Annotated in this window: 105 protein-coding genes and 1 tRNA gene (1 of these 106 only partly in view); 40 read left to right on the top strand and 66 right to left on the bottom strand. The window is 57.5% G+C overall.

The window, feature by feature from the left end; genetic code table 11:
* Positions 1-99: 99 nt before the first annotated feature.
* From hemH to thiS, 5 genes are all read right to left on the bottom strand, one after another.
* On the bottom strand, positions 100-1,161 hold the full coding sequence (hemH, locus tag YBN1229_RS10495; protein ID WP_046480264.1) for a ferrochelatase: 1,062 nt from the start codon (positions 1,159-1,161) through the stop codon (positions 100-102).
* 104 nt (positions 1,162-1,265) lie between these two features.
* The gene (locus YBN1229_RS10490; protein ID WP_052743855.1) at positions 1,266-2,258 is read right to left on the bottom strand and encodes a CHAD domain-containing protein; all 993 of its coding nucleotides are present in this window, start codon (positions 2,256-2,258) and stop codon (positions 1,266-1,268) included.
* 79 nt (positions 2,259-2,337) lie between these two features.
* Positions 2,338-2,979 carry a thiamine phosphate synthase gene (locus YBN1229_RS10485; RefSeq protein ID WP_046478272.1) on the bottom strand — a complete coding sequence of 214 codons (642 nt, stop codon included), beginning with the start codon at positions 2,977-2,979 and terminating at the stop codon, positions 2,338-2,340.
* Complete coding sequence (locus tag YBN1229_RS10480; RefSeq protein ID WP_046480262.1) at positions 2,979-3,824, bottom strand: thiazole synthase; 846 nt, start codon at positions 3,822-3,824, stop codon at positions 2,979-2,981. The genes YBN1229_RS10485 and YBN1229_RS10480 overlap by 1 nt, the downstream gene beginning before the upstream one ends.
* Positions 3,825-3,848: 24 nt before the next feature.
* Complete coding sequence (gene thiS, locus YBN1229_RS10475) at positions 3,849-4,070, bottom strand: sulfur carrier protein ThiS (protein WP_244466767.1); 222 nt, start codon at positions 4,068-4,070, stop codon at positions 3,849-3,851.
* Positions 4,071-4,379: 309 nt separating this feature from the next.
* Here thiS and YBN1229_RS10470 point away from each other — a divergent pair, with 309 nt between their 5' ends.
* Positions 4,380-7,829, top strand: a complete 3,450-nt coding sequence (locus YBN1229_RS10470; RefSeq protein ID WP_046478271.1) for an acyl-[ACP]--phospholipid O-acyltransferase — start codon at positions 4,380-4,382, stop codon at positions 7,827-7,829.
* Between the two features lie 63 nt (positions 7,830-7,892).
* On the opposite strand, the gene YBN1229_RS10465 is transcribed toward YBN1229_RS10470, so the two are convergent.
* Both YBN1229_RS10465 and YBN1229_RS10460 read right to left on the bottom strand, forming a co-directional pair.
* Positions 7,893-8,435, bottom strand: coding sequence for an arsenate reductase ArsC (locus YBN1229_RS10465; protein WP_172655238.1), 543 nt, complete (start codon positions 8,433-8,435; stop codon positions 7,893-7,895).
* The gene (locus YBN1229_RS10460) at positions 8,428-8,790 is read right to left on the bottom strand and encodes an ArsR/SmtB family transcription factor (RefSeq protein ID WP_046478270.1); all 363 of its coding nucleotides are present in this window, start codon (positions 8,788-8,790) and stop codon (positions 8,428-8,430) included. The genes YBN1229_RS10465 and YBN1229_RS10460 overlap by 8 nt, the downstream gene beginning before the upstream one ends.
* 384 nt (positions 8,791-9,174) lie before the next feature.
* Here YBN1229_RS10460 and YBN1229_RS10450 point away from each other — a divergent pair, with 384 nt between their 5' ends.
* From YBN1229_RS10450 to YBN1229_RS10435, 4 genes are all read left to right on the top strand, one after another.
* Positions 9,175-9,453 (top strand): YrhK family protein, encoded by a 279-nt coding sequence (locus tag YBN1229_RS10450; protein WP_076605313.1) that lies wholly within the window; start codon positions 9,175-9,177, stop codon positions 9,451-9,453.
* 152 nt (positions 9,454-9,605) lie between these two features.
* The gene (locus YBN1229_RS10445) at positions 9,606-10,082 is read left to right on the top strand and encodes a YtoQ family protein (protein WP_046478268.1); all 477 of its coding nucleotides are present in this window, start codon (positions 9,606-9,608) and stop codon (positions 10,080-10,082) included.
* 255 nt (positions 10,083-10,337) lie between these two features.
* Positions 10,338-10,607 (top strand): hypothetical protein, encoded by a 270-nt coding sequence (locus tag YBN1229_RS10440; RefSeq protein WP_046478267.1) that lies wholly within the window; start codon positions 10,338-10,340, stop codon positions 10,605-10,607.
* On the top strand, positions 10,604-11,797 hold the full coding sequence (locus YBN1229_RS10435; protein WP_244464898.1) for an NAD(P)/FAD-dependent oxidoreductase: 1,194 nt from the start codon (positions 10,604-10,606) through the stop codon (positions 11,795-11,797). The genes YBN1229_RS10440 and YBN1229_RS10435 overlap by 4 nt, the downstream gene beginning before the upstream one ends.
* A 49-nt stretch (positions 11,798-11,846) precedes the next feature.
* On the opposite strand, the gene YBN1229_RS10430 is transcribed toward YBN1229_RS10435, so the two are convergent.
* Both YBN1229_RS10430 and YBN1229_RS19145 read right to left on the bottom strand, forming a co-directional pair.
* Entirely contained in the window at positions 11,847-12,041 is a 195-nt protein-coding gene (locus YBN1229_RS10430; RefSeq protein WP_046478266.1) for a hypothetical protein, read from the bottom strand.
* A 177-nt stretch (positions 12,042-12,218) separates the two neighbouring features.
* Positions 12,219-12,725: a hypothetical protein gene (locus tag YBN1229_RS19145; protein WP_244464897.1), complete on the bottom strand. Its 507-nt coding sequence runs from the start codon at positions 12,723-12,725 to the stop codon at positions 12,219-12,221.
* Between the two features lie 758 nt (positions 12,726-13,483).
* Between YBN1229_RS19145 and YBN1229_RS10420 the strand changes: the two genes are divergently transcribed.
* Both YBN1229_RS10420 and YBN1229_RS10415 read left to right on the top strand, forming a co-directional pair.
* Complete coding sequence (locus YBN1229_RS10420; protein WP_046478265.1) at positions 13,484-14,128, top strand: L,D-transpeptidase; 645 nt, start codon at positions 13,484-13,486, stop codon at positions 14,126-14,128.
* 405 nt (positions 14,129-14,533) lie between these two features.
* On the top strand, positions 14,534-15,310 hold the full coding sequence (locus YBN1229_RS10415) for a ferredoxin--NADP reductase (RefSeq protein ID WP_046480257.1): 777 nt from the start codon (positions 14,534-14,536) through the stop codon (positions 15,308-15,310).
* 106 nt (positions 15,311-15,416) lie between these two features.
* On the opposite strand, the gene YBN1229_RS10410 is transcribed toward YBN1229_RS10415, so the two are convergent.
* Positions 15,417-15,851, bottom strand: a complete 435-nt coding sequence (locus tag YBN1229_RS10410; RefSeq protein ID WP_046478264.1) for a DUF3775 domain-containing protein — start codon at positions 15,849-15,851, stop codon at positions 15,417-15,419.
* A gap of 285 nt (positions 15,852-16,136) precedes the next feature.
* On the opposite strand from YBN1229_RS10410, the gene YBN1229_RS10405 reads away from it, so the two are divergent.
* Positions 16,137-17,708 (top strand): AAA family ATPase, encoded by a 1,572-nt coding sequence (locus tag YBN1229_RS10405; protein ID WP_046478263.1) that lies wholly within the window; start codon positions 16,137-16,139, stop codon positions 17,706-17,708.
* Positions 17,709-17,714: 6 nt separating this feature from the next.
* On the opposite strand, the gene YBN1229_RS10400 is transcribed toward YBN1229_RS10405, so the two are convergent.
* Positions 17,715-18,548 carry a GntR family transcriptional regulator gene (locus YBN1229_RS10400; RefSeq protein WP_046478262.1) on the bottom strand — a complete coding sequence of 278 codons (834 nt, stop codon included), beginning with the start codon at positions 18,546-18,548 and terminating at the stop codon, positions 17,715-17,717.
* Between the two features lie 391 nt (positions 18,549-18,939).
* Here YBN1229_RS10400 and YBN1229_RS10395 point away from each other — a divergent pair, with 391 nt between their 5' ends.
* The 3 genes from YBN1229_RS10395 (at position 18,940) to YBN1229_RS10385 (ending at position 22,841) form a co-directional block, all read left to right on the top strand.
* The gene (locus YBN1229_RS10395) at positions 18,940-20,319 is read left to right on the top strand and encodes an L-serine ammonia-lyase (RefSeq protein WP_046478261.1); all 1,380 of its coding nucleotides are present in this window, start codon (positions 18,940-18,942) and stop codon (positions 20,317-20,319) included.
* Between the two features lie 64 nt (positions 20,320-20,383).
* A complete protein-coding gene (locus YBN1229_RS10390) occupies positions 20,384-21,313 on the top strand; it encodes an AEC family transporter (RefSeq protein ID WP_046478260.1) in 930 nt (309 codons plus the stop codon).
* A 154-nt stretch (positions 21,314-21,467) separates the two neighbouring features.
* Entirely contained in the window at positions 21,468-22,841 is a 1,374-nt protein-coding gene (locus tag YBN1229_RS10385; protein WP_046480256.1) for a cation-efflux pump, read from the top strand.
* A gap of 38 nt (positions 22,842-22,879) precedes the next feature.
* On the opposite strand, the gene YBN1229_RS10380 is transcribed toward YBN1229_RS10385, so the two are convergent.
* The 5 genes from YBN1229_RS10380 to YBN1229_RS10360 form a co-directional block, all read right to left on the bottom strand.
* Entirely contained in the window at positions 22,880-23,632 is a 753-nt protein-coding gene (locus YBN1229_RS10380) for an enoyl-CoA hydratase/isomerase family protein (protein ID WP_052743854.1), read from the bottom strand.
* A gap of 44 nt (positions 23,633-23,676) precedes the next feature.
* Positions 23,677-24,891 (bottom strand): CaiB/BaiF CoA transferase family protein, encoded by a 1,215-nt coding sequence (locus YBN1229_RS10375; protein WP_046478259.1) that lies wholly within the window; start codon positions 24,889-24,891, stop codon positions 23,677-23,679.
* A 28-nt stretch (positions 24,892-24,919) separates the two neighbouring features.
* Positions 24,920-26,044, bottom strand: a complete 1,125-nt coding sequence (locus tag YBN1229_RS10370; protein ID WP_046478258.1) for a Rieske 2Fe-2S domain-containing protein — start codon at positions 26,042-26,044, stop codon at positions 24,920-24,922.
* A 61-nt stretch (positions 26,045-26,105) separates the two neighbouring features.
* Positions 26,106-27,134, bottom strand: coding sequence for a PDR/VanB family oxidoreductase (locus YBN1229_RS10365; protein WP_052743853.1), 1,029 nt, complete (start codon positions 27,132-27,134; stop codon positions 26,106-26,108).
* A gap of 189 nt (positions 27,135-27,323) precedes the next feature.
* Positions 27,324-28,424 carry a TRAP transporter substrate-binding protein gene (locus YBN1229_RS10360; protein ID WP_046478257.1) on the bottom strand — a complete coding sequence of 367 codons (1,101 nt, stop codon included), beginning with the start codon at positions 28,422-28,424 and terminating at the stop codon, positions 27,324-27,326.
* Between the two features lie 277 nt (positions 28,425-28,701).
* Between YBN1229_RS10360 and YBN1229_RS10355 the strand changes: the two genes are divergently transcribed.
* Positions 28,702-29,328 carry a carboxymuconolactone decarboxylase family protein gene (locus YBN1229_RS10355; RefSeq protein WP_052743852.1) on the top strand — a complete coding sequence of 209 codons (627 nt, stop codon included), beginning with the start codon at positions 28,702-28,704 and terminating at the stop codon, positions 29,326-29,328.
* A complete protein-coding gene (locus YBN1229_RS10350; protein ID WP_046478256.1) occupies positions 29,325-30,263 on the top strand; it encodes a LysR family transcriptional regulator in 939 nt (312 codons plus the stop codon). Before YBN1229_RS10355 ends, YBN1229_RS10350 begins: the two co-directional genes overlap by 4 nt.
* Here the strand turns inward: YBN1229_RS10350 and YBN1229_RS10345 are convergent.
* The 3 genes from YBN1229_RS10345 to YBN1229_RS10335 all read right to left on the bottom strand — a co-directional run bounded on the left by YBN1229_RS10345 (position 30,260) and on the right by YBN1229_RS10335 (position 33,909).
* Positions 30,260-31,642, bottom strand: coding sequence for a TRAP transporter large permease (locus tag YBN1229_RS10345; protein ID WP_046478255.1), 1,383 nt, complete (start codon positions 31,640-31,642; stop codon positions 30,260-30,262). The genes YBN1229_RS10350 and YBN1229_RS10345 overlap by 4 nt on opposite strands.
* Position 31,643: 1 nt before the next feature.
* On the bottom strand, positions 31,644-32,213 hold the full coding sequence (locus tag YBN1229_RS10340) for a TRAP transporter small permease subunit (protein WP_046478254.1): 570 nt from the start codon (positions 32,211-32,213) through the stop codon (positions 31,644-31,646).
* Positions 32,214-32,475: 262 nt separating this feature from the next.
* Positions 32,476-33,909, bottom strand: coding sequence for a multicopper oxidase family protein (locus tag YBN1229_RS10335; RefSeq protein ID WP_052743851.1), 1,434 nt, complete (start codon positions 33,907-33,909; stop codon positions 32,476-32,478).
* A 189-nt stretch (positions 33,910-34,098) separates the two neighbouring features.
* On the opposite strand from YBN1229_RS10335, the gene YBN1229_RS10330 reads away from it, so the two are divergent.
* On the top strand, positions 34,099-34,677 hold the full coding sequence (locus YBN1229_RS10330) for a glutathione S-transferase (RefSeq protein ID WP_046478253.1): 579 nt from the start codon (positions 34,099-34,101) through the stop codon (positions 34,675-34,677).
* 4 nt (positions 34,678-34,681) lie between these two features.
* On the opposite strand, the gene YBN1229_RS10325 is transcribed toward YBN1229_RS10330, so the two are convergent.
* A complete protein-coding gene (locus tag YBN1229_RS10325; RefSeq protein ID WP_046478252.1) occupies positions 34,682-36,622 on the bottom strand; it encodes a sigma 54-interacting transcriptional regulator in 1,941 nt (646 codons plus the stop codon).
* A 241-nt stretch (positions 36,623-36,863) separates the two neighbouring features.
* Between YBN1229_RS10325 and YBN1229_RS10320 the strand changes: the two genes are divergently transcribed.
* The 5 genes from YBN1229_RS10320 to YBN1229_RS10300 all read left to right on the top strand — a co-directional run bounded on the left by YBN1229_RS10320 (position 36,864) and on the right by YBN1229_RS10300 (position 41,085).
* Positions 36,864-38,258, top strand: coding sequence for a CmpA/NrtA family ABC transporter substrate-binding protein (locus YBN1229_RS10320; protein ID WP_046478251.1), 1,395 nt, complete (start codon positions 36,864-36,866; stop codon positions 38,256-38,258).
* A 4-nt stretch (positions 38,259-38,262) separates the two neighbouring features.
* Complete coding sequence (gene ntrB, locus YBN1229_RS10315) at positions 38,263-39,093, top strand: nitrate ABC transporter permease (protein WP_046480251.1); 831 nt, start codon at positions 38,263-38,265, stop codon at positions 39,091-39,093.
* 31 nt (positions 39,094-39,124) lie between these two features.
* Positions 39,125-40,036 (top strand): ABC transporter ATP-binding protein, encoded by a 912-nt coding sequence (locus YBN1229_RS10310; RefSeq protein WP_046478250.1) that lies wholly within the window; start codon positions 39,125-39,127, stop codon positions 40,034-40,036.
* 38 nt (positions 40,037-40,074) lie between these two features.
* Positions 40,075-40,515 (top strand): cyanase, encoded by a 441-nt coding sequence (gene cynS / locus YBN1229_RS10305; RefSeq protein ID WP_046478249.1) that lies wholly within the window; start codon positions 40,075-40,077, stop codon positions 40,513-40,515.
* A gap of 99 nt (positions 40,516-40,614) precedes the next feature.
* On the top strand, positions 40,615-41,085 hold the full coding sequence (locus YBN1229_RS10300) for a DUF1348 family protein (protein ID WP_046478248.1): 471 nt from the start codon (positions 40,615-40,617) through the stop codon (positions 41,083-41,085).
* Positions 41,086-41,144: 59 nt separating this feature from the next.
* On the opposite strand, the gene YBN1229_RS10295 is transcribed toward YBN1229_RS10300, so the two are convergent.
* The 4 genes from YBN1229_RS10295 to YBN1229_RS10280 form a co-directional block, all read right to left on the bottom strand.
* Entirely contained in the window at positions 41,145-42,020 is an 876-nt protein-coding gene (locus YBN1229_RS10295; protein ID WP_152024984.1) for a hypothetical protein, read from the bottom strand.
* 274 nt (positions 42,021-42,294) lie between these two features.
* Positions 42,295-42,368: transfer RNA gene (locus YBN1229_RS10290), tRNA-Gln, on the bottom strand.
* Between the two features lie 100 nt (positions 42,369-42,468).
* On the bottom strand, positions 42,469-43,266 hold the full coding sequence (locus YBN1229_RS10285) for a M15 family metallopeptidase (protein WP_052743848.1): 798 nt from the start codon (positions 43,264-43,266) through the stop codon (positions 42,469-42,471).
* A gap of 66 nt (positions 43,267-43,332) precedes the next feature.
* The gene (locus tag YBN1229_RS10280; protein WP_152024983.1) at positions 43,333-43,938 is read right to left on the bottom strand and encodes a hypothetical protein; all 606 of its coding nucleotides are present in this window, start codon (positions 43,936-43,938) and stop codon (positions 43,333-43,335) included.
* Here YBN1229_RS10280 and YBN1229_RS18690 point away from each other — a divergent pair.
* Positions 43,937-44,128 carry a hypothetical protein gene (locus tag YBN1229_RS18690; protein WP_152024982.1) on the top strand — a complete coding sequence of 64 codons (192 nt, stop codon included), beginning with the start codon at positions 43,937-43,939 and terminating at the stop codon, positions 44,126-44,128. The two genes, YBN1229_RS10280 and YBN1229_RS18690, sit on opposite strands and share 2 nt — an antisense overlap.
* A gap of 35 nt (positions 44,129-44,163) precedes the next feature.
* On the opposite strand, the gene YBN1229_RS18685 is transcribed toward YBN1229_RS18690, so the two are convergent.
* On the bottom strand, positions 44,164-44,415 hold the full coding sequence (locus YBN1229_RS18685; protein ID WP_152024981.1) for a hypothetical protein: 252 nt from the start codon (positions 44,413-44,415) through the stop codon (positions 44,164-44,166).
* A 242-nt stretch (positions 44,416-44,657) separates the two neighbouring features.
* Positions 44,658-45,593: an IS1595 family transposase gene (locus YBN1229_RS10270; protein ID WP_046478245.1), complete on the bottom strand. Its 936-nt coding sequence runs from the start codon at positions 45,591-45,593 to the stop codon at positions 44,658-44,660.
* Between the two features lie 280 nt (positions 45,594-45,873).
* Here YBN1229_RS10270 and YBN1229_RS10265 point away from each other — a divergent pair, with 280 nt between their 5' ends.
* Together YBN1229_RS10265 and YBN1229_RS10260 are read left to right on the top strand one after the other, a co-directional pair.
* On the top strand, positions 45,874-47,175 hold the full coding sequence (locus tag YBN1229_RS10265; RefSeq protein WP_052743847.1) for a Ppx/GppA phosphatase family protein: 1,302 nt from the start codon (positions 45,874-45,876) through the stop codon (positions 47,173-47,175).
* Positions 47,176-47,221: 46 nt separating this feature from the next.
* A complete protein-coding gene (locus tag YBN1229_RS10260) occupies positions 47,222-47,968 on the top strand; it encodes an RlmE family RNA methyltransferase (RefSeq protein WP_076605312.1) in 747 nt (248 codons plus the stop codon).
* Between the two features lie 131 nt (positions 47,969-48,099).
* On the opposite strand, the gene YBN1229_RS10255 is transcribed toward YBN1229_RS10260, so the two are convergent.
* Positions 48,100-48,930 (bottom strand): hypothetical protein, encoded by an 831-nt coding sequence (locus YBN1229_RS10255; protein WP_152024980.1) that lies wholly within the window; start codon positions 48,928-48,930, stop codon positions 48,100-48,102.
* A gap of 303 nt (positions 48,931-49,233) precedes the next feature.
* On the opposite strand from YBN1229_RS10255, the gene YBN1229_RS10250 reads away from it, so the two are divergent.
* Both YBN1229_RS10250 and YBN1229_RS10245 read left to right on the top strand, forming a co-directional pair.
* Positions 49,234-50,241 carry an NAD-dependent epimerase gene (locus tag YBN1229_RS10250; RefSeq protein ID WP_046478243.1) on the top strand — a complete coding sequence of 336 codons (1,008 nt, stop codon included), beginning with the start codon at positions 49,234-49,236 and terminating at the stop codon, positions 50,239-50,241.
* Between the two features lie 136 nt (positions 50,242-50,377).
* Entirely contained in the window at positions 50,378-51,214 is an 837-nt protein-coding gene (locus tag YBN1229_RS10245; RefSeq protein WP_046478242.1) for a HesA/MoeB/ThiF family protein, read from the top strand.
* A 30-nt stretch (positions 51,215-51,244) separates the two neighbouring features.
* On the opposite strand, the gene YBN1229_RS10240 is transcribed toward YBN1229_RS10245, so the two are convergent.
* Positions 51,245-52,243, bottom strand: coding sequence for a 2-hydroxyacid dehydrogenase (locus tag YBN1229_RS10240; RefSeq protein ID WP_046478241.1), 999 nt, complete (start codon positions 52,241-52,243; stop codon positions 51,245-51,247).
* Between the two features lie 218 nt (positions 52,244-52,461).
* Here YBN1229_RS10240 and YBN1229_RS10235 point away from each other — a divergent pair, with 218 nt between their 5' ends.
* Positions 52,462-53,055: an SH3 domain-containing protein gene (locus YBN1229_RS10235; protein ID WP_090225847.1), complete on the top strand. Its 594-nt coding sequence runs from the start codon at positions 52,462-52,464 to the stop codon at positions 53,053-53,055.
* A gap of 37 nt (positions 53,056-53,092) precedes the next feature.
* On the opposite strand, the gene irrA is transcribed toward YBN1229_RS10235, so the two are convergent.
* Positions 53,093-53,506 (bottom strand): iron response transcriptional regulator IrrA, encoded by a 414-nt coding sequence (gene irrA / locus YBN1229_RS10230; RefSeq protein ID WP_046478240.1) that lies wholly within the window; start codon positions 53,504-53,506, stop codon positions 53,093-53,095.
* Between the two features lie 354 nt (positions 53,507-53,860).
* Between irrA and fabA the strand changes: the two genes are divergently transcribed.
* From fabA to YBN1229_RS10205, 5 genes are all read left to right on the top strand, one after another.
* Positions 53,861-54,397, top strand: a complete 537-nt coding sequence (fabA, locus tag YBN1229_RS10225; RefSeq protein ID WP_046478239.1) for a 3-hydroxyacyl-[acyl-carrier-protein] dehydratase FabA — start codon at positions 53,861-53,863, stop codon at positions 54,395-54,397.
* A gap of 93 nt (positions 54,398-54,490) precedes the next feature.
* A complete protein-coding gene (gene fabB / locus YBN1229_RS10220; RefSeq protein ID WP_046478238.1) occupies positions 54,491-55,723 on the top strand; it encodes a beta-ketoacyl-ACP synthase I in 1,233 nt (410 codons plus the stop codon).
* Between the two features lie 134 nt (positions 55,724-55,857).
* Positions 55,858-56,727: an enoyl-ACP reductase FabI gene (gene fabI / locus YBN1229_RS10215; RefSeq protein WP_046480243.1), complete on the top strand. Its 870-nt coding sequence runs from the start codon at positions 55,858-55,860 to the stop codon at positions 56,725-56,727.
* 54 nt (positions 56,728-56,781) lie between these two features.
* Positions 56,782-57,654: a glutamate racemase gene (locus YBN1229_RS10210; protein ID WP_046478237.1), complete on the top strand. Its 873-nt coding sequence runs from the start codon at positions 56,782-56,784 to the stop codon at positions 57,652-57,654.
* 135 nt (positions 57,655-57,789) lie between these two features.
* The gene (locus tag YBN1229_RS10205; RefSeq protein WP_139165270.1) at positions 57,790-58,398 is read left to right on the top strand and encodes a hypothetical protein; all 609 of its coding nucleotides are present in this window, start codon (positions 57,790-57,792) and stop codon (positions 58,396-58,398) included.
* A gap of 109 nt (positions 58,399-58,507) precedes the next feature.
* On the opposite strand, the gene pnp is transcribed toward YBN1229_RS10205, so the two are convergent.
* From pnp to mutS, 27 genes are all read right to left on the bottom strand, one after another.
* Entirely contained in the window at positions 58,508-60,697 is a 2,190-nt protein-coding gene (gene pnp, locus YBN1229_RS10200; protein ID WP_046478235.1) for a polyribonucleotide nucleotidyltransferase, read from the bottom strand.
* 303 nt (positions 60,698-61,000) lie between these two features.
* Complete coding sequence (rpsO, locus tag YBN1229_RS10195; protein ID WP_046478234.1) at positions 61,001-61,270, bottom strand: 30S ribosomal protein S15; 270 nt, start codon at positions 61,268-61,270, stop codon at positions 61,001-61,003.
* Between the two features lie 235 nt (positions 61,271-61,505).
* Entirely contained in the window at positions 61,506-62,429 is a 924-nt protein-coding gene (gene truB / locus YBN1229_RS10190; RefSeq protein WP_046478233.1) for a tRNA pseudouridine(55) synthase TruB, read from the bottom strand.
* Positions 62,430-62,488: 59 nt separating this feature from the next.
* Entirely contained in the window at positions 62,489-62,896 is a 408-nt protein-coding gene (rbfA, locus tag YBN1229_RS10185) for a 30S ribosome-binding factor RbfA (RefSeq protein WP_046480242.1), read from the bottom strand.
* A 149-nt stretch (positions 62,897-63,045) separates the two neighbouring features.
* A complete protein-coding gene (gene infB / locus YBN1229_RS10180; RefSeq protein ID WP_046478232.1) occupies positions 63,046-65,874 on the bottom strand; it encodes a translation initiation factor IF-2 in 2,829 nt (942 codons plus the stop codon).
* Positions 65,875-65,933: 59 nt separating this feature from the next.
* On the bottom strand, positions 65,934-66,137 hold the full coding sequence (locus YBN1229_RS10175; RefSeq protein ID WP_046478231.1) for a hypothetical protein: 204 nt from the start codon (positions 66,135-66,137) through the stop codon (positions 65,934-65,936).
* Entirely contained in the window at positions 66,134-66,829 is a 696-nt protein-coding gene (locus YBN1229_RS10170) for an RNA-binding protein (protein WP_244464895.1), read from the bottom strand. The genes YBN1229_RS10175 and YBN1229_RS10170 overlap by 4 nt, the downstream gene beginning before the upstream one ends.
* Positions 66,830-66,865: 36 nt before the next feature.
* Complete coding sequence (nusA, locus tag YBN1229_RS10165) at positions 66,866-68,587, bottom strand: transcription termination factor NusA (protein ID WP_076605311.1); 1,722 nt, start codon at positions 68,585-68,587, stop codon at positions 66,866-66,868.
* Positions 68,588-68,592: 5 nt separating this feature from the next.
* Entirely contained in the window at positions 68,593-69,219 is a 627-nt protein-coding gene (gene rimP / locus YBN1229_RS10160) for a ribosome maturation factor RimP (protein WP_046478229.1), read from the bottom strand.
* A 186-nt stretch (positions 69,220-69,405) separates the two neighbouring features.
* The gene (gene trmB / locus YBN1229_RS10155; protein WP_046478228.1) at positions 69,406-70,116 is read right to left on the bottom strand and encodes a tRNA (guanosine(46)-N7)-methyltransferase TrmB; all 711 of its coding nucleotides are present in this window, start codon (positions 70,114-70,116) and stop codon (positions 69,406-69,408) included.
* Between the two features lie 156 nt (positions 70,117-70,272).
* On the bottom strand, positions 70,273-71,484 hold the full coding sequence (metK, locus tag YBN1229_RS10150) for a methionine adenosyltransferase (RefSeq protein WP_046478227.1): 1,212 nt from the start codon (positions 71,482-71,484) through the stop codon (positions 70,273-70,275).
* A gap of 98 nt (positions 71,485-71,582) precedes the next feature.
* Positions 71,583-72,035 carry a helix-turn-helix domain-containing protein gene (locus YBN1229_RS10145; protein ID WP_046478226.1) on the bottom strand — a complete coding sequence of 151 codons (453 nt, stop codon included), beginning with the start codon at positions 72,033-72,035 and terminating at the stop codon, positions 71,583-71,585.
* A 233-nt stretch (positions 72,036-72,268) separates the two neighbouring features.
* Positions 72,269-73,930: an apolipoprotein N-acyltransferase gene (gene lnt, locus YBN1229_RS10140; RefSeq protein WP_244464893.1), complete on the bottom strand. Its 1,662-nt coding sequence runs from the start codon at positions 73,928-73,930 to the stop codon at positions 72,269-72,271.
* Positions 73,931-74,014: 84 nt separating this feature from the next.
* Positions 74,015-75,085, bottom strand: a complete 1,071-nt coding sequence (locus tag YBN1229_RS10135) for a hemolysin family protein (RefSeq protein WP_046478225.1) — start codon at positions 75,083-75,085, stop codon at positions 74,015-74,017.
* 80 nt (positions 75,086-75,165) lie between these two features.
* On the bottom strand, positions 75,166-75,741 hold the full coding sequence (gene ybeY, locus YBN1229_RS10130; protein ID WP_052743846.1) for an rRNA maturation RNase YbeY: 576 nt from the start codon (positions 75,739-75,741) through the stop codon (positions 75,166-75,168).
* Positions 75,738-76,751 (bottom strand): PhoH family protein, encoded by a 1,014-nt coding sequence (locus YBN1229_RS10125; RefSeq protein ID WP_170832379.1) that lies wholly within the window; start codon positions 76,749-76,751, stop codon positions 75,738-75,740. The genes ybeY and YBN1229_RS10125 overlap by 4 nt, the downstream gene beginning before the upstream one ends.
* A 120-nt stretch (positions 76,752-76,871) precedes the next feature.
* Positions 76,872-78,233, bottom strand: a complete 1,362-nt coding sequence (gene miaB, locus YBN1229_RS10120) for a tRNA (N6-isopentenyl adenosine(37)-C2)-methylthiotransferase MiaB (protein ID WP_046478224.1) — start codon at positions 78,231-78,233, stop codon at positions 76,872-76,874.
* Between the two features lie 268 nt (positions 78,234-78,501).
* Positions 78,502-79,434 carry a lysophospholipid acyltransferase family protein gene (locus YBN1229_RS10115; protein ID WP_046478223.1) on the bottom strand — a complete coding sequence of 311 codons (933 nt, stop codon included), beginning with the start codon at positions 79,432-79,434 and terminating at the stop codon, positions 78,502-78,504.
* A gap of 149 nt (positions 79,435-79,583) precedes the next feature.
* The gene (locus YBN1229_RS10110; protein WP_046478222.1) at positions 79,584-80,084 is read right to left on the bottom strand and encodes a GNAT family N-acetyltransferase; all 501 of its coding nucleotides are present in this window, start codon (positions 80,082-80,084) and stop codon (positions 79,584-79,586) included.
* Positions 80,081-80,776, bottom strand: a complete 696-nt coding sequence (gene tsaB, locus YBN1229_RS10105) for a tRNA (adenosine(37)-N6)-threonylcarbamoyltransferase complex dimerization subunit type 1 TsaB (protein WP_046478221.1) — start codon at positions 80,774-80,776, stop codon at positions 80,081-80,083. Before tsaB ends, YBN1229_RS10110 begins: the two co-directional genes overlap by 4 nt.
* Positions 80,777-80,870: 94 nt before the next feature.
* Positions 80,871-81,467, bottom strand: a complete 597-nt coding sequence (locus YBN1229_RS10100; RefSeq protein ID WP_046478220.1) for a malonic semialdehyde reductase — start codon at positions 81,465-81,467, stop codon at positions 80,871-80,873.
* 114 nt (positions 81,468-81,581) lie between these two features.
* Positions 81,582-82,136, bottom strand: a complete 555-nt coding sequence (locus tag YBN1229_RS10095; protein WP_046478219.1) for a NifU family protein — start codon at positions 82,134-82,136, stop codon at positions 81,582-81,584.
* Between the two features lie 181 nt (positions 82,137-82,317).
* Entirely contained in the window at positions 82,318-82,821 is a 504-nt protein-coding gene (locus YBN1229_RS10090) for a universal stress protein (RefSeq protein WP_046478218.1), read from the bottom strand.
* Positions 82,822-82,907: 86 nt separating this feature from the next.
* Positions 82,908-83,945, bottom strand: a complete 1,038-nt coding sequence (gene trpS / locus YBN1229_RS10085; protein ID WP_046478217.1) for a tryptophan--tRNA ligase — start codon at positions 83,943-83,945, stop codon at positions 82,908-82,910.
* A gap of 103 nt (positions 83,946-84,048) precedes the next feature.
* Positions 84,049-85,626 (bottom strand): murein biosynthesis integral membrane protein MurJ, encoded by a 1,578-nt coding sequence (gene murJ / locus YBN1229_RS10080; RefSeq protein ID WP_046478216.1) that lies wholly within the window; start codon positions 85,624-85,626, stop codon positions 84,049-84,051.
* 135 nt (positions 85,627-85,761) lie between these two features.
* Positions 85,762-88,539, bottom strand: coding sequence for a [protein-PII] uridylyltransferase (locus YBN1229_RS10075; protein WP_046478215.1), 2,778 nt, complete (start codon positions 88,537-88,539; stop codon positions 85,762-85,764).
* Between the two features lie 81 nt (positions 88,540-88,620).
* Positions 88,621-91,437, bottom strand: a complete 2,817-nt coding sequence (gene mutS / locus YBN1229_RS10070; protein ID WP_046478214.1) for a DNA mismatch repair protein MutS — start codon at positions 91,435-91,437, stop codon at positions 88,621-88,623.
* A 535-nt stretch (positions 91,438-91,972) separates the two neighbouring features.
* Here mutS and YBN1229_RS10065 point away from each other — a divergent pair.
* Entirely contained in the window at positions 91,973-93,190 is a 1,218-nt protein-coding gene (locus YBN1229_RS10065) for an OpgC family protein (RefSeq protein ID WP_076605310.1), read from the top strand.
* A gap of 278 nt (positions 93,191-93,468) precedes the next feature.
* A complete protein-coding gene (locus tag YBN1229_RS10060; RefSeq protein ID WP_046478213.1) occupies positions 93,469-94,044 on the top strand; it encodes a L,D-transpeptidase in 576 nt (191 codons plus the stop codon).
* Positions 94,045-94,289: 245 nt separating this feature from the next.
* Here YBN1229_RS10060 and YBN1229_RS10055 read toward each other — a convergent pair whose 3' ends face one another.
* From YBN1229_RS10055 to gloB, 3 genes are all read right to left on the bottom strand, one after another.
* Entirely contained in the window at positions 94,290-96,317 is a 2,028-nt protein-coding gene (locus tag YBN1229_RS10055) for an NYN domain-containing protein (protein ID WP_046478212.1), read from the bottom strand.
* A gap of 330 nt (positions 96,318-96,647) precedes the next feature.
* Positions 96,648-97,115 carry a cupin domain-containing protein gene (locus YBN1229_RS10050; RefSeq protein ID WP_046478211.1) on the bottom strand — a complete coding sequence of 156 codons (468 nt, stop codon included), beginning with the start codon at positions 97,113-97,115 and terminating at the stop codon, positions 96,648-96,650.
* A gap of 43 nt (positions 97,116-97,158) precedes the next feature.
* A complete protein-coding gene (gene gloB / locus YBN1229_RS10045) occupies positions 97,159-97,929 on the bottom strand; it encodes a hydroxyacylglutathione hydrolase (protein WP_046478210.1) in 771 nt (256 codons plus the stop codon).
* A 251-nt stretch (positions 97,930-98,180) separates the two neighbouring features.
* On the opposite strand from gloB, the gene YBN1229_RS10035 reads away from it, so the two are divergent.
* Positions 98,181-98,939, top strand: a complete 759-nt coding sequence (locus tag YBN1229_RS10035; protein WP_046480236.1) for a class I SAM-dependent methyltransferase — start codon at positions 98,181-98,183, stop codon at positions 98,937-98,939.
* 11 nt (positions 98,940-98,950) lie between these two features.
* Here YBN1229_RS10035 and metW read toward each other — a convergent pair whose 3' ends face one another.
* Positions 98,951-99,595 carry a methionine biosynthesis protein MetW gene (metW, locus tag YBN1229_RS10030; protein ID WP_046478208.1) on the bottom strand — a complete coding sequence of 215 codons (645 nt, stop codon included), beginning with the start codon at positions 99,593-99,595 and terminating at the stop codon, positions 98,951-98,953.
* 31 nt (positions 99,596-99,626) lie between these two features.
* Entirely contained in the window at positions 99,627-100,820 is a 1,194-nt protein-coding gene (gene metX, locus YBN1229_RS10025; protein ID WP_046478207.1) for a homoserine O-acetyltransferase MetX, read from the bottom strand.
* A 263-nt stretch (positions 100,821-101,083) separates the two neighbouring features.
* Between metX and hisC the strand changes: the two genes are divergently transcribed.
* The 3 genes from hisC to YBN1229_RS10010 all read left to right on the top strand — a co-directional run bounded on the left by hisC (position 101,084) and on the right by YBN1229_RS10010 (position 103,895).
* Positions 101,084-102,217, top strand: coding sequence for a histidinol-phosphate transaminase (gene hisC / locus YBN1229_RS10020; protein WP_046478206.1), 1,134 nt, complete (start codon positions 101,084-101,086; stop codon positions 102,215-102,217).
* Complete coding sequence (locus tag YBN1229_RS10015) at positions 102,214-103,158, top strand: prephenate/arogenate dehydrogenase family protein (RefSeq protein ID WP_046478205.1); 945 nt, start codon at positions 102,214-102,216, stop codon at positions 103,156-103,158. The genes hisC and YBN1229_RS10015 overlap by 4 nt, the downstream gene beginning before the upstream one ends.
* Before the next feature lie 65 nt (positions 103,159-103,223).
* Positions 103,224-103,895 carry a gamma-glutamylcyclotransferase gene (locus YBN1229_RS10010; protein WP_348270687.1) on the top strand — a complete coding sequence of 224 codons (672 nt, stop codon included), beginning with the start codon at positions 103,224-103,226 and terminating at the stop codon, positions 103,893-103,895.
* A 20-nt stretch (positions 103,896-103,915) separates the two neighbouring features.
* On the opposite strand, the gene YBN1229_RS10005 is transcribed toward YBN1229_RS10010, so the two are convergent.
* Entirely contained in the window at positions 103,916-104,488 is a 573-nt protein-coding gene (locus YBN1229_RS10005; RefSeq protein WP_046478204.1) for a hypothetical protein, read from the bottom strand.
* Positions 104,489-104,984: 496 nt separating this feature from the next.
* On the opposite strand from YBN1229_RS10005, the gene YBN1229_RS18970 reads away from it, so the two are divergent.
* The 4 genes from YBN1229_RS18970 (at position 104,985) to infA (ending at position 107,143) form a co-directional block, all read left to right on the top strand.
* Positions 104,985-105,539 carry a BA14K family protein gene (locus tag YBN1229_RS18970; RefSeq protein ID WP_046500775.1) on the top strand — a complete coding sequence of 185 codons (555 nt, stop codon included), beginning with the start codon at positions 104,985-104,987 and terminating at the stop codon, positions 105,537-105,539.
* Positions 105,540-105,818: 279 nt separating this feature from the next.
* On the top strand, positions 105,819-106,232 hold the full coding sequence (locus tag YBN1229_RS09995) for a BA14K family protein (RefSeq protein ID WP_160298699.1): 414 nt from the start codon (positions 105,819-105,821) through the stop codon (positions 106,230-106,232).
* 319 nt (positions 106,233-106,551) lie between these two features.
* Positions 106,552-106,758, top strand: a complete 207-nt coding sequence (locus tag YBN1229_RS09990) for a cold-shock protein (protein ID WP_046478201.1) — start codon at positions 106,552-106,554, stop codon at positions 106,756-106,758.
* A gap of 100 nt (positions 106,759-106,858) precedes the next feature.
* Positions 106,859-107,143, top strand: coding sequence for a translation initiation factor IF-1 (gene infA / locus YBN1229_RS09985; protein WP_046478200.1), 285 nt, complete (start codon positions 106,859-106,861; stop codon positions 107,141-107,143).
* Positions 107,144-107,162: 19 nt separating this feature from the next.
* Here the strand turns inward: infA and YBN1229_RS09980 are convergent, their stop codons facing one another.
* The 4 genes in view from YBN1229_RS09980 to aceE are tightly spaced (at most 57 nt apart) and all read right to left on the bottom strand, a layout consistent with a single transcriptional unit that may run on beyond the window.
* Entirely contained in the window at positions 107,163-109,454 is a 2,292-nt protein-coding gene (locus tag YBN1229_RS09980; RefSeq protein ID WP_046478199.1) for an NADP-dependent malic enzyme, read from the bottom strand.
* Positions 109,455-109,499: 45 nt separating this feature from the next.
* Positions 109,500-111,287, bottom strand: a complete 1,788-nt coding sequence (gene lpdA / locus YBN1229_RS09975) for a dihydrolipoyl dehydrogenase (RefSeq protein ID WP_046478198.1) — start codon at positions 111,285-111,287, stop codon at positions 109,500-109,502.
* Between the two features lie 20 nt (positions 111,288-111,307).
* Positions 111,308-112,618, bottom strand: coding sequence for a dihydrolipoyllysine-residue acetyltransferase (gene aceF / locus YBN1229_RS09970; protein ID WP_046478197.1), 1,311 nt, complete (start codon positions 112,616-112,618; stop codon positions 111,308-111,310).
* Between the two features lie 57 nt (positions 112,619-112,675).
* On the bottom strand, positions 112,676-115,343 hold the 3' portion of the coding sequence (gene aceE, locus YBN1229_RS09965; RefSeq protein ID WP_046478196.1) for a pyruvate dehydrogenase (acetyl-transferring), homodimeric type. It continues 2 nt past the right edge of the window; only the last 2,668 of its 2,670 coding nucleotides appear in the window; only part of the start codon is in view: it crosses the right edge, with 1 base visible at position 115,343; its stop codon occupies positions 112,676-112,678.

The raw sequence follows: 115,343 nt of genomic DNA, 5'->3' as shown, positions 1-115,343 counted from the left end.
AAGCGTCTATAAGCTATTAAATTCCTGATAAAAATTCCCTCTCTCTGGGGGGTAGCCCCCCGGTCCCAGCGGCCGGCTCATGAATTAAGGCGCTTTTGTTTAGATCCAGCCCATCAATTCACGACGCACGACCGCTTCGATGACCTTCAGGCCTTCTTCCCTGTCGTTGAGCGCAGGAACGTAAGAGAAGCGTCGCCCACCATTCTCGCGGAAGATGTCACGATTTTCGACTTCGAGTTCTTCCAGGGTTTCGAGGCAATCAGCAGAAAATCCGGGGGCGATGAGCAGAATGTTTTTCACGCCTTCCTTTGCCAACGCCTCAACCGTTTTGTCCGTATAGGGCTGCAGCCAGGGATCGTTTCCGAAACGGGATTGAAATGTGGTCAGCCAAGTCTCGGCGGGCCAATTCATCTTCTCGCGCAACAGCCGCGATGTTTTCTGGCATTGGCAGTGATAGGGATCACCCTTCTCCAGATATTCCTGCGGCATACCATGGAATGTCGCGATGATCCTTTCGGGCTTGAAATCGAGGCCGTCGAGATGGCGCTGCATGCTGGTGGCGAGCGCCTCGATATATACAGGGTCGTCGTGATAACTGGGCGCAACCCGCACAAACGGCTGCCATCGCATTTTCATCAAGGCGCGAAAAGCTTGATCGCATGCCGTCGCGGTGGTTGCCGCCGCATACTGCGGGTATAGAGGAACAAGCAGAATGCGCTCGCAACCTTGCTCCTGCAGCCACTTTAGGCGGCTTTCGGTCGACGGGTTTGCATAGCGCATCGCCCAATCGACAATAATTCTGGGATCTCCGGACAGACGCTCGGCCAGGACAGTTGCCTGATTTCGAGTGATCGTCTTAAGCGGACCTTCGTCGCGTTCTTTGTTCCAAATAGTCTCGTAGTCTTTGCCCTTGGTGGAGGGCCGGCGCGTCAAAATAATTAGATTAAGAATTGGCCACCATTTCCAGCGTGGCACTTCGATAACGCGTGGGTCGGATAGGAATTCATGCAGATAACGGCGCATCGACCAATAGTCGGTGCCGTCTGGCGTTCCGAGATTGAGAAGCAAAACACCAATGCGACCGCAGTTTGTCTTGGGGTGACCGGCCGGCCACGTGGCGCGGTTAGGCTTCGGCGCAACGGCCTTGGTCATCTCGTTCATCAACGTACCCATTTCTCAATCAAAACAGCATTGCGGAAACGAGCTGCGTGCCCGGATCAGGCTTAGGCCTCCTATAATGAAGCCTTTGGCTCGCAAAAGCAGGACTATGATACGACTAAGCGCTTCGCCAGCGTACGGTTTGACGTTGAACTCGCGTTCTGGTCGCTTGGGGCGGCCGCCTCGCCAGTTTCTTGCTCAACTTGCGCTCGTCGGGCAGAAATTGCCCGGTAGCGCTGCACCCGTTCCGCCAACTCTTTCGCACCATCCGCGAAAAGGAGTTCACCCTTCGCGAAGGCCTTCGCACGCAATTCCTGCTGGCGAGCGCTAGCTAGCGCCGAGATCAATTCAACTCGACGCGCACCGATAGCATTTCCTTCACCCTTCTCAACAAAGGCGATCAGGACGGCAAGGTCATGATCCAGTCCCAGCAAATCTGAGAGCTCCTTGGCCAAATTCGCGCGTACGGTTAAGTAGGCCGGCCACGCTTCCGAGAGCAGAAGAGCGTGCCGCCAGTGAGCCTGAACGGTCTTTCTCCAGTCGTGCATCGCGTCATCGTTGGGCCGCTCCTTAGCGGCCGCCAGTGCGCGCTGGCCCGACTTGTAACTGCGCTTCAAACCGACCGGAAGCGGGTCCTTAATCCGGAACTGGACGCTCTTGCCCTTTAGGTCTTTCTTCGCCTCATCCAGCGCGGCGATGGCTGTGGCAACTGACTGATCCGCTACCGTGTCTGTGCCGTCCTCCATGTCTTTGGAGAGCACTTCGGCCAAAGCTTGAAGCGCCTTTTGATGTTGGACATCAGAATCTCCCGCAAGGCTCGCCACAGTTTCGCGCATAACCTGCCGATCGCGCGAAGCCGACAGCATGCGGCCGATATCGCGGAAGCGGGCGTTTTCCCGACGATATCGCTCGTCGCTCAGCGCCGGGCGCACAAGCCGAAGAAGGGCTCGCACGCGTTTCAGGCATTTGCGCGCCTCATGGACGGCAACGCCGTGATCCTGACCTTCAGCGAGTTCTCGACGGGCGCGGCTAATCTGGCTTATGGCGAGACGCCGGAAACCTGCCGCGGCGCTTTCTTTCGTCCGGAAGCAAAATGCCATTTCTGCTCTAAATCAACGTTTGCCAAGTTATAGATATGCCTGCGTTTTCGCAGGTGCATCGCAAAAAGTAATATCGCTATTAATTGGATGAAAGTACAGATCCCAGCCGCTGTGACCAGCTCAGCCATTCTCGGACACGGTCTTCCGGATCCGGATGTGTGATGAAATCGGTAATGACTGCAATACTGTCGGCGCCCTGCTTATGCGCGAGTGTCGCGCGCTCCGGCGTCAAACCACCAATGGCGACGAGTGCAACATCACCGATACGGTTGCGCCATTCCGTGATGCGATCCAATCCCTGCGGAGCCCATTTCATCACTTTGAGCTTGGTTTCGTATATCGGCCCCAGCGCCACATAATCCGGCTCTATACGCAATGCCGTTTCCAATTCGGAATGATCGTGTGTCGAAATTCCAATTCGGAGGCCGGCGGCACGAATGGAAGCGATATCCGCGACCGCCAAGTCTTCCTGACCTAGGTGAACATAATCGGCGCCCAACGCGATCGCGTCCGCCCAGTAGTCGTTGACAATCAGCTGGCACGCGTATTGGCGGGTGATTTCGATGCTCTCTGCAATCTGCCGCTTTACTTCATCGGGCGCAGTATCCTTGAGACGGAGCTGAATTGTGCGCACCCCTAGAGGTACCAGCCTGCGCAGCCAATGAACATCAGGTGCGATCGGATAGAAGGCATCCAGCCCTGCAGCGGATTCACGCGTCATCAGTTGTTACCAGCTCCGCGCGGCAAGGAACCGGAAGGCTCCAGATCAAAAAAAGCTGTTCCTGCGACGGGCGTTGAGGGGGCGGCCATGTCGCGCATCTCCATCAGCCCGGCCTCGTAAGCTTCCCGACCACATTCTATGGCACGGGCGAAGGCGCGCGCCATGCGTACCGGATCGATAGCCTTGGCGACGGCGGTATTCAGAAGGACGGCGTCGAACCCCATCTCCATGGCCTGAGCGGCATGAGATGGAGCCCCAATTCCGGCATCCACGACCAGCGGAATATCCGGGAAATAATTGCGCATAGTTCTCAAGGCGTACGGATTGGCCAGCCCTCGGCCAGTACCAATCGGGGCACCCCATGGCATCAGAACGCGGCAGCCAGAAGCGACTAGGCGATCGGCTGCGCCTAAATCTTCCGTGGTGTAGGGGAAGACTTTGAAGCCTTCGGCATTGAGGGTGGTTGCCGCTTCCACGAGTCCGAAGAGGTCCGGCTGCAACGTGTCATCGTTGGCGATGACCTCGAGCTTGATCCAATCTGTGCCAAAGAGCTCGCGCGCCATCATCGCCGTGGTCACGGCGTCTTTCGCTGTGCGACACCCAGCCGTGTTCGGGAGTACGTGAACACCCAGACGCTTAATAAGCTCCAAGAACCTTTCGCCCATGCGGCCACGTGCGGCCTCTCGGCGCAAAGAAACGGTGACGATACCGCACGCTGATGCTTCGACGGCATCAGCCATGACTTGGGGTGAGGGATAGAGCGCAGTGCCGAGCAGCATGCGCGAAGCAACCGGCTCGTCGTAAAACGTCAAGCCGGTGAGCGCCCTGTGGGTCGTCGTATTCATAACGGTCATCTGCGAGCCTTGTCCTCAACCACCCTGGCGAGCGGACAGAATTTCTATGCGGTCCCCTGGGGTCAGTCGGACTGAGCTGCGTGCCTCGCGCCGCACAAACTCACCATTCACCGCCGTAGCGACGCGTTCATCGACAAAATCAAGCTCCACAATCAAGGCCGCCAAATCAGCGGCGCCGGTTTCTACGTCGGAGCCGTTAACCGACACGTGGATGCCGGGGGTAGTGATTGCAAGCAACGTCGTCTCCTCTTGGTCGTGCTTCACGACTAGAATATTGCTCTTGTTGCGGGTCTTTGAAGGGTGGATGCACCTTGGCATACCACCGCGCGCAGGCCAAATCTGCGGTAAATTTTCTACCGAAGCAAATCTTGCGCTGGCGGGACATGAACCCGGGCTGCTATTGCGGTCAAGACGGAAGACAGTAGGGGGTCGGGGCGGTGCCCATTCGGAGCCGTCCTTTCAACATGTTCGAGCGCAAAGCTGTCTTCAGCATCCGCCTCTCTTGGTGCATTGCAGCCGCGTTCGTTGCCTGACAGGACACTAAAAATGTTTAGCGACCTCATGACTTCCCGCCGTTTCGCACCCTTGTTCTGGTGCCAGTTCCTGTCGGCGCTGAATGACAATTTCATCAAGAACGCACTGGTGATCCTGGTGCTTTTCAAGATCGGCGCGGATTCCGGGGCTTCGCTCGTGACGTTGGCCGGTGCCGTGCTGGTGGTGCCATTCTTCTTCCTCTCCGCTTTAGGCGGGGAGCTCGCCGATAAGTATGACAAGGCCAAAGTGGCGGTCGCCATCAAGCTCGCCGAATTCCCGATCGCCGTCCTGGCCGCCGTTGGCTTTGTGATGAGCGGCAGCACTGATCCGGATATTGCCCGCTGGTCGATACCGGTATTGTTCTCCGCGCTTTTCCTGTTTGGGAGCATGGCGGCGCTTTTCGGACCGATTAAATACGGCATTCTACCCGACCATCTGCAGATCAAGGAGTTGCCGGCGGCCAACGCCTTGGTGGAAGGTGCCACGTTCCTTGCCATCCTCGGCGGCACCATTGCCGGCGGCTATGCGATGACCAGCGAAGCAGGACAGGCTGTTGTTCCAGAGTGGGTGGTCGCCCTTCTGATCGTCTCGTTCGCGTTGTGCGGATGGTTGACGGCCAAATGGATCAAACCAACGGGCGGGCAGCACGATCTGCGGATTACGCCCAACCCGCTCTCATCGACTTTCCGGCTTCTATGGGAATTGCACGCGGAACGGCGCCTATGGATCGGCGGCCTGATCACGTCGTGGTTTTGGACGGCCGGGATTGTTGCATTGTCCTTGCTCCCCACCCTCGTAAAAGATGTCGTCAACGGCACCGAACATGTCGTCACCCTCGGCCTTATTGTCTTCGTCGTCGGCATCGCGATCGGCTCGTTTTTGGCAGCCCGGGCGAGCCACATGCGCCCCAATCTCGCGTTGGTGCCGATTGGCGCTCTTCTCATGGGCCTGTTCTCTCTCGATATCGCGTGGGTTGCTTCGGCGATGACACCGGCGCCTGTGCCGCTTTCGCCCAGCGACCTGCTCAAGACGTTTTCCGGCGTGCGCTTGATGTTCGATCTGGCCGCATTGGCCGCGGCCGGCGGGTTGTTCATCGTACCTGCGTTCGCGGCCGTTCAAGCGTGGGCGAAGCCCGATCACAGGGCGCGCGTCGTGGCTGCCGTCAACATTCTCAATGCGGCTTTCATGTCCTTGGCCACGCTCGCCGTGTTTGCCGCTCAAGTCTATGGTGCAACGGTCGCGATGCTGTTTGCGATTGTCGGCATCGCAGGTCTCATCGTGACGGTAGGGGTTCTGCGTGCATGGGGGCGTGAGGGTGTTCGAGACGTCGCGCGCTTCATTTTCAAAAGCCTGCTGGGCCTCGAAGTAACAGGGCTCGAAAATTTGCCACCTGATGGCGAGCGAGTCATTATCGCGCCCAATCATGTCTCCTTCCTCGACGCGCCGATCCTCTATTCCATTCTACCGGGACATGCCGGCTATGCCATCGATACACAGATGGCGCAGACGTGGTGGATCAGACCATTTCTCACGCTCGCCAAAACCTGGTCCATCGATCCGACACGACCGCTTGGTGCGCGTAGCCTGATTTCCCATGTCAAAGATGGAGAGACGCTCGTGATCTTTCCGGAGGGCCGCTTAACGGTCACCGGTGGTCTGATGAAGGTCTACGACGGCACAGCCATGATTGCGGACAAGAGCGATGCGGTCGTGGTGCCGGTACGTATAGACGGCCCCGAGCGCTCTCCATTCGGCTATATGAACCGCATGCAGACGAAGAAGGTGTGGTTGCCGAAGACACGCGTCTCGATCCTGCCTCCCGTCAAACTGGACGTACCGGAGGACCTCAGAGGGCGCGCGCGACGCCAATCGGCGGGGGCACGGCTCCAGGACATTATGGTCGAGGCCGCCGTCGCGACTGCGTCAACGGAGCAGACGCTGTTCCAAGCTCTGGCGGAAGCCCGGAGAACTCGCGACACGGGCCGCGCTGCGATCGAAGATCCGCTCGGTACGAAATTATCCTACGCCAAGCTCATCACGTCAGCGCAAGTGCTCGGTGCCAAGCTGAAACCGCTGGCTGGCATCGGCGAAAGCGTCGGTGTGCTGCTGCCGAATTCCGCTGGCGTCGCCGTGACCTTCTTTGCCCTACAGACGATAGGTCGCGTGCCGGCGATGCTCAATTTCACCGCCGGCAGCAGCAATCTGATCTCTGCCTGCAAAGCCGCTAAGATCAAAGTCATTCTCACGTCGCGTGCGTTTATCGAAAAGGCACGCCTTGGTGACGTGGTTGCTTCGCTATCGGAGCATACTCGTATCATCTATCTGGAAGATGTTCGCGCGAGCATCTCTGCGGGCGATAAACTTCGCGGCGTGATGGCGGGGTCGTCTCCGCAGGTGAAACGCAAGCCTGACTCCCCCGCCGTTATTCTGTTTACGTCGGGCAGCGAAGGCGCTCCCAAAGGGGTCGTGCTGTCTCACCGAAATATGCTGGCCAACGCGATGCAATCGCTCACGCGCGTGGCGGTGAACGGTCAGGATCGCGTGTTCAACGTGCTGCCCGTCTTCCACTCGTTCGGCCTTACGGCGGGGCTCGTGATGCCGCTCGTGGCAGGCGTGCCGGTGTTCCTCTATCCGACGCCACTGCACTACCGCATCGTGCCGGAACTCGTTTATCAGACCAACGCGACGATCCTGTTCGGCACCGACACCTTCCTCAACGGCTACGCGCGTACGGCGCATCCTTATGATTTCGCGCGCGTGCGTCTCGTGCTCGCTGGCGCAGAGCCGATCAAAGATCGCACACGCTCGCTCTACATGGACAAGTTCGGCGTTCGCATTCTGGAAGGCTATGGCGTTACCGAGACGGCACCTGTGCTGGCTATCAACACACCCCTTGCCAACAAGGCGGGAACCGTCGGCCGGCTTTCACCTCTGATGGAGGCGCGGCTGGAACCGGTGCCCGGAATCGAAGAAGGTGGGCGGCTATTCGTTCGCGGTCCCAACGTCATGCTCGGCTATCTGCACGCGAGTAATCCCGGCGTTCTCGAACCGCCGGAGAATGGCTGGCACGACACAGGCGACATCGTCACCATTGACGAGAACGGGTTCATCACCATTCGCGGCCGCGCCAAGCGCTTTGCCAAAATCGGTGGGGAAATGGTGTCCCTTGCAGCCGTCGAGGCGCTTGCAACGGAGCTATGGCCCAGCGCCACGTCGGTGGTGGTCGCGCTTCCCGATCAACGCAAAGGCGAACGGCTTATTCTGATGACGAACGAAGCCAAGGCCACACGCGCTGAATTCCTGGCGCACGCTCGCGCCTCCGGGGCCAACGAGCTCTCGGTCCCTGCAGAAGTGTTAGTCGTTTCAGCGGTTCCGCTTCTTGGCAGCGGCAAACCCGACTATCCGGCAGCGCTGGTGCTTGCGAAGGAGCGGCTCGGTCTGGCTGATATTAACGCGGCCTGAGGGTGAACAACTCTCAAGCGTTGTAATGTCAGATGCACTTGAGGCTGCGCTCTTTGCGCCGCCTCATCGGCCGTCGCTCTCTGCAAAGCCTGCAATATTCCTTCGGCGGACATCCTCTGAGAGTTCAGACACCTTCCGCCGCATACTTTTGTTGTCGAGGTCCTGCTTGGCGAGCTGGGTGAAGTTAGAAATATGATGATGGAGCAAGCTATAGGTGTTGGCGAACGCAGCCAGCTTATTTCCATCACTGCCTTCCGTGCGCGAGGGATCCGGCATACCCCAATGTTCCGTTATAGGATTGCCCGGCCAGACGGGGCATGTTTCAGCGGCGGCCTCGTCGCAAAGCGTAAAGACAAAATCAAACTCCGGGGCGCCCGGTTCTGTAAACTCATCCCAAGATTTAGAGCGTAGCCCGTCCGTCTTGAGACCGTAATTTTTGAGAATCTTGATGGCAAAGGGATTGATCTGGCCTGCCGGGGCGCTTCCTGCGCTGTAGGCGTTAAATGCACCCTGACCGAGCGAGTTCATCAAACACTCACCGATAACAGAGCGTGCTGAATTGTGCGTGCACAAGAAGAGCACGTTGTAGGGCCTCTCATCAATCATGACGCTCTTCTCCTTCACAAACGCATTCTAAATTTCGATCGGGTTGCCAGCCTTCGCCGCATAGTTCCGGGTGTCCGCCACAGCAGTCCTCTGTGAGATACGTCAGCAGGGCACGTACCCCTTCGACCTGAACCGCGTAGCGGATGTAACGCCCATCGCGCCAGGAGCGCAGCAAGCCCGCGCGGTCGAGTTCCTTTAAGTGAAATGACATTGCCGTCGGACCGACCCCGATGGCCTTGGCGATGTCGCCAGCTGCCATCCCTGACGGACCGCGCGCCACCAGCAGGCGGAACAGCGTGAGTCGGCTTTCATGAGCCAGAGCTGACAGCGCTCGTACTACGTCCTGTGTCTCCATAATTTCATTGTTACAATAATCCTTGAATTGTTCAATTGTTATTTTGAGAGACCTGGGACGTTCAGCAGTTCGGGAGGCTGGAGAGCGTTCGAGGACGTCTGGTCAGCGATGGCGTTCGCGATGGTTATTGCGAACGCCTAGGCTGCCGCGCTGAAGGCCGCGCACTCTGGCTCGATCGCGTTTGCTGAGCATGCGACACTGCGTTGACACGCTTCCGGACACCGTGTCTGCGATTGCAATTGTGCGCGACCAGAATTTCAGGTGTTCAAACGATTTTACGCACGGATTTGAAATCGCGGGGCCAAGGGACGCGCTCGCCATCACGATATTCGCTCGTTTCGCGTGCTCCACCTTGGGCACAGCACAATTCAGAGGGACCCACCGATGCACCTTTTCAATCCCGAGAACCGCACCCGGTCTGCCGAGCATATCCGCATCTACATTCTCTTCGAGATCTGGTACACGTTCGTCGATTTTACGGCTGCGCTTTGCTTCCTCATCGGGAGCGTTCTTTTCTTTTGGGACAGCACCATGTTTGTAGGAACGTGGTTGTTTGTTGTGGGTTCTGCCTTCTTTGCTTTGAAGCCAACGCTGCGATTGCTGCGCGAGTTGAAATATCTGAGCATGGGGGAGATCCCTCCAGCTCCCGAAAGCATCCCCTGACGCTTTACACTCACGCTCAGGTTTGACCGACACACAGCTGCCTTTGATCTCGCGGCGATATCGGGCCATAAGCTTCGCAACGCACATGCCCGCCCCAATCCTGCCAACCGGCGGCGCGTGCCCTGCAGAACAGACAGCGGAGGTAAGTAACGATGGATCACTGGACCATCTATCTTTCGGGCGAAATCCACACCGACTGGCGCGCGCAGATCGAGTCCCAGGCGCTTGCTGCCGGTTTGCCAGTTTCGTTCACGGCACCGGTTACAAACCACGAATATTCCGACGATTGCGGCGTCGCCATCCTTGGATCAGAACCGAACAAGTTCTGGCACGATCACAAAGGTGCGCAGATGAACGCAATTCGCACGCGTACGCTTATTGAGAACGCCGACCTCGTGATTGTGCGCTTCGGCGACAAGTACAAGCAGTGGAATGCGGCCTTTGATGCCGGCTATGCCAGCGCGCTCGGAACGCCGATGATCATCATGCACGAGCCGGAAAATGCGCATGCGTTGAAAGAGGTCGACGCGGCGGCTTTGGCAGTTGCACGGACTGTCGATGAGATCGTTGCCATCTTGCGGTACGTCATCGCCGGCGAACTGAAGCTCACGAAGGCCGCCGCAGAGTAAGGCGTGGCGAAAGAGACCGGCGTGCGCGTTTCTCAATTGCGAGCCGCGCACGCAGGTCAAGTCTGCTGCTGCAGAAGGGGCGAGAAGCCCCTTCCGATGAGCAACGAAAATGGCTCGACGACCTAGCGTTCCGCGAACGCCTTTTCGATTACCTACTCACCCGGCTCTCCGCTCGACGCTTCAAAATAATGATCCTGCTCATCGGTTCCTTATCTGCGATCATGCGCGCGTTCCGTCGGCTTACCGGGTGACGTGATGCTCGGGAGTTTCTCCGCCATCTTGGCGTTGAGGACATCTTTCAGCCGGACGTCATTCAACAGATTGTTATGGGAAAGTTTTCCTGACGACGGCGCACGTATTCTGCGAGCGGCGGGGGATCCAACCACAGCCGAGATGTTTGACCGCATTACAAACAAGGCTATTAGGGTTGGCGTCTTCGTTTCCCTCACCTTCCTCATAGATGGCGAAATGTACTTCGGCCAAGACCGGCTTGATTTCGTCGCTGAGCGCCTAGGAGTTTCATGATGAGCTTGCCGATTGTCATCGTCGGCGCAGGTCAAGCTGCGGCCCGCGCCATCGAAACATTGCATGGCCTCTCATGCGGGCGGCGCATCGTGCTTGTCGGTTCTGAACCCCACCTACCCTATCAACGTCCACCGCTCTCCAAAAAATTTCTGACGGGGGACGCAACCGAGGAGCAGCTTTGGCTCCAAGGGGAAGCATTCCTTGAAAAGGCGGACGTGGACTTCCGGCGCGGTGAAACGGCGCTCGAGCTCGACGTTACGGCGCGGAATGTGACGTTGTCCGGTGGCGAGACACTTGCATATCATCAGCTCCTCATCGCCACAGGGTCGCAGCCACGGCGGCTCAACCTCGCTGGCGAAGAGCTTGCGGGCGTGCACACCCTCTATTCGATTGCGGATGTGCAACGCCTTGGCGCCGGCCTCGAGGACGCGCAGCGTGTCGTCATTATCGGCGGAGGGTATATTGGCCTCGAAGTCGCCGCGTCACTGATCAAGCTCGGCAAGGATGTCACCGTGCTCGAACAGCAGGACCGCCTCCTGTCGCGTGTCGTCAGCCCAGTGCTATCTGATTTCTTCAAACAGCTACACGAAGGGCATGGTGTTACGCTACGGTTTAATGCCCGCGCGCAACGTATCGAGGGCGACACGGACGCCACGGGCGTGATGCTGGATGATGGCAGTGTAATCAGCGCCGACCTCGTTCTCGTCGCGGCTGGCGCGGTGGCCAATGATCAGATTGCGCGCGAGGCCGGACTTGCCTGTGACAATGGAATCTTTGTCGACGAGGCCTGCCGCGTTGCGCCGCATGTTTTTGCCGCTGGCGACTGCGCGCGCTTCCCGTCCCGGCGCTACGGCCGCCACTTGAGACTTGAAAGTGTGCAGAATGCCAACGATCAGGCACGTGCGGCAGCAACGGCCATGTGCGGAGACGAGGTCAGGTATGATCCGGTTCCGTGGTTCTGGTCCGATCAGTACGACGTGAAGCTACAGATTGCTGGCCTTTCAGATGGTCACGACCGGGTTTCAGTTGAAGGCGATCCGAAGGCGAACTCCTTTGCGGTATCCTATTGGCGCGGTCCGCAGCTTCTCGCCGTTGACGCGATCAACACGCCGCGCGCCTTCATGCAGGCCCGCCGAACCTTGCAACAGCCCCCGTCTCAATCAACGCCTTCGATGGCGGCCTCCGGTTAAACGGTCTGTCGGGGCTCAAGCACGCTCTCATTTGAAAACCTAACGCGGCTCATCTGCTGACGCGCGTGGCCGGGACAAACGTCAGGGATGTCGAGTGCTCCGGCTTTAACCGCGCCAGAGCTTTTGCTTCCCATCCCTCCATGGACCGCACGAACCCCATATAGGCCTCCGGACCAAGGTCGATATCGGTCGCGAGCCGGTGAAGACGGCCCGCCATCCGGGCCTCATAGATTAGCTGCGCCATGCCGCGCCCCTAGCTTTCCTTGCATGAGAACGCATTATGGGCGGCCGAATGATCCGTAGCCAGATCTATTTTGGCGCAGGCTAAGCAAGAACATGGACGAGAAAGGGGCCGCCCTACGAGAACGGCCCTGCTGGTAATCTGGAAGCGTCTCGGCTCTGGACGCTTCGCCGTAACGCGTCAGATCCGGAAGACCGCGCCCGAAACGGAGCGGGCACGCTCGCGGACCTTTCCGCCATCGTTGCCGGACTTCACGATCCACTTACCATTCGCGGCACGACCCGTAATGATTCCGACGTGGTGACGCCACACGACGACTGCTCCGACTTGCGGCGACGTCGGACGGCCATACTTGCGCCAGTTCCAAGCAACGTTGAATTCAGGGCCGCCACCCAACTGTGTGCGCATCCACCAGCCGCACCACCTCGACGGACGTGGGCCTACGCCACGGCTCGCCATCGGTGCGGCACTGACCTTGGTCGTAGAATATGTCCGCGCTTTTTTCTGAGGTTTGGAATTTACATTGCCGAAGTTTGCACCCAGCGAACTCCGACCAGAAGATCTCGCGTAAGATGGGCCATCGACTTTATCGAACATGCCCCCCGTAGACATTTGCGCAGAAGCCGGACCAATACCGGCGCCTACTAGAAGTCCCGCTACCGCGGCAAAGATCTTCATGTTCATCATTACGCTCCTACTACCTGTTGTTTTTTTTCGGGAGCGCACCGGCACCAACATTGAGGCGAAAAAGTGAGGGTACGTCGTGAGCGCGTCAAAACGCCTCGCCGTAGAGTAAATGTAGAGCCCTGACCGTCTGTGACCTGGAAAATCAATAATTTGTCCCGTTTCATGGGACCGATGCAGCGTCGGGTTGTAGGTAAACGTGCTTCATAACACTGATTTGAAGATAACTTCATTCGACGCGGGCACGTATTCGGGCGATTCTGAGTCAGATTCGAAGTGCCGCAGGGCGGGGGCATGCATCAGATGCGGCTCGGAAATACCGAGACTACTTGGTCGCGACTTGGGTTGCAGACGGGACTAGCGCTCGTACTGCTGCTGAGCTGTGTCACCTTGATCCTAGCTCAGACGCCAGCATCATACGCTTCGGACACCACAACCTATAATTGCCATTCACGCACGCTCGAATTGCGTAGTGGCAATACGGAGCATGGCTCAGTCTGTTGTCGTCGTTTGGGGTTGTGCCCATCACATACATTCTCGGGACTGAACACCGGCTCCCCGCTCAGCATTCCTGCGCCCCGCAACGATCAAGCTTGGAATTTTCTGGTTGGCGCACCGCTGCGCGGGCTCACCTTGGCACCAGAGCCTCCCCCTCCGAGACGCCACGTCTAGCTCACTCTATCGCCCAATCTGATTTTCAACTTGGCGGGTCACCACGCCCGCGAGAGGGGATTTGTGCCCTTCGCTCGGAGGTCTTTCACATGTTGTATCATCCTGAGCGTATTAGCGTGCCGCTCATCACACCCGCTTTCCGTTCCCGTATCAGTCGTCGGATGGTGTGCTCAGCCGCGGCTCTCGCAGCTCTAACGTCATCGTTCCTTGCACCTCAGGTTCACGCGCAAGGTTTTTTCGATAGCATGGCTCAGTCGCGGATCAGCAAACAGACTGTCCGGCTAAATACGGAGTACCCGGCAGGCACAATCATTGTCAGCTTTGGTGATCGTCGGCTTTACCGGATTGAGGAAGGGGGGCAGGCAACCTCATACCCAATTACCGCCCCTGCCAAATACGCGAATTGGGAGGGAACGCTTCCCGTCACCATGAAGCGGGTCAACCCATCGTGGCGGCCAACGCCGTCCATGATCCGCAAGAATCCGAAACTACCGAGTTACGTGCCAGGTGGTCATCCGCAGAACCCGTTGGGCGTTCGTGCCCTTTATCTTGGCGACACGCTCTATCGCATTCACGGCACGGACGCTCCGTGGACAATTGGGGAAGCCGTCTCTGCGGGTTGTATCCGAATGTATAATGAGGACGTTAAGGACCTCTACAGCCGAACAAAAATCGGCGCAAAAGTCATCGTGACGCGAAAAAAATTCCAACCTGAGCGCGTTGCGGCACGGTGACACGCAAAATTTTTTCTTGTTGGCGGATCGGGAATACCGTCCCTGATCCGCCGAACTTGACGATCTGCGTATTGTCCCGCGACGGCAAAGCATGAAATTCGTTTTTACGATTCAATCTATTCGCGCTGAAATTGCGTCGATTGAGCGCCTCGAGGGGCCCGTTGACTGTTCTGTTAAAGGGGCGCACATGATGCTTATTCAAAAACGGCCACGGTGGCGGCGGCTCGAAACACGCTAACTGATTTTGCGTATTGAGAGCTTCTGCCATCCAGAGAAACACTGGAAACAGGGCCAGCCTTCGCGTCAAAGAGGGCGCCTTTCCAATACCTACGCAATTCTTTAGGGGATCTGGTCGATAACCGTTCTGGTCCCTTGAACACCAGACCTGTGATCGGAGATGCGATCGTGAGCGCTTTTTACGAAGAAACCGTTCTGTCGGTCCGCCACTGGACTGACACGCTGTTCAGCTTCACCACGACACGTAGTCCCTCGTTCCGCTTCGAGAACGGACAGTTCACGATGATGGGACTTGAGACAGAAGGTGGTCGGCCGTTGATGCGCGCATATTCGCTCGTCAGCCCAAACTACGAAGAGACCCTGGAATTCTTTTCGATCAAAGTTCCTGACGGGCCGTTGACTTCGCGCCTTCAACACATCCGCGAAGGCGACCGCATTCTGGTGTCGAAAAAGCCCGTTGGCACACTTATTATCGATAACCTTAAACCAGGGCGAAATCTGTTCTTGTTCAGCACGGGAACCGGACTTGCTCCATTCATGAGCATCATCCGTGATCCTGCGACGTATGAACGTTTCGAGAAGGTTGTTCTCGTGCATGGCTGCCGGCAGGTGGCCGAGCTAGCTTACAGCGAACGGATCGGCAGAGAACTTCCCGAGGACGAGTTCATCGGCGAACTCGTGCAGGGGCAGCTTATCTATTATCCTACGGTGACCCGCGAGCCCTTCGAAAATCGTGGCCGGATCACCGATCTTGTGACCAGCGGAAAGCTGTTCTCAGATCTCACGTTGCCACCGATTGACCCCGAACTTGATCGCGCCATGTTGTGCGGCAGCCCCGAGATGCTTCGGGAAATGACGCAAATTCTGGAAGATATGTCCCTCACCGAGGGGAACAGCGGAACGCCCGGCGAATATGTGATCGAAAAGGCGTTCGTCGAAAAGTGACGATCGAACAAACGCGCACCTGAGAGCCGCATATCATAGGCTTGTCGAAGCGGTTTCGCCCGGAGCGGAACCGCTTTTTTACTGAAGCGCTATTGGCGGGCGCACCTCAGATGACTTCACCTCTGGTGAGCTCATCCTCGGCATCATCAATCGAAAATCCGAGGTTTTCGAACCCATTGGTGAGGTAGTCCGCGAGCAGAGGAAGCCCCAGCAGATAATCCGCCGTCGGGTTCGTACGCTCTTCGCGTGCAGTCCTTAGCGCCTCGCCAAATTCTTCCGGTTCAAACGTCCCGCGCCCGACCCATGCTATGGCAACGAGCTCGGCTTGCTCATCATCGTTCAGTTCGGCGATGAAGGTCGCAAGTTCGGTGCGCACCGGATCATTCGCGAGGTTTTCCAGTATTGCATCGCTGACGTCATTTTCGTCGCTCGCATCCGGAGCGTTCCAGGAATCAACTTTTGCGTCGAACTCGCGGGCCTTGATAATGACATAAGCGACTTTTTCGGGTGTGATATTGAGATCCACCTGATTGCTGTCCATGTGTCGTCTCCTAACGCAGCAATGCGAGAGCTTTCTACGCTCTGCCTCAAGAAGCGGCTGCGGGCTTTGATCGACCTCAAAGCGCTACCCGCCTCCCAAACCTCAATGAGGCGAACTCAGCCAAACAACGCACCACGACGTAATTGGTTGAGTTTCATCTTGTCTGGTGGTTTCACATCTCTGTTTGGAACGTCTGTCACGCTTGACCGTTAACGCGGATTTGCAACAGTGGACCGCAAGATTGCGGACCGACATCGAGCGTTGTCACTGGAGGGTAGCTCAAGAATGGCTTCAACGGTCCCGGAAGCGAATGGCGCCCAAGCGGACGTAATCACGTTTCTAGAAAACCCGGCGAACTATGCGCCTGCGCCGGAAGGCGTCGACCGCATCGATACACATGGGGCCATCGTTTTCCTTGCCGGCGACTATGCCTACAAGATGAAACGCGCCGTACGCCTTCCCTATCTCGACTTTTCGACGCTTGACCAACGGCTGAGGGCCTGCAATCGCGAGTTCGAGCTCAACACAAGAATTGCTCCTGAACTTTATCTTCGCGTCTGCCCGATCCTTAGGCAGCCCGATGGGATGCTGTCCTGGCAGGGTGCAGGAGAGATCGTTGAATACGTCCTGATCATGAGACGTTTCGAGCAAAGCCAGCTCTTGGATGAAATGGCTATCGCGGGGAAGCTCGATGAAAAGCTTATGGTCCCGCTCGCCCATCACATCGTCGACACGCACGGAAGTGCCACCGTCCATAAAGACGTTGATCCAGCGAAGAGCTTTGAAACCATCCTGGAGCACGTGACCGCTGCACTTACCCGCGACATCAGCCCGATCCCTGTTGACGACGTGGCAGCTTACAGGGCTGCAGCTTCAGCGGCGCTCCGCGAGACCACGCCGTTGATGCGAGAACGGGCGCGCCAAGGCTTCGTGCGGCGGTGTCATGGGGACATGCACTTGCGCAATATAGTGCTTCTCGAAAGCGGGCCGACGCTGTTCGATGCACTCGAATTTGACGAGACCCTGGCAACGATCGACGTGCTCTACGGCCTCGCCTTTCTGCTCATGGACCTTTACCGGCGAGGTATGCGCCGTCACGCATGCCAGCTCTTCAATCAATATCTGCAGGATCAATCCGGCATTCGCCACCTGGAGGGCCTAGCTCTTCTGCCGTTCTTCTTATCCTGCCGGGCGGCGATACGCGCGATGGTGGGTTTGGATAGAAAAGCCAATGTCTCCCAAGACCGGACAGCTGCGATCGATGACGATGTAAGGCAGTATTTTGCATTTTCCCGACAGTTTTTGAAGCCGCCCCGGGCTCGTCTGATCGTGGTCGGTGGATTATCTGGAACGGGCAAAACCACGGTAGCGCGCATGCTCGCGCCCGACATCGAACCTGTTCCCGGCGCGCTGCATCTGCGCAGCGACGTGGAACGCAAGCTCATGTACGAATGGGATCCGGAGGAGCCTCTGCCTGAGTCTGCGTATGCGGAAAAGGTAACGGCGCACGTTTATCAACGGCTTGGAGATAAGGCCGAGTGCGCTCTAAGAGCTGGCCACTCAGTTATCGTCGATGCGGTTTTCGCGACGGAGAGCGAACGCAGGGATATTGAAGCGCGCGCCCGGAAAGCCGACGCCGAATTCTTAGGCCTATGGCTAACTGCGCCGGCTGATGTTCTGTATGCCCGCGTTTCCGCGCGCGAAGGGGACGCCTCAGACGCTGACGTTCAAGTCGTCCACCAACAGCTTTCTTACGATATAGGAGTGGTCGACTGGCAGCATATAGACGTTGACGCCGGCCCAGACGAGGTCCGTTTGCGTGCTGCCAAAATCATAGGATTGCCGCAGCACAATTAGCGCTTATTAGTTTCCGACTTCGAGTTCAAATCGGTTCGGTGGAACAATGATATCGTGAAAAGAGATTGGAGCATCACGGAATGTGAAGCTCCTGGCCTTTATTCTAATGGCCACTTCACCTGGTTTGCAGCCCAACGTTTCTGCCTGTTTCGGATCCAGTTCGCAGCGTGAAATCAGATGCGTGGAACGAAATGTCGGGGCATTGAACCGCTCATGCAAGAAAATCCGAAGATTTTTTCCAGCGAGAATCGCCGGAGGTGTATCGAGGATCGGACGAAAACGCTGGCCATCGACATAAAGGTCCGACCACAACCGAAATTCATCCGCTACCGACACCACGCGCGAAATCTTCACATAACTCGGGGATTCCCCCAAAAATTTTGACCAGTCACCTTTCTCTTTCACTTCCTCGACGAAAAGTTCCCTGGTTTCCCAGGGCATTAGCCCAGATCCATCCGGGTTACGAAAACGGAAGTACCATACTGTTGAACCTTGTTCGCGCGTTTGGGAAACGAATGTCCCAGAACGCCGAGACCGCTCTACCAGGCTCGCATTCTGCAGAGCCCGCATTGCAGCCTGCACTGTGCCAACACTGATATTGAGCTCGTGACTCAGTTCTTTTTCCGTGGGGAGCCGGTCTCCGGAACGCCAGTACCCCCGCTCAATCAATTCTGAAATAGCATTCACCAAAGCCTGAATTTTGGAGATGCCGGCTTCCGCAGAAAAATTTGACAGGGTGCGTATGAGCACGTCAAACCGTGCGGTGTCACGCTGATCAGACCGCGTAAAAGGCACTGTAACCTCATGGTTTTGCGCAAGATTATTTTCAGTATCAGCCATAGCAATAACCCGTCTTTCGTGATGGAAACTATACTGCAATCTAAAGACGCATACCAAAAAGACGTATGATTTAGATCAAGACGGTTGATCTTTAATACCCTTGTCGGCGATCCGCGCAAATATGCGTGTGTCGGATACGGACGGATAAGACCCGCACATGTAATTGGCAGCCCACTGGGCGGAGATGCACAGTTTGGCAGATTTTTTGCCCAGCGCTTAAATAATTTTCTGTGCGTCGGCGAGGCGTTGTCACACTTCAGTGACACCTCACTGGCATCTACTAGCTCCGCCGTGATAGTGGCTCGCATTCTGGGTAATTGGCAAAGTTCCGGGCCAGCGGAATTTATGGCAGAGTTCTCCTTGTGCGCACTGCCATCGTTCGAGGGATCATATGTTCATCAGTGTGCTTGAAATTTTTAAAATCGGCATCGGACCGTCGAGTTCACACACGATGGGGCCGATGGTGGCTGCCAATCGGTTCCTTGATGAATTGCGGACAGGCAAGGGCACAAGCGTTGCCCGCCTTGGCGTGACGCTCTACGGATCGCTTGCGTTTACCGGGAAAGGACATGCGACTGACCGGGCTGTCATCTTGGGGCTGGCCGGTCTTTTGCCAGAGGTGCTTGATTACGACCACGCGGAGGCGACGCTCGCAGCAATCTCCGGCACAAAACAAATTAGTGCGCCTGGGCTGCCTACGTACAGTTTCGATCCGGCCGTGGATATCGTTTTTGATTATGGTCCGGCCCTGCCGGGCCACGCCAATGGCCTGTGGCTTCATGCCTACGATCAGGACGGCCAGGAGATTCACGCGACGATCTATTATTCGATCGGCGGCGGTTTCGTGCTCACTGCGGACGAACTTGAAGCCGGGGTGACCTTATGCACAGAGCCCGCAATTCCGAAGCCTTTCCCATTCAAGAGCGCGCAGGAGATGCTTCGATTAGGCAAGGAGTCGGGCAAGAGCATTCTTGAGATGAAGCGCGCCAATGAGCTTTGCCTGAACGGGGAAGAAGAGCTAACGCACCGGCTCGATAAAATCTGGTCGGTTATGAACGATTGCATCGAGCGTGGGCTCGCGACTGAAGGGACGTTACCGGGCGGGCTGGCCGTCAAACGCCGCGCCAGCGCCATCTATAAAAAATTAAGTCAACATCGCTCCAATGCTCTCTATGCACATGAGATCAATGATTGGATTTCCACCTTTGCCATGGCAGTGAACGAAGAGAACGCTGCAGGCGGACAGGTCGTGACAGCCCCAACGAACGGTGCGGCCGGCGTTATTCCGGCAGTGATCCGGTATTACCTTGAGTTTTGCCCCGGGGCGCAGCAGAGCGACGTGCGAGATTTTCTGCTGGTCGCCGCTGCTATCGGAGGCCTAATCAAACACAACGCTTCGATATCTGGAGCTGAAGTCGGGTGCCAGGGCGAGGTGGGCTCCGCTTCCGCGATGGCGGCGGCAGGCTTGTGCGCCGTTCTTGGAGGCACAAACGAGCAGATTGAGAACGCGGCAGAGATCGCACTTGAACATCATCTCGGCATGACTTGCGACCCCGTGAAAGGATTGGTGCAGGTTCCGTGCATCGAACGCAACGGGTTCGGCGCTGTTAAAGCTGTGACGGCTGCGTCTCTTGCACTCAAGGGAGATGGGTCACATGTGGTCGAATTGGACAAGTGCGTTGAGACAATGCGACAGACGGGCTTCGACATGAGCCTCAAGTATAAGGAAACATCTACGGGCGGGTTGGCTGTGAACGTCGTAGCCTGCTGAAGCATCGCGACTTTGCCGTTGCGAGGGAACCTGTAACGATCATTTAGCGGCGCGGAGCCTTCGTTTGCTCGAAATTTTGGTGGCCATTGCGCCGATTTTTCTCCTTATCGTGCTTGGCCATATTCTGCGCAGGGGCGACATCCCCAGCCTTGAGTTCTGGAGTCTGAACGACCGATTGGTCTATTGGGTGCTCCTTCCATCTCTATTGTTTCAGAAGACCTCTACCAACGAATTTTCGCCAGATCTTATCGGCTCGTATGCCGTTGTGATCCTTGGATCGTTTGCGGTCGTGTTTGTTTGCGCGCTGCTGGTTTTGCGCGTGATGACGATTTCCCCGGCGGCGGGGACTTCGTTTCTGCAAGGCGCTGTTCGCCACAACATGTTCATCGCCTTGGCGGTCGCTGGATCGCTCTACGGTCCGACAGGGCTTGCGCTGGCGACGCTCATTCCGGCCCTTCTCATTCCGGTCACGAATATAGCGATCGTGACGGCCATGGTCGCCATGCTGCACGACGGTGAGGAAAAGGGCTTAACGCGGCATATCCTGCGGGACCTCGTACGGAACCCGTTGATCATCGCGATCGGATTAGGTGTCCTGACGAATATGCTGACCGACGGGCCTGTCCCGGTGTTGAATGAGGCCGCAACCCTTCTGGGGAATGCGTCGCTGCCCGTGATGCTACTTTGCGTAGGCGCCAATATTCGTGTGCGCGGCTTGGAGACGGCCGTCGTCCCGATGTTGATATCCTGCGTTATAAAACTCGTCATATTCCCCGCTGCGATCCTGGTGCTCGCTATTCTCATGGGCCTTTCCGAGATGGAGACCGTCGTCGCGCTTCTTTTCGGCGTGGTGCCCACATCTGCTTCGTCTTACACATTCGCGAAGCAGATGGGTGGAGACGCGCCACTCATGGCGGCGATCGTGACACTGCAGACCGTCTTTGCTTTCCTCACTATGCCTCTAACCCTCACGCTGGCCCGGCAATTTATGTAGTCCGCAAAGTGCCACAAGGTCTTGCCTGAGTGCTCACAAAGGCTATTGAGATAGCGCATAAGCGTACATCAGCAGACTGGCCGCCACGCCGTCAGCCGAAATCCATGACATGCGGGCAGATATCGTTTGTCTTGTCCGCCAACGAGACAACGTCATGCAAAAGGAAAAAGAGCACGTCGCCCTGATATCGGTGCTGGCAAGCGGCGGTTTGGCGATCGTCAAGTTTGTGATCGGCTTCATGACGGGCAGTATCGGTCTGATCTCGGAGGGCGTTCATTCTTCCTCGGATTTTGTCGCGACCCTGATCACTTGGTGGGCCGTCCGCGTCAGCCACAAACCCGCCGATGACGACCATCACTTCGGCCACGGCAAAATGGAAAGCATGGCGGCGCTATTCCAGGTCGTTTTGCTTTTTGGCGCTGCCGGATGGATCGCTTATGAAGCGATCAAGCGGCTTCTCGGTGAATCCCACGTCATTGAAGGCGCTTGGATGGCTATCGCCGTTCTGGTCGGCTCCATCATTGTCGACTTCTGGCGCGTACGGGCTCTCCGTAAGGTCGCTAAAGCCACGGGTAGTCCGGCACTCGAAGCGGACGCGCTGCATTTCCTTTCGGATATGCTGTCTTCCGGCGTCGTGCTAATCGGCATGATTTTCGTCGCGTTCGGGCAAATGTCGGCTGATGCTGTTGCAGCTCTCATTGTGGCCTGTTTCATTATTTTTGCGGCGTTTAAGCTGGGGCGTCAGACTTTTGACACGCTGGTTGACACGGCGCCTGAAGGGGCTAGCCGCGCCATTGCCGCGCACGTTGAAAGGATCCCTGAAGTTCTGGCTGTTGAGCGAACCCGTGTACGTAGCGCAGGCGCGACGCTCTTTGTTGAACTCGCTGTCGCCGTCAGCCGGTCACTTCCCCTTGACCATGTCTCGGCGCTAAACGCTCAGATCGTCGAAACGGTCCAGAATGAATTTCCCAACGCCGAGGTGATCGTCGTTGCAGAGCCGCGCGCGGTCGACGATGAAGCCATTGAAACGCACCTGCGCGTGATTGCCGCGAATCTCGGCGCCGCCATCCATCGCCTGACGATCCAACGGGTGGCCGGACGGCTTTCGATCAGCGTCGACATCGAGGTTCAAGCCGATCTCAGCGTCGACCAAGCTCACGATGCCGCCAGCGAACTCGAAGCCGCCATCCGCAAAGAACTCGGCGATGACATCGAAATCGATACGCACATCGAGCCCATGGCAGCGAACTGGCTGTCCGGCAAAGAAATCCCGGACGAGCGCTATCGCACGCTGAAAGACTCGCTCATTGCTTCAGCCGATGAAGGCGGCGTCGTGCGGGACGTGCACAACGTGCGTATTCGCTCGACCGAGCTTGGCCTTATCATGAACTTCCACTGCCGGTTGCCGCCGGACATGCTGGTGAGCGATGCCCATACGGCTGTCGATGAAGTGGAGCGGCGTGTACGTTCGCTCCATCCCGATGTTGTACGGGTTGTCGGGCATGCCGAACCGCAGCGTGCGATTTAGGCATGCCCGTTGCCCGGAGACGGCAGGCAGCGGCCGGCTTATTTCTTCTTCATCGAGGCGATGTAGTCGGAAATTCGGGTTTTGAGCCCCGGCTCCATGACCGAGCGGGCTAATTCGGCGAGATCAGAATCCCGGCGATCGTCGTTCGTCAGTTGCAGGACGCGTTCCAGTCGCGACGCACTCAGAATGGATGCGGCTTCCGTTGCTTCTGTCACCAGTTGCGGCCAGTTATCCTGTTCCGCAATTCCCGTTAGGAAGCCGATGCGCAGAGCTTCGTTAGCTTCCAAGATCTTGGACTTCGACAGCACATCACGGGCATTGTCCCGGCCGATGACTTCGGCCAATCGCCGCGTGCCCAACACGACACCAAAACGCAAGCCCGGCATGCGGAAGCGCGCGCCTGGCGCAGCGATACGATGCGTGCACGAGGCGACCAAATCGGCGGCTGCGCCGAAGCAGGGTCCGTGCACAAGAGCCATCGTCACGAACGGAGCATAGTGCACTGCCTGGAGAAGTGCCTCAACACGCAAGAAGCGCAGAGCGAGATCGCCCTCTGTCTGTTCTTCCAGGCCAGTAAAGTCGAAACCTCCCGAAAAGCCCTTACCCGCGCCACGGAACACGACGAGACGCGTTCCGTCGCCCCGGCAGACTTCAAGCGCAGAGAGAAGTTCTTCGACAATACCGCTATCGAGCGAGTTGAGCTTGGCTGGCCGTGACAACGTCAGCGTTGTCGTTGTTCCGTCCTTGCTAACCTCGACGCTGTTCGCGTCGAGCCGTTCATCTATGGTCATAGACAGGTCTTAGCTTTCCTGTTGCGTTTCGGAGTTTCCGAGCTTCAACGACCGGTTCCACCCTGCGCCACGACGCGTGCAGGCGAGCTGAGCCACTCCTCGAATACCTCTTCGGTGTGAGCACCGAGTTGTGGAGGCTCACGGGAGATCTCAAACTCGTATCCCGTCATCTTCACCGGATAAGCCGTTGTGCACGTCTGAACGCCATTCGGCAACCGCAACTCATGTATCAGTCCCATTTCACGGACATGCGGATCAGCCAGGATCTCCCGATAGGTGTTGATGGGCGCCGACGGGACCCCGCGGCGATCCATCTCCTCGAGCCACTCGCTCGCAGACTTTTGGGAAAACGGAGTATTTAGGATTTCCGCCAACGCCTCCTGATTTTGGGCGCGGTCAAGCTGAGTTTTGAAGCGTGGATCTTCGGTCAGCTCGGGCAAACCGACAGCTTCGGCAACCTGCTTCCAAAGCTCATTGTTACCGGCGGCGATCACGAAATAATCGTCGCTGGCGCGATAGGCTTGGTAAGGCGCGTTGCGCGGATGCGCGGAGCCCAGGCGCCGCCCGTCACGACCGGTGCCGAAAAACTCACTGGTCTGGAGCGCTGCAACGCCGACGAGCGAGCCCAGCATCGAGCAATCAATGTAGGCCCCTTCACCCGTTTCGCGGGCACGCATCAAGGCCGCGAGGATCGTGTAAGCCCCGTACAGACCAGCGCAGAAGTCGCCGACCGGCACGCCGCATTTTACAGGCGGGCGTCCCTCTTCTCCTGTCACGCTCATCAGGCCGCTCATAGCCTGCACCGTCACGTCGAAAGCACCGCGCTGCGCATATGGGCCGGTTTGCCCGAAACCCGATATGGAGCAATAGACGAGACGAGGGTTGAGGCGACTGGCCTCATCATAGCCGAGCCCGAGCCGACGCAACACGCCAGCGCGGAAGTTCTCGATGATCACATCGCTGGCAGCCATCAATTCCTTGAGGTGCGCGATGCTCGGCTTGTCCTTCAGGTCGACGGCGATAGAACGCTTGTTGCGATTAAGCGAAGCGAAGTTCTCGCTGTAGACCTCGCCATCCGGGCTCGGCGTCAATGGCGGCCAACCGCGCATGCCGTCGCCCCCGACTGGATTTTCCACCTTAACGACGTCAGCTCCAAGGTCGGCCAACAGCGAGCCCGTAAACGGGCCCGCTGCGATTTGACCGAACTCAAGAACCTTCACTCCGGCGAGTGGCCCGTTGGGCCCTCTGCTCTTAGCCATTTCTTGTTGTCCCCTTGCCGAAGCAATCTTATTCCGCGGCTTCGGCTGGGCGACCGGCCGTCTCCTCGCGATGCATATCGGCGAAGATCTTACGTGCGCGACGCAGGGCAAGATCCGGCTTGAGGAAGACTTCAGAATAGCCCTCGTCAGGGTATTCAAACATCTTCTGTTGCTCAGCAACCGCCCAGAGATCCTCTGCCGCCACATCGGGGAACATTTCAGAGGCGCGGCGCGCGGTCGATTTGGAAGGATCACCCTTGGACATATGATGTGCGGGGCAATTGATGATGATGCGCCACACGTGGTTACGCTCATCAATCGGGGTGTGCGTATGGATCAGCACGTACCCACGCTCAACACCCTCGACGTTCATCTCCCCGGGGTATTCCTGGTCGCCTTCACGCGGTGCGAGCTCGCCTGGAGGGGCGTTGCGCATAACCACGCGCGTAACACCAGGATTCATAAGGCAGTGCGTGTGGTGCCGGTCAACGACATCGTAGTGGAACCAATCTACAAGGTAGGGCGGCTGGGCGTAGTCGTTGGTCTTGCGAATGGTCATTACATACTTGTTGCCGTCAACTTCGCCCTCTTCCAACTCGATCGGAATACGGCTGTTGGCGATATCACCGATGTTGCCATCGTGCAGCGGATAGAAGTGCGTGATATCGAGCAGGTTCTCGATCAGAAGCAGATAGTTCGAGTCGACGGTCATGGGGCCGACGCAGATCGATTCCCATTTGTCATCGCCAACCTCAGGCACGCGAGGCGGCTTGCGTGTTTCAGACTTATCGGGATCACCCGGCCAGATCCAAACTAAGCCATCCTGCTCTATCACAGGAAACGCGCGGACTACGGCTTGCGGGGAGATAGGCCCGGTGGGGTGAGACGGGATCATCACGCACTTGCCGGACGTGTCATAGCGCAGACCGTGATAGGCGCACTCGAGCGTGCCATCTTCCATCAAGCGGCCCTTGGACAGCGGAAAGCGTTTATGAGAGCAGCGATCGTCATAGGCAACGACATCGCCATCCTTCGTTCGCCACATCACGATCGGACGTTTGGCGATCGTGTGCCCCGTCAGCTTCTCTTTGGGAAAGTCAGACGAGAGCCCGGCAACATACCAGCAGTCTCGCACAAAAATCTGTTCGGTCATTTCGTTTCCTCGCTCGTGTTTATTGTTTTGTTCTGGGGTAACTTGCAGCTCCGGGCCTCGGTTAGAGATCCAATTCAAGCACGCCGCCCTTGGCTCGCGCGCAGCAGACCATCACGTAGCTCTTGCGCTCTTTGTCGCTCAGAACGGTGTCGCGATGCTCAGGATTACCGGAGAGGTAACGTGTAATGCAGGTGCCGCAGTATCCATCCTCGCAGTCGGTATCGACGACGCAACCGGCGTCCTTCAGGACTTCGGAAATTGAGCGATCGGAAGGAACCGGCAACGTTTGCCCCGTGCTCTTGATCTTGACCTCGAAGGGCACATTCTCCGACTGATCGTATTCAATGCCGGCTGAAGCGAAGTATTCGCGGTGGACGGCATGGGGTGGCCACGCTTCCGTGCATTCGCCACAGGCGTTCATGAACCCCTGGGGACCACAGAAATAAAGGTGCGTTCCAATCTCGTAGTTGGAGAGAAGAGCTCTGATGTCGAGCCCATTCTGAGGTATCCCGCCATCGTGATGGATCGTGACCTTGCCAGCCTCGACGTAAGGCGCGAGCTGCTTGAGAAACGCTGTCCGCTCGGGACTGCGGGTTGCGTAGTGCATCGACCACCGCGCACCCTTGGCGTCCAGTTCCGCTATCATGGCCATCATTGGCGTTACGCCGATGCCACCTGCCAACAACAGATGCGCGCGTGCCTCCCGGCCAGCCAAAGGAAAGTGATTGCGCGGATTGCTGACCACCAACGAGTCGCCCTCGCTGATTGCCTCATGCATCAACTTCGAACCGCCGCGGCCGTTTTCTTCCTTCAGGACTGCGATGACGTACCGGTGCCGTTCCGCCGGATCGTTGCAAAGTGAATAGGAACGAATGGTTCCATCCTTCAAATGCACTTCGACGTGTGCGCCGGCCGTAAACGGAGCCAACGGCGTCTCATCAGAAGCGACGAATTCAAAGGTCTTTATGCCTTCTGCAACGTCTTCGATTTTAGCGACACGTACCGTACGCTTTTCCTTGCGCCGTGCCAGATCGTCATCCGTTGACGTCTCATTCATCTCGTTTTCAAACCTGTCCGTCTCTTCAAGCATGTCCACCCTCCGGCGTGATAAGCCGTGTTGCTTTCATGCTCATGCTCGCCCATCCCATCAATCGACGCAAACGATATTAAAAGAACGAATATCATCAATTTTTTTGATCATCATGACGCCAAAACGCCGTAAAATAAGGGCCGGCGCCCTGCACGCCATGCTTTGCAGGGCACCGGCATCAGTAGCTCGTTAGGCGGGCCAGCTGAAATTCAGTGAACGTGCGTGGAGGAAATCTCCTTCCGCAACGGTGGTGTAAGCTTTCTGCTCGCCACGGAACTTGTTCATGCTGGCAAAGATCTTCTTCGCCAACGCATCCCGTTCCGTGATCTCGTTTAGAACCTCAGCAGACGTTTCGCCGAGTTTCGTGATCTGCTCGTCGTTGAGCCTCCGGATCTCGACGCCGTGCTTGTTCACAAACTGATCAAGGATGGGCCCAGAGCGCGCCTGGAATTCACTCAACATGACAACATTCGCAGAGAATGCACATTGCTGAACGATCGCTTTGAGATCGTCTTCGAGCGAATCCCACTGCTTCTTATTGACGAAGAGTTCGAGCACTGTTCCCGGCTCGTGCCAGCCCGGGGTGTAGTAGTACTTCGCGTGGCGCCAGAAGCCCAAGGATGCTTCACCGTAAGGGTTGTTCCACTCGACCCAGTCGATCGCACCAGAGGCCAGCGCGGTCGTTACTTCGTTGGCCGGCAAGTTAACAACGGTGGCACCGAGACGCTTCATCACCTCGCCACCGAGACCCGGCATACGCACCTTCAGACCTTTAATGTCGTCGAGCGTATTGACCTCTTTGCGGCTCCAGCCCGGATGCTGCACGCCGGTGTTACCGCAGGGAAAGAACTTGCAGCCAAACGCATCGGCATAAAGTTCATCGCACAGCTTTTCACCGCCGCCGAAGTGATACCAGGCATTGTATTCCTGAGCGGTCAGACCGAAGGGGAAGTTACTGACAATTTCAGCCGCGGGTGCTTTGCCCTTCCAATAATAAGGGCACCCATGGCCCATCTCGACAGTACCCGTCTTCACCGCGTCGATGGATTCAAATGCCGGTACGATTTCGCCGGCAGCGAAGAGCTCAACGGACAAACGTCCGCCGGTGCACTTGGTCACCTGATCCGCAAAGTACTGCGCTCCTGTGCCGAGCCCTGGCAGGTTCTTTTGCCAAGTCGTCACCATCCGCCATTTACGCTTGTTTTGGGCAATTGCTGGCTTGGGGAAAGTCGCAGCGGCTGCCGCAGCCGTTGTCGCTGCAGCAGACACCATGAATGTCCTGCGATGCATGGGTATTTCCTCCGACAATCATTTTTATCGGGAGCCCCGCTTACTTTACGACACCCCCTTTTTTGCAGGAACCGACGCTCGCTGCCGCTGCGTCGCGGAGCGTTCGACGATCCCATGCGAACACTATCGGAGACGAAACGCATCACTACAATCGATTATTTTCAATCTAGACTCTCCATTAAATCTGATAGGATAAAATTGAAACGTCGGGGGTGTTCCATGAAAATCAGTCGATACACACCCAATCATTTCAGCGAAGATCGGGGAGGCTGAACGCATGGCGCGCGTGGGCGAATTAGACGGGTCGGCATTGCCGGCCGACCTTCAAACGCTTTGGAAAACGTTCTCAACCCCTCCGCGCGACTTCACGAACCAAGTCCGCGTGCTTGCCCACTCACCGGATGCGTTTCGGCATCTCTATGGATTGATCGAGGCCTTACGATCATCGCCAAGCCTCTCGCCACGACTGATTGAAATCGCTGTGGTTACGACGAGCCGCGTCAACGCTTGCCCTTATTGCGTCGGACATCACGGAGCCGCCTTGGCTGCGCACGGGCTAGAGCCTGAAACCATCGAAAACATTTTGGAGCCCGATGTACCCGGCCTCAGCGAGAAGGAACGCCTCGTACGGGATTATGCGCGGCTTGTGTCCGAACGAGCCTGGGGCATCAGGGACAGCGTATTTGAGGATCTCTCCAAGCATTTCGACGAGCGGGAGATTGTCGAACTCACCGTGCGCATCGGTTTGTGCACATTGTTCAACAAGTTCAATCAGGCACTGCAAATCGACGCCGAGACAAGTCTCATGACAATGCTCTCTGGCTCTGGATTGGAGGCTGGCGAAGGTATGCCGACATCGCCCGCGCGTACGAACGACAAAACATCGCGCGAGGAAGCCCAATGAATTTCAAGCAATTGGAAACGTATTATTGGGCCGCCAAACTGGGTAGCTTCTGCTCGGCGGCTCAGCGGCTCAATGCAACGCAATCTACTGTCTCCATGCGCATCATAGAGCTTGAGCGCGATTTGGGCGTCGAACTTTTCGACCGAAGTCAACGCACAGCGCGCCCGACGGCCAAGGGTCGCGAGCTAATGGCCTACGCAGAACAGGCGATGCGGCTTTCGGTTGAAATTCAGCAAACCATTGGGGCAGAAGACGCCGCGACCGGCATCTTGCGTATCGGTGTCGTTGAGATGATTTCGGTCACGTGGCTTCCCGCGCTTATGAAGCTCATCCATGAGCGGTTTCCATCCATCACCGTGGAGCTGGACGAAGCGCTCACCCATAATCTTATTGAGCGATTGAATCAGGGCTCACTTGATCTCATCCTGATTCCCGGTCGTGTTCCCGGCTATAGCACGACGCCAGTGCCGCTCGGATACGTCGATTTCGCGTGGGTCGCCAGTCCGTCTCTTGGCGTGCCGGATTCAGTTCTCACACCCAAGCTTATGCAGGAATATCCGATCATCGCTTTATCGCGAGAGTCGTATCACTACACCTCAATTGAAGATTGGTTCCGCTCGGGTGACGCTTATTGCCGCCGCGTAGATACGTGCAAAAGCTTCGGCGTCGCTGCCTCGCTGGCAGCAGCTGGCCTCGGCTTAACGCTGCTCCCGCCTCGCTGCCATCAGGACACGATCGATTCAGGACGATTGAAGATCCTCGAAACCGATCCGGCGGTTCCTCGCGTGGAATTCACCGCAACGACGGCTATCGGCAGCATTCAACCAGTCGCGCGGAAAATTGCGCGACTGGCCGCTGCGGTGAGTAACTTTTCCGATGTGCCGCCGGCCAAATCCGGCCGGCGGGAAAAACGTTCATCCTTACCCGCGTCTTAGCCCAAAAGGACTGACGGCAGCCAGGTCGCAATTTCGGGGAAGGTCCAGATGATGGCCAGCATCAGGATCTGTATTGCGATAAACGGCATCACACCCCGATAGATCGTCGTGGTCTTGATCGACGATGGTGTCACGCCTCTGATATAGAACAGCGCCCAACCAAATGGTGGTGTCAGGAAGCTCGTCTGCAGGTTGATACCCATCATCACGCCGAGCCAAACAGGGCTGATATCGGCCATGAAAAGCGCTGGTGCTACGATGGGCACAACGATGAAAACGATTTCGATAAAGTCGAGCACAAAGCCCATCACGAACATAACAAGCATGACAATGAGCATGGCGGTGAAGAACCCGCCCGGTAGGCCCGTCAGAAACTCATGAACCAAATGATCGCCGCCAAAGCCGCGGAACGTCAGCGAAAAGATCGACGCGCCGATCAAGATCGCAAACACCATTGCGGAAATACGTGCCGTTGAACTTGCGACCTCACGCAATACGCTGATCTTAAGTTGCCCGCGAAGGAAAGCCAACAGAGTTGCCCCCACGCCACCGAATGACGCTGCTTCTGTTGGCGTGGCCAGACCTCCCAGGATGGACCCGAGCACTGCCAGGATAAGGAAGATCGGTGGCACGAGAGCCTTTGCGATCTTGAGGATCAGCTCCGTCCGCCCGACATCCTTGCGATAATATGCCGGGCTCGTCTCAGGGTTAAAGATAGCCATGTAGACGAGATAGAGGATGTATAGGCTGCTCAGCATTAGCCCTGGGATCAAGGCGCCCGCGAACAGATCGATGACACTGAACGGTTCGACGATGAAATTGCCCTTTGCGAGCTGCGATTCCGCATATACGCCAGATAGCGAGTCAGCCAGCACGACCAAGGCAATCGACGGGGGGATGATCTGACCCAGCGTGCCCGAGGCACAGACCGTTCCGCAGGCCAGCTTGGGGTCGTAACCTGCCTTCAACATCGCAGGCAGGCTCAATAGCCCCATGGTGACAACTGTTGCTCCGACGATGCCCGTCGAGGCCGCCAGCAACATGCCGACGATGGTTACGGATATGCCTAGGCCACCGCGCAACGAGCCGAAGCATTGGCCCATCGTTTCCAGGAGTTCATCAGCAATCCGCGAGCGTTCGAGCATCACGCCCATGAACACAAACAACGGTACAGCAACAAGAACCTCGTTGCTCATCACGCCGTAGAGGCGACCAGGGATTGCGTTGAAAAAGAACAAATCGAACACGCCCATCGAAGCCCCGATGAACGCAAACACAACCGATACTCCCGCCAACGTAAAGGCGACGGGAAAGCCGAGCATCATGGCGGCGCAAACTGCGACGAGAAGCAGAATGCTCATAAGTTCGTTTGTCGGCATCTTATTCCCCCGAATGAGCTGCAGCTGAGCCTTGAGGCGCGGCGTTAAAATCCGGACTCCATTCTTCGGCGCCACGGAGCACCAAGATGCTTCTCAGCAATAACGCTAAGCCTTGAAGACCAACGAGGACGACGAAGGCAAGGATGCAGCTCTTAAGCAGAAACAGGCCGGCTAATCCGCCAGCCTCCTGAGAGCCTTCAAGCCGGCTCCAGGACAGCTCGACATAAGGGTAGGAGACCCACCAGATCAAAATGAGTGTCGGAAACAGGAATGCGAGCGTTCCGAAACCGTTGATCAGGGCTTTTGTTTTTGGGCTTGCGGCGCCGTAAAAGACGTCAATGCGGACGTGCCCGTCGTGGAGAAGCGTGTAACCCGATGCCAAAAGGAAGATGATGGCGTGGGTCCACAAGTAAACTTCCTGCAGCCAAACCCAGCCCAGACTGAACCCATATCGCAGCACAGCGACTAGGCACGTGTTGAAGACTAGTAATATGCTGAGCCACGAGATGACGCGACCAACGCGTTCGTTAAACCACTCTATGGCGGTTACCGCCGCAGCAAGACCTTCCATGTCCCCCCGAAACCCAAAGCGCTTCCACCCTAACCGGCTTTTTCAAGCTCTATAATTTTAGTGCGCATCATGTTGCCACCTGGATCAAAGCCCAGCGTTTTCAGCACAGACGCACGTCGCAATCCAGCCCCGAAATGGAAACCGAATTCAGTTTGGGTCGACAGTCGCAAAGACGACCCATCAACTCAAACGAATTTATTGAATAAGGATTCAACAGGAATTCTGTATTGGTGAGCGTCCCGCGCTTTAGAGTCATGAAGGCTTACGCGACCTCGTACCAGCTGCTCATACCGCCGGCTTGATGCTCAAGCATATGGCAGTGAAGCATCCAGCGTCCCGGATTATGCGCCAGGAAGGCGACCGTTACCTCTTCACCGCGCTCCATCAAAATCGTATCGCGCCAATAGGGTAGAGGCGTTCGCCGCGCGTGCGCGACCTCCTTTACGTGATGGCCATGGAAGTGCATCGCGTGCGGCCAAGCCGTACGATTGACAATGCGTACTTTTACCGTTTTCCCAAGCGGTATCTGCATCAACGGCGATTGGGGCATTCCAACAATTCCGTTGAATGCCCAAATTTTATGATGCTCGCGGACCAGCTCGCGCGCACCATAGCGCTTACCTTTGTACTCGGCGGCTTCAAACGCCGACATCGCACCGCCGGTCATCTCAAGATCTACGTTGATGGCACGATCGAGGTCCAATGCGCCCGGCATCGGGTTTTGGGGCAGTAAAGGAATGTCGGTCAGGATATTCGGCCGTTCGCGCTTTTCCTTATGATAGACAAAACGGCCAATACGCAACTTCTCCCGACCGGTATCGGCCAGGATCGAAGTCTGCGCCCCGACGTCCTGGTCGCAATCCAAAATAAGATCTGCGCGTTGTGCAGGAGCTAGGCGTACGAGGTTATTGCCCGGCGCAAACGGACGATCTAATGGCTGCCCATCGAGCGCGATCACCATCGGGACATGTCCCTCGAACGTAATCCCGATAATGCGTGCGTTGGCAGCATTGATGAGCCGTAGGCGCAGGCGCTGCCCAGCGCGTACCGGGATATCCTGTTCGCCGCGCCCGTTGAGCGTCAGGACGTTGCCCAGTCGTCCCGCATGCGAAATGTCGTGCATGCTTCCAAGGGACGCCTCGTCGATGTGACCGTTGTCCCCGAGGCGCCAGTCATCGATCATCAGGACCAGATCTTGATCACAGGGCGGTGGCTGCTGCTCTTCAACGATGAATGGGCCATAAAGACCGCGTGCCAACTGCTCCCAGGTCCGGTTATGCGGATGATACCAATAGGTGCCGGCATCAGGTGGCGAGAAGCGGTACGCGAAAGTTTCGCCCGGAGTGACCGGGGTTTGCGTGAGCCCTGCAACGCCGTCCATGCTGTTATCGATCCGAATGCCGTGCCAGTGGATTGTCGTCGGCTGAGGCAGCGAATTGACGAGATCAATGGCGACTGGTTTGCCCTGCGCAACGCGCAATTCAGGCCCAGGCACATGGCCCTCGTAGCCCCAGATCGGCGTGCGCGGCGCATCTGTCTCCAACAGTTCGGCTTCACCCAGCTTAGCGGTTAATCGCCGTACCTGTTCATTTGTGGAAGGCTGTTGCGCTTTCAGCGACCCCGCCAAGACTGTCGCAGCGGCAAAAGCCGAGGCACCCCCAGTGAATTGTCGTCGCGTGATCGTGAAGCGCATCATCCCTCCGCGCACTGCGGGTGCCGCCAGCTCTTGCCAATTACGTTATTCTGCAGTTTAGCCGAATTTCGCGGTCAGGTATTCAGGCGTCACTCCAGACTTTGCATTGCGAGTTCGAAGGTGGCATCAAGCGGCTTGTAAATCCGGCTCTGCCCGCACATTCAGTCAGTGCCTTGCCACAGGATCCCCTAGATGAAGTTGTTTTACAGCCCTACCTCGCCATACGCTCGCAAAGTGCTCGTGGTGGCACATGAGAAGGGGCTCGTGGATGCGTTCGAACTTGTGGAGGTCAATCCCTGGAAGGACCCGGAGGACCTGCTTGCGGTGTCGCCATTCTGCAAGGTTCCCACACTTGCGACGAAAGAAGATGGCGTCATCACTGAGAGCACGACCATATGCGAATATCTGGACAACATTAGTGCCGCGCCTTCGCTCGTTCAGCCGAACAGGCTGGAAGTCCTTACGCGCGCAGGAATAGCCCAAGGGCTGAAGGATGCCACAGTGGCATCGGTTCTGGAAGTGCGCCGTCCCGTTGAGTTCCAGTGGCATTCCTGGCTTGAAAGGCAGCGTAACGCTATCACCCGCGCCTTGCCCAGGGTACCAACTCCGCCGTCCGGTCGCTTCGACCTGGGCGATATTGGCTTGGCCTGCGCGCTCGCCTATTTGGACTTGCGGCTGAAGGAGCTCGATTGGCGTAGCCTCCAGCCTGGTTTGGGGCCCTGGCTGGAAGAGGTTAGCACGCGTCCTTCGATGCTGGCGACGAAGGTTTAAGCACTTAGATCTTGAGCTGAAGCTTGCGCAGTTTCGAGTAGAGCGTTTGCGGATTTATCTGGAGACGCTCGGCAGCGCCACCTGCGCCCGACACCCGCCCTTGGCTCGCCATAAGGGCACGTTCCAGATTGCTTCTTTCAAGCTCATCCAATTCCTGCGCCGTCAGTATCCGATCTTCATCGACAGATGTCGCTGCCTTGGCGGGCGCGCGCGCCTCTTTCGGCGTATCTGTTCTTCCCGGAAGGTTGAGCTGCAATTTGCCCCGCGTCGACAAAATCGCGGCCCGCTCCATGACGTTCTGGAGTTCACGCGCATTGCCCGGCCAATTGTAGCGTTGCAAGGCCTCCATGTCGGCGCGGGTCATACGTGGCTCAGATATATTCATTCGCCGGCAACTGACGCTCAGGAAGTTTTGAGCCAGCGTTGCTATATCTTCCGGCCGCTTCCGTAGCGGCTGGCACTCTATGGGAAACACATTGAGACGGAAGAACAGATCTTCGCGGAAGCGCCCCGCCAACACCTCCTTCTCAAGATCACGGTTCGTCGCGGCGATAATGCGAACATCGACGCCGCGCGTGTGCTCCTCACCTACCCGTTCGAAATAGCCCTCCTGCAGCACGCGCAGGAGCTTCGACTGGAGGTCGATCGGGATCTCGCCCACCTCGTCGAGAAAGAGGGTTCCGCCATCGGCCAGTTCGAAGCGACCGACGCGGTCACGCAATGCGCCGGAGAACGCGCCTTTAACGTGCCCGAAGAATTCACTTTCAAACAGTTCACGTGGAATTGCCGCGCAGTTCACACGAATTAACGGACGGTTCTTCCGTGCTGACGCCTTATGAATCGCGACCGCGACCAGCTCCTTGCCCGTTCCGCTCTCCCCAGTGATCAGAACGTTGGCGTCCGTCGGCGCAACGACGTCGATCTGGCGAATGATGCGCATCGTACCAGCCGACGTCCCCAGAATTTCGTGGTGGTTCGAATGCGTGAGAATTTCTTCCTGCAGGTAGGCGTTTTCCTTTTCCAGCCGCTCACGCAGGGCAGCGTTCTCATCAAGCGCCTTCATGAGCTTATCTTCATTGCTCTTGCGTTCGGATATATCGCGAAAGATCACGACAGCGCCGATGGAGCGGCCATCCTGCATGAGCGGCGTCGACGTGTATTCGATCCACAGGGGCTTGCCGTCCTTGCGCCAGAACACCTCGTCATCGACGCAGGTCACGACGCATTCCCTGAACGCATTGTAGATTGGGCAGCATTCCACCGGGTAATGCGAGCCGTCCGCATGCTTGGAGTGAACGACGTCGTGGATCTTGCGGCCGATCAGCTCCTCCGCAGTCCATCCCAACATTCTTTCAGCCGCCGGATTTACGAAGGTCGTAATGCCGTTGTCGTCAACACCATAGATGCCCTCACCCGCGGCGGACAGAATGAGCTGATTGCGCTGCTCGATTTCGCGAAAGATGCGCTCGGCTTTGCGCCACTCTTCCAGACCACGACGAATTGTGACGTTGGCTTCGTTGTCCACCGCACGCCGCTGCATGGCATCGAGATCATGAATTTTGAGGATCAGCACGGCGCCCCTGCCTGTTCCGCAGGCCACAAACTCGTGCTCCACCGACTTCGACGCATCCTCTGCTGCCTTTGCGACGAGGTCTCGCGAAATCGTATGGCCCTTTACCATCGCCGCTTCCGAGGCCACGTGCAGCTCGCCGAAGGAGTCCGGGTAAAGGTCGCTTACTCTCGTCGTCAGGAGTTCAGCGCGTGTCAGCCCAAAAAAGCGGCAGGCAGCCTCGTTGGCACGCAGAACTGCATTCTCCAACGGGAAGATGATTAATTGTGCCTGGGGTGATGCTTCAAACCCCGTAAGAAGCAGCCGCGCCGCGGGATCGTCAGCCAAACCCGGAGAAGCTTCCGCTCCGAGGATATCGGTTGGGATTACATTCATGACAAAGCCCCCTGCCGAAGAGCATAAAACTCGATTTCTATTTTTTAAATTCATAATTCGATTTTGAAAACTGATAATTTATGAATTTAGATAACACCCATCCGCACCCTGCTGCCTCCACCCATCATGCTGATTTCAAATGTAATTTTTCTCATCTCGAGTTTTGGCACACGTCTTGCTGAGAGGTTAACCAGTTTCGGAGGTCGGATCCCCGACGAACAGCAACGATGGAGTGTCGTCCATGACAACAAAGAGCCTAGGCAATCCCTACGATCCAAACCTGGATCTACGTCACGGCAAAGGTTGTAGTTGTTCTGAATGTGGGACCTCCGGTCATCATCATGACAGTGCCGCCAACGCGAGCACTCCTCAAAACAACGAAGAAGCTCTTGAGCGCGCCATCGAAAGCGCTGTCGTCCGCTCCGTCTTCGGTCACAACGAACTATCACGCCGATCCTTCGCCGGCCTGCTCGGCGGTTCCGCTCTCGCAGCTGCGATCGCAGCCGTGTTTCCCATGGACGCTGCGAAGGCTGCCATTCTCGATGAACTTGGCAAACCGGAAAAGGCGAAACTCAAGGTCGGCTTTGTTCCCATCACCTGTGCGACGCCGATCATCATGGCTAAACCACTTGGGTTCTATGAGAAGTATGGCCTCGATGTTGATGTGATCAAGACGGCGGGCTGGGCCGTTGCCAGAGACAAGTCTCTCAACGGCGAATACGACGCCTCTCACATGCTGACGCCTATGCCGCTCGCCATCACCATGGGTGCGGGTTCCACAGCGACGCCTTTCATCATGCCGGCAGTTGAGAACATCAACGGGCAGGCGATCGTCCTGCACAACGATCACAAAGACAAGAACGACCCGAAACAATGGAAGGGCTTCAAGTTTGGGGTTCCGTTCGAGTACTCGATGCACAACTTCCTGCTGCGCTACTACGTGGCCGAAGCAGGTCTCGATCCCGACAAGGATATTCAGATCCGTGTCGTTCCGCCGCCCGAAATGGTGGCCAACCTGCGCGCCGGCAATCTCGACGGCTACCTCTCGCCCGACCCATTCAATCAGCGCGCGGTTTGGGAAAAAGTTGGCTTCATCCATATTCTCACGAAGGAAATCTGGGACGGACATCCTTGCTGCGCTTTCGCTTGCTCGCAGGAATTCGCGACGAAGCTACCCAACACCTACGGCAACCTGTTGAAGGCCCTGGTCGACGCTACGCAGTACGCCAGCAACAAGGATAATCGCAAAGAAATTTCGACTGCGATCGCTCCCGCGAACTATCTCAATCAGCCCGTGCCCGTCATCGAGCAGGTCATGACCGGCCGCTACGCTGACGGTCTCGGCAATGTCAAAAACGTCCCCGATCGCATCGATTTCGATCCGTTCCCGTGGCACTCCATGGGCGTGTGGATCCTCACCCAGATGAAGCGTTGGGGCTATATCGAAGGCGATGTCGACTACAAGAAGATCGCAGAGCAGGTCTATCTGACGGCCGACTGCGGCAAGCTCATGAAGGATCTCGGGATGCCTGTGCCCGACAAGACCTACGAGAGCTACACGATCATGGGCAAGACGTTCGATCCTGAAAAGCCGGAAGAGTATGTCGCCAGCTTCCCGATCAAGCGCGGGGTCTGATGCCATGGCGATCGCAGACAACTTAAAGGCCGTGCTGCTTTCCGTTCTGATGCTCGTCGCTACGCTCGGCATTTGGGAACTTGCGACGCCGAACTCACAATCTTCGGGAGAGCTTTCCGAATACGAACTTATGACCGGTGGCGGGGGGCAGCAGGCGCGCGTCCCTCCGCCTTCGGCGGTGATCGAGAAAGCTGTCTCCGAACTGTCGAAGCCGTTTTACGACAACGGCCCAAACGACAAAGGCATTGGTATCCAGATTGGGTATTCACTCTACCGCGTGCTGACCGGCTACTTCCTGGCGGCACTCGTGGCAATCCCGATCGGGTTTCTGATCGGGATGTCGCCCCTGATGTACAAGGCGCTCGATCCATTCATCCAAGTGCTGCGGCCTATCTCACCCTTGGCTTGGATGCCTCTCGCCCTGTTCATCATTCAGGACAGCCAGGCCTCAGCCATTTTCGTAATCTTCATCTGTTCGATCTGGCCGATGCTCATCAATACAGCGTTCGGCGTGGCGGGTGTGCGCAAGGACTGGGTGAACGTCGCGCGGACACATCAGCTTTCACCTCTCAAGACCGCCTTTCTCGTCATTTTGCCGGCGGCAGCTCCGACGATCGTGACCGGCATGCGGATTTCAATCGGCATCGCTTGGCTCGTCATCGTCGCGGCGGAGATGCTCGTGGGCGGTACAGGCATTGGCTACTACGTCTGGAATGAGTGGAACAACCTCGACCTGACGAGCGTGATCTTTTCGATCCTGATGATCGGGGTCGTAGGCATGCTCTTAGACGCCGCCTTCGGGCAACTTCAGAAGGCCGTGCGGTTCCAAGAATAAATCGGCCGGACGAACGAAAAGGATAAGCTTCATGAGCAGGTCATTCATAGAAGTCTCCCAACTCGCCAAACGTTTTCCGGGCCCCAAAGACGGCCAGCCCCTAACGGTTTTCGAGAACGCAGACTTCACTATCGAGCGCGGCGAGTTTGTCTGCATCATCGGCCACTCCGGCTGCGGCAAGTCCACGATCATGAACATCCTCGCCGGGCTCGATGAGCCCACCGAGGGCGGCATCATCATGGATGGCAAGGAGATTTCCGGACCGAGCCTGGAACGCGGCGTCGTGTTTCAGAACTATTCACTCCTGCCGTGGCTTTCAGCACTTAAGAACGTCATGTTCGGCGTTCGTGCACGGCATCCTCAGTGGACACGCGCACAGGTCTACGAGCATTCGCAAAAGTTTTTGGGGCTCGTGGGGCTGACTGGGGGAGCCGAGCACCGCAAACCGGCTCAGCTATCCGGCGGCATGCGGCAGCGTGTTTCGATTGCGCGAGCGTTTGCTATCCAGCCGAAACTGTTGCTGCTTGACGAACCGTTCGGTGCCCTCGATGCGCTTACGCGCGGCACGATTCAAGACGAGTTGACCCGCATCTGGTCCAGCTCCGAGCAAACCGTCTTCATGATCACGCACGACGTCGATGAAGCCATCCTTCTCGCCGACCGTATTCTTCTCATGACCAACGGGCCCTACGCGCGCATCGCCGAAAGCGTGGTGGTTGATATTCCGCGGCCGCGGCAACGCGGAGAGATCATTCATGATCCCGGTTACTACAAGATCCGCAACCACCTCGTGGATTTCCTGACCAATCGGTCCAAGAAGCTCTCGGGCTCACAGTCCGATGGTGCAACGAATAGCCCGATCACTGTCCGGCCCGCTTTGGATGAGGTCCAGTCCGACGGCCGCCCTACTTCGCCGCGCCCGCTGGTGTCGGTCGCGGTTTAAGCGCTCCCCAAGATCAACAACCGTCGAGGAAAACCACAATGAATAAAGCCGAAGTCACCGGAATGATTCTGGCGAAGAAGAAGCAGACTGGCATCACCTGGGCCAGCATGGCTGAAGCGATCGGCATGTCCGAAGTGTTCACGACTTCCGCGTGCCTTGGCATGAACTCTATGCCGCGTGACAAAGCCGATAAACTCGCCACCCATCTCGGCCTTCCGCAAGAGGCTGGTCCCGTCCTCGCGGAATTTCCGACGAAGATGTTCGAGCAGTCCATTCCGACAGATCCGTGCATTTATCGTCTGTACGAAATCGTCGGCGTCTACGGTCAGACACTTAAAGAACTCATCCAGGAGAAAGGTGGCGACGGGATCATGAGCGCCATCGACTTTGAGATGTATGTCGAGAAAATCCCTGATCCGAAGGGTGACCGCATCGAGATCAAGATGAGCGGCAAATTCCTGCCCTACAAGAATTGGTAAGTTCCTAATCACGTTAGAAACGAGGGGAGCGGGTTCTGTCTCGCTCTCTTTTTTTGCCTAATTGCCTTTGATGCTCACTTTCTATCGCCCGAATTTAGGATGCACGTCATGCGACCTCCCTTGCCTCCCTTCACCGCTGAAACCGCGGCTCAAAAAGTCCGAATGGCCGAAGATGCGTGGAACACGCGAGATCCCGAGAAAGTCTCGCTCGCCTACACGCCAGACACCGTTTGGCGCAATCGTGCTGAATTCCTCAAAGGACGCGAAGCCGTTCAGGCGTTCCTGACGCGCAAGTGGGCCCGCGAACTCGAATACCGGCTGATCAAGGAGCTCTGGGCGTTCGACGGAAACCGGATTGCTGTGCGCTTCGCATATGAGTGGCGTGACGATTCAGGGCAGTGGTACCGCGCTTATGGCAACGAGAATTGGGAGTTTAGTGACGACGGCCTGATGGCGCGCCGCATCGCGAGCATCAACGATCTCCCGATCGCTGAAAGCGAGCGCAAATATCACTGGCCACAGGGCCGCCGGCCAGACGATCATCCGAGTCTCAGCGATCTCGGCCTTTAATCCTTTAATTAAGTAAGCGCTCCGCGGCAGATGCCTCCTGCTGCCGCGGTTCCGGCCGCTTATCGCAGAGGGCGGCGATAGGTTTCCACGCGGGCAAGCCAGCCACGCTGCCATCTCTTGTCGGGTGGATTGTTGGAGATCCGGCGCTTCAAAGCAAAGCGGGCGGCATCTGCAAATTCAGCGAGCACCTGCTTAGGATCTTCCGACGTCCCATTCATTGCAAGGAGGACGTCTTTCAAACCCCAGCCTTCGGGTTCACCGGTGCGCCGATTGGGAAACGTCTCTTTATCGCTGATGCCTTCGCCCTTGAAATTTATGTAGTCGATCAGCGGGTAGAGATCCTGTGAAACTCCGACAAGCCTATAGAACTGACGGCGCACGTGAAGGCGGTCGTCCGCATTCGGCAGGCTGTCCAAAATCTTCGGGAGCGCTGCCTTCGTACGCTGCGCAAGATACTGGACTTGTAGATCCACGGTCTCCAGGAGGAACCTGCGCAGGCTCGTCATTTTCGGCGAGTAGAACTCGCGGCGGAATTCCTGCTGCGTCTTCCAAGGACAGGGTGGCACAGGCGAAACGTCCAGCCACGCCGGCGGCTTCGCGCCACGGCTGCGCAAGAACTCCAGCATCGCTGGAAAGCTCTCCCTGAACCGCGTATCAAGCCCCTCGGAAAACCAGATGAAATGGCCGATGCCGAGAGAGGCAAAATCCTCGGTCGTGTTCCAGGCGGTGATCGCCTCACGATCCCCACCGGTTTCATTCAGCCAAACCTTCTGGCCGACCTTTTCCGCCAGATCCTGCGAAATCTCGATTGATCGCATGGGCGCCGCCACCAACTTTGGCTCTTCGACGAGAACTGGAGGCGTCTCCGTGGCAAACGCCGGAGACGTCAATACCAGAATTATACCGGAAGCAACAAAGGGGTTCAGTCGCAGCACGTTTTGTCCTTCGTGTTCCCCGTGCTCGTTAGGCCAACGCTCGATCATGCTGAAATGCATGGTAGCCCGCGGCACGCATCCTCTTTCACCCTATGCCGGAACAGAACGGCGGCAGTGTGATCATGCACAGGAGGCCGAAATCTGCGGCCTAGATGTTGGCGCAAAGGGGTAAAAGTTCGGTTTGTGAGGGGGAATATCGGTCGGAACTGGCGGCGCTCAAAACGAGCAAAGTTCATCGCCGTCCAACCCTGATAATTTGCGTGGAAAGACAAAGTGGCTGGGGAACCTGGATTCGAACCAGGACTAACGGAGTCAGAGTCCGTGGGTCTACCGTTAACCTATTCCCCAACGGCGCCAGAAACGGCGCTTCGCAATGGAGCGAGGCATATAACAATTCCGGACGCGGGGCGCAACCAGCGGCGTGCGGAGAATGCACTATCCCTTCGCGCTATCGCGCAATCGGCAGCAATTCCGGGCGATATTCGAAGTGCATGGTGTCGAAGTGGTGCCATTTTCCGCCCCATATGAAGCCATGACGTTCGAAGATCTCGACGATTTCGTATGGAATTCGGTTGCGGTACCGTGGGGACGCACCGCTGGCCGGCTTTGCCCAGCGCCAATAATCCGTATGCTTTATGGCGATGTCGATGGCGATGCCGTAACCGTGCGCCGAGATGCGATCGGTCCCGGCGATAACACGGCAATTGTACGTTCCTGCTGAGGGGATCAGGAACTTATCGAACTTTGACGAGAGCTTATCTAGCTCGTCGCTGACCCGCTGCAATTGCTCTGCAACCCCATTTATGCGCGTGACGCGAAGCCGCTGACTAGACTTCTTGGGAAGCCAAATAACGTCGACGAGCTCCTTATTCACCGCACCGGACCGACAGTCCCCGTACACTTTTCGAAAGAAGGCTTGGTTCCGTGCCCGCCCTGGATCGGCACCAGCATGGGGTGGCTGCGCGAGTTGGCCGAGCGGATAAGGCACGCGTAGCATGTCGGCGACGCTCGGTTTTTCAAGCCATTCGGCGCTGCCTGGAGGTTTCGGCTCCACATCAAGCGGCATGCGCGTACCATCCCGCCAAATGAGTGTCGTTTCGTCTGCGCCATCAATATAATCTTGGTACGTCTCAATTAGCCGTCCCGAAATTTCTTTAAGGGTCTGCGCCCCCTCGGCGCCGCAATTCGCGGTGGTCGCCAGAGCCTGAAGCACCGCAACCATGAGAAACATGACAACGTAATTCATTGATACTTTTATACTTTACTCGGGAAGTATGTAGCTGAGAAAGCAGAATGTGCGATTGCCGAGAGATCACTCCTCAGATGGTAGCGGCGGGCTCCGACCGGCTTGCCGCCATGGGCGAAGGGTTTGGCTACGCCTATGTGGCAGAGGAGGTTTACTTGGCAATGGAACGAGCACGCCACCTCGATACGTCACAGACCCGTGGTGCGCCTCAATCAGGTCTCTTAGGAAGCCGGTGAGGTGGAGAATTTCATCGGCGATGTCACGGATGTCTTGTAAGTGGACTTCCTGGATGTGTGATCGTCGCTGGCCCTTGGCTGTTTCGCGGTGGAGAACTGCTCGTTCCGCAGTATAAGTTACGCCGTTGCGATCCATGAAGTGGATCGGACTTAGGCTGAGATGACTGAACAAGTTTCGGTTCTCTCGACATGCGTCGAAGACCTTGCAAGCCCAGAGCAGGTGCTCCCGAAAGTATTCTAGGTCTGGCTCAAACGATTCCTTTGCTATTGTTGATAGCATGTGCACAAGCGACATGTTCGGCATGTTCAGAACGAGCGCTTCGCTAGCCACCTCGTTGCGTATATCTGAGCAGGCAGCCGTCAGCTCTTTCATGGATTCTTCGGCGATCGCCCACCGGACGACGACAACCCCAATGGCGTGGTAGAATTGGGCCATGACCCTATCTTCTACATCGAGCAGCCACTCACCTGACATGACCAAAGAACCCCGTAAGAATACCGATGAACAGCGCACCGATCTCGAGACGGAGAAGGTCCGAGACGCTGCGCTTAAACGGATGCTGAGCACCCCGCCAAAGCCGCACAAGGATGAGAAGAAGAGGAAGAATGGAGCGGACGGGAAGTGAGTGACGTCATTCCCGTCCATCGCGTGAGATTGAGACTAGCGGAACTTCCGCGCGAGCCTCCTCATCTCCCGGTTGAACTTGTCGACCTCGCGATTCAACTTGGACAGCTCCCGGTCGGCGCGGTTCACGTTGCGACGGAACTCACTGTTGTCGAGCGCGATCCTCGCACCGCACGATGTGCAGCCGACGTCACTGTGCAATTTGAAATAGCCGACGGTTTTCTTGATCTCCCGGCCGCATGACGGGCAGGGAATCGACATAGGTGCAGAACTGAGTGTGTTGCTCATGAGTTGGGCTCCTGATTGCTCCCTGTGGAGCACTGGAGCCCAGCGATTGACGCGAGCGCGATGACGCGGCGACAAACATCGAGATCGCTTCCGCTGGGCGATGATGTGGCGGAACGCGATACAGGGGCGTCGGTCTGATTCACCGACGCCCCACTTGTATGACGGTTCGCTCTGAGAGTCGAGAATGCCACTATATCTAGCGGTGGCGCTTCCTCCACTTCAGGAAGCGGCGGGACTTCTGCTTAGGCGTGACCGGCTTCACCAGACCGCCGATAGGTCAGGCGCTTGCCTTCAGCGGCCTTCAGGATCGCATTGGCGCGCTCGGCATCGTCCGTCTTGCGATGGTTCCAACGGAAGGCGAACTCATCGGCGTAGCGCTGCAGGTGTGCTTCGGAAACCGAGTGGAACGAGCCCATGATGCCGCGCTTTAGGAGGGCAAAGTAGCTCTCGCACGTGTTGATGTGCTTGAAGCCGATTTCGTCAGCATACTGCCCCGCCGAATGGTTCACCTTGCCGTGCGCGTAGAACTCTTTTCCGATGCGCTCGTAGACAGCAGCGTCGTCAGTCATCAGCATGGATTTGCGGCTGACATTGGTGACGAGCGCCTTGCGGACGTTCTTGCCCGTCACATCGGCCACGTGCTTTGCGCGCATCGGCCCGCCGCGCTCGATCAGAGCGACGACAGGATACTTTTTAGGGACAGGCTTAAACCTCTTGGCGTTCTTGGCCTTGCCGCCGACGAAAGTTTCGTCGCTTTCGACAATCTTGTCGGTGCCGCCAATGGGGCTGGTGTCCGTTGCTGACGGAGACATGGCTTCGCGGATACGGTGCATCATGAACCAAGCGGTCTTGTAGGTGACGCCGAGCATGCGCTCAATCTGCTTGGCGCTCATGCCCTTCTTGCTTGCCGCCATCAGATGTGTGGCTAGCACCCACTTGGCAAGCGGCACCTTGGAGCGCTCGAAAACGGTTCCAACCGTAACTGAGAACTGTTCGCGGCAAGTCTTGCACTGATAGAGGCCGGCGCGGTGTGCCTTGCCTTCCAGTTTGGTGATCTTGTCGGCGTGGCGCTCGCCGCAATGCGCGCAAATTGGCCCATTCGGCCAGCGCTGCGCTTCCAGATGCGCGCGGGCTGCGGCGTCGTCATGAAAAATTGGATTTGTGAGATCAATCGACATGGGCAATCCCCGTTGTTGATCTCACATTAAGTTAGTATGTGTGCTTTGTAAAGTATATAGTTCCCCTTTACTCAATCATTAGGCGTTCACACGCTTGATACTACGCTCTTCAGCCTACCGAGTACAAAGTCAGGCATCCTGCTTTACCACTCCTTGCGACCTGCTACACTCAGTTCAAGACGAATCCAGACGGCTGTCTGATGACGCAACTTACTCCGACTGCCTGTGCCCTACAGCACGGGTTGTTTCGGAGCCAGCGCCAGACACTGGAGATAAAGCGGTGGAGGATTTTAAAGACGAGGGAGAGCCCCGCCCTGCGTCCGTGGACGAGAAAGTCCCGGTGCGAAAACCTGTATCTGCAGGTCCTCTGCACCATGAACGCGAGCCCGTCGACGTAAGGACGCTCGATGTGCGCCATTTGCTTACTGGCTCCCCCGCGCCAGAACCTCGAACAGCCGCGCTGGATTGCGTTCGTGATCAAAAGAAGCAAGCTTGTCTGAATGGCAACGCCAACGAGCGCGCGTTAAACCGCGGCGCCCGCCAGGAGACGGTTGAGCAAGTTTACGGCGCTCTCGATCTCGGCACGAACAATTGCCGCCTATTGTTGGCCCGGCCAACACGCCGCGGATTTCGCGTTGTAGATTCTTTTTCACGCATCATTCGGCTTGGTGAGGGTGTCTCGCAATGCGGTACGCTTTCGGAACCAGCCATGCGCCGGACGATGGACGCACTCAAAGTCTGTGGCTCCAAGCTCAACCGCCATGGTGTCCGCCGCGCTCGTCTCGTCGCGACGGAGGCTTGCCGATTTGCGAGCAACGGTCCGGATTTCCTCGCGCGTGTTAAGGAGCGCCTCGGTCTCGATATTGAAGTGCTCACCCCCGAAGTCGAGGCACGTCTCGCCGTCTCCGGCTGCGCCTCGCTGATCGATGACCGATCTGACTACGTTCTCGTTTTCGACATCGGCGGCGGTTCTTCCGAACTGATCTGGCTCAATCTATCGGGTGCAACACGCAAGCGTTCGCGCGGCGCGGATCGGATCGATGCACAGAACCATATGGCTGCATGGACGTCTTTGCCGGTCGGTGTTGTGACGCTTGCTGAAAGATTTGGCGGACGGTTCGTCACGTCGGAACGCTTCGAAGCGATGGTCGAACACGTCAGCAACTTGCTCCGCCCCTTCGAAGATAAGTACCAATTCGCGCCCCTGTTGCGTGATCGTCCGGCGCATCTGCTCGGCACGTCAGGTACGGTGACGACCATTGCAGGCATCCAGATGGGCTTGCCGCGTTATGATCGCAATCGGGTCGACGGATGCTGGCTCTCAGTCGCAGAAGCACGCGACATCACCTACAAGCTCGTCGGTAGCAGTTACGAGGAGCGCGTTGCCCAGCCCTGCATCGGGCGCGACCGAGCGGATCTCGTGCTCGCCGGCTGCGCTATCCTCGAGGCCCTGATACGGTTGTGGCCCTGTGAACGATTGCGGGTTGCCGATCGCGGGTTACGCGAAGGCATCCTGACCACATTGATGATAGAAGACGGTGTCTACCGGACACGGCGACGGCGCGGGCGCCAGCATCGCTGACAGCACATCTTAACTCTTAAAAGCACTTGCTAGACGAGGTCACTCCTTGGCGAAAAAAGGCAGCGGCGGGATTACCGGCCCGACAGGCGGGCAGCGCCAATTGCATGTTCGTGTGAAGACCGCGCGAAAGCGCTCAACATCGTCTGCTCGATGGCTCGAACGTCAGCTCAATGATCCTTATGTGGCCGCGGCCAAACGTGAGGGCATGCGCTCACGCGCCGCTTACAAGCTCTTGGAAATCGATGACAAGCACCGAATCCTCAAACCCGGCCAGCGGGTGATCGATCTCGGGGCAGCGCCAGGAGGCTGGAGCCAGATCGCCGCGGACCGTGTGAAGGCTTTAGACGGACAAGGTGACAAGCGCGGCCAGGTGGTTGCCATCGACTACCTGGATGTCGAACCGCTCCCTGGCGTGGACTTCGTCAAAATGGACTTTACGGACGAAGACGCGGAAGATCGGCTGAAGTCCATGCTGCGAGACGGAGCAGCCGATGTTGTCATGTCTGATATGGCAGCGCCGACTGTGGGACATACGCGTACTGACCACTTACGCATTATGGGACTTGCCGAAGCGGCTGCGCATTTTGCGTGCGATGTCCTAAGCCCTGATGGCGCCTTTCTCTGCAAGGTTTTCCAAGGTGGGGCGGAACGCGATCTGCTTGACCTTCTAAAGCGCAACTTCAAAACCGTGCGTCACATCAAGCCGCCAGCCAGCCGCTCAGACTCTGCGGAACTGTATGTTCTTGCGACAGGCTTTCGCGGAGACAAGAAAGCAGAAGACGCGGACAACTAGTACTTTTCGCAACGGGCCGAGCGGCCCCGAATTTGACAGCTGACCAGACGGTTCCTCAAAAAAGACATCGCCCGCGATGGGAGCCATAGCGGGCATAATTCCGGTTTTTATGATGATACGTGTGTCTGCTCTCAGCAGGACGGCTTGCGCTTGACCGGCTCACTAAATCCAAACACACGCCACGCCCAGGACGGCATTGCACAGTCGCCGGTCTCATAATACTCGGCCGCTTGCTTGTTGGCGCGCGGCTGAACCTTTCTTTGACGGCCAGCGCTTCTGGAAGACGAGTCATTCTTGTTACTGGTCTCGCCTTTTTCGTCTTCCATCTCTATCACGTCGATTTCAGGAGCCGCGCGGCTCGACCTGATCTCGCCCGCATCGCTATCGGGACGCGCGATAGTAACTGGCAGCTGGCTGGGATCTACGCCGCCTAGATTTTCAGTTTCCGCGGGATCAGCATTGGTCGCTGTATAGCCAGCAACCCGTGGCTGACCGAGCGATCCTGTTTCGGGCGGCGTACGGTCGGTTGCCGGACGGGGTGCTGTAGCCAGATCCTGATTGGCAGGCTGAGCGACAGGGGGATCTTTTTCGACAGCTATGATCGCCGGGGCCGAAGGCTTATCGGTGTCGCCGACGTCGACTGGAACCTTTTCTTTAATGGAAGCGACGTCTACACCCGAGGATGTGCCTGTCGCCGTTGCTGGCCCATCGTTTGGCTCTGGAGACCAGGGGATCATCATCAGGGCCGCCGTTGCTCCGGCGAGCCCCACACCGGCAAGCCAAAGCGCGCGCCGCGGACGCCGCGTGCGCACCGGCATGGAATTTGTAGATTCCAACGCCTGTCGGGCGGCCGCAGCGACCGCCGACTCGCGCACCTTGGTTTCGCGCTTCTCTGGCACGACAAGGTCGTGCGCATACCAGACGCGCGATTCCGTCGGTCCGGATGGTTGTGAAGGTTTCACGGCTCTTTCTTTAGCTCGCAGAATGTTGATCCGGATCCCAGTTGAGAGCCAGGAAACCATGATTCGGCGTTTCATAGCTGACGGGAAAAGGCTTTGCCTTCGTGAGCGGCATGTATTTTTGATTCTAGTTGCGAAAACGCTGCCTATTGCCCCGAAAAAGGCGATCGACGTACACGCAAAGCATATAAGTGCCGCAACGCCCTCTACTCAGGCATGAATGCGTTTACAAACTCGTGTCGAGCATCACATAACCGCCTGCGGTTGTAAGCTATATAGCAATCTCATCTATTCAGGAGTTAGGACGTGAAGATTCTCGTGACTGGAGCCGCCGGCTTTATCGGGTATTTTGTAGCGCGGCGATTACTCGACGAGGGTCATGACGTCATTGGTCTTGATAATCTAAACGATTACTACGATCCGTCGCTGAAGCAGGCCCGGCTGGCTCAGCTCAAGCCGCATGAACGCTTTTCTTTCCTGCGGCTGGATATTGCCGACCGCGCAAGCATGGCTGAACTTTTTGGCGCGCATAATTTCGATCGCGTTGTTCATCTCGCCGCTCAGGCGGGCGTACGTTACTCACTTAAGAATCCGAATGCCTACATCGATTCAAACGTCGTCGGATTCATGAATATCCTTGAAGGATGCCGACAAACCCAAGTCGGGCATTTGGTCTACGCGTCATCAAGCTCTGTTTATGGGGCCAATGAAAGCGTTCCCTTCTCGGTGCATCAGAACGTCGACCATCCGTTGAGTCTCTATGCCGCCACCAAGAAGTCCAACGAACTCATGGCGCATACTTATGCGCACCTTTACCGCATTCCGGTAACCGGGCTCCGTTTTTTCACAGTCTACGGACCCTGGGGGCGCCCCGACATGGCGCTGTTCCTGTTCACCCGCAAAATACTCGCAGGCGAGCCCATCGAAATATTCAATCACGGGCACCACGCGCGCGACTTTACCTACATTGACGACATTGTCGAAGGGGTCGTGCGAACGATGCATTCCATCGCGCAGCCCAACTCACAATGGTCCGGGTCGGCGCCTGATCCCGCGACATCTTCCGCGCCCTACAGACTTTACAATATCGGCAATCACGAACCCGTCGCGTTGCTCGACTTCGTGGCTGCTATTGAACGCACTCTCGGCAAGACAGCTGAAAAGATTATGCTGCCCATGCAGGCAGGCGACGTGGAAAAAACGTTTGCCGACGTGGATGACTTGGCCCGGGATGTGGGCTTTGCTCCCGCAACACCACTGGAAGCCGGAATCGAGAAATTCGTAACCTGGTATCGCGACTACTACGCCCAGTAAGACCGCCGAGTTCCGTCATAGAGCAAGGCCTAGCGCATTTTTTGATCACAGATGCTAGTGTTTAACGAGACCGGCCTGAAGGACGTGCGTGTGCCCTACCCCGCACGTCAGGCTCTATCATGATGGACACGGATCAATGGCACTCACTCCTGAGGAAATTCAGCGTTACAAGCGCCATCTGGTACTCAAGGATGTTGGGGGACCAGGGCAGCAACAGCTCAAGAAAGCGCGGGTTCTTCTTATCGGCGCGGGTGGATTAGGCTCTCCAATCGCGCTTTATCTCGCGGCGGCAGGCGTTGGTACGATCGGCCTTATCGATGACGATATCGTCTCGCTCGACAATCTTCAGCGCCAGATCGTCCATGACACAGCAGACGTCGGCGTGCCGAAGGTCGAAAGCGCCCGCAAGACTATCAACCGTCTCAATCCGCATGTCGACGTCGAGACATTCAATTTTCGACTGACATCGGACAACGCACTGCAAATCATTGAGCAGTTCGACTTGGTGTGTGATGGCTCGGATAATTTCGCAACACGCTATCTAGTCTCTGACGCCTGCTATTTTGCACGCAAGACGTTGGTGTTCGGTGCTGTTGGGCCATTCGACGGCTATGTGACGACACTCAAGCCGCACGAGAAGCGGCCGGACGGGACACCTTGGCCGAGCTACCGCTGCATTTTCCCCGAGGCTCCACCACCGGGAACGGTAGCGAACTGCTCCGAGGTCGGCGTCCTTGGAGCCGTCGTTGGCGTCATTGGTACTCTGCAGGCAACCGAAGTCCTCAAGGAGATCACCGGTGCCGGTGAGACCCTGGCCGGCCGCTTGTTGATCTACGATGCCCTGGGATCACGTGTTGAGAGCGTCTCAATCGGCTGGGATCCCGAGAATGAGCTCTCGGGCAAAAATCCGACCATCATCGACCTTTCGATGCATGATGGCACAGAAGCTATCGCGGCCTGTGCCGCCACGTAGCGCATTCAGCCTCGATCGTTCGAAAAGGCCTCAGAACATCGCAGGATGGACACGGTCAGGCGGATTGTGACCGTCCATGAACGTCTTGATGTTGATGATGACCTTTTCACCCATGTCGACGCGGCCTTCCAGCGTCGCCGACCCCATATGCGGTAACGCGACAACGCGGCTTGAGCGCAGCAACTTCGGGTTCACGGCAGGCTCGTGCTCAAATACGTCGAGGCCGGCCCCAGCAATTGCTTCGGCTTCAACTAATCGTGCCAGCTCGTTCTCATCAATCACCTCACCGCGCGCTGTATTGACGATGTAAGCCGTCGGCTTCATCAGCCGGAGCCGGCGTGCAGAGAGAAGATGGTAGGTCGCCGGGGTGTGCGGGCAGTTCACAGAAATAATGTCCATGCGCGCCAGCATCTGGTCCAGGCTATCCCAGTAGGTCGCCTCGTATTCCTGTTCGATCTCCTCAGGCAGCCGGCGGCGATTGTGATAGTGTATCTGCAGCCCGAACGCCTTGGCGCGCCGTGCCACGGCACTTCCGATGCGCCCCATTCCGATGATCCCCAACCGCTTGCCATAGATGCGATGGCCGAGCATCCAGGTTGGCGACCATCCATGCCACTCGTTGGCAGGATCTTTCAGATACTGCGTCGCTTCAGCGAGACGCCGGGGGACGGAGAGGATCAGCGCCATGGTCATGTCGGCGGTATCCTCGGTCAACACACCTGGCGTATTGGTCACGGTAATGCCGCGGTTGCGGGCTGTATCAAGATCGATGTTATCGACGCCAGTACCGAAGTTTGCGATAAGCTTCAGCTTTTCACCCGCCTGAGAAATCACGGCCCGATCAATCCGATCGGTCACCGTCGGCACGAGAACGTCAGCCGTTTTGACCGCCTCGACAAGCTCCGCTTGCGACATCGGCTCGTCGGCAACGTTCAAGTGGGCTTCAAACAATTCACGCATGCGGGTCTCGACGACCTCTGGCAACTTGCGCGTAACGATGACAACGGGCTTTTTGGGGCTGTTGGGCATGGGTGTCTTGCTGGTCGGAGGTTTAGCTTCCGGGTCGCGCGATGGGCTTGAATGTCGCGGTCGACACGGGCGCCGTCGGTAGGTCCGAAAGTCGGATCGGCCTTCTCTAACAGATGGTCATCGCAATGACAAAGCTAGCGGACAGATTGAGCTTAAACACTGGATTGGTGGCAGGTTCCTCACCATGTACGCGCTTTCAAGGAGAAGTCAGAATTAAAATGCGGGCACGAGCAAGCGGGACAACAGCGCGAAACAGCGGTTCGCGAATCAAACGGCACGGCCGATTCGGCGTCTCCACCGCCTTCCTCCTCTCCGTGGCCCTGATGGCTGGAGGCCTTTTTGCCGGATCTGCGGCTGCCCAAGAAGGCGGAACGCAGTTTAAGGTTCCGCGCTTTGTCAGCCTGAAGTCCAACCGCGTTAACCTTCGCAAGGGACCAGGCACGGACTACCCCACATCCTGGGTCTTTCGCCGAGCGGGCCTTCCCGTTGAAATCATCAAAGAATTCGAGGGCTGGCGGCAGGTGCGCGATGCAGAAGGAACGACGGGATGGGTCCTAGGGTCGCTTCTCTCCGGGCGCCGAACGGCACAGATTCTTCCTTGGGATGTAAAGTCATCCCAAGAACGGCCTCAGGTTGCACTTGCGTCTCGAGAAAGTGAGGGTTCGAGACCGGTTGCGATGGTTGAAGCGGGTGTCGTCGCGGACATTCATGAATGCGACGGCGAGTGGTGCTTCGTTTCCGTCGACAAGTATCGGGGGTACGTCGCGCAGAAGAAGCTGTGGGGTGTTTACCCCGATGAAATCATTAAATAGCGGAATATCTTCCGCTTTCTGCACTGAGTGTGACGACTTATTCTTTCACGAGGCGCACAATTACGTCGATGTGAGAAATCTTTGTGCCTTCCGGCGGTTCCGGGAGTCCGTCGACCCGAATCGAATGGCTGGGGATGTCCACCAGAACACCTTCCGGCTCTAGGAAGTAATGGTTGTGATTCGAGGTGTTGGTATCGAAGTAGGTCTTTGTACTGTCGATCGCCAATTCGCGCAGCAGCCCGGCACGCTTGAATTGATGTAGCGTGTTGTACACCGTCGCCAAAGAAACTTGCTCGCCCGCCTTCTCAACCTCGTCATGAAGCAATTCAGCCGTGACGTGGCGATCTTGCCCGCAAAAAAGCAGTTGAGCGAGCGCAACACGTTGACGCGTTGGCCTTAGCCCTGCTTGGCGAAGAATCTTTTCTATGTAGCGGTCGGCTTCCGTGCGCATATCTGCGTTATCACTACCTCGCGCGAGGCGAGTTCCTTAGGTTTCGTCGTACAATGGGGCATCCTGCCACTTTCGCACAGACGCCCCAAGCACGTAATCTTAGACGGCTTTTGCCCAGCTAAGCGGTATAGAATGCTCTGCTTAATATATCTGCAAGCGTTACGTCCTGCAACTTGGCCGCGTTCTACAGACAGTTAGCGGAAGGTTAAAGCACCTTGACGACCCAACCGTTTGCCATTTGAAGGTCTTGGTGAGTGTGTTACCAGATTGACCCCATGTGCGTCGGCGCCTTCTTGGTGCGCGCCACAAGCGGCAGGTTAATGAAACAACTACGGGGGATTCGAAACGAGGCCCATGGCTGAGCGGCGACCAAACTTTGACTACGACGATCTGATCGCCTGCGGACGCGGAGAACTGTTCGGACCGGGCAATGCCCAGCTTCCGCTCCCGCCCATGTTGATGTTTGATCGCATAACTTCGATCTCTGAAACCGGCGGCGCGCACGGCAAAGGCCAAATCGTGGCCGAACTCAAAGTGGCAGGCAATCCGAAGCTCGACTGGTTCTTCAAATGCCATTTTGAAGGTGACCCGGTCATGCCGGGGTGCCTGGGACTTGATGCGCTGTGGCAGATGACTGGTTTCTTTCTGGGTTGGCTCGGCGCCCCAGGACGCGGCCGCGCTCTTGGCGTTGGCGAAGTGAAGTTCACCGGAATGGTGGTGCCAACCGTGCAACGCGTGGAGTACATCGTCGATTTAAAGCGGGTTATTTTACGTAAGCTGAAGTTGGCCATCGCCGATGGAACCCTAAAAGCCGACGGACAAACTATCTATACAGCCAGCGACCTGCGTGTCGGACTGTTCGAGACAGGGGACGCGGTAGCGAGGGCATAAACTCCGCCCGTGGAGCCCCGCTCCAAAACTGCGACACCAATTCAAATCCGGGGCCTCTTCAATGCATGGGCTCCGTGAGGGAAAGGGATTTTGATGAGACGCGTCGTCGTCACCGGGATGGGCATCGTTTCCTCAATCGGGAACAACACCCAGGAGGTCCTTGCGTCTTTGCGCGAGGCCAAATCCGGCGTCGTCAGGGCAGACAAATATGCCGAACTCGGGTTCCGCTGCCACGTTCACGGGGCGCCGAATATAGACTGGGAAACCCAGGTCCCCCGTAAGCCGAAGCGCTTCATGGAGGCCGGCGTCGGCTGGAATTACATCGCTATGGATCAGGCCATTCGCGATGCCGGTCTTGAGTCCTCCGAGGTCGTCAATGAGCGTACCGGCATTATTGTTGGTGCGGGCGGCCCTTCCACGGTCGCGATCGTACGTGCTGCTCAGACGACCCAGGAACGTGGCCCGAAAAAGGTCGGACCATTCGAGGTCCCGAAGGCAATGTGTTCAGGGCCTTCAGCGGTTCTCGCGACGAGTTTTGAGATCAAGGGTGTAAATTACTCAATCTCCTCGGCATGCTCGACGTCAGCGCATTGCATTGGCAATGCTGCAGAGCATATCGCCTGGGGCAAGCAGGACATCATGTTCGCCGGTGGCTGCGAAGAGCTGGACTGGACCCTGTCCGTCCTTTTCGACGCGATGGGCGCGATGTCGTCCGGCCACAACGATGCTCCTCAACGTGCAAGCCGGGCCTATGACAAGAATAGAGACGGCTTTGTGATCGCAGGGGGCGCCGGCATGCTGGTGCTTGAGGAGCTGGAACACGCCCGTGCGCGCGGCGCCAAGATTTATGGCGAACTTGTCGGTTACGGGGCCACTTCGGACGGCTTTGATATGGTTGCCCCCTCAGGCGAGGGCGCGGCGCGGTGCATGAAATTGGCGATGCAAGGCCTTGATGGTAAAGGCCTGGGCTGCGATATCGATTATATTAATCCACATGCCACTTCCACACCGGTGGGTGACGCACGCGAAATTGATGCCATTCGCGCCGTTTTCGGAGAGAATATCCCCCACATCTCGGCGACAAAATCACTCACCGGTCACTCGATGGGTGCTGTCGGGGTGCAGGAAGCCATCTATTCACTCTTAATGATGAATGCCGGCTTTGTTTGCGAAAGTGCAAATATCGACGAATTAGACCCTGAGTTCGAAGGGGTGCCGATCGCGCGCCAGAGGTTGGACGACGTAACGCTTAACTGTGTAATGTCGAACAGTTTCGGTTTTGGCGGAACAAATGCGAGTCTGGTGTTCCGCCGCTCCGAAACCTGATCTCACTTATGTCGCGGCGATAGGGGGACATCAGGTCCCTGCTTAGAGGTTCGTCCGACATGAAACGCGACACTACCGGCACTGGCTGGTTCGACACTGTTGGACGCGCCGCGGGCGCAGAAAGAAGGGCTCGCATGACCCAGACTGATTTTGCAAAACCCGGTCCTTTGCTTGCGGGCAAACGTGGCCTTGTCATGGGCGTCGCTAATGATCGCTCGATCGCATGGGGCATTGCACGGGTATTGGCCGGGCAGGGTGCGGATCTGGCCTTTACCTATCAAGGAGAGGCGTTCGGGCGCCGCGCCATTCCCCTGGCTGAATCGGTGGGCTCTAAGATCATTGTGCCTTGCGATGTCAGTGATCTCGATAGTGTCGATAAGGTTTTTGAAGAAATCAAAAAAACCTGGGGCAGCCTGGACTTTATCGTTCATGCGTTGGCTTTTTCTGACCGCCGTGAGTTGCATGGCCGATACGCGGATACGACGCGTGATAACTTCGTGAATACCATGGTTATCTCGTGCTTCTCCTTCACTGAAATCGCGAAGCGGGCCGCAGAGCTGATGCCAAACGGCGGATCGTTGCTTACGCTTACGTATGGTGGGGCGACGCGATGGGTGCCGTCCTACAACGTGATGGGCGTCGCTAAGGCTGCGCTGGAAGCCTCGGTACGATATCTCGCGGCCGACCTGGGCCCGCAAGGCATTCGTGTCAACGCCGTGTCGGCGGGGCCAATGCGAACTCTTGCCGGCTCCGGCATTTCGGATGCGCGCGTCATTTTCAACTATCAGCGCGATCATTCGCCCTTGCGGCGCACGCCAACGCTCGACGAAGTCGGCGGCTCGGCGCTTTATCTGCTGTCCGACATGGGAGGCGCGGTAACGGGCGAAGTTCACTTCGTCGACTGCGGTTATAGCACAGTGGCAATGCCGACGCTCGAAGCTCTTAAGGAGCAAGAAGCAGATGCAGATGCCGCCGGCCGGTCACCTTCGGAAGCGGCCGAATAAGGCTCCAATTGCTAGTAACTTGACGCATCGTCACGGCGAGCGCAGAACGCTTCAATGATCGGGGTTTTCGATTCAGGGTTGGGGGGACTGACTGTGCTGCGCGAACTCGCGGCGCGGTTCCCTCAGATTTCGTTCACGTACCTCGGCGATCATGCTCACGTACCCTACGGCAACCGGTCGTCCGAGGAGGTCGTGGACCTGACGCGTCAAGGTGTCGAGACGCTGTTTCGGCTTGGTGCGCGTCTCGTCATCTTGGGCTGTAATACCGCAACGGCAGTGGCTGCCCGGCAGCTTCAGCAGAATTGGCTGCCGAAGTCCCAATGGGGCGGACACAACATCCTGGGCATCGTTGCGCCGACGGTGGAAGCTGCGACGCAGACACCCTGGGCCGTTACAGCCCCGCAATATCCGCAGAAGTACAATACCGACATCATTGCCGTGTTCGGCACCACCAGAACAATTTCTTCGAACGTCTACAGAGAAGAGATTCGCAAACGCTGCCCAAAAGTCGTGGTCGTGCAGCAGATTTGCGCGAACTTAGCTGGAGCGATTGAGCACGAGGCGCCAGAAGCGGAACTGGATGCTCTGGTGCAAGAGGGGGTAGCCGGTTTACTGTCCCAGACCCACGACACGCCGCCGCATCGTGCGATTTTAGGTTGCACGCATTTTCCTTTGGTGGAGCATCTCTTCGCGCGTCATCTGCCCCCATTCACGCGCATTCTGTCCCAGCCGCAGATCGTCGCTGATAGTCTCGAAGATTATCTTCACCGTCGTCCGCATTTTGTCGCTGATAGTTCCTCCATAGCGAATCAATCCCATGTCCGCCTCATGACGACGGGCAATGCGCGGGAGGCCAGCTCGCTGGCCCAAGTTTTCTGGCCAGATGCTCCATCCTTCGAATCTGCATTAGAGTACACACGTTCCTAGGCTTGCTTCCTTGCCACAATTGCGTTGCATATCCGGCGCGCTTCACTTGAACTGAACGATTGTAAGCGAAAGGGCTCGACAAGCCCACCTGGTCTTTGTCTACAATCGCGGGAACGGTGAAATGTGGCGGTGACGATGCCCAAATGGCAGATACTCACGATACGGAGCGGGCAACCGGAGACCTTACTGGAAGCCTCAAAAGACTGGAGCTGGGAACAACGCCTATCAGCGCGGATGTCTTTCTCGCTAGTCTATCACGACATGCTCAATGATCTCATGCGGTATGGCACACCCCAGCGATTCTACACGCGTGATTTTGCTGGTGCCGCAGTCAGCGCGCACGCGTGGCGAACGGGCAGTAATGTGTGTCTGTACGCAACCACAGTTGCATTTGACGGGACACTGCCTCCCGCGGATAGCGATGCTGGTCTCGACGCGTTAGCTTACGAAGCCCTGGATCAGACTTCAGTTTCGATCATCACGTGCTTCGGCAAAACTTGGCTTTTCGAGCAAACGCAGGGAGAGCCCATTCTGTCGCCGTTGTTAGCAGCGTATGTGGATGTCGCTGCCGCACCGAAGGGTTTTTGTGAAGATGGGGAACGCCAATCGCCTTTCGAAAGCAGTTCCCGCACCGGTCTAGCCTCTAAAAACGATACCATCGACGTCAACGAAAACTATGCGTGGCTCGATACGTGGCTGCTTCGCGGCGAACCTATGCCCTTCGGCTCACCCAGGAACCGATAAACATCTGGCGGGTGGCGAACAAAGGATCAGCCGCTGGGGCCGTAACATTTCCAAGAAAAAAGCGCCGTTGGATTTCAACGGCGCTTTTTTATTCTTTTATCGAGAAGGCTTACGCATCTCGGCGTGGACGGCGGTCACGGCGCGGACGATCTCCACGGTCTCCACCACCTGTATCTTCAGCTTCGCCTTCGGCACGGGGAATTTCCTGGCCCGTGGACTGGTCGACAACCTTCATGGACAGGCGAACCTTACCCCGATCGTCGAAGCCAAGGAGTTTGACGTAAACTTCCTGACCTTCCTTGACCACTTCACTGACGGTTTCAGGACGACCCTGGCTCAGTTGCGAAATGTGAACCAGACCATCGCGGGCGCCGAAGAAGTTCACAAAGGCACCGAAGTCCATAACCTTAACGACCTTACCCTTGTAGATCGTGCCAACCTCAGGCTCGGTGGTGATGGAGCGGATGCGGCTCAGGGCTGCTTCAATCGACTCACGCTTAGCGGCTGCGATCTTCACCGTACCGTCGTCATTGATATCGATCTTGGCGCCCGACTCTTCGACGATCGAACGAATAACCGAGCCACCCGAACCGATGACTTCGCGGATCTTGTCCGTCGGGATCTGGATCGTTTCGATACGTGGAGCATGTTCGCCCAGTTCCGAACGCGCATCCGTCAGAGCCTTCGACATCTCTTGAAGGATATGCATGCGGCCATCTCTGGCCTGATCAAGTGCCACCCGCATAATCTCTTCCGTGATGCCGGTAATCTTGATGTCCATCTGAAGCGAAGTGACGCCGTTGGTCGTACCCGCGACTTTGAAGTCCATATCGCCGAGGTGGTCTTCGTCGCCGAGAATGTCGGAGAGAACGGCGAACTTGTCGCCTTCCTTGATCAAGCCCATGGCAATACCGGCGACGGGCGACTTGAGCGGGACGCCAGCGTCCATAAGTGCCAAGGACGTGCCGCACACCGTCGCCATCGAAGACGACCCGTTACTTTCGGTGATTTCGGACACCACGCGGATGGTGTAGGGGAATTCCTCCGCCGTCGGCATCAGAGGATGCACGGCGCGCCATGCGAGCTTGCCGTGACCGATTTCACGACGGCCGGGGCTCCCCATACGGCCCGTTTCACCCACGGAGTAGGGGGGGAAGTTATAGTGAAGCAGGAAGCGCTCCTTGCGCGTTCCTTCGAGCGAATCCACAAACTGCTCGTCTTCACCGGTGCCAAGTGTCGCCACTACCAGAGCCTGGGTCTCACCACGCGTGAACAGCGCGGAGCCATGCGTACGCGGCAGAACATCAACCTCCGACATGATCGGGCGAACCGTCTTAAGATCGCGTCCGTCGATGCGATGCCCCGTGTCGACCACGGATGAGCGCATGATGTCGGACTCGAGCGCTTTGAATGCGCTGGCAAGCAGACCCTTGTCTTCAGGCGCATCTTCAGGAACTTCGATTTCCGCGAAGACCTTTTCCTTGACGGCGGCAACCATGTCGTTGCGCTTTTGCTTCTCGGGCGTCGAGAAGGCAACCTTTAGATCTGCCTCAGCAATGGCGCGGACAGCTTCCTTGTACTTGCCCGTGTCGGGAAGCGTGATGTCCCAGGGTTCCTTGGCGGCAGTCTCAGCCAGCTTGATGATGGCCTGGATGACCGGCTGGAAATGCTCATGGCCGAACATCACGGCCTTTAGCATAACGTCTTCGCCCAGTTCCTTGGCTTCAGACTCGACCATCATGACCGCGTCTTCGGTGCCTGCGATCACGAGATCCAGCTCGCTTTCGGCCATCTCGTCCAGCATGGGATTGAGGACAAGCTCACCATTGATGCGACCAACGCGTGCCGCAGCGATCGGCCCGAGGAAGGGAACGCCGGACAGCGTCAGCGCTGCAGACGCAGCGACCATGCCGAGAACGTCAGGATCGTTCTCCATGTCGTGGGAAAGAACGGTGACGATGACCTGAACTTCGTTTTTGAAGCCCTGCACGAACAGCGGGCGAATGGGGCGGTCAATGAGCCGCGACGTCAACGTTTCCTTTTCCGTCGGCCGGCCTTCGCGTTTGAAATAACCACCGGGGATCTTGCCGGCCGCGTAGGTCTTTTCCTGGTAATTTACGGTCAACGGGAAAAAGTCGATGCCCGGCTTGGGCTGCTTGGCAGCGACTACGGTCGCGAGCACGCTGGTCTCACCGTACTGTGCATAAACGGCGGCGTCGGCCTGGCGCGCCATGTGGCCCGTCTCGAGGCGCAGCGGACGCCCCCCCCAGTCAATTTCCACGCGATGAATGTCGAACATGCTTTTCGTCTTTCGTTTCGGTCTTTGTTTCGTACGAGCGCGGTTCTAGCGCATTTTCAGCGATAGCAAAAAGTTTCCAGTCACAAGGCGCGCCCTATCGCGGAGCGGCCGAGACCGTCCCGCGTTGCAGGCACAAAAAGTTCACTGAAAAGCGAACCGCACAAATGTTGGTGTTTGTAGAATTCGCACTTGGACAGGCTCGGGCGGTAGATGCTGCCGCCAGACCTGACGGCAGCATCCCACATGAGCGGACGTGTCAAAATTTGCGCCCTAGGCCAAGCCGCGCGCGATAAAACGCGCAAATTAACGGCGGATGCCGAGGCGTTCGATGAGCTTCTGATAGCGAGAAACGTCCTTAGCCTTGACATAGTCCAGGAGATGGCGCCGCTGGCTTACCATTTTGAGCAGACCACGACGTGAATGGTTGTCTTTCTTGTGGGTCTTGAAGTGCTCAGTAAGGTAAGTGATGCGTGAGGTCAGAATAGCGATCTGAACTTCTGGAGAACCGGTATCGCCTTCTTTCGTTCCGAACTCCTTTACGAGTTCGGCCTTGCGTTCTGCCGTAATCGACATCGGGATCGTCCTTTCAATTCGAGAAGATACGGAAAGCTTCAGAGCTTTCCCTAGGCGGCCACAGCCGGGATGTCGTCCAGCTGGGTCACAAACATACAACGCGGGCCCATGGGACCCGCGTCGTTGGGGGCTTTATACACGAATACGCGCTCGTGACCAGCATCTTTCGATGCACCTGCGGTCTTGATTCCCGGTAAAGCTGCGTCGCAGGGCAATCAAATTAACGATAAGATGATTACCGCCCTAGATTGAAGACGCGGTTCGGCCTGAGTTGACCTTTTTCCGCGTCACCGATGGCGACGAGCTGTCCCTTGCACATGGCGAAAAAACCGCCTGTGAACACGGGGGCGTCGCGACCGCGCAGGAGTATGGTCTTGCCACGGGCCAGTTCAGACGCGTCCGAAGGGGTTACGGCGAGTTCCGTTAGGTCTTCGAGGGCCGACTCGACGGGTTGGAGATATGAGTCCAACGCTTCCGCTCCGCCTTCCTCGTGGGCGGCCACAAGCTCATCCATGGAAACGGCTTCTTCCTCCGTAAATGAGCCGACGGCAAGGCGCCGGAGCTCACTTACATGGCCATAGCAGCCCAAGGCCCGTCCGAGGTCGCGCGCGATCGCCCGCACATAGGTCCCCTTGCCGCACTCCGCTTCAAAAATCGCGGAGTTCGCATCGACCGCGCCAAGCAGACGTAGATCGTCAATGTTAACAATGCGCGGCTGCAGCTCGACAACCTCGCCGTCTCGGGCGAGATCGTAAGCGCGGTTTCCTGCCACCTTGATCGCTGAGAACTGCGGCGGTACCTGGCTGATTTCGCCTGTGAATTGCGGCAACAGCGCTTCGATCTCAGCAACGGAGGGGCGCGTCTCGGAGCTTGCTACGATCTCGCCTTCCGTATCGTCCGTCGTGCGCTCGTTCCCCCAGGTCACAGTAAAACGATATGCCTTCTCGCCATCAACGGCATAGGACACAGTCTTCGTTGCTTCACCGAAAGCGATCGGCAGGATACCTGTTGCCAACGGATCGAGTGTCCCGGCATGGCCTGCCTTCTGTGCATCGAACAGGCGTTTCACTGCGCCCAGCGCTTGGGTCGACGTGCGACCGAGCGGCTTGTCGAGGACGAGCCAACCGTTGACCGCCCTACCTTTCTTTCTTCGTGCCATATGGTGCTCTGCTGATCGGCCGAGAGTGAAATATCCAGCCGCGCGTTGAAGACTAATGCTCAGTCGTTTTCCAGGTCCCGTCGGACGGTGGGGCTGTGCAGCAACTCGTCGATACGCAGCGCTTCATCAAAGCTCCGGTCGGCACGGAAACGGAGTTCCGGGGCATACTTCAAGTTAACGGCATGCGCAATCTCGCCACGTAAAAACCTCTTATTCCGATCGAGCGCGGCAAGAACAGGTTCCATCGCCTCGCCACCGCCAAGCGGCATGACGAATATCGTCGCAAGCTTCAGGTCCGGTGACATACGAACCTCAGGAACCGTGATGACATGTGCCCCGAGGACGTCGTCGTGAATCTCACCGCGCGTTAGCATCTCGGCTATCGCATGCCGGATCATTTCTCCAACGCGCAACTGCCTTTGCGACGGGCCCGCTCCGGCGGGAGATTTGGAGGATCGTTTCGCCATATCAGTTCCGTTGACGGGTCGAAGACCAGCCGTGCCGGTCAACTTCATCCATGACATCGCGGCGGGACAAGCCATTGCCGCTATGACGTCAAAGGGGTCGTGCCGTCAGCCGGCCCGACCCCAAACGATCGCCAAGCGATCGGATGTGACTACAGGGTGCGAGCCAGTGTCTCGACCTGGAAGCACTCGATCACGTCGCCCTCGCGTAGGTCCTGATAATTCGCGAAGGACATACCGCATTCCTGACCTACGGGAACTTCCTTCACGTCATCCTTGAAGCGCTTCAGGATTGACAGGCTGCCCTCATGGATAACGACGTTGTCGCGGATCAGGCGAACTTTGGCTCCGCGCTCAACCTTGCCTTCCGTTACACGGCAGCCAGCCACTTTGCCGACCTTAGTGATATTGAAGACCTGCAGGATCTCCGCATTTCCAAGGAATATTTCGCGGATCGTCGGCTCAAGCAGACCGGACATCGCCGCCTTAACGTCATCAACGAGGTCGTAGATGATGTTGTAGTAGCGGATCTCGACACCCTGACTATCGGCGGCCTGTTTGGCTTGGGCGTTGGCGCGAACGTTGAAGCCAAAAATGACAGCGTTCGAGGCGTTCGCCAAAACGACGTCGGACTCTGTGATACCGCCAACGCCGGAGTGCACGATACGCGCTTCGACCTCGTCGGTGCCCATCTTCTTGAGAGCGCCCGCGATGGCTTCGATAGAGCCTTGCACGTCACCCTTGATGACGAGCGGAAACTCTTTCTTGCCCGCTTCGTCCTTGAGCGTTTGCATCATTTGCTCAAGCGTACGCGGCGACCCGGCGGAGCCCAACTTTTCGCGCCGTTTGCGAACACGATAGTCGGTGATCTCGCGGGCACGAGCTTCGTTCTCAACAACGGCGAACTGATCACCTGCTTCAGGCGCCGCATCGAAGCCCAAAACCTCGACAGGAACAGACGGGCCCGCCTTAGCGACGTTCTTTCCGCGATCGTCAATCAACGCGCGGACGCGGCCCCACGCGGTGCCGGCAACGACGATGTCACCAACGGCCAACGTACCGCGCTGAACGAGAACGGTGCCTACCGGACCACGACCGCGTTCGAGCTTAGCCTCGATGACAATACCTTCCGCATTGCGCTCGGGATTGGCCTTGAGATCAAGAATTTCAGCCTGCAGAGCGATAGCCTCGAGTAGTTTGTCGAGGTTCATTTGCTTCAGCGCGGAAACCTCGACTTCGAGTGTCTCACCCGACATGGTTTCGACAACAACCTCGTGCTGCAGCAGCTCCGTGCGGACGCGGTTGGGATCGGCCTGCGGCTTATCAATCTTATTGATAGCCACGATCATCGGCACATCCGCAGCCTTGGCATGGTTGATCGCCTCGATGGTCTGAGGCATCACACCATCGTCGGCAGCAACGACCAGCACGACGATATCCGTGACCTTGGCGCCGCGTGCACGCATGGCCGTGAAGGCTGCGTGGCCTGGCGTATCGATGAACGTGATTTTCTGGCCGGAGCCCGTCTCAACCTGATACGCGCCGATATGCTGCGTGATACCGCCAGCTTCTCCCGAGACGACATTCGCCTTCCGGATAGCGTCGAGAAGCGAGGTTTTACCGTGGTCGACGTGCCCCATAATAGTGACCACGGGAGCACGCTGCACGAGTGTCTCATCGGCATCTGTTTCACCGATAAAGCCCTCTTCAACGTCGGCTTCGGAAACGCGCTTTGACGTATGACCAAACTCGGAGACGAGCAGTTCCGCCGTGTCGGCGTCGATCACGTCGTTGATCTTATGCATCTCGCCCTGCTTCATCAGGTACTTGATGAGATCGACGGCGCGTTCGGCCATGCGGTTGGCGAGTTCCTGAATAGTAATCACTTCAGGAATAATCACCTCACGCGCAATCTTTTCGCGCGGCTGAGCGATACCCATCGCCTTCAGCTTCTCGCGTTCGCGCTTACGCTTCAGAGATGCAAGCGAACGTTCGCGGTTTTCGCGATTAAGAAGCTGATCAACCGTCAGCTTACCGCGCTCACGACGTTCATCACCGGTGCGTGTCGCTGTACGCGATGGCTTGCCGCCACGCTTGTTGCGACCGTCCTCGTCCTCCATCTGCTGTTGTTGCGGAGCGGGAGCTGGCCGTTGCGCACGCTGCGGCTTGGCGACGATCGGCTCATCACCTCCATCGGCCTGACCGCGAGGCGGACCGGGCAATCTAATTTCTTTCGGCTTGCCGCGCTCGCGCGGCTGGAACTGCGTGTCGAGCGAGCGTGGCGCGCGCTGACGTGCAGGCGCATCGCCTTCGGAAGACCTACCCGATGGCCGCCCTTCCCCGCGCTGCGGACCGTCGCCCTTCCTCGCCGGTGCGGCCGGGCTCTTTGCGCGTGGCTGTTCGCGAGCCGGAGGCGCAGACTTCGCCGGTTCAGGTGCGGGCGCGCTCTTTACTTCTTCGACAGCTGGTGGCGCAGGTTCCGCAGCGACCTCTACAGGCTCGGGTGGAGCTTCTGGCGCTGCCGTCGGCTGTTCGCTTTTTTCGGCGACAGGCTCTTTAGCCGCTTCCGACTCTTTTTCCGCCTTAGCCTGGCTTTCTTCGCGCGCCTTTCGCTCAGCCTCCTCAGCATCTTGTGCCGCCTTAGCCGCCTGCAAAGCGCGCTGACGAGCTTCAACTTCGCTGCTGGATAGCTTGTCACCAGACGCCGTATCAGCACTTGGTGCAGGACGCGGCGGTGCGCTGGCCGGCTTGCGCGCTACAGGCGCGGCTGGCTGCTGCGGGGTCGCCGGTGTTATCTCTTCTGCGCCTTGTTGACCTGGCGTAGCGAGCTTGCGCGATTTGCGCTTCTCCACCACGACGGCCTTCGAGCGGCCATGGCTGAAACTCTGCCGAACATGACCGGACTCGACGGTGCGTTGTAGAGAGAGCTGTTTGCGCCCACCTCGAATGGTCTTGTCGGTGGAGTCTTTCGTGTCCGTCATTCGATATCCGTTCAACTCTCTTCGTGTGATCTCAATCCGCGGCGTGATCTAAGATCGTGTCACGGTACGCCGTTGCGCGTTTGGCAATAGCGTTGCCGTATGATGATCGCGTCATCGGTTCTGGTCGGCACCACAGGGCGGAAATAGTCTCCCCATAGTAGAAGTGCCGGGGTCTTGATCCGCAGCGTTTCGCTGCCGGTATTCGGGCTCGGGCTCGGAATAACCCCTGCGCGAGAGCCAATCAATTCTTTGCAGCCTATCATGGCGAACCAACCTTTGCTTCGCCAGAAGCTGCTTTAGCGGTTACAGGAGGGGCAATGCCTCGACGGTAGCGGGCTAATCTTTCAGCTTCGCCCACAAATCGCTTCGCCGCCCCTCCGGGTGTGAGGGCAGCATGTACCACATTTGAGCGCCCCATGGCCAAGCCGATTTCATCAATTGTCAGAATATCAATGATGATTGGCTTAAAGCCACGGTCCGCCGCGATAGCGGTATACTTGCGATCCAACTTGTCACAACCGTCGCGGGCAGCATCAGCTCCGTGTACCAGGGTCGCGATGCGTTCGCGTTCCAACCGCGTATTTATCTTATCGAAGCCACAAACAACGAGGCCTGCCTTGTTGGCGAGCGCGAGGGCTTCGACAACGCGCTGCGTCAATTGACGCTCAACCAAACCGGGAAGATCTTCGGAAACTTCTACCTTACGCTTTAGGCTTCGGGCAAAAGCACGTGCTTTAACGGCAGCGGAGATACTTTCCCTATCGGCCGTAACCCATACGCCGCGACCAGGCAATTTATGTGTCAGATCAGGATATATAGTGTCGCCGGGGCCGGCGACAAATCGGATCAGATCGCCGGTTACCCGCTCAGAACGCGTGAGGGCGCATTGACGGAAGAGGTCTTTCCCTTCCATCCGGCTGGCCTCTCGAATGTCTGGCCGTTCATTTGCGACCACGCGTTGCTGCTCCAATCGTTGAACATCTCCATCGCCCTAGTCGGACGAACCGGCATCGCCGGCATTCGTTTTGCCTGCAGGCTTAGGTGTACCTGAAGAGAAAACGGCTTCAATTTCTTGCGCCTGTGCATCTGCTTCGGAAGGCGCGGCTTCTTCAGCCTCTTCTTCCGGCTCAGCAGATGATGCGAGGTCTTCCGCGCTGATCCAGCCTGCCTGAACGCGGGCTGCCATAATCAGTTCTTCAGCCTCTGTGCGTCCGATCTCCATGCCGTCAAGGATTCCCTTATGGCGCACCGGCTCGCTATCTTTTTCGCGCTTACGCTCGACCCAGCCGACGAGGTCATCTGTGGCGCAGTCGGCCAAATCTTCGACGGTCTTGATGCCGTTTTCACCAAACGCGACCAGCATGGCGCTCGTTACGCCAGAAACCTGGCCGAGTTCATCGGCGACACCGAGCTCGCGACGACGCGCATCACGCTCATTCTCGATACGCTCAAGAAAATCGCGCGCACGTGTCTGGATCTCGTTCGCGGTATGCTCATCGAAGCCTTCGATATGTGCGATTTCGGAGAGATCGACGTAAGCGACCTCCTCAATCGAGGCGAAGCCTTCGGTCACCAATAGCTGCGCGATCACCTCGTCAACATCGAGTTGGTCCATGAACATGTTGGACCGCTCGACAAATTCCTTCTGGCGGCGTTCGCTTTCTTCCTGCTCCGTGAGGATATCGATATCCCAGCCCGTCAACTGCGACGCAAGACGCACGTTCTGACCGCGACGGCCGATCGCCAGTGAGAGCTGATTTTCCGGGACCACGACCTCGATCTTGTCGGTATCTTCGTCGAGGACGACCTTGCTCACTTCTGCAGGCGCGAGCGCGTTAACGATGAACTCTGCGGGATCGGGACGCCACTGAATGATGTCGACCTTCTCGCCCTGCAGTTCATTGACAACCGCCTGGACGCGCGAACCGCGCATACCGACGCAAGCGCCGACCGGATCAATGGACGAATCCTTGGAAATAACCGCGATCTTCGCACGTGACCCGGGGTCGCGAGCAACCGATTTGATCTCCACAATGCCGTCGTAGATTTCAGGCACTTCCTGCGCGAACAGCTTCGACATGAATTCAGGGCGCGCACGCGACAGGAAAATCTGCGGGCCGCGTTGTTCCTGACGCACATCGTAGATGTAGGCGCGTGCACGGTCTCCGTAACGGAAATTTTCACGCGGGATCATCTCGTCGCGACGGATGATGGCCTCGGCGCGTCCGAGATCGATGATGACGTTGCCGTACTCGACGCGCTTTACGGTACCGTTGACGATTTCGCCGATGCGATCCTTGTATTCGCCGTATTGGCGCTCACGCTCGGCTTCACGAACCTTCTGGACGATCACCTGCTTGGCGTTCTGCGCAGCGACACGGCCGAAGTCCAACGGCGGCAGCGGCTCAACGATCAGGTCGCCAGCTACGGCGCCCGGCTGACGGCGTTGTGCGCCCTGTACCGAAATTTCAGTCGAGTCATTTTCGACGTTCTCGACGACCGTGATCACACGGGAGAGCTTCGTCTCGCCAGTCTTGGGATCGATCGTGCAGCGGATATCGTTTTCCGCGCCGTAACGGGACTTTGCCGCCTTCTGGATCGCATCTTCCATCGCCTGGATCACGATCGTTCGATCGATCGATTTCTCGCGGGCGACAGCGTCTGCAATCTGCAAGAGTTCGAGACGGTTGGCGCTGATACCTGCCATCGCCATGTTGCCTAGTCCTCCAAATCCACTTCGTCGCCGGGACCTACGTCGTTACCGGCATCGTCTGTTTGCCTTGACTTCTTCGCCCGACGCAAGGCTTCGCGCACAAGTTCATCCGTCAAGACCAGCTTGGCATCGCTCACCAGCGAAACCGGAAAGCCAACAACCGTCGGACCAACCTCAGGAAGATCGACCTCCATACGGATCTCACCATCCTCGAAGCCTTCAAGCCGCCCACGGAAGCGTTTGCGGCCGTCCACCATTTCGCTCAGTTCGACCTTCGCCTCGTGATCAGCCCAGTCCTCAAAATCGGATGGACGCACGAGAGGTCTATCAATCCCGGGCGAAGAAATCTCCAAGCGATAGCTGCCTGAGATAACGTCGTGAACATCCAGCAGCGGTGATAGCTGGCGAGAGATCGTCTCGCAATCATTCACCGTAATTGTACCGTCGGGGCGTTCGGCCATGATCTGAACGATCTTGCCTTCACGTCCTTGTATGTGTACTCGCACGAGCCGGAAACCAAGATCCTCCAGGACTGGTTCAGCAAGTTCGGCCACTGCCGCTGCCAATCCTGTCTCCCGGAAAAAGCGCTCGCGCGACGCGCTCGTATCGCCCGCCACAGAGGCCCTCGTCAAATACTGTCGCTAATTCCCAAATGCCATTCCCAAAACAAAAAGAGCGGACCCAGAGGGCCCACTCCCAGAGTTGAGATGATCATGAGCAATTCAAGACTACGTGAAGACTTAGGCACTTGCAAGCGCCTTGTGAAGTTTTTTGAACATTTTGATGGCACAAAATAAGCAGTCTGCGGCTGTACTTGCTCAAGCATTTCGCAGAAAGCGGAAGAAATAGCATCGCCGACCTTCACGGAGGGCTTTTGCTTGGTAGCGGGTCGATGGCCAGTCGTCGGGGCGTAGGCGCCAGTCTTGAGGGCTCGCCGCTTGCCAAGAAAACGGGCTGTCTTGCAAAGCGATGAGCGCTGTGCGGGCATAGTCGCCAATATCGGTGGCGATCCGTAACTCGCCCCCTGCCGCCATGACCCGTGCCAGCTCCGAGATCAGAGATGCGGACACCAAACGGCGCTTATGATGCCGCCGCTTCGGCCAGGGATCTGGAAATAAGATAAACGTTCGGTTGATGCTGGCCGGTGGAAGCCAACGCAAAACCTCGCGCGCATCATCGACATACAAACGAATATTTTGGAGTTCATTCTCCTCAATGGCCGTCAAAGCCTTGACGACGCCGTCCTCGAACGGTTCGCAACCTATCAAACCAACAGAGGGATGATGGGCCGCCTGCCAGATCAAGTGTTCCGACCCGCCGAAACCGATCTCTAGCCAAACTTCACCGACATTCGCGGAAAAGAGCTCTGTTAGTGACCGAGGCCTCGGTTGGGTGACTTCGAGAGCCAACCTGGGCAGCAGTTCTCGCATGAGCTGTTGTTGGCGCGGACTTAGCGTCCGCCCACGTCGACGGCCGAAGGAACGGAGCTCAGCTGGAATTCCTTCACCCTTTTGTGTGGTTTCGCCCATCGCCCCGACCTACGTTGCGCAATTGTTTGGAGAATTCGGTTTCATCAGCACAGCTGAACGCGTGGATTTCTATTTCTCTCTAAAAATAGAACAAAACGGCCGCAACGCATGCGCTGCGGCCGTCCAGGTTCGTTCGACAGATTAAGCCGGCTGGATTTACAGCGCCGACTTAATGGCTGCGGCAAGATCGTCTTTTTCCCACGTGAAGCCACCCTGATCGTCTGGTGCACGGCCAAAATGGCCATAAGCTGCCGTGCGAGCATAGATCGGGTTGTTCAGGTTCAGGTGCTCGCGAATGCCGCGGGGCGTCAGCTTCATGACTTCGCGGAGAACCTTTTCCAATTGGGCTTCATCCACCTTGCCTGTGCCATGCGTGTCGACGTAGATCGACAGTGGCTCGGCAACGCCGATTGCGTAGGACAGCTGGATGGTGCAGCGCTCTGCGAGTTCCGCCGCCACGACGTTCTTTGCCAGATAACGTGCCGCATACGCAGCCGAGCGGTCCACCTTCGTCGGATCTTTGCCCGAGAACGCGCCGCCGCCATGGGGCGCCGCGCCGCCATAGGTATCAACGATGATCTTACGTCCCGTGAGACCACAGTCACCATCCGGGCCGCCGATCACGAACTTACCCGTTGGGTTTACGTGCCAGACGGTATCGTTCGACACCCACTCAGCGGGAAGAGTCTTGAGGATATAGGGCTCGACGATTTCACGTACCTGTTTGGACGTGAGATCAGGATCGATGTGCTGCGTCGACAAAACGATCTGCGTGACAGCAACGGGCTTGCCGTTTTCGTAACGCACGGTCACTTGGCTTTTCGCATCCGGTCCAAGCTTAGCAGCGGCACCCTCTTTCGCTTTGCGCGCCTTTGCCAGAACCTCAAGAATCTTGTGGCTGTAGTAGATCGGTGCCGGCATCAGCTCCGGCGTTTCACGGCAGGCATACCCGAACATGATGCCTTGGTCGCCGGCACCTTCGTCCTTGTTGCCGGCTGCATCGACGCCAACTGCGATGTCAGCGGACTGCGGATGCAATAGAACATCAATGTTCGTGTTGGCCCAGTGGAAGCCTTCCTGCTCGTACCCGATGTCTTTGATCGCTTCGCGGATCTTCGCGCTGATCATTTCGGTGGTGACCGTGGACGGCCCACGCGTCTCGCCGGCAACGATTACCTGGTTGGTCGTCGCCAATGTCTCGCACGCGGCACGGATCGACCAGGGATCGATGCCTGCCTTGGGCCCTTCACGGTAAAAAAGATCGACGATCTCATCAGAGATACGATCGCAGACCTTGTCCGGATGACCTTCAGAGACCGATTCACTGGTAAATAAATAGGATGTGCGTGCCAAGCTCGCTCCCTCCATTTGCATTTCATTTTCGATGGGAAGTTGCGGGCCTTGTCGCAAGGTTTTAGGGGCGGGTCAAGGCTAGCCCCTGAAACGGGGCCTTGTCGCAGGACGTCTCAGTCCTGCGATTCTTCGTTCGCCAGCGAGCGAACTAGCTCGACAACAGCACGTCGAACGCGCGCGTCCGGAATGCGAGCGAACGCCTTGTTGAGCTCAAAGCCTTCGCGGGTCGTAATGAGATCCGGCACATACTCCGCGGACGCGTCCGCCATGCCTGTGGCTTCGGCAGAATCTCCATTTGGCACCTCGTCATAAAAGAACTGAATCGGCACCCCTAGAACGCGCGCCATGTCGAACAACCGACTTGCGCCAATGCGATTTACACCCTTCTCGTATTTTTGAATCTGCTGGAAAGTCAGTCCCAATCGTTCGCCAAGTTTCTCCTGGCTCATCCCCAGCAGCATACGCCGTAATCTGACACGAGCACCGACATGAACGTCTATCGGGTTCGCCCGGCGCGCATTGCGCTCTTCCTCCACAGTATTCTTGTTATTAAAATCGTTGCCCATGCGAAATACCGGCTCCAAAGTTTACCTTACAGCCTACAGCACGATCGCGTCAGTAAGCAGGACGGACCACGCTCAAACAATTTAAGCTTTCTTATTTGTTGGGTGATCTATACTATAGAGTGCATCAATGCCACCCACTTCGGCAAAATCGTGCCAAGATGTGGTCATTCCTTACTATGAAAGTTGCGTTTCATAGTAGAAGCGGTGCTGTGAAGCCACACCTTTGACACGTCTTATCGTGCCGCATAGCGATTATACTGGACAATAATCCACGTCGTTAGGCTCAACGCGAGCACGCAAAGTAAAAATAGACCGTCGCCATATTGAGCATAAATGGTTGCAGGGCGTGGCTGGGGAAGCTGCGTATCGAGTGTTCCGACCTCGTTAAGATCGAGCTTTCCAATAATACGACCGAACGGATCGATCACAGCGGATATACCGTTATTGGCGACGCGTAATAGGGCCACGCCTTCTTCAACCGCGCGCAAACGCGCTTGATGTAAATGCTGGTGCGGGCCCGTCGTATTACCAAACCAGCCATCGTTGGTCGCATTCACAAGTAGAGCTGGACGATTCTCGCCTTGAACAACTGCTGCGGGAAAAATCGCTTCGTAACAAATCAATGGAGAGAAAGGCGGAAGCCCCGGCACGGAAACTAAGGGACGTGGCGTAGAGCCAATTGAAAAACCACCGCGGATCCGCGTCAAACTTTCCAAACCAATGGCTTCGAGGAATTCTTGAGCAGGCAGATACTCTCCAAATGGCACGAGGTGAATCTTGTCATAGATTGCCCGCGTCTCCCCCTCAGGTCCAAAAGCGATGATCGAATTATAAACCTGACGCTTAGGGAGCGTACTTGGCCGCAACTCATCACCAACGCTGGCCTTTTCCAAGCGCAACGCGCCTGCTACGAGAAATGTGTTTGCAGGCAATAACGTGCCAATTGCAGAAAGCGCGTCCGGCGTTGAAAGTGGTAGAAAAGGCATCGCGGCCTCTGGCCAGAAGACATGCGTAACGCCTTCTAAATCATCCTGTTTTCCAGATTCGGAAATGCGCGACAGACGCAGATGTTCTGCGAAAATTCGTGGCTGCTCGCTCGCCAACCATTTTTCGTGCTGAGGAATGCTCGGCTGTACGATGCGCAATTTTACGCCGTCCACAAACGAATTGGGACCTGGAGCGAGGACCAGTGCTCCATAGATGAATAGTGCAGCTAAAGGCGCCACGGTAAGCGCGACAATTTTCGCTCCGGGACGCGGGGTGCGTGGGTCGGCCAGTACGATCACCGGTGTCGCGGCAATCAACACAGTGAGCAATGTCAATCCGTAGATGCCGAACACGGCCGTAGACTGCATCAAATACAACGGCTGTGTTAACGCATAGCCCAGCACGTTCCAGGGGAAGCCTGTGAAGATATGACCTCTCAGCCATTCCCCGACACCGAAGGCGACAGCCAAAACCGCAACGCGGGATAGTCCGGGCACCCAGAAGCTTCGCGCCGCAGCTGCTGTCACCGCGGTGAACAGCGCAAGGCCCGCTGGCATAAGCGTAACGGCAACGGGCAAAAGCCATCCGAAGATGTGCGCTTCCACCAAGAATGCTTCGCCGATCCAAAACAATCCGAAGAAGAAGTAACCGAAGCCAAACCACCAGCCGTCGAACGCTGCCCTCTTCAAGCTCGTGCGCCATGCCCGCGTGTGTGTCGCTTTGTCAGCCTCAGCATGTGCAAGCGCTTGATCAGATGTTCCATCGATCAACCAGATCAAAACTGGAAGAGTGAAGAACAGTACCGGCCAGAGGAAGAATGGTGCCATGGCGAGCACCGATAGGGCTCCTGCGAGAAACGCGATGCCACGGCGGCGCCATCCTACGGCTTCTCTGACAACCTTAGCCACAGAGGCCAATCGCCGAAGGACACGAGGTGGCTTACGCGCGCTCCGCTGCGGACGATCGATTGTTTCGCTCCCCGTCACGGACGGTTAGCTTTCGCCGACGGACGCGGTCGCAGGACTCGGCTCGGAGTCGGCTTCCGCAACAGGAACGTGAATTTTCAGCTTCTTGACGCGGCGCGGATCAGCGTCCAGCACCTCGAACTCCAGGCCGGAGTGATGTTTGACAAGTTCCCCTCTCGCTGGGACACGCCCCACGATCGTGAACACCAAGCCGCCGAGCGTATCGATCTCTTCCTCTTCTTCGCTCGACAAAATCTTACGATCGAGGAGTTTTTCCAGCTCTGCGACCGGCGCGCGTGCAGACGCCACAAGGCCCAGCTTCGGATCTTCGCTGATGTTGGGAACTTCGGCCTCGTCGTGTTCGTCTTCGATATCGCCGACGATCTGCTCAACCAAATCTTCAATCGTCACGAGGCCATCCGTGCCTCCGTACTCATCGACGACAAGCGCCATGTGAATACGCGTTGATTGCATTTTGATAAGCAGGTTCATAGCGGGCATGGACGGAGGCACATACAGAACCGGGCGTTTGATCCGAGCAACCGAGACAGGCCGGGTCAAATCTATGGTGCCTAGATTGAGACTGGCAACCGTGGATGACAGCGCTTCTTCAGATGGATCTCCACTCGCACTGTCTGCGGCCTCTGGCGCAGGCGGTGTAACCTCTCGGCCGGCTTCGGTCATGACCCAACGGAAGAAATCCTTGATGTGGACCATTCCGCGCGGATCATCGAGTGTCTCTACGAACAAGGGAACGCGAGAGACGCCCGCGCGCTCGAACGTCTCGAGCAGATCGGCAATGGAGTCGCTTTCGTCGATCGCGATGATATCGGCACGTGGCACCATGATGTCTTCGACGCGACTGGCACTGAAATGCAGCAAACGCAGCAGCATCTGCCGTTCCTGCGCACTGAAGGAATCGCTCGGTCCTGCCTCGCCCTGCAATGCGTATTCAAGCGTGTCACGCAGTGTTTGGCCGCCCGGCAGTCCAAGCCGTGAGCGCAGAGTGTTAAACCATCCAAAGGCCGTCGAACTTCGAGCATCGTCAGATGTGGACGTCGCGTCGCCGTTGGTGCTTGTCGTGTCGTCGGTACTCATTTCCGTATCACTATTTTCCAATACAATCGCACACTGAGTTCATGATGCTCGGACGTGCTCAGCACGTCAGGTGTGCGTCTTCATTCTTCGGAATCGGCTTCGATGGGCGCATATGGATCAGCGATATCGAGTGTCGCCAGAATGCGCGTTTCAAGTGCTTCCATGCGTGTCGCCTCTTCGTCGGTTTCATGATCGAAACCCACGAGATGGAGGAGACCATGGACAACCAGATGCTGAAGATGGTGGCTTGTCGGAATGCGCATGGCTACGGCTTCGGCCGCCACCGTTTCTGCAGCGAGCACGATATCGCCAATAAAACGCTGCGCTCCGCTTCCAACAGGGAGGCCTGAAGCGACAGGGAACGACAAAACGTTGGTAGGGCTTGGCTTTCCACGATAGGCAGCATTGAGCGTGGCTACATGCTCATCGGAAGATAGAGCCAATGCGGCACTGGCCCCTGCAAGCTCTGCTTCGGGCTCTGTTGCTGCGGCTTGGGCAGCACGACGTATGATGTTGTCGATATCGGGGACGCTGGACCAATCACCAGCTTCGTGCACGACATCGAGTTCAATAGTCTGCGCAGCTGGACTAGGAGGTTCGCTGCCGTCTTGCTCGCTGCCTTCGCTTGAGCGTCTACTGTCGCAGGGATCGTTCATCGCGGGCGCTGGCCCTCAGAGGCCTTATCGTACGCAGTTACAATGCGCGCCACGAGATCGCGGCGCACGACATCCGTATTGGAAAACCGGATTGACTGAATGCCTTCGACGTCTTGCAGGAGACGAACTGCCTCTTCCAACCCGGACGTTTGCCCTGGCGGTAGATCAATCTGACTTGGGTCGCCTGTGACGACCATTTTTGCGTTCTCTCCCAAACGGGTCAGAAACATCTTCATCTGCATGCTCGTCGTATTCTGCGCTTCATCCAGAATAACGAAAGCGTTGGCGAGCGTTCGGCCGCGCATGAAAGCGAGTGGAGCGACTTCGATGACACCCGTCTCGATGTCGCGCTCAACCTTCTCGGGCGGCAGCAGATCATAAAGCGCATCATATAGGGGACGCAAATAGGGGTCGACCTTGTCGCGCATGTCGCCGGGCAGAAACCCCAGACGCTCACCTGCCTCTACGGCTGGGCGCGACAGGATCAAGCGTTCAACGAGCCCACGCTCCAGGCAGTGGGCGGCATAGGCGACGGCAAGATAGGTTTTTCCCGTGCCCGCAGGGCCAATCCCGAACACCAGATCGACACGTTCCATCGCGCGCATATAGGTGCTTTGGGCGGGTGTCCGCGCCTTGACGACACGACGGCGGGTCGCGATCTGAGCTTGTCCATCCGTTGCTGGTGTTTCCTGCCTGGCATGGCGGATTAGGCCATCGAAATCGCCCGCGCCGATCGGTTCGCCATTCGCGATCCGCCGATAAAGCTGTTCCAGAACGTCTCGGGCCAACCCGACTGCTGGCTCCGAGCCTGTCAGAATGATGACGTTGCCATGAGCATGCGCCTCTACGCCAAGGCGATCCTCAATAAGAGCTAGGTGACAATCGAACTCTCCCAACAACTGTGTCAGGAAGCGATTGTCTTCAAAGGGCACGACGATGCGTTTGGAAACGCCTTGCGATCTTTGGGCGCGCCCAGGCCCGGTCACGGATTGCCCGCGAAAGCCTGTCAAATTAGAGGTCTCCCATGCCCGGCCCTTACGTTGGCTTCACAACCACCCAGTTCTTCAGTTGCTAGCATAACTGGCCGCGATTCCGAATCAACCTGATAGGTGGACATTCATACTCCGCTTTCAAGCAGCTCGTATGACACCCGACAACGACTTCATGCCGGCGGCTGAGATTTCCACTGGAATGACACGTCCGAGGTATTCTGGAGCCCCTTCAACATGAACGGGTTGCAGATACGGCGAACGACCAACGAGCTGTCCCGCCTGACGGCCTGGACGTTCAAACAGCACCTGCACTATTTTGCCAACACAGCCCTCATTGAAACGCGATGCCTGAGCTTCAAGACGTTCCTGAAGGCGATGGAGGCGCTCGGTCTTGACGCCTTCGGGCACCTGTTCTGCAATTTTTGCAGCCGGTGTACCAGGGCGGGCAGAATATTTGAATGAGAAGGCCTGGGCGAAACCAATTTCCTCGACGAGCGCAAGCGTTGCGTCGAAATCTTCCTGCGTTTCACTCGGAAAGCCCACAATGATATCGGTGGACAATGCGATGTCCGGCCGGACTTTGCGCAGGCGCTCGATCACGCGACGGTAGTCATCCGCGGTGTGTTTGCGGTTCATGGCGGCCAGAATGCGGTCGCTGCCTGACTGAAAAGGCAGGTGTAGGTACGGCATCAGTTTTTCCTGATCCCGGTGGGCCGCAAACAAATCTTCGCTCATATCGTTGGGGTGGCTGGTCGTGTAACGCAAGCGCTCAAGGCCATCGATTTCGGCTAGGCGATTTATCAACCCGGCAAGCGAACATGTGGCTCCGTCGGGTCCTTCGCCGTGGTAGGCGTTTACGTTTTGACCCAGCAACGTCAGCTCGCGAACGCCACGCGCGACGAGGCTTTCCGCTTCCGCGACGATCGCGGCGACCGGACGCGAATACTCCATACCTCGCGTGTAGGGTACGACGCAGAACGTGCAGAATTTATCGCAACCCTCCTGAATCGTAAGGAATGCCGACGCGGGTGCGATTTGAGTTCCAGGAACCGTGGCCGCGCGCGCAGGAAGATTCGCGAACTTGTCCTCTTCTGGAAAAGCCACCTCGACAATGCGCCGGGATTCGCTTTGCGCTCGGAAAACGAGTTCAGGCAGACGGTGATAGCTTTGCGGGCCTATCACGAGATCAACGACCGGCGCGCGGGCGATAATCTCAGATCCCTCGGCCTGAGCGACGCAACCGGCTACGGCGACGACGGTGTTCTTACCAGCCTGGCGCCGTTCTTCCTTCACTTCACGGATGCGTCCGAGATCGGAATAGACCTTCTCCGCCGCTTTTTCGCGGATGTGACACGTATTCAAAACAATGAGTTCAGCGGATTCCGGCGTATCGGCCACGGTATAGCCGTACTGCGCCAAAGCCTCGGTCATCCGTTCGGAGTCGTAGACGTTCATCTGGCAACCGAACGTCTTTACGAAGACCTTCTTGGTCCCCGGCATTGTGCACTCTCCGTCAGAGTCAGAATTAAACTCCGTCAGCTTGGACACGTCGCACCCTTATATTTTCCAGTATTGCAGCGCTTTGCGCCGGGGTCTTCCATGACGATCCTGTGATGGGTAAATTCCCGTAAAAACAGGTCTTTGCCCTCATTGTGACGGTCGTCACCAAGGATTTAGTGACACAAAGAATTTGTTGGTGCAATGCACCCGAATTGAGGTGGTGAATAGCGTGTGTTTGTCGCAGGGCACGCTGAAACGCCGACGTTTCTTACCCGTAACTACGTTTCGCTTCCGACTGTGGCGGAGAAGCACCCTCAGCCTGGGATGGCGTTTGGGCTGGTTCGAGCAACTCGTCGGACGTTACACCGCGCATGATGCGTACGTGTTCCTTGCGGATTTCTTCCTCGCTGTATTTGGCGAGCGCTTTGCGGTCCATGAAGGCATCGAGCGGTACCGGCCGCCCAATCTTGATCACGGCATCTATCGGTCCAGCCTGCAACAGCTGCCAAGCGTGCGGCGCCATGTCCATATCGCCATACCAGCCCACCAGCGGCCGGTCTGCGCGTGACAAAGGGATGCCGTGCAACCGTGTGTAAGCAATGGTGAGCGTTTGCACGAGAACCTGACGGTTCTCCGGCGAACTCCCAGCCGCGGGCGCGCTGGTCGCGTCCTCTTTGTCGCGCCGGATAGCGGCACGCAACGCGGAAGGCTTTGCTGCGGCAAACAACGACGTCTTGAACGGTAAGACGCGGTTGCCATCACTCGATGTCCCTTCGGCGAAGAGCACGAGCGAGTCCCCCGCACGTAGTCTTGTCAGGATTTCCTCTGTGGTGTCCCCCACAGATGCGCGCCGCTCGCGATCGATAAATATCGTTCGCTGCAATTTCGCCAATGAGGAAACGAATGGCCAAGCGCCGACTTCCTTCTTCGCGATGAAGGAGACCGGCGCGACCGAGGAAATGACGGGGATGTCGAGCCAGGACGTGTGGTTTGATACGATAAGTACAGGGTTGTCGCGCGCAATATTGCCTTCGACCTGAACCCGCAAGCCCAGCAGCCGACAAACTTTTTTATGGTACCAACTGGGGAAGCGCCTCGCGTAACGCGGGCTGAACCGGACAAATACCGCCTGTAGCGGCATCAACGGCAATGTCAGCCCCATAAACAATACCAGGATATTGCTGGCGCGGAGCCAACTCATGGGACGTTCGCAGGTTGGGCGCCGCAGCAAATGCCGCGCGCAAAGGGCCAAGTTGTGGTTTCGGCCATCGGCATGCCGAACTCCGTGGAATCGGGTTTATCGTAATTGGTTATAGGCCAGTGGGTCTGACCACGTCTATCGCCTGCTCATCACAGACTACAAGACAAAGTCAGAGCATCGCAGGAGGTCCCATCACTACGCTGGTAATAATTCTTGCGCAGACCGATCTGCTCAAAACCTAGTCTCTCATAGAGGGCAATCGCGGCGACATTATCAGCGGCGACCTCCAGATGAAGGCGTTCACCACCGCCGGCGGCTACGGCGCGCATCAAGCCTTCAACGAGACGTTTGGCAATACCTCGCCGCTGGAAAGGCGCACATACTCCAAGGGTCAGAATTTCTGCTTCATCGGCTGCTATGCGACCGATGATAAACCCAGCTGGCGCCGGAGGGTTTTCCGGGTGCAACCGCAGCTTGGCCACAAGCGCCGTGGCGCCAGGTGAGGCCAATAAGTTACGCAGGCTCTCCTCGCTCCAGGCTGGATCGAACAAGCCTGCGTGCATGCTGGAAACTTCAGCTGCCCCCTCGGCCTCGACCCACAGAAGACTTAGGTTCTTAAAATCCAGCTGATACTGATCATCGGACATCATATCGCAACTCGGGCTATTGATTTGCCGACTTGAGGCTTTGCGTCAGCCGGCCGCAAATAAAGTGGGTTCGGCGAACCAGCGGGTAGAATATGAGGTGCCATTGCTGCCAAGTCCTCGGCGCGAGGCAGCTCAATTGAAGCAAACACCCGATACTTTGCAGGCGCGTGACGAGCGACGGCATCCGCCGCGGAGCCTGCCAAGGCATAAATTCCCTCTGTGGCCTGGCTGGCTGCCTCTTCGGGGGTGAGGACTTGAGGTTCGCAGAGCGCTGCAAGTCCACCGCCACGCGAAAAGCGCTGCCAATAGACCTGTCCGCGACGCGCGTCGGCGGCGACTGCGATTGCTGCCACGTCCGGCATATTGTTCAGATGCCGGGCAACTTGCTGTGCAACGACAGCAAGGCTCGTGGCGGTCACGACTGGAACATTCATCGCCAGCGCCAATGCGCGTGCTGCTGCTATCGCTATGCGCGTGCCGGTGAACGTCCCAGGCCCAACGGTTACAGCAATCCGATCGACATCCTCGAACGTAAGTCCGGCCGTGCCGACGACCTCAGAGATCATAGGAATCAAACGTTCCGCCTGACCTGTCGCCATAGGTTCGAACGCGCACGCGCGCACGCCTTCGCCGCCGTCGGAGAAGACGGCAGCGGAACAGGCATCAAGGCACGTATCAAAGGCCAGAATATTCATAGGAGGAGAGCCTATACTCTCCGAATTCAGAATTCACCTGTTTCGCACGGCGAATAGAGTGATTTCGGCTGTCTATGATCGTGCAGGTTGCCTATCAAATGATCTGTGCCATCTCGGCAAATGCGAGACGCGGTCCTCTTGGGCGAAGCCCCGTGGGGTCGCCATAGCCGATATTGCAAAGGAAGTTCGACTTCGTATTTGTGCCGGCGAAGAATTCCTTATCAACGCCCGCGTTATCGAAACCGGACATGGGGCCACAATCGAGGCCCAGTGCTCGCGCCGCGAGGATCATATAGGCTCCCTGAAGCGAACCGTTGCGAAATGCCGTTTCTTGAATTTTAGACTCTTTGCCGGTGAACCAACTCCGAGCATCCGTGTGCGGAAAGAGTTTTGGTAGCTGTTCATAAAATTCGAGATCGTAGCCAATAATCACACACACGGGAGCCTGCATCGTCTTTTCGGCGTTGCCGGAGGACAGATACGGTTTCAACCGCTGCTTTGCTTGATCCGACTTCACGAACAGGAAGCGCGCCGGTGAACAGTTGGCGCTGGTCGGCCCCATTTTTGCGATGTCAACGAGACGTTCCAGAACCTCGTTGGACACCTCCTTATCCTGCCACTTGTTGTGGGTTCTGGCAGACAGGAAAAGTTGGTCGAGCGCGGCGTCTTCAAGCGGGTTTTTCTGCGTCAAAGCGGATCACCTCAGGCCAGTTGTTTCGATCGTAGGACTGATAAACGAAAAGCCCCGCCAATCTGACGGGGCCTCCCAAACTTCCTTCCAGGACAGGCCGTTGCCTGTGAGAGGCTAGACCGCCTGAACTTCCTGAACCTCTGGGCAGAAATGCCGCAACAAATTCTCAATGCCATGGCGCAGCGTCGCTGTTGATGACGGGCAGCCGGCGCAGGCTCCTCGCATATGTAGATAGACGACGCCGTCGCGGAACCCGGAAAATGTGATGTCACCACCGTCCTGCGCAACGGCAGGGCGAACACGCGTTTCCAAAAGGTCACGAATGGTAGCAACTATTTCCTCGTCCTTCGGATCGTAGCTACCGACAGCTGAATCATTGCCGGCTTCACTTTCTACGACCTGAGCATCCGACATATAGTGCTCCATGATCGCGCCAAGGACCATCGGCTTGAGATGCTGCCAATCGCCTTCGCCCTTGGTCACGGAGATAAAGTCGGAGCCGAAGAAAACGCCGTCCACACCGTCGATTTCAAACAGCCTCTGAGCAAGCGGCGACCCTGTGGTTTCGGCGCGGTCCCGATAATCGGCCGTACCGGATGCCAGGACCTGCCTGCCGGGGATGAACTTTAGCGTTGCGGGGTTCGGCGTTAGCTCGGTCTGGATAAACATGGGTCCATCGTCTCCCGATTTATGGCCGTGCGCCGACGTTATCATAACTTACGTCGATCCGGCCTGCACGGCAGTTATTAGAATTATTCTAGTCTTAGATAGACGAGATGATGGAAAAAGTCGATACCTGCGGAGAGAACCGCAACCCGAAAACTCCCATTCGACCATCAAAATCACACGCTTAGGCGAGTGATTTGATCTCTTCAAGGGTCAGACTTCCTGGAACGATCGTTGCAGGAATAGGGAAGGGTCCCCCGGTGGAGCCAGATGCCAGGGAGGAAACGAGCGGGCCTGGACCGTCCGATCCGGTAGCGGCGCCGAGAACAAGGATGGCGATGTCCTCATCTTCGTCAATGACGCGGACGATCTCTTCAGCCTCATTACCCTCGCCGATGACCTCTTCGGTCGACACATCTTCGAAGCCGGATTGATTGAGCTTGCGACGAAAGAGGCGGAAGAGCGCCTTTGCTTTGGCAGTTTCTTCTTCAATGTGGACCTGACGCACGCCCATCCAGTGTTGAAATTCCTGCGGCTGAATGACGTACAGCATGACGATCGAACCGCCAGAATGCTGCACACGGCTTGCCGCGTAATACAACGCCGCGTTGACTTCCTCGGAGTTGTCTATGACGAGGAGAAATTTGCGCCGGTGGCCGGCTTCGAATGAAAGGCGTTTTTTCATCATGCTTATGCTGCCATCTCATAGTCGTGGCCACAACGGACCAAGTCTTCAATTTGCAAGCCGCTTTTATACAGCGTGCGCAACGATGCCTAAGAGCGAATAAAGCCCACAATGTCCTTCACGTCGCCCATAATCGGTGCGGCGATAGCCGCGGCGCGTGCAGCGCCGTCAGCCAATATTTTGTCGATCTCTGCCGGATCGCTCGTAAGCCGGTTTATCTCCGCTCCAAGCGGACCGAGCTTTGCAACGCTTAGCTCGGCTAAGTTTGCCTTGAATTCAGAAAACTGACGGCCACCATACTCCGCCAACACCGTATCCTTACTCGAACCAGATAACGCTGCGAAAATACCGATCAGGTTTTCTGCCTCAGGGCGACCCTGCAAACCCGCAGCTTCAGAAGGGAGCGGCTCAGGATCTGTCTTCGCCTTTCTCACCTTCTTGGCGATGGTGTCCGCATCGTCCGTCAGGTTTATGCGTGACAAATCCGATGGGTCGGATTTCGACATCTTCTTGGTGCCATCACGCAGGCTCATCACGCGCGTGGCTGGTCCGGTGATTACGGGCTCAGGCAACGGGAAAAACTCGCCATCATCAAATCCACGAGCGCGGATCTCGGTGTTGTAGTCATTGTTGAATTTACCGGCGATATCACGCGCCAGTTCTAGATGCTGCTTCTGGTCGTCGCCGACCGGAACATGCGTCGCCTTGTACACGAGGATGTCGGCGGCCATCAGGTTGGGATAGGCGAACAGACCCACAGAAGCGTTCTCGCGGTCCTTGCCCGCCTTCTCCTTGAACTGGGTCATGCGGTTGAGCCAACCCAGGCGGGCAATACAATTGAATACCCATGCCAGCTCCGCATGGGCTGCGACCTGGCTCTGGTTGAACAAAATGCTCGTTTTCGGATCGAGCCCGGCAGCCATATATGCGGCCGTCACCTTACGGATGGCCTGGCGCAGCTCCGCCGGCTCCTGCCACACTGTGATGGCGTGCATGTCGACGACGCAATAGATGCACTGATGGGTTTTTTGCAGCTCGATCCACTGCAGCATGGCTCCAAGATAGTTGCCGAGGTGCAAACTGCCCGTCGGCTGCATCCCGGAGAAGACGCGCTCTTCAAACGGCATTATCGGGTTCCCTAGATTCGGAGCGCGGTTATCGCGCGGCTGCCAAGGCAGCGCAAGTCTTGAGCCCGGTCGATGCCACAGAATCCTGGATGATCGCCAAAACTCAGGAGGCCCGCCGGAGTTTTCTGACGAACTGCGAGGGGCTTAATACCCCGGTCAACAGGACCGTTCCGAAGAAGACGACAGCTCCTAAGCCTACCAACCCAGCAAGCGCCGAGAGTTGCAGATAGATCGGATTGGCCGCCGAGAAATAAGGCGCCAACGGCCCCAAGGCGAACCACACGGCAGCACCCATGATGATGCTGGCGAGAATGATCAGTGGCAAGTTCCGCAGGAGACGACGGTCCGCCTGAAAATTGCCAGCTCGGCTTAGTGTTGCCCATAGAAGCAGGGCGTTAATCCAGCCTGCAAGCGACGTTGCCAGTGCAATGCCCACGTGCGGGTGATAACCCATCTGGGCAAAAGCGTAGAACAGCGCCAACGATCCCGCGACGTTTATGATCATGTTGAAGGCCGCGTAGCGCATCGGAGTTTTGGTGTCTTCACGCGCAAAAAAGGCCGGCTGGAAGACCTTGATCAGCACGAAACCTGGCAAACCGCAGGCAAACGCCGCGAGAGCGGGCGCGGTTGCTGCGGTATCGGATGGGGAAAACGCGCCGCGCTCGAAGAGAACACGGATGATGGGCTCTGCAGCCACCGCGAGTGCAACCGCCGCAGGCAGCGTTAACATCAGGCCGAACTCTAGTGACCGGTTCTGGCTATCCATGGCAGCGCGATGATCGCCGGCTTGCAGACGTCGGGACAGATCAGGGAGCAAGACAACACCGATGGCGACGCCAACAATCCCTAGCGGGAGCTGATAGAGGCGATCCGCGTAATAGAGATATGAGACGGCGCCAGCCTGCATCGAGGCGATTACCGTTCCCACGACAATGTTGATCTGCGTTATGCCACCAGAGATCAGTCCAGGGATACCCAGGCCAATCAGGCGTTTGACGCCCGGAGTAAGGCGGGGTCGGCGCAGCGACAAACGCATGCCGGCTCGACGCACAGCAACCCAAAGCAATATTGTCTGGGCGATACCGGCAATGAAGACGCCGATGGCGAGAATGATACCTGCGCCCGGTTTCTGAGAGTAACCCAGCGCGATCGCCAGCGAGATGGCGGCGATCAGAACGATGTTGAGCAGAATCGGTGCAGCCGCCGCAACCCAATACCGATGCATGGAATTGAGAATGCCGGACAGCAACGCGACCAGCGACATACATAGAAGGTACGGGAATGCGATCTGTGTGAGAAGAACGGCAAGATCATACTTGTCGGGATCGGCGACAAACCCCGGCGCAAGAATGAGCATCAGCCACGGCATCGCCAACATGCAGATCGCGGAGAATGCGAGCAGCGTGATAAGCAGGACTGACATTGCTTCTTCCGCGAATGTCTTCGCCGCGTCGGCCCCTTCGCCCTGAAGGCGTTTTGCAAACAACGGGACAAATGCCGCGTTGAATGCTCCTTCGGCGAACAAGCGCCTGAAGAGATTGGGAAATCTGAAAGCGACAAAAAAAGCGTCCGCAATCGCACCGGAACCGAGGGCGGCGGCGATCAGAATATCCCGGGCGAAACCGAGAATACGGCTGACCATCGTCAAGCCGCCAACAGTCACGAAAGAACGATACAGCATGAGGCCAGCGCAATATCCCGGAGGCGTGCCCTGTGCAAGGGACGTTGCACGCCAGGCTGTCACAATCACCTTGATGACGGGAGAAAATGTTGCTTTCGGGACGCGCTTTTTTTTGTGTCGAGGCGGCTAGGTGGTCTAAGTCACCGGCGGTGGGTCATCTTGTGCCAGCAGCTCCGTCAGCCGCTCGGTTATGCTCTGTTGGCGGGTTGGTGCCGTCACCTTTTTGCCGACGAGGTCGGTTACGTAAAACACGTCCACGGCCTTTTCGCCGAATGTCGTGATGTGAGCCGACGAAATATCGAGGTTCAGATCCGACAGAGCGTTGGTGAGATCATAGAGCAGGCCGGGGCGATCAAGTCCCGCGACTTCAATCACCGTGAAGTCGTCCGACAGCGCATTGTTGATCATCACTTCGGGTTCGACGCTAAAGGCATCCAGACGGTGCTCAGCTGGGCGCCGCTTGGACAACATCGGCCGCAGGCGCATCTCGCCGCGCAGCACGCGCCGGATCAACTGTCCGATACGATCCGCGCGCCGCTTTTCATCCTCGTCGCTTTGCAGCTCCCGCTGAAGCAAGAAACTATCGAGCGCATAACCATCGCGCGTTGACGAAATCTGAGCGCCGACGATGTTGGCCCCTGTGGCGGCGCATGCGCCCGCGAACAGTGACAACAGGCGGGCGTGGTTCGGCGCCAGGATGGTTAGCTCCGTCACCGCCGTGAACTCATCCGTCGTGTAGTGGAATGCGAGCTTGTCGTCGGAGCCGTCCGTCCTTGCCATCATCCGAGCGTGTTCGACCTGCCGCGGAACGTCATAGCGGTGCCAGTAGTCGTCATAGAAGCGACCGGTTACGCTTTCGATCTTTTCTGGGGTCCACCCCTCATCCAGGAGCGCCGCGCGCACGCCTTCTTGTGCTTCGGAGATCCGCTCACGATGGCCGGTCTGCCCGTAACCTCCAGAAAGGAGCAGCTCTGTCTCGTAATAGAGTGTCCGCAACAGCTGGCCCTTCCAGCCGTTCCAAGTGCCTGGGCCTACGGCACGGACGTCAGCGACAGTCAGCAGCAAGAGCAGCTTCAATCGCTCCGGACTTTTTACGACATCAGCAAAGTCTCTAATGGTCTTGGGATCGGAGATATCGCGGCTTTGCGCGATGTTGCTCATGGTGAGATGTTCTTCGATCAACCAGGCAACCGTGTCGGTTTCGGCCGCACTCAAGCCCAGCCGCGGACAAAGTTCGCGGGCAATTCGCGCTCCGACTATGGAATGGTCGTCACGACGGCCTTTGCCGATGTCGTGCAGAAATGCTGCGACGAACAGCACACGGCGGTTCAGAATCGTCTCGAACATCGGAGTCGCCAGAGGCAGCTCGTTAGCAGCGCCACCTTGCTCAATGTCCGTCAGCATTTGCACGGTACGGATCAGGTGCTCATCCACCGTGAAGTGATGGTACATATTGAACTGCATCATTCCGACAACGCGCCGGAACGCCGGGATGAAGCGACCCAGCACAGCGGCGTCATTCATCCGCCGTAGCGTGATTCCCGGATACGGGTCGTCGCAAAGCAACTCCAGGAATATTCGATTGGCTTCCGGATCGTTGCGCACCTTATCGTCGATCAGCCGGAGCGATTGGCGTAGCAGCCGAATGGCATCTGGATGAAGGAACGTGTTGGTCTTTGCCGCCTGCGCGAAGAGCCTGAGGATGTTTACAGGGTCGCGCTCAAAGGCCTGCGGATCGGCAACGTTCATGCGGTCGTTATCGACTCGGAAGTCGGTTCGCTGGCGGATTTGCCTGCGAACCTTCCAGTTCAGCGGGCTCATAATCTCGCTGATGCTGGGCGCGGTCTTATGTTGCTGCATTTCCAGCGCGCCACACAGCAACGTTGTGAGATCACCGACTTCCTTGGCGACCAGAAAGTAGTGCTTCATGAAGCGCTCGGTCGCGCGCAGGCCGCCATGCTTCTTGTACCCGAGCCATTCTGCCATCTGAGGCTGAACGTCGAACGTCAGACGTTCTTCGGGACGGCCAGTCAAGAAATGCAGGAAGCAGCGGATGGTCCAGAGAAAATCTTCGCAACGTTTGAAAGTCGCGACTTCCTCATCAGTAAAAATTCCCGCTGCGACTGTCTTCTCACCAACATCCTCACCGTAAATCGTGCGCGAGAGCCAATGCAGTGTGTGCAGGTCGCGCAGACCGCCTTTGCCGTCTTTGATGTTTGGTTCCACGCGATACCGGGCATCGCCGGAGCGCGCATGCCGGGCATCACGTTCCGCCATCTTGGCGTCTATGAATGTGCGCTGCATTGAGCGGAGCTCATCCTGGAAGCGCTCTTCAAGCTCTGCGAACAGCTGCGCGTCCCCCAGCAGGAACCGCGAATCCAGCAATGACGTGGCGATGGTCATGTCTGTCCGCGCCAGCGCAACGCATTGCGACACTGTTCGCGTCGCATGGCCGACTTTGAAGCCCATGTCCCAAAGGATGTAGAGCATCTGTTCGGGGACGCCACCGCGCGCCTTGCGGGAAGAATGAATCAGAAAGAGCAGATCGATATCTGAGCCGGGGGCCAACAGACCTCGGCCATAGCCACCCGTGGCGACAACGGCCATACGGTCTGCGGCGGTCTGTTTGCGTCCCTTTAGTTCCAGCGACGTCAGCAGCTCAAACAGCATGCAGATAAGGTCGTCTTGAAACTGGCAAAGGTTGGCTGCACAGCGGCGCCCATCGCCATCGCGCTCCAATTGTGCGCGAAGGTGGGCGCGCGCGACCTGCGACATGTCCTTCAGGTGCTGGACGATGTCGTTGTGGGCCGCTTCCAAGCCGCCGTGGCGTTCGATCAAGACCTCAAGCGCAGCACGCACCGCGACTTTGTCAAATCGTTCTGCAACCGAAGTTGGGGCTATGACTGTATCCATAGCGCGAGATTTAGAGGGTTATGACCCGAGAGAGAAGACTTTTACGTGCTCTACTTCCCGTAAAGATCTCGCAGCTGGCGCTCACGCATCATCATCACGGCAAAGAGACTTCAGCTGATAGATCTTTTCGAGTGCCGCGCGTGGGCTCAATTCATCGGGATCTATGCGATCCAAAGCTTCTTCCACGGCGGACCTTCGAGCACCCTCGCCCTTGTCAGCCACTGCGCGACTTGCCGCAAAAAGAGGCAATTCATCCAAGATCGCTTCCGGTGAGTTGCTTCCCCGCCGTTCAGCATCTTCGAGCATCGCCAGCACTTCGGCGGCGCGCTCGGTCACCTGAGGGGGCAGGCCTGCCAGCTTGGCAACCTGGATGCCGTAAGACCCATCCGCTGCGCCGGGCCGCACCTTGTGCAGAAAGACGATTTCATCCCGCCATTCCTTCACCTCGATAGTGACGTTGGCGACCTCTTGCAGCCGCTCCGGCAAAACGGTCAGCTCATGATAGTGCGTGGCGAACAAGGTGCGGGAGCGGCAAACCTCGTGCAGGTATTCAATAGCGGCCCAGGCTATCGACAGACCATCAAACGTTGCCGTACCGCGGCCGATCTCATCGAGAATGACGAGCGAAGACGGCGTGGCGCAATTGAGTATCGCAGCTGTTTCGACCATTTCGACCATGAAGGTCGAACGACCGCGCGCGAGATCGTCAGCGGCACCGACACGCGAGAAAAGACGGTCGAGCACTCCGATGCGGGCGTAACGCGCGGGAACGAAAGCTCCCATTTGGGCCATCAGACATATGAGCGCGTTTTGGCGCAAGAACGTCGACTTACCCGCCATGTTCGGACCGGTGAGCAGCCAGATCCGCGCGGCCCTGAGCTCTGATCCACCCTCACCATCGGATTGCTGCTGCTCGCCTGCAGCCCCATCCCCCAGGAGACAATCATTCTCAATGAAGGGCCCTTGGCGCTCCGACTTGAGCGCCTGCTCCACGACCGGATGCCTGCCGCCTCGGATCTCAAGAGCCGTGCCTTCTTCGATCAGCGGGCGGGTGTAGCCTTCGTCCTCCGCGATATCAGACAAAGCCGTCGCTACGTCCAGTTCAGCGAGTGCCGCGGCGACGGCTGCCAGTGGAACTTCAGCTTCGTCGGCGCGACGGGCGAGGTCGGTAAAGATCGCCTGCTCCAGGCTCGTCGCACGTTCTCCCGCCGTCGCGATCTTGCCTTCGGTCGCGATCAGTTCCTCCGTGGTGAACCGAATGGCGTTGGCCATTGTCTGCCGATGACGAAAGACATCGGAGTGTGGCGGCTGCATCAGCGGCTGAGCGCTGGCTTGGCCGACCTCGATGAAATAGCCAAGAATGTTGTTGTGGCGCACCTTGAGGGTCTTCACGCCAGACTGCTGCTGATAGCGCGCTTCCAGTTCGAGCATCACCTGACGCCCGGTTTCTTTAAGACGGCGCGCTTCATCGAGGTCTGTGCTGTAGCCCTCGCGGATGAAGCCGCCGTCGCGTTTCAGAAGCGGCAATTCTTCATTCAGCGCATTTTCAAGTTCTTCACGCAAGGCAGCCGGTGCAGCCGCGAGGCGTTCCGCTATCGCTTGCAGTTCATTCGGCAATCCGATGGTCCCGGACTTTGCTTCCAACAAGCGCCCACACGCTTGCGCTGCGGATAGTCCATCGCGCACGGCGCCGAGATCACGTGGGCCGCCGCGGCCGAACGACAGCCGTGACAACGCGCGCGCGATATCAGGCGCGCTTCGCAAGCTATTCCGCAAGTCCGTGCGCAACGCGGACGCCTCGACGAGATACCCGACGGCATCAAGACGCGCATTAATGATGCCGACATCACGCAGAGGTGCCGCCAAACGAGCCGCCAGTTCGCGTGCACCGGGTCCCGTCACCGTGCGGTCGATGGCGTGCAGCAGACTGCCGCGCTTGTCTCCGTTTGTCGCCTTTGTCAGCTCCAGGCTTGCCCGGCTGGCTGCATCGATCAGAAGAATATCCTGCGCGCTGGCGCGTTTGGGCGGCCGTATCAGCGGCTTTTTGCCGATCTGGGTAAGATCGACGTATTTCAAGAGCGCGCCGATGGTTGCCAATTCGGCGCGCGAAAACGTACCAAACCCGCCAAGTTCCGCGACACCCAGCTTGGCTTTCAGTTCGCGCTCGCCGGCGCGGTAATCATAGAACGCGCCGGCCACGGGTGTGACGGCGGCCCCAGAAATCGCGACGGCTTGTTTGCAGGTCTCATCGGCGTCGTCTCTGTCGGAGACGAGTATTTCGCGCGGACTTAAGCGCACCAACTCGCCGGCAAGGTCTCCGCTCAGCGTCGATCCAACTTCAAACTCACCCGTTGAGATATCGAGTGAGGCCAACGCGACGCTGGCTCCGTCAGCACCTCGCTGCGCCAGCGGGATCAGCGCAAGCGCGGTCAAGAAATTCCGCGCGCGCGCATCGAGCAGTGTTTCTTCTGTCAGCGTTCCCGGCGTTACAAGCCGAACCACATCGCGACGCACGACGGCCTTGGCGCCGCGCTTGCGGGCTTCCGCTGGATCTTCAAGCTGCTCACAGACCGCGACGCGATAGCCGAACTTGATCAACCGTTGGAGATAATCATCCGCCTTGTGGACAGGAACGCCGCACATCGGGATATCTTCGCCCAAATGCTTTCCGCGTTTGGTGAGAACAATGCCCAAGGCCTCGGATGCAACGACAGCGTCTTCGAAAAACAGCTCATAGAAATCGCCCATCCGATACCAGAGCAGGCTGTCGGGATTTGCCGTCTTGATCTCAAGGTATTGCGCCATCGATGGCGTCGCTTCGGTAACGACGGCTTTGCCGGGACCGGATGCGGAAGGCCCACGGTCTGGCTTCGAGGTTTTGTCGTTACGTGCTGACATTTTGGCGCAAGGATCGTCTCAAAGGGGCCGAACATAGACGCGCAGCCATAGCCCGAGCCAACGTCTATTGAAAAGGGCAGCTAGGGTTTTCCCTCGTCAAAACGGTGGGTTTTCCAGGTTTGCGAACGTTGTCCGACGATAACCGGCTCGACATCCCACGGCGTGCGGTCTCATTCCGATTGCAGCAACATGCTCTCCGAGTTGTCCATCCCGTCAACGCGCTGTCGTTTGTGTCGCATTGGTGCGGCGCGCGGCGCGCGATATTGGCGCGTCCGAATTCTCCTGTGTCACCTTTGGAGGAGAGTCTTCAGGGATGGAAGTTTTCCCTTGAGTTATCTCTAAGTGGAGAAAATGCCTACATTTTTTGCAATCCATTCCATCGCAATGACACAATTTTAACGTGTAATTGAATCACACGACATGGAGCAAATGCCGACTTCGTTGGCGCGTCGCATCCATCGGGACATTCAACATCGTTTCGACGCCCGCCCAGCGGGCGGTGACAGACGCAGCTTCAGGCAGACCAGACACCATCATGTCGATCGCTTTCACCTCCCAGCCGGCGGCGCCGCGCGATTTGAGGCTCGATTTCTTCCGGGGCCTCGCGATGTTCGCCATTTACATTGGCCATGTGCCGATGAACGCGTGGAGCGATTTCATGCCGGGACGGTTCGGCTTCGCCGATGCCGCCGAAGTGTTTGTCTTCTGCTCCGGGATAGCATCGGCTCTTGCCTTCGGACGCAGCTACGATCAGCACGGCTTCAGCATTGGGACAGCGCGTGTCGCCTATCGCTGCTGGCAGGTCTACTGGGCGCACATTGGGATTTTCTTCGTCGCTCTGGCGGCGATGATGATGGTCGACAAATGGCTTGGGGCCGGCGCGGATTACGTGATCGGTCTGAATCTGGCTCGGTTTGTCAACGATCTCTCGACCAACTTGCCGGGACTTCTGACACTTACATACGTCCCCAACATGTTCGATATCCTGCCGATGTATCTGGTGCTTCTCGCCATGATACCGGTGGTGATTGCGCTCTCGAAGCTCGGCCCCGTCTATGTATTCTCTGCTATGGTGCTCAGCTGGACCGCCGCAAATCTCAATTGGATCGAACTTAGTGCCGAGCCCTGGTCTGACCGGGAATGGTTCTTTAATCCCTTCGCGTGGCAGCTTGTATTTTTCACTGGCTTTGCTTTTGCGCGCGGATGGCTCCCCGTCCCCCCGGTTAATCGGCGACTTATGACAATCGCTGCCGTCGTCGTCTTGCTCACGATTCCGCTCGCCTATTGGCCGCTTGTTCGTAACGTCGATGTTTTGAAGGCTGCAGCCAAGGCGCTATCACCGCTGACAGACAAAACGCACGCCAGCGCTTTGCGCTATGTGCACTTCCTTTGCGTCGCCTATCTCGCTTATGCGTTGGCTGGTGATCGCGGGGCCAATCTCAGAGGACGTTTCGTGGCGATCTGTCAATTGGTTGGCCAGCAGGCACTCGCGACATTCATGGTCGGCTTGCTGCTGTCCCTTCTGAGTGGCGTCGCGCTCAATCTGATTGGCCGGAACTTCGCGACATATGCGCTTGTCAACCTTTCAGGCTGCGCGATATTGCTGGCGACCGCCTACGTTGTTGCATGGTTCAAGAACGTGCAGGGGCGAAAAGCCGTGCGCGCTGTCAGCATTCCGACCGCTAATGTCGCGCAGCACCTTCCGCAGACTGCACCGCCCCTCTCCAGGCCATTGGTGCAGCCGGTGGAGTAGCGTCGCGCGCACGTCGCTAGAGTGCCGATATAGTTAATAAATATTATACCGAATCGGGCCAAGACTGGCCCCAGAGTGTTGCGGCTCTACTACATCCGTCAAACTGTTGCCCGCTCGAGATCGATTATGGCGCGGTTTCTGTCGCCTGCCGGTTGTCGTGCAGCTTCAGAGGCTGCAATGTCGTAGGCGCAACGTTTCTGCTCGCCCGGACGGTATCGTCTCGGCGAAATTACAGGTCAATTTGACGTTGACGTCGTACAAAGACGGGGATTTGGATCATGAAATGCTTCACCAAAGGGGGCCGTGCGTTGGTCTCAGCTGCGCTGTCTCTGACAATGGTCGCGCTAGCTTCGAGCGCTGCGAACGCCCAGGATCTCTTTTCTTTCCTGTGGAGTGGCGGCTATCGCGATACGGTTTCGTTCTCACCCAAATACTCGCCCGGTCAGATCATCGTTAGCTTTGGTGATCGAAAGCTCTATTGGATCCATCGGCGCGGTGAGGCGATAAGCTATCCAATTGCCGTTCCTCGCGAACAGAGCCGTTGGTCTGGTGTAACCAGCGTCTCGCAAAAGCGCGTCAATCCCGGTTGGACACCAACGCCTCAGATGCGCCGCGAGAACCCCAAGCTACCTGTGCACGTTCCCGGCGGACATCCGCTTAACCCGCTGGGCGTCCGCGCACTCTACCTGGGTTCCAGCCTCTATCGCATTCACGGTACTGACGCGCCTTGGACGATCGGCACGGCTGTCTCAAAGGGCTGCATCCGGATGTACAATGAAGACGTCCTCGATCTTTATCCGCGCGTTCCCGTAGGCACACGCGTGACGGTCACCTGGAAGCGCTTCACGACCTAAAGCAAAGCCAGCTGCTTTCAGCTGTTGGCATCGCTTTCAGTAGCATTTCTCGATAGTTCATAACGGCGCATCGTTAAAACGGTGCGCCGTTTCTTTTTGAGGTCCTGATGGGCCCCCTGGGGGCTGTATCTGCGTCGTGGGCAAACGGAAGGGGCGATCGCTCCCACTAAAAGACGAGCAGCGCTGTGAGGCACCACTCGTCTGGAATTTACCCGCCTTCTGGCGATGGAGTTTCTTAAGTGGGATCAGCCCCGCAAACGTCCTCTTACGATGCGCGGAAACTCCTCTTCCGTCTCGACTCCGGCGAATTCGCTATAACGGTCCGCGCCGCTTACACCGTAACCGGTGCTCGGCGACCCGGCCATGGACCGCTCAGCAGGGCGCTCGTTCTGGCGATAATCCAGCTGGCGTTCATTTCCCCGGCCCTCGGGCCACCACGCATCGGCCGGCGCCATCTGCCGGCTGCTCGCCTGATATTGATGGTCAGCATCAGCGTACTGCGGCGCGGACGGGGCTGGCGCACCCCGCATCGAACCAGGAGGATTCCCTCCCGACGATGGTGCCGCACCAGAAGGTGGCGCTCCCGATCCGGAAGGACGTTGCACCGCTTCGCGCTGCCCGCCTCCAGTGAACCATGCCTCGATGAGGTCAAGTTCGGCGGCGGTCAACTGCAGGCCTTGGCGTTTGCAACGCGCTACGACGAAGTTGCGGAAGCGGCTCGCAAACAGGCTTGCAGAAGCCCCTTGTTCAAACCAGGGGTCAGCTTCGCTCACAACTTCGAGAATGAAGCGTGCATCATCCTTGCGAAGTTCAATGCCGAGTTCGCGTGCACGGTCGCAGATGTTTACCAGCGTGCGTGCGCCCGTCAGGCCGTTCGTCTCGATTTCCTTCGCCATGACATCGAACAGCGCACGGTATTCGGGAGGCGATAGGGGAGGCGCCTGGCAGGCTTCATGAATACGTGCGATCGACTGCTGTAGAGATGAAGCGCTTTCCGCACTCTCCACCTGACCAGACTGCGGGCGCACGGCGTCCTGGCGGGCATCATGCCGCCCCGCATCCTGATGTTGTGGCGATGGTGCAGGTTGCCGTGATGCCGGCGCCTGTGCCCGAGGTGCAGGCGCATGACGGTCCTGCGCCGGGGCGCGGTCGTCATACGTCGGTTGTGCAGCGGGCAAATAACGCTGGCGTGGCTGCTGTGCGGGTGCGGGTTCACGCTCAGGCGCGTGGTGAGCCGCCATTCCCGATTGGCCACGGTCGAGTGGTATCTCGCTGAAGCCTTCAGGCAACTGATCGAACCGTGGCTCCGCACGCAACTGCTGGCGTGGCTGTTCTTGCCGTTCCTCAGCGTGTGATCTGGGGGCCGGTGAGAGCTGACGGCTTGTGTCGTAGACGTAAAACGGTGCAGAATCAGACAGCTTGATGCCGGCTGGTAAAGCGCCAGCCAGAAGATCGCGGAAGCTTCCAGCTCCGCCCCAAGCCGAACCGACAGTGCGCTCGTGCCCCAGCGCGCGCACAGCGCGATCGGCCAGAGATTCCAGCAAAACCGGCTGACTAGCGGAGCGGACCGTTGCGAGCACCTCGCCGATGATTGCCTTACGGGCGTCGGCCAGCATCTCGGGGCTTGGCAGCCCCTTTTGGGGCGCCGCGCGAGCGACGGCTGCCGGGCTCGGTTCCGCCTCGGCGCTTCCCTCCATTAGAAATGCGATAAGATCGCTTTCACGCACTTCACCGTCGCTAATCGCAGTGTAAGGCGCGGCCGTATAGTCGTTCGCGTATACGACGGTGCGGCGCGCGTGCTGACGCAGACGGTGCAGCAACGGAGTGAAGTCGGCGTCTCCCGACAAGATGATGAATTCGTCGAAGTACGTGTCGTGAAGCAGGTAGTCGCGGACATCCATAACCATGCGGATGTCTGCCGAGTTCTTCAGCTGAGCTGTGAGCGGAGGGCAGTCGATGACTTCAAAACCCGCGCGGAGATAGTGGTGGCGAACAAACGGGAAGGAATTCATATCCGTCGCGTTGTCCTGTGCGTTCCGTCGTGGCACCGGATTACCGTAGCAGCGGTTCATCACGATGCGACGTGGCATATCCAGAGAAACGCCATTGGTCGGCGTGATCAGTTTGCCAGAAGCGATCGCCTGAACCCAGCGGCTGGCGTCCTTTGCGAACCGAACAGCCGCTTCCTCACTCTTTCGCTTCAACGACAGATAGATGTTGTCGTAGTCAACGAACACCGTACTGAGCAACGACCCTTTAAACTCCCGATTCATGCGACACCCGCCCCCGCTAGCGATACACTTTTCGCTTCGGGCCACTCGCTCAAATCCGGTGTACTACACATGCACTACGCCGGACCGGAACGGATGTGACGGGGCAATTAGCAGCACTCAGCGCGCTACCTTCCAGCCCCTTCGCCATCTGGCCCTGAAACCCTCACAATCCAGTCTTTATGAGTCGGACATGCGGAACAAGGCGCTGCCAGCCACACACGTACAGCCCCTAAAGACCATATTTAAAATTCATATCTTTCAGAGACTTACATACTAGAATTGAGCTGAACAACCCGTGGAAAACTCTGTGCAGGAACATTCTCGTCATGCCTAAGCTGCGCCACTAGGCGATTCGCCCCCCGGTTCGAAACCTTCGGGTGCCATGACGAAGCTGGAAAACTCAAATCCGGGTGCAACGGTGCAACCAACAAGTGAGAACGTTCCCAGGCTCCGCGCCTGTTGCCAATGCCCTGCCGGCACAACGCCTTGGGGGCGCTCACCAGCAGCTAAATTCTTACCCAGGATCATGCGTGTCGCCGCGCCATCCGGTGGAGCAATGCCCAGCTCTAGCGGTGCGCCGGCATAGTGATGCCAGACCTCAGCAGCATCGACGGTGTGCCATCGGGACACCTCGCCCGCACGCAGGAGAAAGTAGATTGCCGTAGAAGCCGCACGCTCTCCCCCACGAAATGGTGCGACACCCGCAGGGTCACGATAGGTTTCGCGAAAATGCCCCCCCTCGGGATGCGGCTCCAGTCCCAACAGCACAATGATTTCGTCGGCGGTTAATCCGTCCATCGCCTCGCCCTCCCCAATCTTCGTGGCCCGGCTTGCCCCGCCTTCAGGCGTTGTCCTTGCGGGTACGGACTTCGGCAAACACCTGCCAGTCCTCGTCGTCACTCATTCCGATTGCCGCTTTGAGCTCAGGCTCGCAGGCACGCAGGAACGGATTGGTTTCGAGCTCGGCTTCAATCGTGGTTGGCAGCGTCGGTTTCTTGTCCTTACGCAAAGCCTCTACCTCTTTCGCGCGCACTTCGAGCGCCTTATTGTCCGGCTCAATCGTGCGTGCGAACTGGGCATTGGACAACGTGTACTCATGGCCGCAGAAGACAACGGTGTCTTTGGGTAAGCCACGAAGTTTGGCCAGGGACGCCCACATCATCTTGGCATCACCTTCGAAGACACGGCCGCACCCCATCGCGAACATCGTATCGCCGACGAATGCTAGCTTGGCTGCAGGAATATGATAGCTGATGTGGCCCAGTGTGTGCCCGGGTGTCGCGAGAACCGACACGTCAAAATCGCCGAAGCGAAATGTTTCACCGCCACCGACGGGTCTGTCGAGACCCGGGATTTTCTGTGCTTCGTCCCGTGGGCCGATGATTTCACACTCGTGCGTCGCTTTGAGAACGACGTTGCCCCCGGTGTGGTCCGCGTGATGATGCGTTGTAAAAATATGGGTCAGACGCCAGCCCGTGTGATCGAGAGCTTGTTCGACGGCTGCAGCGTCCGGCGCGTCGATAGAAGCGGTCAACCCGGTGGCCGGATCATGTACCAGAACGCCATAGTTATCGCTACGGCAGGGAAATTGATATGTTTCAAGGTTGGTCACGGCGGCTTCCTTCAGTGTTATTCGCCAATCATCGAGCCGACTTCGAACGGCTCGACGACCTTGCTTTTGAGCTGGAAACACTATGGCTGATGCTGTTGTTCCAAGCAAAAGACAGCTCACATGCTCGCCATCGCGTTGAAATCGTGCATCATTCCATGTCTTAGGGTCGAATCGTCAGGGACGAATCATATCAATTCATTTCGACGCCGTTGTAAGCGGATCGTCCGACATCGTTTTTGGTTGATGCCTACATGCACATCGACGTCGCAGTACTGAGAGATTTCTATGCGAGTCCGCTCGGACAAGTGGTCCGGAGGCTGATCGCCGGACGTATTCGTGCACGCTGGCGCAACGGCACCTCGGGGACCATGATCGGACTTGGTTATCCCATTCCATATCTGGGTGCTTTTCGCGGCGAGGCCCGACGTATCGGCGCGCTGATGCCGGGGCCGCAAGGCGCGCTGGTCTGGCCCCGCGAAGGTCTCAAGCAATCGGTCTTGATCGATGAAGAGATGCTTCCGTTACCGGACAATTCCGTCGACCGGCTATTGGTGGTCCATGGGCTCGAGATGGCTGGGCGTGTGCGCCCGGTGCTGCGCGAAATGTGGCGTGTGCTCGCGCCAGAAGGTCGGTTGCTGATGATCGTCCCCAATCGGCGCGGAATGTGGGCCCGCACCGACCGAACCCCTTTCGGCTTTGGGCGCCCCTACAGCCGTGGGCAGGTCGAAACAATGCTTAAGGACGCGCTCTTTACACCCATTGAATGGGGTGAAGCACTCTACGTGCCGCCATTCAGCCGCGATACACTCTTGCGCACAGCTGTGGCGTGGGAACGCATGGGCGCACGCATCACGCCAGGCTTTGCCGGCGTCATTATCGTTGAAGCTAGCAAGCAGCTTGTGGCGCCTATTGGTAAAGTTCGAAAGGCCCGGATATTGGCTGATCTGGTCCCTGTTCCGGGTCAACTCGCCGGAGCGAAGCGCTCGGACAAGTCGCAAACCGATACCTGAACCACCCGATTTCACCGCGCCGGCTGTGCTTTCTTCAATCGAAAGACGGCCTTTTCTCCCAGCAGGTTCTGGAGACTTAAGGACCTCTTGATCGGTAGTCGGCGGCCCGCGCTGTTGAATGCGACCGCCTCTTCGACGTCCGCGTCGATCGTTTCGCAGAGATCGTAGAAATCGCGGATCGTACACAAGTGTGCGTCGGGGCTCAGATACCAAGGCTCGGGCAGATTCCGCGTGCGCGGCATACGACCGTAGAGCAGCAGATCCGTGCGAATGCGCCAGTGCCCAAAATTCGGAAACGACACAATGGCGTGCCGTCCGATACGCACCAAATTCTCCAGCACAGCTTTCGGATACTGCGTGGCCTGGATCGTCAAACTGAGGACCGCATAATCGAACGCTTGATCGGGATAGTCGTCGAGATCGATATCGGCGTCACCTTGGATCACCGATAGCCCACGCGTCACGCAGGCATTGACCTTATCGCGTGCGAGTTCGACGCCGCGTGCATCAACGTCTTTTGTCTCGGTCAGAAGATGTAAGAGAGCGCCGTCACCGCAGCCGACATCCAGGACTCGGCTTCCCGGTGTCACCATTTCCGCAATCAACAAGTGGTCGACGCGATGGGTCGGCTCGTAATCCGCATGGGCAGATGACATCGATTAAACTGTTTCCCCGTGTTCTCGAGCTTTAGCGCGCGAGCCCGCGCCGCTTGGCGCAGGAATTTATGAAACCTTCAACGGTCGCGGCAAATTCCGGCTCCTCCAGCAGGAAGGCGTCATGCCCTTTGATGGAGTCGATTTCAACGAATGAGACGTTGGCCGCGACGGCGTTCAATGCCTGAACTATGTCGCGACTTTCCCGCGTCGGGTAGAGCCAGTCGGACGTGAAGGACACGACGCAAAACCGCGTCTGCGTTCCACGGAAGGCGTTGGCCAACACGTCGCCATGCTCAGCGGCGAGATCAAAGTAGTCCATCGCCCGTGTGATGTAGAGATAGCTGTTGGCGTCAAACCGATCGACAAAGGTGGAGCCCTGGTGGCGCAGGTAGCTCTCCACCTGGAAATCGGCATCGAACGAAAACGTCCGCTCGGACCTATTCTGGAGGTTGCGGCCAAACTTTTCGTGCAACGCGTCTTCCGAGAGGTAAGTGATATGCGCCGCCATGCGGGCCACGCCCAATCCGTTGCGCGGCACCAGTCCCTTCTCGTAGTAGTTGCCGCTGCACCAATTTGGGTCCGCCATAACAGCTTGGCGACCGACCTCGTGAAACGCAATGTTCTGCGACGAATGCCAAGCGGCCGTCGCGATAGGGATCGCCGAGTACACCCGCTCCATATGACGCGAGCACCAACCGAGCACCTGCATACCGCCCATCGAACCGCCGACGACCGCAAACAGTTGGTCGATGCCGAGATGATCAATAAGACGCACTTGTGCGTTGACCATGTCGCCAATGGTGATGACAGGGAAGTTCAGGCCGTAGGGGTGCCCCGTCTTGGGATCTATTGATGCGGGGCCGGTGGAGCCCATGCAGCCCCCGAGAATATTCGGGCAGATAATGAAGAAGCGGTCGGTGTCGATTGGTCTACCCGGCCCGACCAGTCTTTCCCACCAACCCGGCTTCCCAGTGACCGGATGACGGCTTGCCACGTACTGATCGGCCGTCAGCGCGTGACAGATCAAAATGGCGTTGGATTTGTCGGCATTGAGCTGCCCATAGGTCTTGTAGGCAATAGAGAACGGCGCAAGCAGCTTTTCCCCGTCCAGCTTCAACGGCTCAGAGTCCGGGATGGTCAACACTTCGCACTCCGGCGCAAGCATATGCGCACGGGCCTTGGCAGCCGCGTTTTCTTCCGGGATGTGCTTTAAGGGTGCCGTCATTCCGCTATGTCCTGAGGCCGTTAATTCTGCTCCCAAGGCTCGTTGGCTATGGGGAGGTGTCTGCATGATTTATCCGAAAGTGGTTCCGGTTCGCGACGTTTGCTAGGCCGGACAGCCCAATGTCAACTTTTCTTTGCGTTCGCGAATGTCGAGGCCTATCAACTGTACCCGGCCGATGGCCACCCTTTATCGCTTGGCTGTCAGAGCCGGCGCAAGGGGCAGAAGCCACCAAACCCGAATTGCCAACCTAAGTTAAAAAACGCATGACCGCGCCGCAACCCAAGCCAGGAATCCTGGATATCAGTGCTTATGTGCCTGGTGAAAGCCGCACTATAGGCAATGTGAAGCCAATCAAGCTCTCCTCGAACGAGACGCCGCTCGGGCCAAGTCCGACTGCTGTCGCCGCTTTTCGGGCCGCCGCCGACAGTCTTGAACGCTATCCGGACGGGTCGGCTTCGGCACTTCGGTCCGCGATCGGCGCGCGTTATGGCCTCAACCCTGATCGCATCGTCTGCGGCGCCGGGTCGGATGAGCTTTTGAATCTGGTTACCAGCGCGTATCTGGGCGCCGGCGACGAGGGCATCTATACGGAGCACGGGTTTCTCGTATATCCCATCGCGATCCGGGCAAACGGCGGCACACCCGTCGTCGCGGCCGAACGCGACTTTACGTGCGACGTCGATGCCATTCTGGATTGCGTCACGGATAAGACGCGGATCGTGTTTCTGGCCAATCCTAATAATCCGACCGGCACATACATTCCTATTAAGGACGTGCGACGGCTCCGCGCGGACCTCCCGCAAAATGTCGTCCTGGTGCTCGACGGCGCCTATGCAGAGTATGTTCGGCGCAACGATTACGAAGCCGGTCTCGAACTGGTCGCGACCACCGCGAACACTGTGATGACCCGCACGTTCTCGAAGATTCACGGCCTAGCCGCACTACGGCTCGGCTGGGCCTATTGCCCAGAAGACATCGCGGACGTGCTCAACCGGATTCGCGGGCCGTTCAACGTATCCGCACCCGCTATTGCTGCGGGCGTTGCCGCAATCTCTGACCAAGCCCACATGGAAGCGGCGATCATGCATAACGATCGCTGGCTCGCTTGGCTTACGGAGGAGGTTTCGGCGTTAGGTTTCAAAGTCACGCCAAGCGTTGCGAACTTTCTTTTGATCCATTTCGATGGGATTGCCGGGCTTACGGCCAGCGCCGCAGATGATGCGCTCAAGGGGAAAGGTATCATCCTGCGCCGGGTTGCGGGGTATGGATTGCCGAATGCTCTTCGTATGACGGTTGGAACAGAAGCTGAAAACCGCGCCGTCGTTGAGGCTCTCAAAGAGATCGTGACGAGGGCCGCAAAGGACGAACTCCACCCGCAAGAGGCTTTGCGCAAATGAGTGCCCCGTTGTTCGACAAGGTGGCGCTGATCGGGCTTGGGCTGATCGGTTCCTCCATCAGCCATGCTACGCGCCGCGCGGGATTGGCGAAGTCCATCGTGGGATCCGCGCGAACGCCGGAGACCCTCGCGAAAGCGCTCAAAATCGGCGTGATCGACAAAGGGTTTGGCTCTGCTGCAGAGGCCGTTCGCGGTGCCGATCTCATTGTTCTCTGCGCACCTGTCGGGGTATGCGGGGCACTAGCTCAGGAGATCGGGGCTCATCTCAAACCCGGTGCGATTTTGACCGATGTCGGCTCCGTGAAAGCTGCGATTGTGCGTGATGTGGCTCCCTCTGTACCCCAAGGGGTACATTTCATACCTGGTCATCCGATCGCCGGTACCGAGGAGTCCGGGCCGGAGTCGGGTTTTGCCGAACTCTTCGATGGGCGGTGGACGATCCTGACGCCGGTGCCTGAAACGGACGCAGGAGCCCTACGCAAGCTCACGACGTTCTGGCAAAAGCTTGGGGCGAACGTAGAGATCATGGACCCGGAGCATCATGATATGGTGCTCGCCATCACCAGCCATGTGCCGCACTTGATCGCCTACAATATCGTGAACACCGCTGCACATCTGGAGCGGGTCGCAGACCGGGAGGTGATCAAATTTTCCGCCAGCGGCTTTCGTGATTTTACCCGTATCGCTGCCTCCGATCCGACGATGTGGCGCGATATTTTCCTCAACAATCGCGAAGCGGTCCTTGAGATGCTCGGGCGTTTCACCGAAGATCTTTCCGAACTGCAAAAGGCGATCCGCTACGGTGACGGCGACACTCTGTTCAAGCTCTTCACCAACGCCCGTGCGATGCGGCGCGGCATCATCGAAGCAGGGCAGGATACCTCCGCGCCCGATTTCGGCCGTGCTAGAAAGACAACCGGAATGGGTAGCGACCAACGCTGACAACGTGGACACCGGATCCTCATTCGGATGGTTTACGTGAGCAACAAGAAGGACCGGGGAGAGATTTGAGTCTTTGGGTGTTCGGTTACGGATCGTTGATGTGGCGGCCGGGGTTCCGGTTCCAACGAGCCGAACACGCTCGCCTTGTCGGCTTTAGCCGGTCGTTTTGTGTTTTCTCCATGCACCATCGTGGCTGCGAGACACGGCCCGGGCTCGTGCTCGGACTTGATCGCGGCGGCGCCTGTGAGGGTATGGCTTTCCATATCGCTGAAGAAGATGTCCCGGCGACACTCGCCTATCTACGTGAGCGCGAACAGGTCAGCGGCGTCTACCGCGAGGTGCGGTTGCCAATTACTCTGCTCAACACACAACGTCAGCACGTGCACGCGCTTACTTACGTCGTCGAACGCGCACATCCCAGCTACGCATCACGGTTGCCGCTCCAGATCCAGGCTCGACTGATCCGAGGCGCGTGTGGGACATCAGGTGACAACATCACTTATGTGCTCAACACCATGTCGCATTTGAGCGACCTAGGCATTCGCGAGCGCCAATTGGAGCGCCTGCTCGCCTTAATCGGGCCGCTCGTCGCATCGCGCCAGACAATCAATGGCGCTCAATGCCCACACGTGACAAGCCTCAGCCGGGCGGTCCGCAATCAGTTCCGCGTACGCCAGCCCCTACGCCTGTCGGAGCGCCGCCGCTTTATCTACCGCCAAAAGATCCGCCAAGATTAGTTTGCTCGCGCAAAGCGATTTTACTGATCATGCCCGCGCGCCAGCGTAAGTTCCGGCGCGCGGGCATCGACCACCCCCTCCAGGCGGTAGGCCCCGTCGTATCTCAAGGTGTAAGCGCGAATGCCACCCGCTGGTCCGACTTTCGCCAGTAGGCGTCTGCCATCGGCGCGAACTCCAACCAATACGCCACTGCGTTTGCGCCTCCCGGCATGTTCGACGACAGTAGCTCCGGCAGATGGCATGATTTCAACTGGCGAACGATCAAGTACGAGCAAACGCTTTGTTTTACTGATGCCTGCGCATGCTGGCCGAGCCTGAGGGGCGACGGATGGCTCAGCTTCCGATGGTGTCGGTGAGGGCGTCTGAGCGACGGCCGGAGCCGGAGCCTCGGCAACGGCGGGTTCTGGCCTCACCTCGGCTGGCTTCTCAGGTACCACCGGCTCAGTCGCCAGCACCGCTGCCGGTGCCATTGGAGCGGATTCCGCAGGCGTGAGTTTGGGCTTAGCTACAGTTTCAGTGGGCTTAGGCTGAGCCTTAGCCGGTTGGCTTTTCTTTTTTCCCAACAGCCAATTGAACATATCGTCCCTCGCCATAACACGCCCTCGTCGGCGATTTCGTGGCAAAACATATGCCAATTGTTAAGGGCTTAATTTTGAATGTTTTTTCATAAAAGCGTGGAGGTTGTGCCTGCTTGATTGGCAGTACTGTGCTGAATATTCGGGCAGCAGGGGGGGGAAGGAACCTCGCGGCTACAATCAATAATGCTCAAGCGGTAGAAACTCTAAAAACATTCAACCTTTATCTCGCTCAACTGAGCGTCTGCATGCCGGCGCCCCCGTGGCGAAAAGCTCAAAGAAAAGTCACACGAGTTTGATCGCAAACCGAACCGTGTCACCAGGGAGACCTCACTCGGAAATACATAAGTCAAATTATGTAGTTAGATCTTCTAATTTGGTTCTCGGGAGGACAATCTCCCCCAAGTCAAAACCTGGAACGTCGTATCTAGAAGATTAGTTATCCCTCCATTCTCCGCATTCGCCCCGCTGCAATTCGCGCCCGCGAATGCGGATCAGAACGAAGGAGTAGATTATGTCGTTCAAACCAAAATCGCTGATCGCCAGCGTTTTTGCCTTGGGTATTCTTGGCGCAGGGGTGAGCGCGCAAGCTCTGGCAGCTCCTGCTGGCGGACTAACGAACCTAAGTACCCCTGGCGGGGGCGCCAACAGTTTTAACGTGATCCAAGTCCGCAGTGGCGGCGGAGGTCACGGCGGTGGTGGCGGGGGCCACGGTGGAGGAGGTCACGGAGGCGGCGGCCACATGGGTGGCGGCGGACATGGCGGCCACATTGGCGGCCCGAATGTTCCGCATGGAGGCATGTGGCACGGAGGTGGCGGTCACCACAGGCATGGCGGCCACGGTTGGCGCGGTCCCTATTGGTATGGCGGTCCCATAGTGTATGGAGGCGGCTACGGTTATTATGACGATTACTACGATGACTATGACGACTATGGCTATGCTCCGAATGTCGTGAGTGCATCATCTGCCGTCGCGCGTTGTGAAGAACGGTTCCGCTCTTTCAATCGTCGGACTGGAAAGTACACGACATACAGCGGCGAAAAGCGCGTATGTCCGTATCTGCGCTGATTTGTTCAACGGCTGGTGGACTGGCCCGCGTCTCGTCCGGAACCCGGCCCGACGCGCGCCCGAATTCTTTCTTCAAGACACGGCGCTGCGGCAAGTACATCTGCCGTCTCGCAGCATCGGTACGCCGACCTCACAATGATGCGAGCTAGCTCCGTATACCATTAATCATGGAACAGAAGCTTCCCTCTTTCGTTGCCTCCTTGAAGCGGCAGCAGCATCAAAGTCTGTCGCATGTGTCGAACGCCAGCGTGCGACGACACAAATTACGAAGGAGATGACATGACACTCAAGTATAAGTCACTGATGGCTAGTATAGTTGCTCTCGGGCTCGCAGGTGCAGGCATAAGTTCGCCGGCGACTGCGGTCCCCGTAAGCTCCGGTCTTCAGCAGCTCAACCACGCCGTCGCCAACGATAGCAATTCCGGCGTCGTCCAGGTGCGGCATCGGGGGCGCGGATGGCGGCACCATCGAGGGGGACACCGGCACGGCTGGCGACACCGGCACCGTAATCGCGGGGCAGCTATTATCGGAGGTGTTATTGCTGGAGCGCTGATCGCGGGAGCTATTCGCGAAGGCCGCGCCAGTTCTTCGGCCGTTGAGCGATGCGAAGACCGTTTTCGTTCTTTTGATCGCCGAACGGGCACATATACGACCTATGGTGGTGAAACTCGAGTTTGTCCGTATCTACGCTGATCGTTCACCTTCGATTTACCAATTGTAATCTGAGTCGAAAGGCCGGGCTCTAAGGTCCGGCCTTTCTATGATTATTTTCGAATTTGCACTGCAGCACAATTACTTTGGCACGCTATAACTTGAGGCCGAACTATGCCCCTGGATGCTGCAAAACTCTTGCGCTTCGCTGTATTTCGGGCCATATACGCGCCATCGAATACGCCTTGGTACACTCTACTACACGGCACTACACGGCCTGCACTAGACGTCTCCATCGCGCGATTTGATCCCCGGGAGCAATCCCGCTTCTGGGAAATGCCATACGCTTTTGGAGGCAGTCATGGCGAATGGAACCGTTAAGTGGTTCAACACGCAAAAAGGCTACGGCTTCATTCAGCCGGACGATGGCGGAAACGACGTTTTCGTTCATATTTCGGCGGTGGAACGTGCCGGTATGGCGACTCTGAACGAAGGTCAGAAGGTCGCCTACGAGCTCGAAAAGGGCCGTAACGGCAAATACGCAGCTGTCAATTTGCGCGCCGAATAATTCGTCTAGACCGTCTCAGGTCAGGCCAACTAAGCGGGGAGGGCAGCAACTGCTCTCCCCATTATCGGTTGTACGCAAATATTGAGAATTAGGAGACTTGATGGCCAAAGAAGAGATGCTCGAATTCGAAGGCGTCGTGGACGAAGTTCTTCCCGATGCCCGCTGTCGGGTGATATTAGACAATGGGCACGAAGTTGTCGCCTATACGTCCGGACGCATGAAGAAAAATCGAATTCGCATCCTGGCTGGTGACCGCGTCACGATCGAGATGACACCCTACGATCTCACCAAGGGACGGATCAACTTCCGACATAAGGATGCGAGATCGGCTCCGCCGTCTGCGGGAGCCGGCGGCCCACCAGGTGGTGGACAACGCCGCCGCTAGTAGTCGCAAGAGCTTTACATCATTGCGAAGCTTTCTTCGTGGCCGCCTTGGCCGCTTCCACAGCGGCCAAGGCGGCCATGTTTACGACACGTCTTACTGTTGCCGTGGACTCCAACACGTGCGCCGGCTTGGCTGTCCCGAGTAGAATAGGCCCCACTGTCACCCCGTTGCCTGCTGTCATCTTGATCAGGTTGTAGGCAATATTGGCGGCATCGACATTCGGCATAACCAATAGATTGGCATCGTGCTTGAGTCGGGAGTCGGGTGACACCTGCCCCAGCAACGCCATAGACAACGCCGCATCAGCGCGCATCTCGCCATCAACTTCGAGTTCCGGCGCTCTGCGAGCGAGAATGGCAACGGCTTCGCGCATTACGCGAGCTTCCGGCGTATCCGAACTGCCGAAGCTTGAATGTGAAAGCAACGCCACGCTCGGCGTCAATCCGAAGTCTTTCAGTTCCTCGGCGGCCAACAACGTCATTTCTACGATTTGCTCGGTTGTCGGCTGGCGATTGACGTAGGTATCGCAGACAAAGAGCTGCCGATCCGTCAGCATCAGCATGTTGAGCGCCGCAAGCGTATTCACGCCTTGTCTCGTGCCGATTACTTCGCGAATACACGAGATATGTTCGTCGTAGGTGCCGCGCACGCCGCACAACATCGCATCTGCATAATCGCGGCGCAGGTACATCGCGGCAATCAGGGTCGGGTTCGCACGGATTGTCTGACGCGCAGACGCCTCGCTCTGGCCGTGCCCGTGCATCAACTCGCAATACGCACTTTCAATCTCGGCTTGGCGCGGATCGGACGAGGGATCGATAATCTCGCAATCCTTGCCGGCGGCGAGCCTAAGGCCCAACGACCTAATGTGTTTGTTGATTTCCTCTTGGGCGCCGACAAAAACGGGATACCCCATGTCCTCGTCGACGACCGTCTGAGCTGCCCGCAGAACGCGTTCATCGTCGCCCTCTGCGAAAATCAGGCGCTTCTTTTCACGCTTGGCCGCATCCAGAACCGGCTTCATGCTCGGGCCGGACCGATAGACAAAGCGCGATAAGCTGAAGCGATAGGCTTCGAGGTCTACGAGCGGTCGTGCGGCAACGCCCGAATCCATCGCTGCTTTGGCGACGGCGGGGGCAATACGTTCGATAAGCCGCGGGTCGAATGGCGTCGGAATGAGGTATTCCGGCCCAAACGACTGCGGCTCCGCCCCGTAGGCGCTGGCGACAATGTCTGAGGTTTCCGCTTGTGCCAGTTCCGCGATGGCTTTGACGGCGGCCACCTTCATTTCCTCGGTGATTCCGGTTGCGCCGACATCAAGAGCGCCGCGGAAGATAAACGGAAAGCAAAGAACATTATTGACCTGATTGGGATAGTCTGACCGGCCAGTGCAGATCAGGACATCGGGGCGTACCGCCTTTGCGAGTTCCGGGCGTATTTCCGGTTCGGGGTTGGCCAGGGCCATGATGATTGGCTTGTCCGCCATCTCCGTCAACATTTCCGGCTTCAGGACTCCCCCTGCAGACAGACCTAGGAAGATGTCAGCTCCGGGCAGTATTTCGGCCAGCGTTCGGGCTTCGGTTTCCTGCGCGAACCGCTCCTTGTACTCGTCCATCAGTTCGGTGCGGCCTTTGTAGACAACGCCCTTGATGTCGGAGATCGTGATATTTTCACGCTTGAGACCAAGATTGACGAGCAAGTCCAGACATGCGAGGGCCGCGGCGCCAGCGCCTGAGCCCGCCAGCTTGACGTCCTCAATCTTCTTGCCGACTAGTTTCAATGCGTTCGTGACGGCAGCCGCAACGATGATGGCCGTACCATGCTGGTCGTCGTGGAAGACAGGAATGTTCATACGTTCTCGGAGCTTGCGCTCAACGATGAAACACTCCGGGGCCTTGATGTCTTCGAGGTTGATGCCACCGAAGGTGGGTTCCATCGACGCGATGATCTCGACCAGACGGTCGGCATCGTTCTCGGCGACCTCAATGTCGAACACATCGATACCGGCGAATTTCTTGAACAGGCAGCCTTTGCCTTCCATCACGGGCTTGCCGGCCAGCGGCCCGATGTTCCCGAGGCCGAGCACGGCCGTCCCGTTGGTGATAACGCCAACCAGATTTGACCGCGCTGTCAGGGTCGCGGCTTCGGCGGGCTCATCCTTGATTGCAAGACAGACGTAGGCAACGCCGGGCGAATACGCGAGCGACAGATCCAGCTGGTTCGTCAGATCTTTGGTCGGTTGTATCGAGATCTTTCCCGGCTTCGGACGGCGGTGATAATCAAGCGCCGCGGCGGCAAGCTTCTCGTCCATGTGGCTCCCTTTAGGTGGGCTACCGGTCGGTGATTAGCCGCCGGTTCAGCGCTTTCGCGCCGGAGGTAGATCGGTACAAGTCCCCTCGAAGACCTCCGCAGCCATACCAATGGACTCGGAAAGCGTCGGGTGGGGATGAATCGTTTTTGCGATGTCGACAGCATCAGCGCCCATTTCAACTGCCAAAGCGACCTCGCTAATCAGATCACCGGCATGGGTGCCAACGATGCCTCCACCAATAATCCGGTGGTCATCTACATCGAACATCAGCTTTGTAAAACCTTCATCGCGTCCGTTCGCGATGGCGCGGCCCGAAGCTGCCCAGGGGAATACCGCCTTGGTGAACTTGATCCCCTTCTGCTTTGCTTCGGCCTCCGTGAGCCCCGCCCAGGCGATTTCTGGATCGGTGTAGGCGACGGCGGGTATCTGACGCGCATCGAAATAACTCGGCTTGCCTGCTGCTGACTCGGCGGCCACGTGGCCTTCGTGGACAGCCTTATGGGCCAGCATCGGTCCCCCGGCAATATCGCCAATGGCATATATATGCGCGACATTAGTCTGCATCTGCTTGTTGGCCGCGATAAAGCCGCGCTCATCGACAGAGACGCCAGCCTTGTCGGCATCGATGCGTTTTCCGTTCGGACTGCGGCCCACGGCGACAAGCACCATGTCATAGACCTGCGGATCCTTTGGCGCGTTCTTGCCTTCAAAGGTGACGTGGATTCCGTCCTTCTTGGCGGCGGCAGACACCGTTTTTGTCTCAAGCATAATGGCATCGAACCGATGGGCGTTCTTCTTTTCCCACACCTTGACCAGATCGCGGTCAGCGCCAAGCATCAGCCCGTCGAGCATCTCAACGCATTCCAGGCGCGCGCCCAGCGCGGAATAGACCGTCGCCATCTCAAGGCCAATAATGCCACCGCCGATCACCAGCATCTTTTTGGGGATCTTGCGGAGTTCAAGAGCGCCGGTGGAATCGACGATACGCGGATCCTCGGGGAGGAAGGGCAGCTTTACCGCTTCCGAACCCGCCGCGATGATCGCCTTTTCAAACTTTACGATCTTGGTGCCCGATCCATCACTCAAAGCGACTTCAATGTGATACGGATCAAGGAAGCGACCACTTCCCGTCACAACCGTGACTTTACGTGCCTTAGCCATGCCGCCGAGGCCGGTCGTCAGTTTAGAGACGACCTTATCTTTGTGTTCCCGCAGAACCTGTAGGTCGATCTTGGGCGCGGCGAATTTGATCCCGTGTGCACTGAGGGCTTGGGCCTCCTCCATCACGGCGGTCGTGTGTAGCAGCGCCTTGGAGGGAATGCACCCGACGTTGAGGCAAACGCCCCCCAGAACCGGCCAGCGTTCAATCAGAACCGTTTCCATCCCAAGATCGGCTGCGCGGAAAGCCGCCGAGTACCCCCCTGGTCCAGAACCGAGCACAACCATTTGGCAGGTGACGTCGGCTTTGCCCGCATATTCAGATGTTGCAGCGGCTGGTGCCGGAGTTGTGGCTTCAGGGCTCGCAGCGGTCGATGCTTTTTCGGGAGTACCTGCTTCCTTTGCCGGCTTTGCTTCGGCTGCTTCTCCGGACGCATTCAGCGTCAGGATTACTGAGCCTTTGCTCACCTTGTCGCCGACGGCCACCTTGACCTCGGCAACGGTGCCGGCTTCTGGAGCCGGGATATCCATCGTCGCCTTGTCGCTTTCCAGGACGATGAGCGGATCTTCCGGCTGAACCGTGTCGCCGGGCTTCACCAGGATTTCGATAACGGGAACATCGCTAAAGTCGCCGATATCGGGAATACGAACTTCTTTGACGGTCTCTTTAGCCATTGTGGTCTCCGGGATGTTCGTCAGAGAACGAGCTGACGGACATCGGCAAGTACGTCCGCAAATTTTCTGGTGAAGCGCGCGGCCAAGGCCCCGTCGATAACGCGATGGTCGTAGGACACGCAGAGCGGCAACATCAGGCGCGGCTTAAATTCGGCCCCATCCCAAACGGGCTTCATCGCCGCGCGAACAACACCGAGGATTGCCACTTCCGGTGCGTTGACGATCGGCGTGAAATTCGTGCCGCCGATACCGCCTAAACTCGAAATCGAGAACGTTGCGCCCTGGATGTCCGCAGGCGTTATCTTGCCGTCGCGCATGCGGGCGGAGACTTCGCTCAGCTCCTGCGACAACTCCATGATGCCTTTGCGATCAACGTCCTTGATCACAGGCACAACGAGGCCGTCCGGCGTATCGACCGCGATGCCCAAGTGGTAGTATTTCTTAAGGATCAAGGAGTCTTTGGTCGGGCTCAGAGACGCATTGAACGTCGGATACGCCTTAAGCGCGACGACCGCCGCCTTCATGAGGAAGGCGAGCAAGGTAACGCGGTAGCCTTTCTCCTTGGCAGCCGCGTCAATCGTCTTACGGTAGTTTTCGAGATCAGTGATGTCCGCTTCATCTGTATGCGTGACGTGCGGAATGTTGAGCCAAGCGCGATGCAGTGCGGGTCCGGAAAGCTTCCGCAGGCGTGTCAGGGGGATGGTTTCGATCTCTCCGTATTTGGAGAAATCCTGAGCCGGAATATCGGGAATACCGCGGCCGGACATACCCGCATCCGGTGCACCCGCCAGCGCCCGTTTGACGTCGTCCTTCGTTACCCGGCCTTTTTCGCCTGTGCCCTTCAGTTGGGTCAGGTCGACACCAAGCTCACGAGCCAGCCGACGGACCGACGGGCTTGCATGAACTCCGCCGAAGTCCATCGGTGGTGGCAGTCCGCTCGAAGAGGCGCCGCCGGATGGGGGCGGTGTGGACGGTTCAGTTTTCTGCGAAGCGGGCGGTGTGACCACCTCAGGCGCAGGTGGAGGGGGGGCAGCGCTCTGCTTGGGTGCCTTGCCGCCCGCACTTGCGACATCAGCTGCCGACTCCAGCTTGATAATGGCGCTGCCTTCGCTGACCTTGTCGCCGATGTTTACAAGAACTTCGACGACTTTGCCTGCTGCGGGAGAGGGGACTTCCATCGTCGCCTTGTCGCTTTCCAGCGTTACGAGCGGGTCTTCCGGCGAAACCTCGTCACCTGGTTTCACCAAAACTTCGATCACTGGAATGTCTTGGAAGTCACCAATGTCTGGGACCTTTACATCAATCAGGGACACTGGCTGCTGGCCTTTCATTGACGGGCGATTGTGTGAGGTTCGGCCGAAAGGGCCGATGATGGAAACGGATCGGAACTAAACGGTAGCGGGATCGGGCTTTTCGGGATCAATGCCGTACTTCTTGATCGCCTCGGCGACCTTGGTAGAGGGCACCTTGTTTTCGTCCGCCAGCGCTTTCAACGCCGAGACAGCGACGAAGTGGCGGTCCACCTCGAAGTGACGGCGAAGCTTGCGCCGGAAATCCGAACGCCCGAAACCATCGGTCCCCAGCACGCGATAGGCGCCTGGCACAAAGTCTCCGATCTGGTCCGCGAATGCCTTGGTGTAGTCGGTCGCTGCGATGAAGGGGCCTTCACCGCGTCCGGCGAGTGTTTCAGTGACGAACGGCACGCGCGCAGGCTCCAAGGGATGAAGCATGTTCCAACGTTCGATGGCTCTGGCTTCGCGGCCGAGTTCGGTGAAGCTTGTTACAGACCAGATATCAGCCGAAATACCGAAGTCCTTCTCAAGGAGTTCGGCGCCTGCGATGACTTCACGGAGGATCGCCCCGCAGCCCATCAGCTGCACCTTAAAGCCCTTGGCCTCTGGATCAGCGGCCTTGAGCAAGTAGATGCCCTTAATGATCCCCTCTTCAGCGCCTTCCGGCATCGCGGGGTGTTCGTAGTTCTCGTTGAGAACGGTGATGTAATGGAACACGTCTTCCTGGTCACCGATCATGCGCTTTAGGCCGTTCTGGATGATAACGGCGAGTTCGTAAGCGTACGTTGGGTCGTAGGAGACGCAGTTGGGGATCGTGGACGAGAGAATGTGGCTGTGGCCATCCTGGTGTTGGAGGCCTTCACCGTTGAGCGTCGTCCGCCCCGATGTGCCGCCAATCAAGAAACCACGCGCGCGCATGTCGCCCGCTGCCCAGGCAAGGTCACCGACCCTCTGGAAGCCGAACATGGAGTAGTAAATGTAAAATGGGATCATCGGGCAATTGGACGTCGAATAGCTCGTCGCCGCCGCGATCCAGCTCGACATGGCTCCGGGTTCGTTGATGCCCTCCTGGAGCATCTGACCGGTCTTGTCTTCCTTGTAGTACATAAGCTGGTCGGCATCCTGCGGGCTATAGAGCTGCCCGGCCTGGGAGAAAATGCCGAACTGACGGAACATGCCCTCCATGCCGAAGGTGCGGCTTTCATCGGGCACGATCGGTACGACCCGCTTGCCTAGGGATTTGTCGCGCAAGAGCGTATTCAGGATGCGTACGAACGCCATTGTCGTAGAGACCTGCCGGCCTTCACCCGAGCCCTTGAGTTGTGTTTCAAAGGCCGACAATGGTGGCACCTGAAGCTCAACATCAGATTTTGGGCGGCGCACGGGCAGATAGCCGCCCAATGCTTCGCGCCGCTCGCGCATGTAGCGCATCTCTTCGGAATCTTCGGCAAACCGTACGAACGGGATCTCATCGATTTCATCATCGCTGACCGGGACCTCAAAGCGGTCACGGAACTGCATCAGGTCCGCGCGGCCCATCTTCTTCTGCTGGTGAGTAATCATCTGCCCTTCGCCAGCAGACCCCATGCCGTAACCCTTGACGGTTTTGGCGAGGATCACCGTCGGCATCCCCTTGCTGCTGACAGCGGCCTTGTAAGCGGCGTAGACCTTGCGCGAGTCGTGGCCACCGCGCGTCAGCTTCCAGATCTTGGCATCGGACCAATCCGCAACCATCGCCGCGGTTTCAGGATACCGGCCAAAGAATTTCTCACGGATATAGGCGCCGTTCTTTGACTTGAAGTCCTGGTACTCGCCGTCGACACATTCTTCCATGAGCTGGCGCAGACGCCCTGTGTGATCGACAGCCAGAAGCTCATCCCACTGAGAGCCCCAAATGCATTTGATCACATTCCAGCCGGAGCCACGGAAATCCGCCTCCAACTCCTGAATGATCTTACCGTTGCCCCGGACCGGCCCATCGAGCCGCTGCAGGTTGCAGTTGACGACAAAGATGAGGTTGTCGAGCTTTTCACGGCCCGCTAGCGTGATGGCTCCAAGACTCTCGGGCTCGTCCATCTCGCCATCGCCGCAGAACACCCAAACCTTACGGTTCTCGGTATCGGCCAAGCCGCGGCAATGCAGGTATTTCAGAAAGCGCGCCTGATAAATTGCCATCAGCGGCCCCAATCCCATCGAGACCGTCGGGAACTGCCAGAAATCAGGCATCAACCAAGGATGTGGATAGGACGACAGGCCCTTGCCATCCGTCTCCTGACGGAAATTCAGGAGCTGCTCTTCCGTGAGACGCCCCTCAATAAAGGCGCGGGCATAGATGCCAGGCGATGAGTGCCCCTGCACCATAATTAGATCGCCCCCGTGCATTTCGCTGGGAGCGTGCCAGAAGTGCATGAATCCGGTGTCGTAGAGCGTCGCCGCGGACTGGAAGCTCGCAATGTGGCCGCCGAGTTCGCTAGATTCCTTGTTGGCTTTTAGGACGATCGCGGCAGCGTTCCAGCGGATTGCGGCACGGAGGCGGTGCTCGAGCGTATAAACACCAGGATACTCGGGCTGCTCACCGACCGGGATCGTGTTGATATATGCCGTGTTGGCGGCGAAGGGCAGCTTGGCACCTGAGCGGCGCGCTGTGGCGACGACGTGCTCAAGAATATCGTCGGCGCGACCGGACCCCTCAAAGGCAATCACTGAATTGATCGCGTCCACCCATTCGCGGGTTTCGGCGGGGTCCGTTTCGTACTCGTTCGAC

It is taken from the genome of Candidatus Filomicrobium marinum (assembly GCF_000981545.1).
Taxonomy (GTDB): domain Bacteria; phylum Pseudomonadota; class Alphaproteobacteria; order Rhizobiales; family Hyphomicrobiaceae; genus Filomicrobium; species Filomicrobium insigne.
Note: the sequence above shows the minus strand (reverse complement) of the source record. Positions and strands in the feature narration are given on the sequence as shown.

Excerpts from the sequence above, each read along its gene's own strand:
- hemH (WP_046480264.1), bottom strand. The coding sequence starts at position 1,161 with ATGAACGAGATGACCAAGGCCGTTGCGCCGAAGCCTAACCGCGCCACG.
- YBN1229_RS10490 (WP_052743855.1), bottom strand. The coding sequence starts at position 2,258 with ATGGCATTTTGCTTCCGGACGAAAGAAAGCGCCGCGGCAGGTTTCCGG.
- YBN1229_RS10485 (WP_046478272.1), bottom strand. The coding sequence starts at position 2,979 with ATGACGCGTGAATCCGCTGCAGGGCTGGATGCCTTCTATCCGATCGCA.
- YBN1229_RS10480 (WP_046480262.1), bottom strand. The coding sequence starts at position 3,824 with ATGAATACGACGACCCACAGGGCGCTCACCGGCTTGACGTTTTACGAC.
- YBN1229_RS10470 (WP_046478271.1), top strand. The coding sequence starts at position 4,380 with ATGTTTAGCGACCTCATGACTTCCCGCCGTTTCGCACCCTTGTTCTGG.
- YBN1229_RS10465 (WP_172655238.1), bottom strand. The coding sequence starts at position 8,435 with ATGATTGATGAGAGGCCCTACAACGTGCTCTTCTTGTGCACGCACAAT.
- YBN1229_RS10460 (WP_046478270.1), bottom strand. The coding sequence starts at position 8,790 with ATGGAGACACAGGACGTAGTACGAGCGCTGTCAGCTCTGGCTCATGAA.
- YBN1229_RS10450 (WP_076605313.1), top strand. The coding sequence starts at position 9,175 with ATGCACCTTTTCAATCCCGAGAACCGCACCCGGTCTGCCGAGCATATC.
- YBN1229_RS10445 (WP_046478268.1), top strand. The coding sequence starts at position 9,606 with ATGGATCACTGGACCATCTATCTTTCGGGCGAAATCCACACCGACTGG.
- YBN1229_RS10440 (WP_046478267.1), top strand. The coding sequence starts at position 10,338 with ATGCTCGGGAGTTTCTCCGCCATCTTGGCGTTGAGGACATCTTTCAGC.
- YBN1229_RS10435 (WP_244464898.1), top strand. The coding sequence starts at position 10,604 with ATGATGAGCTTGCCGATTGTCATCGTCGGCGCAGGTCAAGCTGCGGCC.
- YBN1229_RS10430 (WP_046478266.1), bottom strand. The coding sequence starts at position 12,041 with ATGGCGCAGCTAATCTATGAGGCCCGGATGGCGGGCCGTCTTCACCGG.
- YBN1229_RS19145 (WP_244464897.1), bottom strand. The coding sequence starts at position 12,725 with ATGATGAACATGAAGATCTTTGCCGCGGTAGCGGGACTTCTAGTAGGC.
- YBN1229_RS10420 (WP_046478265.1), top strand. The coding sequence starts at position 13,484 with ATGTTGTATCATCCTGAGCGTATTAGCGTGCCGCTCATCACACCCGCT.
- YBN1229_RS10410 (WP_046478264.1), bottom strand. The coding sequence starts at position 15,851 with ATGGACAGCAATCAGGTGGATCTCAATATCACACCCGAAAAAGTCGCT.
- YBN1229_RS10405 (WP_046478263.1), top strand. The coding sequence starts at position 16,137 with ATGGCTTCAACGGTCCCGGAAGCGAATGGCGCCCAAGCGGACGTAATC.
- YBN1229_RS10400 (WP_046478262.1), bottom strand. The coding sequence starts at position 18,548 with ATGGCTGATACTGAAAATAATCTTGCGCAAAACCATGAGGTTACAGTG.
- YBN1229_RS10395 (WP_046478261.1), top strand. The coding sequence starts at position 18,940 with ATGTTCATCAGTGTGCTTGAAATTTTTAAAATCGGCATCGGACCGTCG.
- YBN1229_RS10385 (WP_046480256.1), top strand. The coding sequence starts at position 21,468 with ATGCAAAAGGAAAAAGAGCACGTCGCCCTGATATCGGTGCTGGCAAGC.
- YBN1229_RS10380 (WP_052743854.1), bottom strand. The coding sequence starts at position 23,632 with ATGACCATAGATGAACGGCTCGACGCGAACAGCGTCGAGGTTAGCAAG.
- YBN1229_RS10375 (WP_046478259.1), bottom strand. The coding sequence starts at position 24,891 with ATGGCTAAGAGCAGAGGGCCCAACGGGCCACTCGCCGGAGTGAAGGTT.
- YBN1229_RS10370 (WP_046478258.1), bottom strand. The coding sequence starts at position 26,044 with ATGACCGAACAGATTTTTGTGCGAGACTGCTGGTATGTTGCCGGGCTC.
- YBN1229_RS10365 (WP_052743853.1), bottom strand. The coding sequence starts at position 27,134 with ATGCTTGAAGAGACGGACAGGTTTGAAAACGAGATGAATGAGACGTCA.
- YBN1229_RS10360 (WP_046478257.1), bottom strand. The coding sequence starts at position 28,424 with ATGCATCGCAGGACATTCATGGTGTCTGCTGCAGCGACAACGGCTGCG.
- YBN1229_RS10355 (WP_052743852.1), top strand. The coding sequence starts at position 28,702 with ATGGCGCGCGTGGGCGAATTAGACGGGTCGGCATTGCCGGCCGACCTT.
- YBN1229_RS10350 (WP_046478256.1), top strand. The coding sequence starts at position 29,325 with ATGAATTTCAAGCAATTGGAAACGTATTATTGGGCCGCCAAACTGGGT.
- YBN1229_RS10345 (WP_046478255.1), bottom strand. The coding sequence starts at position 31,642 with ATGCCGACAAACGAACTTATGAGCATTCTGCTTCTCGTCGCAGTTTGC.
- YBN1229_RS10340 (WP_046478254.1), bottom strand. The coding sequence starts at position 32,213 with ATGGAAGGTCTTGCTGCGGCGGTAACCGCCATAGAGTGGTTTAACGAA.
- YBN1229_RS10335 (WP_052743851.1), bottom strand. The coding sequence starts at position 33,909 with ATGATGCGCTTCACGATCACGCGACGACAATTCACTGGGGGTGCCTCG.
- YBN1229_RS10330 (WP_046478253.1), top strand. The coding sequence starts at position 34,099 with ATGAAGTTGTTTTACAGCCCTACCTCGCCATACGCTCGCAAAGTGCTC.
- YBN1229_RS10325 (WP_046478252.1), bottom strand. The coding sequence starts at position 36,622 with ATGAATGTAATCCCAACCGATATCCTCGGAGCGGAAGCTTCTCCGGGT.
- YBN1229_RS10320 (WP_046478251.1), top strand. The coding sequence starts at position 36,864 with ATGACAACAAAGAGCCTAGGCAATCCCTACGATCCAAACCTGGATCTA.
- ntrB (WP_046480251.1), top strand. The coding sequence starts at position 38,263 with ATGGCGATCGCAGACAACTTAAAGGCCGTGCTGCTTTCCGTTCTGATG.
- YBN1229_RS10310 (WP_046478250.1), top strand. The coding sequence starts at position 39,125 with ATGAGCAGGTCATTCATAGAAGTCTCCCAACTCGCCAAACGTTTTCCG.
- cynS (WP_046478249.1), top strand. The coding sequence starts at position 40,075 with ATGAATAAAGCCGAAGTCACCGGAATGATTCTGGCGAAGAAGAAGCAG.
- YBN1229_RS10300 (WP_046478248.1), top strand. The coding sequence starts at position 40,615 with ATGCACGTCATGCGACCTCCCTTGCCTCCCTTCACCGCTGAAACCGCG.
- YBN1229_RS10285 (WP_052743848.1), bottom strand. The coding sequence starts at position 43,266 with ATGAATTACGTTGTCATGTTTCTCATGGTTGCGGTGCTTCAGGCTCTG.
- YBN1229_RS18690 (WP_152024982.1), top strand. The coding sequence starts at position 43,937 with ATGACCCTATCTTCTACATCGAGCAGCCACTCACCTGACATGACCAAA.
- YBN1229_RS10280 (WP_152024983.1), bottom strand. The coding sequence starts at position 43,938 with ATGGCCCAATTCTACCACGCCATTGGGGTTGTCGTCGTCCGGTGGGCG.
- YBN1229_RS18685 (WP_152024981.1), bottom strand. The coding sequence starts at position 44,415 with ATGAGCAACACACTCAGTTCTGCACCTATGTCGATTCCCTGCCCGTCA.
- YBN1229_RS10270 (WP_046478245.1), bottom strand. The coding sequence starts at position 45,593 with ATGTCGATTGATCTCACAAATCCAATTTTTCATGACGACGCCGCAGCC.
- YBN1229_RS10245 (WP_046478242.1), top strand. The coding sequence starts at position 50,378 with ATGGCACTCACTCCTGAGGAAATTCAGCGTTACAAGCGCCATCTGGTA.
- YBN1229_RS10240 (WP_046478241.1), bottom strand. The coding sequence starts at position 52,243 with ATGCCCAACAGCCCCAAAAAGCCCGTTGTCATCGTTACGCGCAAGTTG.
- YBN1229_RS10235 (WP_090225847.1), top strand. The coding sequence starts at position 52,462 with ATGCGGGCACGAGCAAGCGGGACAACAGCGCGAAACAGCGGTTCGCGA.
- irrA (WP_046478240.1), bottom strand. The coding sequence starts at position 53,506 with ATGCGCACGGAAGCCGACCGCTACATAGAAAAGATTCTTCGCCAAGCA.
- fabA (WP_046478239.1), top strand. The coding sequence starts at position 53,861 with ATGGCTGAGCGGCGACCAAACTTTGACTACGACGATCTGATCGCCTGC.
- fabB (WP_046478238.1), top strand. The coding sequence starts at position 54,491 with ATGAGACGCGTCGTCGTCACCGGGATGGGCATCGTTTCCTCAATCGGG.
- fabI (WP_046480243.1), top strand. The coding sequence starts at position 55,858 with ATGACCCAGACTGATTTTGCAAAACCCGGTCCTTTGCTTGCGGGCAAA.
- YBN1229_RS10210 (WP_046478237.1), top strand. The coding sequence starts at position 56,782 with ATGATCGGGGTTTTCGATTCAGGGTTGGGGGGACTGACTGTGCTGCGC.
- YBN1229_RS10205 (WP_139165270.1), top strand. The coding sequence starts at position 57,790 with ATGCCCAAATGGCAGATACTCACGATACGGAGCGGGCAACCGGAGACC.
- pnp (WP_046478235.1), bottom strand. The coding sequence starts at position 60,697 with ATGTTCGACATTCATCGCGTGGAAATTGACTGGGGGGGGCGTCCGCTG.
- rpsO (WP_046478234.1), bottom strand. The coding sequence starts at position 61,270 with ATGTCGATTACGGCAGAACGCAAGGCCGAACTCGTAAAGGAGTTCGGA.
- truB (WP_046478233.1), bottom strand. The coding sequence starts at position 62,429 with ATGGCACGAAGAAAGAAAGGTAGGGCGGTCAACGGTTGGCTCGTCCTC.
- rbfA (WP_046480242.1), bottom strand. The coding sequence starts at position 62,896 with ATGGCGAAACGATCCTCCAAATCTCCCGCCGGAGCGGGCCCGTCGCAA.
- infB (WP_046478232.1), bottom strand. The coding sequence starts at position 65,874 with ATGACGGACACGAAAGACTCCACCGACAAGACCATTCGAGGTGGGCGC.
- YBN1229_RS10175 (WP_046478231.1), bottom strand. The coding sequence starts at position 66,137 with ATGATAGGCTGCAAAGAATTGATTGGCTCTCGCGCAGGGGTTATTCCG.
- nusA (WP_076605311.1), bottom strand. The coding sequence starts at position 68,587 with ATGGCGATGGCAGGTATCAGCGCCAACCGTCTCGAACTCTTGCAGATT.
- trmB (WP_046478228.1), bottom strand. The coding sequence starts at position 70,116 with ATGGGCGAAACCACACAAAAGGGTGAAGGAATTCCAGCTGAGCTCCGT.
- metK (WP_046478227.1), bottom strand. The coding sequence starts at position 71,484 with ATGGAGGGAGCGAGCTTGGCACGCACATCCTATTTATTTACCAGTGAA.
- YBN1229_RS10145 (WP_046478226.1), bottom strand. The coding sequence starts at position 72,035 with ATGGGCAACGATTTTAATAACAAGAATACTGTGGAGGAAGAGCGCAAT.
- YBN1229_RS10135 (WP_046478225.1), bottom strand. The coding sequence starts at position 75,085 with ATGAGTACCGACGACACGACAAGCACCAACGGCGACGCGACGTCCACA.
- ybeY (WP_052743846.1), bottom strand. The coding sequence starts at position 75,741 with ATGAACGATCCCTGCGACAGTAGACGCTCAAGCGAAGGCAGCGAGCAA.
- miaB (WP_046478224.1), bottom strand. The coding sequence starts at position 78,233 with ATGCCGGGGACCAAGAAGGTCTTCGTAAAGACGTTCGGTTGCCAGATG.
- YBN1229_RS10115 (WP_046478223.1), bottom strand. The coding sequence starts at position 79,434 with ATGAGTTGGCTCCGCGCCAGCAATATCCTGGTATTGTTTATGGGGCTG.
- YBN1229_RS10110 (WP_046478222.1), bottom strand. The coding sequence starts at position 80,084 with ATGATGTCCGATGATCAGTATCAGCTGGATTTTAAGAACCTAAGTCTT.
- tsaB (WP_046478221.1), bottom strand. The coding sequence starts at position 80,776 with ATGAATATTCTGGCCTTTGATACGTGCCTTGATGCCTGTTCCGCTGCC.
- YBN1229_RS10095 (WP_046478219.1), bottom strand. The coding sequence starts at position 82,136 with ATGTTTATCCAGACCGAGCTAACGCCGAACCCCGCAACGCTAAAGTTC.
- YBN1229_RS10090 (WP_046478218.1), bottom strand. The coding sequence starts at position 82,821 with ATGATGAAAAAACGCCTTTCATTCGAAGCCGGCCACCGGCGCAAATTT.
- trpS (WP_046478217.1), bottom strand. The coding sequence starts at position 83,945 with ATGCCGTTTGAAGAGCGCGTCTTCTCCGGGATGCAGCCGACGGGCAGT.
- murJ (WP_046478216.1), bottom strand. The coding sequence starts at position 85,626 with ATGCTGTATCGTTCTTTCGTGACTGTTGGCGGCTTGACGATGGTCAGC.
- YBN1229_RS10075 (WP_046478215.1), bottom strand. The coding sequence starts at position 88,539 with ATGGATACAGTCATAGCCCCAACTTCGGTTGCAGAACGATTTGACAAA.
- mutS (WP_046478214.1), bottom strand. The coding sequence starts at position 91,437 with ATGTCAGCACGTAACGACAAAACCTCGAAGCCAGACCGTGGGCCTTCC.
- YBN1229_RS10065 (WP_076605310.1), top strand. The coding sequence starts at position 91,973 with ATGTCGATCGCTTTCACCTCCCAGCCGGCGGCGCCGCGCGATTTGAGG.
- YBN1229_RS10060 (WP_046478213.1), top strand. The coding sequence starts at position 93,469 with ATGAAATGCTTCACCAAAGGGGGCCGTGCGTTGGTCTCAGCTGCGCTG.
- YBN1229_RS10055 (WP_046478212.1), bottom strand. The coding sequence starts at position 96,317 with ATGAATCGGGAGTTTAAAGGGTCGTTGCTCAGTACGGTGTTCGTTGAC.
- YBN1229_RS10050 (WP_046478211.1), bottom strand. The coding sequence starts at position 97,115 with ATGGACGGATTAACCGCCGACGAAATCATTGTGCTGTTGGGACTGGAG.
- YBN1229_RS10035 (WP_046480236.1), top strand. The coding sequence starts at position 98,181 with ATGCACATCGACGTCGCAGTACTGAGAGATTTCTATGCGAGTCCGCTC.
- metW (WP_046478208.1), bottom strand. The coding sequence starts at position 99,595 with ATGTCATCTGCCCATGCGGATTACGAGCCGACCCATCGCGTCGACCAC.
- metX (WP_046478207.1), bottom strand. The coding sequence starts at position 100,820 with ATGACGGCACCCTTAAAGCACATCCCGGAAGAAAACGCGGCTGCCAAG.
- hisC (WP_046478206.1), top strand. The coding sequence starts at position 101,084 with ATGACCGCGCCGCAACCCAAGCCAGGAATCCTGGATATCAGTGCTTAT.
- YBN1229_RS10015 (WP_046478205.1), top strand. The coding sequence starts at position 102,214 with ATGAGTGCCCCGTTGTTCGACAAGGTGGCGCTGATCGGGCTTGGGCTG.
- YBN1229_RS10005 (WP_046478204.1), bottom strand. The coding sequence starts at position 104,488 with ATGGCGAGGGACGATATGTTCAATTGGCTGTTGGGAAAAAAGAAAAGC.
- YBN1229_RS18970 (WP_046500775.1), top strand. The coding sequence starts at position 104,985 with ATGTCGTTCAAACCAAAATCGCTGATCGCCAGCGTTTTTGCCTTGGGT.
- YBN1229_RS09995 (WP_160298699.1), top strand. The coding sequence starts at position 105,819 with ATGACACTCAAGTATAAGTCACTGATGGCTAGTATAGTTGCTCTCGGG.
- YBN1229_RS09990 (WP_046478201.1), top strand. The coding sequence starts at position 106,552 with ATGGCGAATGGAACCGTTAAGTGGTTCAACACGCAAAAAGGCTACGGC.
- infA (WP_046478200.1), top strand. The coding sequence starts at position 106,859 with ATGGCCAAAGAAGAGATGCTCGAATTCGAAGGCGTCGTGGACGAAGTT.
- YBN1229_RS09980 (WP_046478199.1), bottom strand. The coding sequence starts at position 109,454 with ATGGACGAGAAGCTTGCCGCCGCGGCGCTTGATTATCACCGCCGTCCG.
- lpdA (WP_046478198.1), bottom strand. The coding sequence starts at position 111,287 with ATGGCTAAAGAGACCGTCAAAGAAGTTCGTATTCCCGATATCGGCGAC.
- aceF (WP_046478197.1), bottom strand. The coding sequence starts at position 112,618 with ATGAAAGGCCAGCAGCCAGTGTCCCTGATTGATGTAAAGGTCCCAGAC.